At 65.4% G+C, this 103,900-nt stretch carries 112 protein-coding genes, 1 tRNA gene and 1 pseudogene; 85 read left to right on the top strand and 29 right to left on the bottom strand.

All coding sequences use genetic code 11. From position 1 onward, the window contains the following. Positions 1-115 precede the first annotated feature (115 nt). Both BMZ69_RS24480 and BMZ69_RS24475 read right to left on the bottom strand, forming a co-directional pair. Entirely contained in the window at positions 116-1,381 is a 1,266-nt protein-coding gene (locus tag BMZ69_RS24480; protein ID WP_092161759.1) for a type II toxin-antitoxin system HipA family toxin, read from the bottom strand. Positions 1,382-1,389: 8 nt separating this feature from the next. Further along, complete coding sequence (locus tag BMZ69_RS24475) at positions 1,390-1,728, bottom strand: helix-turn-helix transcriptional regulator (protein ID WP_092161757.1); 339 nt, start codon at positions 1,726-1,728, stop codon at positions 1,390-1,392. Positions 1,729-1,823: 95 nt separating this feature from the next. Here BMZ69_RS24475 and BMZ69_RS32475 point away from each other — a divergent pair, with 95 nt between their 5' ends. Next, positions 1,824-2,375 carry a MoeA family protein gene (locus tag BMZ69_RS32475; protein ID WP_092161755.1) on the top strand — a complete coding sequence of 184 codons (552 nt, stop codon included), beginning with the start codon at positions 1,824-1,826 and terminating at the stop codon, positions 2,373-2,375. A gap of 46 nt (positions 2,376-2,421) precedes the next feature. Further along, positions 2,422-2,790 (top strand): c-type cytochrome, encoded by a 369-nt coding sequence (locus BMZ69_RS24465; protein ID WP_092161753.1) that lies wholly within the window; start codon positions 2,422-2,424, stop codon positions 2,788-2,790. Between the two features lie 51 nt (positions 2,791-2,841). On the opposite strand, the gene BMZ69_RS24460 is transcribed toward BMZ69_RS24465, so the two are convergent. Next, positions 2,842-3,285: a MerR family transcriptional regulator gene (locus BMZ69_RS24460; RefSeq protein WP_244543518.1), complete on the bottom strand. Its 444-nt coding sequence runs from the start codon at positions 3,283-3,285 to the stop codon at positions 2,842-2,844. An 80-nt stretch (positions 3,286-3,365) separates the two neighbouring features. Between BMZ69_RS24460 and BMZ69_RS24455 the strand changes: the two genes are divergently transcribed. From BMZ69_RS24455 to BMZ69_RS24430, 7 genes are all read left to right on the top strand, one after another. Further along, entirely contained in the window at positions 3,366-6,014 is a 2,649-nt protein-coding gene (locus BMZ69_RS24455; protein WP_139219180.1) for a heavy metal translocating P-type ATPase, read from the top strand. Between the two features lie 12 nt (positions 6,015-6,026). Next, a complete protein-coding gene (locus BMZ69_RS24450; protein WP_092161735.1) occupies positions 6,027-6,656 on the top strand; it encodes a methyltransferase family protein in 630 nt (209 codons plus the stop codon). Further along, positions 6,653-7,192, top strand: a complete 540-nt coding sequence (gene lspA, locus BMZ69_RS24445; RefSeq protein WP_244543517.1) for a signal peptidase II — start codon at positions 6,653-6,655, stop codon at positions 7,190-7,192. Before BMZ69_RS24450 ends, lspA begins: the two co-directional genes overlap by 4 nt. After that, complete coding sequence (locus BMZ69_RS24440) at positions 7,189-7,743, top strand: copper chaperone PCu(A)C (RefSeq protein ID WP_092161733.1); 555 nt, start codon at positions 7,189-7,191, stop codon at positions 7,741-7,743. The genes lspA and BMZ69_RS24440 overlap by 4 nt, the downstream gene beginning before the upstream one ends. Positions 7,744-7,817: 74 nt before the next feature. Continuing rightward, positions 7,818-8,738 carry a cation diffusion facilitator family transporter gene (locus BMZ69_RS24435; protein WP_092161732.1) on the top strand — a complete coding sequence of 307 codons (921 nt, stop codon included), beginning with the start codon at positions 7,818-7,820 and terminating at the stop codon, positions 8,736-8,738. Positions 8,739-8,871: 133 nt separating this feature from the next. Then, positions 8,872-9,114: a hypothetical protein gene (locus BMZ69_RS31305; RefSeq protein WP_139219178.1), complete on the top strand. Its 243-nt coding sequence runs from the start codon at positions 8,872-8,874 to the stop codon at positions 9,112-9,114. Positions 9,115-9,201: 87 nt separating this feature from the next. Next, positions 9,202-9,840: a transglutaminase-like cysteine peptidase gene (locus BMZ69_RS24430; RefSeq protein ID WP_092161731.1), complete on the top strand. Its 639-nt coding sequence runs from the start codon at positions 9,202-9,204 to the stop codon at positions 9,838-9,840. A 23-nt stretch (positions 9,841-9,863) separates the two neighbouring features. Here the strand turns inward: BMZ69_RS24430 and BMZ69_RS24425 are convergent. After that, positions 9,864-10,499: pseudogene (locus tag BMZ69_RS24425) on the bottom strand (DsbA family protein). Between the two features lie 172 nt (positions 10,500-10,671). On the opposite strand from BMZ69_RS24425, the gene BMZ69_RS24420 reads away from it, so the two are divergent. Beyond that, complete coding sequence (locus tag BMZ69_RS24420; RefSeq protein ID WP_092161783.1) at positions 10,672-10,917, top strand: hypothetical protein; 246 nt, start codon at positions 10,672-10,674, stop codon at positions 10,915-10,917. An 83-nt stretch (positions 10,918-11,000) separates the two neighbouring features. Further along, entirely contained in the window at positions 11,001-12,059 is a 1,059-nt protein-coding gene (locus tag BMZ69_RS24415; RefSeq protein ID WP_092161730.1) for a L,D-transpeptidase family protein, read from the top strand. Between the two features lie 117 nt (positions 12,060-12,176). Here BMZ69_RS24415 and BMZ69_RS24410 read toward each other — a convergent pair whose 3' ends face one another. Further along, positions 12,177-12,620, bottom strand: a complete 444-nt coding sequence (locus BMZ69_RS24410) for a Fur family transcriptional regulator (protein WP_092161729.1) — start codon at positions 12,618-12,620, stop codon at positions 12,177-12,179. Positions 12,621-12,732: 112 nt separating this feature from the next. Between BMZ69_RS24410 and BMZ69_RS24405 the strand changes: the two genes are divergently transcribed. The 24 genes from BMZ69_RS24405 (at position 12,733) to BMZ69_RS24290 (ending at position 29,137) form a co-directional block, all read left to right on the top strand. Continuing rightward, complete coding sequence (locus tag BMZ69_RS24405; protein WP_092161727.1) at positions 12,733-14,073, top strand: Nramp family divalent metal transporter; 1,341 nt, start codon at positions 12,733-12,735, stop codon at positions 14,071-14,073. A 34-nt stretch (positions 14,074-14,107) separates the two neighbouring features. Continuing rightward, positions 14,108-14,539: a hypothetical protein gene (locus BMZ69_RS24400; RefSeq protein WP_139219176.1), complete on the top strand. Its 432-nt coding sequence runs from the start codon at positions 14,108-14,110 to the stop codon at positions 14,537-14,539. A 50-nt stretch (positions 14,540-14,589) separates the two neighbouring features. Continuing rightward, positions 14,590-15,084, top strand: coding sequence for a copper chaperone PCu(A)C (locus tag BMZ69_RS24395; RefSeq protein ID WP_092161725.1), 495 nt, complete (start codon positions 14,590-14,592; stop codon positions 15,082-15,084). A gap of 8 nt (positions 15,085-15,092) precedes the next feature. Continuing rightward, a complete protein-coding gene (locus BMZ69_RS24390) occupies positions 15,093-15,713 on the top strand; it encodes an SCO family protein (RefSeq protein WP_092161724.1) in 621 nt (206 codons plus the stop codon). After that, a complete protein-coding gene (locus tag BMZ69_RS24385) occupies positions 15,710-16,258 on the top strand; it encodes a TlpA disulfide reductase family protein (RefSeq protein WP_092161723.1) in 549 nt (182 codons plus the stop codon). The genes BMZ69_RS24390 and BMZ69_RS24385 overlap by 4 nt, the downstream gene beginning before the upstream one ends. A 91-nt stretch (positions 16,259-16,349) precedes the next feature. Further along, positions 16,350-16,742 (top strand): hypothetical protein, encoded by a 393-nt coding sequence (locus tag BMZ69_RS24380; protein ID WP_092161722.1) that lies wholly within the window; start codon positions 16,350-16,352, stop codon positions 16,740-16,742. Positions 16,743-16,912: 170 nt separating this feature from the next. Then, complete coding sequence (locus BMZ69_RS24375) at positions 16,913-17,434, top strand: TlpA disulfide reductase family protein (protein WP_175506951.1); 522 nt, start codon at positions 16,913-16,915, stop codon at positions 17,432-17,434. Next, on the top strand, positions 17,434-18,171 hold the full coding sequence (locus tag BMZ69_RS24370) for a cytochrome c biogenesis CcdA family protein (RefSeq protein ID WP_092161719.1): 738 nt from the start codon (positions 17,434-17,436) through the stop codon (positions 18,169-18,171). The genes BMZ69_RS24375 and BMZ69_RS24370 overlap by 1 nt, the downstream gene beginning before the upstream one ends. A gap of 16 nt (positions 18,172-18,187) precedes the next feature. Continuing rightward, positions 18,188-18,631: a disulfide bond formation protein B gene (locus BMZ69_RS24365; protein ID WP_092161718.1), complete on the top strand. Its 444-nt coding sequence runs from the start codon at positions 18,188-18,190 to the stop codon at positions 18,629-18,631. Continuing rightward, positions 18,628-19,281, top strand: coding sequence for a DsbA family protein (locus tag BMZ69_RS24360; protein WP_092161717.1), 654 nt, complete (start codon positions 18,628-18,630; stop codon positions 19,279-19,281). The genes BMZ69_RS24365 and BMZ69_RS24360 overlap by 4 nt, the downstream gene beginning before the upstream one ends. Positions 19,282-19,544: 263 nt before the next feature. After that, positions 19,545-20,240, top strand: a complete 696-nt coding sequence (locus BMZ69_RS24355) for a response regulator transcription factor (protein ID WP_348272492.1) — start codon at positions 19,545-19,547, stop codon at positions 20,238-20,240. Continuing rightward, entirely contained in the window at positions 20,237-21,577 is a 1,341-nt protein-coding gene (locus tag BMZ69_RS24350; RefSeq protein WP_092161716.1) for an ATP-binding protein, read from the top strand. The genes BMZ69_RS24355 and BMZ69_RS24350 overlap by 4 nt, the downstream gene beginning before the upstream one ends. Further along, positions 21,574-21,978 carry a hypothetical protein gene (locus BMZ69_RS24345; RefSeq protein ID WP_139219174.1) on the top strand — a complete coding sequence of 135 codons (405 nt, stop codon included), beginning with the start codon at positions 21,574-21,576 and terminating at the stop codon, positions 21,976-21,978. Before BMZ69_RS24350 ends, BMZ69_RS24345 begins: the two co-directional genes overlap by 4 nt. A gap of 157 nt (positions 21,979-22,135) precedes the next feature. Beyond that, positions 22,136-22,357 carry a hypothetical protein gene (locus BMZ69_RS24340; protein WP_092161714.1) on the top strand — a complete coding sequence of 74 codons (222 nt, stop codon included), beginning with the start codon at positions 22,136-22,138 and terminating at the stop codon, positions 22,355-22,357. A gap of 1 nt (position 22,358) precedes the next feature. Further along, positions 22,359-23,837 (top strand): TolC family protein, encoded by a 1,479-nt coding sequence (locus BMZ69_RS24335; RefSeq protein WP_244543516.1) that lies wholly within the window; start codon positions 22,359-22,361, stop codon positions 23,835-23,837. A gap of 21 nt (positions 23,838-23,858) precedes the next feature. Continuing rightward, positions 23,859-25,292, top strand: a complete 1,434-nt coding sequence (locus tag BMZ69_RS24330) for a multicopper oxidase family protein (protein ID WP_092161713.1) — start codon at positions 23,859-23,861, stop codon at positions 25,290-25,292. A gap of 30 nt (positions 25,293-25,322) precedes the next feature. Next, positions 25,323-25,808 (top strand): cupredoxin domain-containing protein, encoded by a 486-nt coding sequence (locus BMZ69_RS24325; RefSeq protein ID WP_175506954.1) that lies wholly within the window; start codon positions 25,323-25,325, stop codon positions 25,806-25,808. A gap of 35 nt (positions 25,809-25,843) precedes the next feature. Continuing rightward, positions 25,844-26,128, top strand: coding sequence for a copper-binding protein (locus BMZ69_RS24320; RefSeq protein WP_092161710.1), 285 nt, complete (start codon positions 25,844-25,846; stop codon positions 26,126-26,128). A gap of 116 nt (positions 26,129-26,244) precedes the next feature. Next, positions 26,245-26,433 (top strand): hypothetical protein, encoded by a 189-nt coding sequence (locus BMZ69_RS24315; protein ID WP_092161708.1) that lies wholly within the window; start codon positions 26,245-26,247, stop codon positions 26,431-26,433. Between the two features lie 2 nt (positions 26,434-26,435). Then, positions 26,436-26,915: a DUF411 domain-containing protein gene (locus tag BMZ69_RS24310; protein ID WP_244543520.1), complete on the top strand. Its 480-nt coding sequence runs from the start codon at positions 26,436-26,438 to the stop codon at positions 26,913-26,915. Between the two features lie 144 nt (positions 26,916-27,059). After that, complete coding sequence (locus BMZ69_RS24305; protein ID WP_092161705.1) at positions 27,060-27,395, top strand: four-helix bundle copper-binding protein; 336 nt, start codon at positions 27,060-27,062, stop codon at positions 27,393-27,395. Beyond that, entirely contained in the window at positions 27,362-27,835 is a 474-nt protein-coding gene (locus BMZ69_RS24300) for a DUF305 domain-containing protein (protein WP_244543515.1), read from the top strand. The genes BMZ69_RS24305 and BMZ69_RS24300 overlap by 34 nt, the downstream gene beginning before the upstream one ends. Before the next feature lie 69 nt (positions 27,836-27,904). Next, entirely contained in the window at positions 27,905-28,351 is a 447-nt protein-coding gene (locus BMZ69_RS24295; RefSeq protein WP_092161777.1) for a DUF305 domain-containing protein, read from the top strand. Between the two features lie 75 nt (positions 28,352-28,426). Then, positions 28,427-29,137, top strand: coding sequence for a MauE/DoxX family redox-associated membrane protein (locus tag BMZ69_RS24290; RefSeq protein ID WP_092161702.1), 711 nt, complete (start codon positions 28,427-28,429; stop codon positions 29,135-29,137). Positions 29,138-29,392: 255 nt separating this feature from the next. Here BMZ69_RS24290 and BMZ69_RS24285 read toward each other — a convergent pair whose 3' ends face one another. Then, entirely contained in the window at positions 29,393-30,496 is a 1,104-nt protein-coding gene (locus BMZ69_RS24285; protein WP_139219172.1) for an SGNH/GDSL hydrolase family protein, read from the bottom strand. 401 nt (positions 30,497-30,897) lie between these two features. Here BMZ69_RS24285 and BMZ69_RS24280 point away from each other — a divergent pair, with 401 nt between their 5' ends. The 14 genes from BMZ69_RS24280 to BMZ69_RS24215 all read left to right on the top strand — a co-directional run bounded on the left by BMZ69_RS24280 (position 30,898) and on the right by BMZ69_RS24215 (position 47,260). After that, entirely contained in the window at positions 30,898-31,083 is a 186-nt protein-coding gene (locus tag BMZ69_RS24280) for a hypothetical protein (RefSeq protein WP_092161700.1), read from the top strand. A gap of 640 nt (positions 31,084-31,723) precedes the next feature. Then, positions 31,724-32,062 (top strand): hypothetical protein, encoded by a 339-nt coding sequence (locus BMZ69_RS24275; RefSeq protein ID WP_092161699.1) that lies wholly within the window; start codon positions 31,724-31,726, stop codon positions 32,060-32,062. 80 nt (positions 32,063-32,142) lie between these two features. Then, positions 32,143-32,589 carry a FixH family protein gene (locus tag BMZ69_RS24270; RefSeq protein WP_348272490.1) on the top strand — a complete coding sequence of 149 codons (447 nt, stop codon included), beginning with the start codon at positions 32,143-32,145 and terminating at the stop codon, positions 32,587-32,589. Positions 32,590-32,624: 35 nt separating this feature from the next. Beyond that, positions 32,625-34,034, top strand: coding sequence for an efflux RND transporter periplasmic adaptor subunit (locus tag BMZ69_RS24265; RefSeq protein ID WP_244543514.1), 1,410 nt, complete (start codon positions 32,625-32,627; stop codon positions 34,032-34,034). After that, the gene (locus tag BMZ69_RS24260) at positions 34,031-37,204 is read left to right on the top strand and encodes an efflux RND transporter permease subunit (RefSeq protein WP_092161697.1); all 3,174 of its coding nucleotides are present in this window, start codon (positions 34,031-34,033) and stop codon (positions 37,202-37,204) included. Before BMZ69_RS24265 ends, BMZ69_RS24260 begins: the two co-directional genes overlap by 4 nt. A 249-nt stretch (positions 37,205-37,453) precedes the next feature. Beyond that, the gene (locus tag BMZ69_RS24255; protein ID WP_280142129.1) at positions 37,454-38,266 is read left to right on the top strand and encodes a substrate-binding domain-containing protein; all 813 of its coding nucleotides are present in this window, start codon (positions 37,454-37,456) and stop codon (positions 38,264-38,266) included. A 68-nt stretch (positions 38,267-38,334) separates the two neighbouring features. Continuing rightward, a complete protein-coding gene (locus BMZ69_RS24250) occupies positions 38,335-39,717 on the top strand; it encodes a sensor histidine kinase (RefSeq protein ID WP_139219168.1) in 1,383 nt (460 codons plus the stop codon). Further along, entirely contained in the window at positions 39,707-41,026 is a 1,320-nt protein-coding gene (locus BMZ69_RS24245) for a sigma-54-dependent transcriptional regulator (RefSeq protein ID WP_092161694.1), read from the top strand. The genes BMZ69_RS24250 and BMZ69_RS24245 overlap by 11 nt, the downstream gene beginning before the upstream one ends. Before the next feature lie 171 nt (positions 41,027-41,197). Beyond that, positions 41,198-41,719, top strand: a complete 522-nt coding sequence (locus tag BMZ69_RS24240) for an arsenate reductase (azurin) small subunit (RefSeq protein WP_092161693.1) — start codon at positions 41,198-41,200, stop codon at positions 41,717-41,719. A gap of 14 nt (positions 41,720-41,733) precedes the next feature. Continuing rightward, positions 41,734-44,196 carry an arsenate reductase (azurin) large subunit gene (locus BMZ69_RS24235; protein ID WP_092161692.1) on the top strand — a complete coding sequence of 821 codons (2,463 nt, stop codon included), beginning with the start codon at positions 41,734-41,736 and terminating at the stop codon, positions 44,194-44,196. A 70-nt stretch (positions 44,197-44,266) separates the two neighbouring features. Beyond that, positions 44,267-45,526 (top strand): molybdopterin molybdotransferase MoeA, encoded by a 1,260-nt coding sequence (gene glp, locus BMZ69_RS24230; protein WP_092161691.1) that lies wholly within the window; start codon positions 44,267-44,269, stop codon positions 45,524-45,526. A gap of 26 nt (positions 45,527-45,552) precedes the next feature. Next, positions 45,553-45,939, top strand: a complete 387-nt coding sequence (locus BMZ69_RS24225; protein ID WP_092161690.1) for a c-type cytochrome — start codon at positions 45,553-45,555, stop codon at positions 45,937-45,939. A gap of 82 nt (positions 45,940-46,021) precedes the next feature. After that, a complete protein-coding gene (locus BMZ69_RS24220; RefSeq protein ID WP_092161689.1) occupies positions 46,022-46,384 on the top strand; it encodes a winged helix-turn-helix domain-containing protein in 363 nt (120 codons plus the stop codon). A 75-nt stretch (positions 46,385-46,459) separates the two neighbouring features. Next, positions 46,460-47,260 (top strand): sulfite exporter TauE/SafE family protein, encoded by an 801-nt coding sequence (locus BMZ69_RS24215; RefSeq protein WP_092161688.1) that lies wholly within the window; start codon positions 46,460-46,462, stop codon positions 47,258-47,260. On the opposite strand, the gene arsJ is transcribed toward BMZ69_RS24215, so the two are convergent. Then, positions 47,257-48,513 carry an organoarsenical effux MFS transporter ArsJ gene (gene arsJ, locus BMZ69_RS24210; RefSeq protein WP_092161687.1) on the bottom strand — a complete coding sequence of 419 codons (1,257 nt, stop codon included), beginning with the start codon at positions 48,511-48,513 and terminating at the stop codon, positions 47,257-47,259. The two genes, BMZ69_RS24215 and arsJ, sit on opposite strands and share 4 nt — an antisense overlap. A gap of 4 nt (positions 48,514-48,517) precedes the next feature. Continuing rightward, positions 48,518-49,561 (bottom strand): ArsJ-associated glyceraldehyde-3-phosphate dehydrogenase, encoded by a 1,044-nt coding sequence (locus BMZ69_RS24205; RefSeq protein WP_092161686.1) that lies wholly within the window; start codon positions 49,559-49,561, stop codon positions 48,518-48,520. A 134-nt stretch (positions 49,562-49,695) separates the two neighbouring features. Here BMZ69_RS24205 and BMZ69_RS24200 point away from each other — a divergent pair, with 134 nt between their 5' ends. The 6 genes from BMZ69_RS24200 to BMZ69_RS24175 all read left to right on the top strand — a co-directional run bounded on the left by BMZ69_RS24200 (position 49,696) and on the right by BMZ69_RS24175 (position 54,257). Further along, positions 49,696-50,229, top strand: coding sequence for an arsenate reductase ArsC (locus tag BMZ69_RS24200; protein WP_092161685.1), 534 nt, complete (start codon positions 49,696-49,698; stop codon positions 50,227-50,229). Continuing rightward, positions 50,226-51,122, top strand: coding sequence for an arsenate reductase/protein-tyrosine-phosphatase family protein (locus tag BMZ69_RS24195; protein ID WP_244543512.1), 897 nt, complete (start codon positions 50,226-50,228; stop codon positions 51,120-51,122). Before BMZ69_RS24200 ends, BMZ69_RS24195 begins: the two co-directional genes overlap by 4 nt. 111 nt (positions 51,123-51,233) lie before the next feature. Further along, on the top strand, positions 51,234-51,581 hold the full coding sequence (locus BMZ69_RS24190; RefSeq protein ID WP_092161769.1) for an ArsR/SmtB family transcription factor: 348 nt from the start codon (positions 51,234-51,236) through the stop codon (positions 51,579-51,581). 152 nt (positions 51,582-51,733) lie between these two features. Beyond that, positions 51,734-52,147, top strand: a complete 414-nt coding sequence (gene arsC / locus BMZ69_RS24185; RefSeq protein WP_092161683.1) for an arsenate reductase (glutaredoxin) — start codon at positions 51,734-51,736, stop codon at positions 52,145-52,147. Then, a complete protein-coding gene (gene arsH / locus BMZ69_RS24180; protein WP_244543511.1) occupies positions 52,144-52,875 on the top strand; it encodes an arsenical resistance protein ArsH in 732 nt (243 codons plus the stop codon). Before arsC ends, arsH begins: the two co-directional genes overlap by 4 nt. Before the next feature lie 77 nt (positions 52,876-52,952). Beyond that, complete coding sequence (locus tag BMZ69_RS24175; RefSeq protein ID WP_092161682.1) at positions 52,953-54,257, top strand: arsenic transporter; 1,305 nt, start codon at positions 52,953-52,955, stop codon at positions 54,255-54,257. On the opposite strand, the gene BMZ69_RS24170 is transcribed toward BMZ69_RS24175, so the two are convergent. From BMZ69_RS24170 to BMZ69_RS24160, 3 genes are all read right to left on the bottom strand, one after another. After that, on the bottom strand, positions 54,247-55,494 hold the full coding sequence (locus BMZ69_RS24170; RefSeq protein WP_092161681.1) for an MFS transporter: 1,248 nt from the start codon (positions 55,492-55,494) through the stop codon (positions 54,247-54,249). The two genes, BMZ69_RS24175 and BMZ69_RS24170, sit on opposite strands and share 11 nt — an antisense overlap. Continuing rightward, the gene (locus BMZ69_RS24165) at positions 55,494-56,882 is read right to left on the bottom strand and encodes an NAD(P)-binding domain-containing protein (protein ID WP_092161680.1); all 1,389 of its coding nucleotides are present in this window, start codon (positions 56,880-56,882) and stop codon (positions 55,494-55,496) included. The genes BMZ69_RS24170 and BMZ69_RS24165 overlap by 1 nt, the downstream gene beginning before the upstream one ends. Positions 56,883-56,952: 70 nt before the next feature. Further along, positions 56,953-57,246 carry an ArsR/SmtB family transcription factor gene (locus BMZ69_RS24160; protein ID WP_092161679.1) on the bottom strand — a complete coding sequence of 98 codons (294 nt, stop codon included), beginning with the start codon at positions 57,244-57,246 and terminating at the stop codon, positions 56,953-56,955. Positions 57,247-57,561: 315 nt separating this feature from the next. Here BMZ69_RS24160 and BMZ69_RS24155 point away from each other — a divergent pair, with 315 nt between their 5' ends. Then, positions 57,562-59,643 carry an ATP-dependent helicase gene (locus BMZ69_RS24155; RefSeq protein ID WP_092161678.1) on the top strand — a complete coding sequence of 694 codons (2,082 nt, stop codon included), beginning with the start codon at positions 57,562-57,564 and terminating at the stop codon, positions 59,641-59,643. 41 nt (positions 59,644-59,684) lie between these two features. Here the strand turns inward: BMZ69_RS24155 and BMZ69_RS24150 are convergent, their stop codons facing one another. Genes BMZ69_RS24150 through BMZ69_RS31300 form a run of 4 tightly spaced genes read right to left on the bottom strand, consistent with a single transcriptional unit; the run spans position 59,685 to position 62,619 of the window. Next, positions 59,685-60,545, bottom strand: a complete 861-nt coding sequence (locus tag BMZ69_RS24150) for a hypothetical protein (protein ID WP_092161677.1) — start codon at positions 60,543-60,545, stop codon at positions 59,685-59,687. Position 60,546: 1 nt separating this feature from the next. Further along, positions 60,547-61,404: a P-loop NTPase family protein gene (locus tag BMZ69_RS24145; RefSeq protein WP_139219164.1), complete on the bottom strand. Its 858-nt coding sequence runs from the start codon at positions 61,402-61,404 to the stop codon at positions 60,547-60,549. 34 nt (positions 61,405-61,438) lie between these two features. After that, positions 61,439-62,254, bottom strand: a complete 816-nt coding sequence (locus BMZ69_RS24140) for a hypothetical protein (protein WP_092161675.1) — start codon at positions 62,252-62,254, stop codon at positions 61,439-61,441. Further along, positions 62,251-62,619, bottom strand: coding sequence for a hypothetical protein (locus tag BMZ69_RS31300; RefSeq protein WP_139219162.1), 369 nt, complete (start codon positions 62,617-62,619; stop codon positions 62,251-62,253). Before BMZ69_RS31300 ends, BMZ69_RS24140 begins: the two co-directional genes overlap by 4 nt. 4 nt (positions 62,620-62,623) lie before the next feature. On the opposite strand from BMZ69_RS31300, the gene BMZ69_RS24135 reads away from it, so the two are divergent. From BMZ69_RS24135 to BMZ69_RS24095, 9 genes are all read left to right on the top strand, one after another. Next, entirely contained in the window at positions 62,624-62,983 is a 360-nt protein-coding gene (locus BMZ69_RS24135) for a plasmid mobilization protein (RefSeq protein WP_092161674.1), read from the top strand. Continuing rightward, the gene (locus BMZ69_RS24130) at positions 62,980-65,025 is read left to right on the top strand and encodes a hypothetical protein (protein ID WP_092161672.1); all 2,046 of its coding nucleotides are present in this window, start codon (positions 62,980-62,982) and stop codon (positions 65,023-65,025) included. The genes BMZ69_RS24135 and BMZ69_RS24130 overlap by 4 nt, the downstream gene beginning before the upstream one ends. Before the next feature lie 558 nt (positions 65,026-65,583). Next, positions 65,584-66,345 (top strand): hypothetical protein, encoded by a 762-nt coding sequence (locus BMZ69_RS24125; protein ID WP_092161670.1) that lies wholly within the window; start codon positions 65,584-65,586, stop codon positions 66,343-66,345. 107 nt (positions 66,346-66,452) lie between these two features. Further along, positions 66,453-67,952, top strand: a complete 1,500-nt coding sequence (locus BMZ69_RS24120) for a DUF3987 domain-containing protein (RefSeq protein ID WP_092161669.1) — start codon at positions 66,453-66,455, stop codon at positions 67,950-67,952. 252 nt (positions 67,953-68,204) lie between these two features. After that, positions 68,205-68,654 carry a nickel-responsive transcriptional regulator NikR gene (gene nikR / locus BMZ69_RS24115; protein WP_092161765.1) on the top strand — a complete coding sequence of 150 codons (450 nt, stop codon included), beginning with the start codon at positions 68,205-68,207 and terminating at the stop codon, positions 68,652-68,654. A 100-nt stretch (positions 68,655-68,754) separates the two neighbouring features. Then, the gene (locus BMZ69_RS24110; RefSeq protein WP_092161668.1) at positions 68,755-70,287 is read left to right on the top strand and encodes an ABC transporter substrate-binding protein; all 1,533 of its coding nucleotides are present in this window, start codon (positions 68,755-68,757) and stop codon (positions 70,285-70,287) included. Positions 70,288-70,294: 7 nt separating this feature from the next. Beyond that, positions 70,295-71,251, top strand: a complete 957-nt coding sequence (locus tag BMZ69_RS24105; RefSeq protein ID WP_092161667.1) for an ABC transporter permease — start codon at positions 70,295-70,297, stop codon at positions 71,249-71,251. Then, positions 71,248-72,051 (top strand): ABC transporter permease, encoded by an 804-nt coding sequence (locus BMZ69_RS24100; RefSeq protein ID WP_092161666.1) that lies wholly within the window; start codon positions 71,248-71,250, stop codon positions 72,049-72,051. Before BMZ69_RS24105 ends, BMZ69_RS24100 begins: the two co-directional genes overlap by 4 nt. 11 nt (positions 72,052-72,062) lie before the next feature. Beyond that, positions 72,063-72,863 carry a class I SAM-dependent methyltransferase gene (locus BMZ69_RS24095; protein ID WP_092161665.1) on the top strand — a complete coding sequence of 267 codons (801 nt, stop codon included), beginning with the start codon at positions 72,063-72,065 and terminating at the stop codon, positions 72,861-72,863. A gap of 229 nt (positions 72,864-73,092) precedes the next feature. Here the strand turns inward: BMZ69_RS24095 and BMZ69_RS24090 are convergent, their stop codons facing one another. The 4 genes from BMZ69_RS24090 to BMZ69_RS24075 form a co-directional block, all read right to left on the bottom strand. After that, positions 73,093-74,931 carry a chloride channel protein gene (locus BMZ69_RS24090; protein ID WP_092161664.1) on the bottom strand — a complete coding sequence of 613 codons (1,839 nt, stop codon included), beginning with the start codon at positions 74,929-74,931 and terminating at the stop codon, positions 73,093-73,095. A 42-nt stretch (positions 74,932-74,973) separates the two neighbouring features. Continuing rightward, positions 74,974-76,752 (bottom strand): SLC13 family permease, encoded by a 1,779-nt coding sequence (locus BMZ69_RS24085; protein WP_092161663.1) that lies wholly within the window; start codon positions 76,750-76,752, stop codon positions 74,974-74,976. Between the two features lie 167 nt (positions 76,753-76,919). Continuing rightward, positions 76,920-77,447, bottom strand: a complete 528-nt coding sequence (locus BMZ69_RS24080; RefSeq protein ID WP_092161661.1) for a DUF4142 domain-containing protein — start codon at positions 77,445-77,447, stop codon at positions 76,920-76,922. Continuing rightward, the gene (locus BMZ69_RS24075; protein WP_244543510.1) at positions 77,444-78,577 is read right to left on the bottom strand and encodes a sulfite oxidase; all 1,134 of its coding nucleotides are present in this window, start codon (positions 78,575-78,577) and stop codon (positions 77,444-77,446) included. The genes BMZ69_RS24080 and BMZ69_RS24075 overlap by 4 nt, the downstream gene beginning before the upstream one ends. 204 nt (positions 78,578-78,781) lie before the next feature. On the opposite strand from BMZ69_RS24075, the gene BMZ69_RS24070 reads away from it, so the two are divergent. After that, positions 78,782-79,186: a CopM family metallochaperone gene (locus BMZ69_RS24070; protein ID WP_175506950.1), complete on the top strand. Its 405-nt coding sequence runs from the start codon at positions 78,782-78,784 to the stop codon at positions 79,184-79,186. Beyond that, complete coding sequence (locus BMZ69_RS24065) at positions 79,183-80,622, top strand: YncE family protein (protein WP_092161658.1); 1,440 nt, start codon at positions 79,183-79,185, stop codon at positions 80,620-80,622. The genes BMZ69_RS24070 and BMZ69_RS24065 overlap by 4 nt, the downstream gene beginning before the upstream one ends. 23 nt (positions 80,623-80,645) lie before the next feature. Here the strand turns inward: BMZ69_RS24065 and BMZ69_RS24060 are convergent, their stop codons facing one another. From BMZ69_RS24060 to BMZ69_RS24030, 7 genes are all read right to left on the bottom strand, one after another. Then, positions 80,646-81,032, bottom strand: a complete 387-nt coding sequence (locus tag BMZ69_RS24060; protein WP_175506952.1) for a c-type cytochrome — start codon at positions 81,030-81,032, stop codon at positions 80,646-80,648. A 16-nt stretch (positions 81,033-81,048) separates the two neighbouring features. Then, positions 81,049-81,375 (bottom strand): hypothetical protein, encoded by a 327-nt coding sequence (locus tag BMZ69_RS24055; protein ID WP_139219160.1) that lies wholly within the window; start codon positions 81,373-81,375, stop codon positions 81,049-81,051. A 29-nt stretch (positions 81,376-81,404) separates the two neighbouring features. Continuing rightward, positions 81,405-82,727 carry a sulfite oxidase gene (locus BMZ69_RS24050; protein WP_092161655.1) on the bottom strand — a complete coding sequence of 441 codons (1,323 nt, stop codon included), beginning with the start codon at positions 82,725-82,727 and terminating at the stop codon, positions 81,405-81,407. An 87-nt stretch (positions 82,728-82,814) separates the two neighbouring features. Then, complete coding sequence (locus BMZ69_RS24045) at positions 82,815-83,600, bottom strand: anti-sigma factor (RefSeq protein WP_092161654.1); 786 nt, start codon at positions 83,598-83,600, stop codon at positions 82,815-82,817. A gap of 4 nt (positions 83,601-83,604) precedes the next feature. Continuing rightward, positions 83,605-84,126 carry an RNA polymerase sigma factor gene (locus BMZ69_RS24040; RefSeq protein WP_092161653.1) on the bottom strand — a complete coding sequence of 174 codons (522 nt, stop codon included), beginning with the start codon at positions 84,124-84,126 and terminating at the stop codon, positions 83,605-83,607. Between the two features lie 30 nt (positions 84,127-84,156). Continuing rightward, on the bottom strand, positions 84,157-84,738 hold the full coding sequence (locus BMZ69_RS24035) for a uracil-DNA glycosylase family protein (RefSeq protein WP_092161651.1): 582 nt from the start codon (positions 84,736-84,738) through the stop codon (positions 84,157-84,159). Continuing rightward, positions 84,735-85,646: a LysR family transcriptional regulator gene (locus tag BMZ69_RS24030; RefSeq protein WP_092161650.1), complete on the bottom strand. Its 912-nt coding sequence runs from the start codon at positions 85,644-85,646 to the stop codon at positions 84,735-84,737. Before BMZ69_RS24030 ends, BMZ69_RS24035 begins: the two co-directional genes overlap by 4 nt. Positions 85,647-85,720: 74 nt before the next feature. On the opposite strand from BMZ69_RS24030, the gene BMZ69_RS24025 reads away from it, so the two are divergent. From BMZ69_RS24025 to BMZ69_RS23990, 8 genes are all read left to right on the top strand, one after another. Further along, complete coding sequence (locus BMZ69_RS24025; protein WP_092161649.1) at positions 85,721-85,912, top strand: hypothetical protein; 192 nt, start codon at positions 85,721-85,723, stop codon at positions 85,910-85,912. A gap of 141 nt (positions 85,913-86,053) precedes the next feature. Next, the gene (locus BMZ69_RS24020) at positions 86,054-87,121 is read left to right on the top strand and encodes a YeiH family protein (RefSeq protein ID WP_244543508.1); all 1,068 of its coding nucleotides are present in this window, start codon (positions 86,054-86,056) and stop codon (positions 87,119-87,121) included. A gap of 34 nt (positions 87,122-87,155) precedes the next feature. After that, positions 87,156-87,926, top strand: a complete 771-nt coding sequence (locus tag BMZ69_RS24015) for a substrate-binding domain-containing protein (RefSeq protein ID WP_092161648.1) — start codon at positions 87,156-87,158, stop codon at positions 87,924-87,926. Positions 87,927-88,143: 217 nt separating this feature from the next. Then, entirely contained in the window at positions 88,144-88,371 is a 228-nt protein-coding gene (locus BMZ69_RS24010) for a hypothetical protein (protein WP_092161647.1), read from the top strand. Next, positions 88,371-88,808, top strand: a complete 438-nt coding sequence (locus BMZ69_RS24005; RefSeq protein WP_092161646.1) for a LexA family protein — start codon at positions 88,371-88,373, stop codon at positions 88,806-88,808. The genes BMZ69_RS24010 and BMZ69_RS24005 overlap by 1 nt, the downstream gene beginning before the upstream one ends. After that, entirely contained in the window at positions 88,805-90,088 is a 1,284-nt protein-coding gene (locus tag BMZ69_RS24000; RefSeq protein ID WP_092161645.1) for a Y-family DNA polymerase, read from the top strand. Before BMZ69_RS24005 ends, BMZ69_RS24000 begins: the two co-directional genes overlap by 4 nt. Further along, a complete protein-coding gene (locus BMZ69_RS23995) occupies positions 90,085-90,381 on the top strand; it encodes a hypothetical protein (protein ID WP_092161644.1) in 297 nt (98 codons plus the stop codon). The genes BMZ69_RS24000 and BMZ69_RS23995 overlap by 4 nt, the downstream gene beginning before the upstream one ends. Further along, positions 90,378-90,698 carry a hypothetical protein gene (locus tag BMZ69_RS23990; RefSeq protein ID WP_092161643.1) on the top strand — a complete coding sequence of 107 codons (321 nt, stop codon included), beginning with the start codon at positions 90,378-90,380 and terminating at the stop codon, positions 90,696-90,698. The genes BMZ69_RS23995 and BMZ69_RS23990 overlap by 4 nt, the downstream gene beginning before the upstream one ends. A gap of 1 nt (position 90,699) precedes the next feature. On the opposite strand, the gene BMZ69_RS23985 is transcribed toward BMZ69_RS23990, so the two are convergent. Further along, positions 90,700-90,945 (bottom strand): hypothetical protein, encoded by a 246-nt coding sequence (locus BMZ69_RS23985; protein WP_092161641.1) that lies wholly within the window; start codon positions 90,943-90,945, stop codon positions 90,700-90,702. Here BMZ69_RS23985 and BMZ69_RS23980 point away from each other — a divergent pair. From BMZ69_RS23980 to BMZ69_RS23940, 9 genes are all read left to right on the top strand, one after another. Beyond that, on the top strand, positions 90,944-91,675 hold the full coding sequence (locus BMZ69_RS23980) for an SOS response-associated peptidase (RefSeq protein WP_092161640.1): 732 nt from the start codon (positions 90,944-90,946) through the stop codon (positions 91,673-91,675). The genes BMZ69_RS23985 and BMZ69_RS23980 overlap by 2 nt on opposite strands. A gap of 281 nt (positions 91,676-91,956) precedes the next feature. Beyond that, a complete protein-coding gene (locus BMZ69_RS23975; protein WP_092161630.1) occupies positions 91,957-92,415 on the top strand; it encodes a hypothetical protein in 459 nt (152 codons plus the stop codon). A 13-nt stretch (positions 92,416-92,428) separates the two neighbouring features. Beyond that, positions 92,429-93,835 (top strand): hypothetical protein, encoded by a 1,407-nt coding sequence (locus BMZ69_RS23970; protein WP_175506949.1) that lies wholly within the window; start codon positions 92,429-92,431, stop codon positions 93,833-93,835. A gap of 115 nt (positions 93,836-93,950) precedes the next feature. Further along, a complete protein-coding gene (locus BMZ69_RS23965) occupies positions 93,951-94,952 on the top strand; it encodes a hypothetical protein (protein ID WP_092161628.1) in 1,002 nt (333 codons plus the stop codon). Positions 94,953-95,068: 116 nt separating this feature from the next. Continuing rightward, positions 95,069-96,070 (top strand): hypothetical protein, encoded by a 1,002-nt coding sequence (locus BMZ69_RS23960; protein WP_092161627.1) that lies wholly within the window; start codon positions 95,069-95,071, stop codon positions 96,068-96,070. Positions 96,071-96,201: 131 nt separating this feature from the next. Beyond that, positions 96,202-97,122, top strand: a complete 921-nt coding sequence (locus BMZ69_RS23955) for a hypothetical protein (RefSeq protein ID WP_092161626.1) — start codon at positions 96,202-96,204, stop codon at positions 97,120-97,122. 128 nt (positions 97,123-97,250) lie between these two features. Further along, entirely contained in the window at positions 97,251-98,180 is a 930-nt protein-coding gene (locus tag BMZ69_RS23950) for a hypothetical protein (protein ID WP_092161625.1), read from the top strand. 235 nt (positions 98,181-98,415) lie between these two features. After that, the gene (locus tag BMZ69_RS23945; RefSeq protein WP_175506948.1) at positions 98,416-99,462 is read left to right on the top strand and encodes an AAA family ATPase; all 1,047 of its coding nucleotides are present in this window, start codon (positions 98,416-98,418) and stop codon (positions 99,460-99,462) included. Between the two features lie 89 nt (positions 99,463-99,551). Then, positions 99,552-100,415 carry a hypothetical protein gene (locus BMZ69_RS23940; RefSeq protein ID WP_092161623.1) on the top strand — a complete coding sequence of 288 codons (864 nt, stop codon included), beginning with the start codon at positions 99,552-99,554 and terminating at the stop codon, positions 100,413-100,415. 72 nt (positions 100,416-100,487) lie between these two features. On the opposite strand, the gene BMZ69_RS23935 is transcribed toward BMZ69_RS23940, so the two are convergent. Then, positions 100,488-102,278 carry a DUF6538 domain-containing protein gene (locus BMZ69_RS23935; protein WP_348272489.1) on the bottom strand — a complete coding sequence of 597 codons (1,791 nt, stop codon included), beginning with the start codon at positions 102,276-102,278 and terminating at the stop codon, positions 100,488-100,490. A gap of 94 nt (positions 102,279-102,372) precedes the next feature. Then, a tRNA-Leu gene (locus BMZ69_RS23930) sits at positions 102,373-102,459 on the bottom strand. Positions 102,460-102,640: 181 nt separating this feature from the next. On the opposite strand from BMZ69_RS23930, the gene BMZ69_RS23925 reads away from it, so the two are divergent. Next, the gene (locus BMZ69_RS23925; RefSeq protein ID WP_092161620.1) at positions 102,641-103,642 is read left to right on the top strand and encodes a complex I NDUFA9 subunit family protein; all 1,002 of its coding nucleotides are present in this window, start codon (positions 102,641-102,643) and stop codon (positions 103,640-103,642) included. The last annotated feature ends 258 nt before the right edge of the window (positions 103,643-103,900 follow it).

Genomic DNA, 103,900 nt, shown 5'->3' with positions numbered 1-103,900 from the left:
CACGCACCTCAGGCGAGAACTTGTTCGTCGTCTTGCTCGTCATAGCCCCATCCTCTCAGGAGTTGGGGCCTCCGACAAACCCGGGGCGGTTCACTGCCCAGTCGGATCGTCCGTTCTACAACTTGGCTCTGCTGCCCGGCTGAGCTCCAGCCGAGAAGCCTGGGTATACGTAGGCCCGCTTGATCGCCTCGCAGTCGGCCTCGCTGACGCCGCAGGCGCGGGCCGTCGCGTACCATTCGCGGGCCACGACTTCGGTCATCTCATCGACCAGCGCCTTTGCTTCATCGGGAGCGAGGAGAAACCGGCGGCATTCGCTCAATAGGTTGGCCGCGTTGGCGAACCGACCCTGCGCGCCGCAGGCCATGGCGAGGTCGCGCCGCTCCTCTCCGATCGAAGGCGTCGGCGTCAGGTCGTAGGCCGGCGAAAGGCGCCAGCCAGACCCTGGCGCGACGGCCGCGTGGTTGCGCGGATGATCGTCGGTGTTGGAGACAAGGGCGTTGAATACCATCCTGCGGAACAACTCGCGCGCGTCGTCGGTGGGGCGCTCGCTGATGCGGCGCAGGGTCTCGACCAGCACGACATAGGACCAGCGCGCCCGTCCCTCGAGCGTCTCGTCGGTCTCGAGCAGGGTCAAAGCGCTGACCATACGGGCGCGGGCGTAGCCGTCCTCGACGCGCGTGCGGTCAAAGCGCTTGACCAGCAGAACGTCGCGACCGCCGATGCTGGCGATCTGCGACTCTGCCGTCTGCAGACCGCATTGGCGGGCAAGCCGGAGTGTGGCGTGCTCAACGCGCGCCATATTCCAGCGGTCATCCGTGCGGTTGAACTTGGCGAGCCAGAGCGCGTCCTCACTCTCGACCACGACCTTGGGCCGGGCGCCGCCCATCGAGGTGCCGAGCAGCAGCAGCTCCTCGACCTGCGCGGCGTCTCGAGGCGGCGCGTCCACGAGCAGCGCGTCGGCGAGCGCCTGCAGCTTCTCCAGGTCCCAGGTCTTGTTGAAGTTACGCGCAGGCGCGGGCGGCTCGACGCCAAGGCCAAAACCCAGGGCGCCGGCGCGATCGTCTGGCGAGTGCAGCAGGTAGTCGAGCTCGCCCATTTGCCCAAGGCCGGCGTGCTTCTCGATCACCTGGCGGCCCCAAAAATCCGGCCCGGCGTCCCGCAATGCACCGAAGACACCCTTCAGACGCACTGTTTCATAGCCGGCGCGACCGAGGCGCAACTCGACCGGATCGATCTCGACGGCATCCGCGCGCTCGCGATAGCGCCGGCCGTAGACGAACCGTCCCACAGCGACGTCGTTACGGTCGACAAGCTCGAAGCGCCCGGCGGTGACTGCCGCCGTGGCGCCCGGGAGCGTCATATAGACATAGGCGGCGGGCATGGGCGGCCTCAGAAGTCGTCATCGAAGGACTGGGGCGTGCTGGCGTGGCGTCGCTCCCGCAGGCTCGCTAGTCGCAGGCCTTCTTCGTCCGTTGCGGGATCGGCGAGCGACTCCAGGCGCTCGACCAGGCCGTACGACCACAGAAGGGCGGTATAGATGGCGATGCTGGTGGACGGCTTGCCGTGCTCTGCCTCGCCGATCACCTCGCGGCTGGCGCCGATGCGCGCGGCAACGTCGGCGAGCGTGATGTTGCGGCGCAGGCGCGCCGTGCGCAGGTTCGCGCCTAGGCGCTTTAAGGCTGTCTCCACTTCATAAGGCGGGGTGCTTAAAAGATGGCCGCGGCGCATGAGATTCCTCCACGCCAGATAATGTCGGTTAAAGTCGACGAATTCAAGTTATATGTCGGCTCAAACCGGCTAAGAATGTTGCCGCCCCATTCTTGATGAAGTGCGGGTTGGGCATGTTGGAAGGCGAGTATCAACGAGCTCTGCCCACCGATCTCAACCGCAGCGATCTGGGTCTCTCCGGGGTGGCTAGGAACCGTTCGAGCGCAGCGCGGTGTGCCGGGTCCGTATCGGGCGATCCTGCCAGCGACGAGATCCGGCCGCGCAGACGAGCTACGTCGACGAGTGCCGCCAGCGGCGCAAGATGTACGTACTCGGTCCGTAGCGCGACCCGGTCGCCCATCGCGTGCGACAGCGACATCCTCGGGCACGCCATGGTGAGCGCTCTCGAAGGCCGGCCCTCACGTCAGCGGTTGGGTTGCACCATGACGAGCCGGTCGCATTTCGCTCGACGCTCCGGGCGAGCCGAATTCGTGCCGGCGCGGTTGGTAGATGACGGCGGCGTCGAGATCCTCGGACGAGGTGGGTCGGCTCGGTTGAGGCCGCTCGTCCAAGCCGACGGCCTGGCCGAGATCACCGTCGAGAACGCGGGCGTCCAGCCAGGAGACATGGTCCTCTTCCATCCCTTCCGCGACGGCTTCATCGTCTGACCCAGAACCGATCGGGAGCAGCGAGGATATTCAGTCCTACTGGCCTATGCTTGCCTGCATCGCCCTATCGACTACCGGCGCGGTCGCGCAGTATATCTCGGCTGGCGAGCGGTCCTGGAACAAGTGCCGTGCCTGCCACCAAGTCGGGGAGACGGCCAGGAACGGTGTCGGCCCGCAGCTCAACGGCCTGTTCGGGCGCCACTCCGGCGCGGTTGAGGGGTACAGCTACTCGGTTGCCAACAAGAACTCCGGAATCACCTGGGACGAGGCCGTCTTTGCCGACTACATCAAGGACCCGAAGGCCAAGATACCCGGAACCAAAATGGTCTTCCCCGGCATCAAGAACGAACAGGAGGTCAAGGATCTGACGGCCTTCCTCAAACGGTTCAGTGCGGATGGCAAGAAGAGAATCTAACGGTCCCCTTTGGACAGCCGACCTTGGCCTCCCACCCCACCAGTGGAAAATCTAATGTTGGTCGTGACTGCACTGACTGTGATCTGCCAGCGTCTCGATGATGGCGCAGTCGCAAGCGGTGACGCCGCCCGAGCAGGTCGCCGCGATACGCTCGAGTTCCTTCTCCAGCGAGCGTAGCCGCGCAATCTTGTGGCGGACATCGTCGAGATGGGCGACGGAGATCGCATGCGCCTCGTCGCAGGACATGCCGGGGTTGTCCGACAGCCTGAGCAGTGCGCGGATGCCGTCGACGGGGAAGCCGAGGTCGCGGGCATGCTTGATGAAGGCCAGGCGCTCGACATGGGCCCGGCCATAGCGACGCTGGTTACCCTCCGAGCGGTCAGGTTGCGGCAGCAGCCCGACCTGCTCGTAATAGCGGATCGTCTCGACCTTCACGCCTGTCCGGTCCGAGAGCGAGCCTATCGGCATGGCGCGCGCAATGTTTTTCGCGTCCATCTGCATTTTCCCTCTTGAACCTGAAGTGGCTAGAGATCGTATCTAGGACGTCTGATCGCGCCCACAAGCGGAGACGACTCATGACAGCGACCGCGGATGCCAAGCTCCAGACACTCAGCTGGAGGGTCGGCGGCATGGACTGCGCGAGCTGCGCGGCGACGATCCGCGGCGCCGTCGAACGGCTGCCCGGCGTGAGCGACGTGAAGCTCTCGGTAATGTCCGAGACGATGACGCTCGTGCTCGACGAAAGCCAGAGCCCGCGCGAGGCGATCGAGAAGCGCGTCGCCAGCCTCGGCTACACGACGGCGGTCGTGGCCGCGAAGACGACGGCAGCCCCGACCCCGGAGCCGGCGGCGGCCTGCGGTTGCTGCAATGATCATGGACATGCCGAAGCGCCGCCTGCGCCGGCGATCGAGCACAAGCCTGCATCCCTGAGCTGGAAGATCGGCGGCATGGACTGTGCAGGCTGCGCATCGACCATTCGCGGCGCTATCGAGCGACTGCCGGGCGTCAGCGACGTCAAGCTCTCGGTGATGTCGGAAACCCTGACGCTGGCGCTCGACGAGAGCCAGACGAAGCGCGACGCCATCGAGAACCGTGTTGCCAGTCTCGGGTTCACCGCCACATCGCAGGCGTCGAAGACGCAGGCGTCCAGGTCTGGTCAAGGCGATGGCTGCGACCACGCGGATCATGCCGGCCACGACCATATCGGTCATCGCCATACCCATGACGATCACGGCCATTCTCACGACGATCATAAGCACGTGCGCAAGCCGGCGACGGTCGAAAGCTCGCGCGACCATGCTGCGGAAGCCGGCCACGGCCTGCCCGGCCACGTCCATCAAGCAATGCCCGAAGGCGTATCCTGGTACCAGACCAACAAGGGCCGGCTCGTCTTAACGACAGGCGCGCTGCTCGGCGCAGCCTGGGCTTCCAGCCTCGCCTGGCCCGCCGCCGCGCACTGGGCCTTCATAGCCGCTTGCGTGATCGGGATCATTCCCGTGGCGCGCAAGGCCTATGCGGCGGCCAGCGCCGGCATGCCCTTCACCATCGAGATGCTGATGACGATCGCCGCCACCGGCGCGCTGTTCATCGGCGCGGCCGAGGAAGCGGCGCTGGTCGTGTTCCTCTTCGCGGTCGGCGAGGTGCTGGAGGGAGTCGCGGCCGACCGTGCGCGGGCCTCGATCCGGGCGCTCGGCGACCTCGTGCCAAAGACGGCGATCATTGAGGAGAACGGCGAGACGCGCACGATCGACGCCGCCGCCCTGACGATCGGCCAGACGGTGCTCGTCCGGCCGGGCGATCGCATTCCGGCCGATGGCGAGATCACCGACGGCGTCTCCGGCATCGACGAGAGCCCGGTCACGGGCGAGTCGGTGCCGAAAACCAAGGGCGTGGGCGAGCCGGTCTTCGCCGGCTCGGTCAACAGCGAGGCGGCGCTGCGCGTGCGCGTCACCAAGGCGGCAGAGGACAACACCATTGCCCGCATCATCCGGCTGGTCGAGGAGGCGCAGGAGGCGCGCGCGCCGACCGAGCGCTTCATCGACCGCTTTTCGCGCGTCTATATGCCTGCAATCGTCGGGCTGGCCGTACTGGTCGCCATCGCGCCGCCGCTGATGATCGGCGGAGAGTGGTCGGTCTGGATCTACCGGGCGCTGGCGCTGCTGCTGATCGGCTGCCCCTGTGCGCTGGTGATCTCGGTGCCGGCATCGATCGCCGCCTCGCTCTCGACCGGTGCGCGCCAAGGCCTGCTGATGAAAGGTGGCGTCGTCATCGAGGCCGCCGCCAAGACCAGCATCGTCGCCTTCGATAAGACCGGCACGCTGACGCAAGGCCGCCCGCGCGTCACCGAGGTCGTCGCGCTGGGACGGACTGAGCGCGAGGTCATCGAACTCGCGGCCTCCGTCGAGACCGGATCGAGCCACCCGCTGGCGCTGGCGATCATCGAGCGCGCCAAGGCGCATGCGATCCCGGTGCGCAATGCGATGGAGGCCAAGGCGATCGCCGGACAGGGCGTCACCGGCACGCTGGATGGGACCGTGATATTCGTTGGGGCGCCGCGCCACGCGCTCTCGCGAGCCAGCTTCGACGAGCAGGCCAAGGCTGCCGTGGAGCAGTTGGAGACGGCCGGCAAAACCGTCGCCGCCGTGATCGCCGACGGCGCGCTGGCGGGGCTGATCGCGATGCGCGACGAACCGCGCGAGGACGCCGCCGCCGGCATCGCCGAGCTCACGGCGATGGGAATCCGCTCGCTGATGCTGACCGGCGACAACGCCCGCACCGGCGCGGCCATCGCCGGCTCGCTCGGAATGGAGCACAAGGCCGAGCTGATGCCGGAGGACAAGGTCGCGGCGATCAAGGCGCTGTCGGCTGAAGCCTCGGTCATGATGATCGGCGACGGCATCAACGACGCGCCGGCGCTCGCCGCCGCCGGCATCGGCGTGGCGATGGGCTCGGGCACGGACGTGGCGCTCGAGACAGCCGACGCGGCGATCCTGAAGAGCCGGGTCCGGGACGTTGCCGCCATGATCCGGCTGGCGCGGGCGACGATGGCCAACATCCGCGTCAACATCGCCATCGCACTCGGGCTGAAGGCGGTGTTCCTGGTCACCACGGTGTTCGGCTACACCGGGCTGTGGGTCGCGATCCTGGCCGACACTGGCGCGACCGTCATCGTGACGGCCAACGCCCTGCGGCTGCTGCGCTTCAACGCCGGCCGCGCGGCTTGAGCGGCGCGCGCCATGTCGGGCATGGAAATCGCCAGCTACCTGATGACGGTTGTCTACGTCATCAGCTTCCTGGCCATGTCGGCCATCCTCGCGAAAGAAGCGGGACGGCCGATCTGGCTCTTCGACAAGGGGCGCGAAAAACAGGCGCTGCCCGCCACGCTGTTTCGCCTCGCCTTCGTCGGCGCGGTGCTCTGTCCGCTCGTGCTGGCGCTGGTCGGCAACCCGGTCAAGGCCGACCCGCTCGCCAGCGCCCTAGACGGGCCCTGGCTCGATGTGCTCGGGCATCTTCTCGTCGTGGTCGGGGCCTGCGTCGCGATCCTGTCGCAGCGCCATATGGGCGGGTCCTGGCGGATCGGCGCGGCCGAGGGCGAACTGGGTCCGATCGTCGATTCAGGTCCCTTCGCGATCTCGCGGAATCCCGTCTTCGTCGGTCAGGCCCTGTTGTTCGTGGGCCTGTTCATCGTGCTGCCCAGCTTGATCCAGGCGGCCCTGACGCTCGCTCTCCTGATCGCTATCGTCCTTCAGGTCCGCATCGAGGAACGCGTCCTCTCGCAGACTCTGGGCCGGCCTTACCGCGACTACCGGCGTCGCGTCCGACGCTGGCTCGGAACGCGCCGCAGCGCCGAGAACACGACACCATGACGATGCAAAAGCGGCTGGGAGACGTGCTGGGCTGGGCGGTCGTGGCCGCGGTGCTGGATCAGCTCTCGAAATGGCTGATCCTGACCTATGTCATGGCGCCGCCGCGCGTGATCGAGATCGCGCCATTCCTCAACCTGCGTCTCGGCTTCAACTACGGCGTCAGCTTCGGGATCGGCCGTGACACGCTGGAGGCATGGCCGGGTCTGCTGGCCGCATTCAAGCTCGTCGTCGCGCTCGGCCTGATCGTCTGGGCCGTCAGGAGCACGATCCGGGCGGAGCGCATCGGTCTCGCGCTGGTCGCAGGCGGCGCGCTCGGCAACGCGCAGGACCGCTGGCGTCAGGGCGCCGTGACCGACTTCATCGACCTCCATTGGGGCGGCTGGCACTGGCCGACCTTCAACGGCGCCGACATCGCCATCTCGGCTGGCGTCGGCCTGATGCTGCTGGCCGCTTTGGCCGATTATCGGCGTGGCCGCGCCAGCGCGGGTCTGGCGGAGACGAAGGCCGCTCCGGCTAAGTCGGGAGAGCGGACGTGAAGCGGATCAGGCGATGGCTTGCGATCGCGGCTTCCGCCGACGTCAGGCCATTCGCAATGCTTTCGCGGGCCGCCGTCTGGCGCCTCGGCGGGCTCGTCGCGCTGGTCGGCGCAGGGCTGCTCGCGATGGGCCAGATCCATCCGGAGCCGGTGGCGCAGCGCGGCGGCGTCGCCGTGATTCATCCATGGGCGAAGGGATCGGCCCTCAAGGGCGACCAGTTCCCGTTCTACGCGACCTTCACCAACAGCGGCGCTCGTCCCGATCGGCTGCTCAAGATCGAGACGGCCGCCGCTCATCACGCGATCCTGAAGGCGCTCGACACCAAGACCGGTATCGTCCGCCCCGTCGAATTGGACGAACTGGCCGTTCCGGCGAACGGCAGGGTGTCGCTGAGGCCGGGAGCGCATCAGATCACGCTGATCGGCCTTTATGGCAAGGTCGAGCCCGGCGGCTTCATCCCGGTGACGTTCGTCTTCGAGCGCGCCGGCCGCCTCTCGGCCGATATCCGGGTCGAGAACCTCGGCGAACCGGAACACAAGGATCACAGTTGAGCACTCGGCGTGTCGACGGGGCGATCTGGAGAGCGCGAGCCGGCGACCGGACGGGCGACTGAGGGGAACAGGAAATGGGCACAGGCCACTCCCATGGCGGGGCAGCGCCCGCGGGCACCGCAGCCGGCAAGCACAAGAGCCGGCTCGCGATGGCGCTCGGCCTGACGACCGCATTCATGCTCGCGGAGGTCGTCGGCGGGCTCTGGACCGGCAGCCTGGCGCTGCTGGCGGACGCCGCCCACATGCTCACGGACGCAGGCGGCCTCGCCTTGGCGCTGGTCGCGATCCGCTTCGCCGAACGGCCCGCAACGCTGGAGAGGACCTACGGCTACGTCCGCGCGGAAATCCTCTCGGCGCTGACCAACGCCGTCGTTCTCCTCGTGCTGACGGTCTACATCCTCTACGAGGCCTATCGGCGCTTCCAGAACCCGCCCGAGATTGTCGGCGGCCCGATGCTGGCGGTCGCGGTCGTCGGCCTCTGCGTCAACCTCGTCAGCATGAAGCTGCTTTCGGGCGGATCGTCGGAAAGCCTTAACGTCAAGGGCGCCTATTTCGAGGTCCTGAGCGATATGCTCGGCTCGCTCGGCGTCATCGTGGCGGCCATCGTCGTCATGGCCACCGGCTGGACGATCGTCGATCCGATCGTCGGCGCCGGCATCGGGCTGTTCATCGTTCCGCGCACCTGGAGCCTGCTCAAGCAGGCCGTCCATATCCTGCTGGAGGGAACTCCGCCCGAGATCGATCTGAGGCTGCTTGAGGCGAAGCTGTCGGCAGTTCCCGGCGTCGTCGCCGTCGACGATCTGCATGTCTGGACCATCACGTCTGGTCTGGACGCGATGAGCTGTCACCTGGTCGTCGACGACATGGCGAAATCAGCCGCAGTCCTCACGGCGGCGAGCGCCGCGATGCGGTCCGAATTTGGGCTGACCCACACGACGATCCAGATCGAAGATGAGGCGATCAGAAGCACCGAGGGCCATGTCACCCGCTTGTGAGTCGAAGGTGGCCGATACGGAGATAAGGCGAAGCGCGCGAAAAAATGCCTGGAAGAACGGCTCTCGCGCAAGGCCATCAGGGTCGAGAAGGTGGGGACGAAGCGCTCGAAGAGTGCGCCTTAGGATCCGTCTGGTGGCGACGATCTTCTACCTCGCGCATCCGCACGACGCTGACCGCGTAAAACAAGACCGCCAGAACGATCAGAGCCGCGCACAAAGCTCGGTTGCGCGACTTCATGATGCCTTGCCTATGCGACTTGGCCTGGAAGCAACCGTGACATCCTCCCGGTCCTCCTGTTTGAGAGCAGCAAAGCGGGTCATGACGAAAGCCTTCCTTAAGGTTGACGGGGCGGCAAGAAATACCAATGAAATCTGAATCTTAGGCCGATAATTTAGGGGTCCGATTTCGCGCGAATTCAACGCGTCTTCGCTAGAAACGCTCTCAACGACACGGGAGAGCGTCATGAAGAAAAGGCATAGCGTCATCGCAGCGGCGGCCCTTGGCATCGCAACGTCGGCTATGGTGACGCAGGCCCTCGCGACTAGCGCTACCGACCTCGCCCATCTTCATGCCGGCCAGCCGTCGCGCACGCCGATCGGCTGGCAGCAGTTCTGCGTCGACAATCCCGACGACTGCCGGACGCCGCGTTCGGCCGCGACCGTGATGCGCCTCGACGACAAATCCTGGAGCGAGCTCTTGGCGGTCAATCTGGCGTTCAACAAGGCGATCGAGCCGGTCACCGACCAGGACCAGTTCGGCGTCATCGAGAACTGGGACTACGCCAAGACCGGGAAAGGCGACTGCGAGGACTACGTCCTCGAGAAGCGGCGCGAGCTGATCAAGCGCGGCTGGCCGCTCTCGGCGCTGCTGATCACGGTGGTGATCGACAAGGAGGGCGGCGGGCACGCCGTGCTCACCGTCGTCACCGACCGCGGCGAGTTCGTGCTCGACAACCAGACCGACAAGGTCCTGCCCTGGTCGAAATCCGGCCTGACCTTCATCCGGCGGCAGTCGCCGGAGAACCAGAATGTCTGGCAGGATCTCGGCCGCTTCCTCGGCCGGCCCGACGTCGTCACCGCCGCGATCAAGGCCGCGCGCTAGCATCGCTGGGCGACGGGGCGCGGTCAGCGTCCCGCCAGCCGCGGCGTCAGGACCTTGTCGAACTCCTCGATCGTCAGCGCGCCGACCTTCTTCTCGCCGTTGACGAAGAACGTCGGAGTCGAGTTGACGCCGAACTCCTTGGAGCCGCGCTCCTGGACCTGCTTGACGCCTTTGAAGAGATCCTCCCGCTACAGGCAGGCCTCAACCGTCTCCTGCGTGAAGCCGGCCTGCTTCATCGTCTGGGTCAGGGCGTCGAGCGGCTTGGGCGAATGCGCCCAGCCCTCCTGCGTCTTGTAGAGCATGTCGACGATCGGATACCATTTCGCATCGTCCGAGCAGCGCGCCAGCATGAATCCCGCCGTCGCGAGCGGATCTAGCGGGAACTCGCGGGCGATGAAGCGGACCTTGCCGGTATCGACGTACTTCGCCTTGAACGCCGGCCAGGTCTTGATGTGAAAATTCATGCAGTGATGGCAGGTGAGCGAGGCGTACTCGATCACCGTGACCGGCGCGTCGGCTGCGCCGAAGACCTTCTCGGGAAGCGGACCGGGCTCCAGCAGCCTGGCGGCGAGCGTGGTCTGCGCCGTCGCCGGCTTTCCGAAAAAACCAATGGCGACGAGACCGGCCGTGAGCCGAAGCAGCGAGCGACGCGCGAACATGGAATCCTCCCTTCGGAACACTGATCGCACCTGAAGCCACTTCAGGTTCAAGCGCCTCCGACGGTATTCCGGCTTCCATGTTATGCGACAGGCGGTCGCAGTGCCGGATCTGCGCCGATGGACGGAATTGGCTATGACGGCGTTCGATCGCCGCAACGCACATAATGGCCTGATGGACGCTCTCACCCTTTTCGGCCTCGTCGCCGTGACGCTCATGCTCGTCACCTGCGCCTGCGAGGAGCGCAGTCCCTGGTTCGTCCTAGGCTTCGCCATCGCCTGCGCGCTCGGCTCGGTCTATAGCTTCCTGCAGGGCGCCTGGCCCTTCGGCATCGTCGAGGCGATCTGGTCGGTCGTGGCGCTGCGGCGCGGGTGGCTCAAGCGCGCGAGCCCAGGGCGGATGCCGGCGATTTCCCCTTGAACCTCAAGTGGCATCAGGTTGTAGAGAGCCGTTAACCGTCCTTTTTGACGCTTTGTCAGCTTCGTTCGCGCAAAAACTCTCGCATGCTCTCACAGTTCCGCTTCTCGACTCTGCGTCTTGCCCTTGGGCTCATGCTCGGCGCGTTCGCCCTCTCGGGCTGCGTCACCGGCGACGGAGACACGCGTCATCTCCAGCCGCTGCCGGCACGGCTGGTCTCCGACATGTCGGTCAAAGGCATGAGCCAAAGCGATCCCATCCTCGTGCGCATCTTCAAGAAGGAGAGCGAGCTTGAGGTCTGGAAGCGCGACCGCAGCGGCCAATATGCTCTGCTCAAGACCTATCCGATGTGCCGCTGGTCGGGCCAGCTCGGCCCCAAGACGCGCGAGGGCGACAGGCAGGCGCCGGAGGGGTTCTACACCGTCACCGCCGACCTGATGAACCCGCGCTCGCAGTTCTACCTGTCCTTCAACCTCGGCTACCCCAACCCTCTGGAGAAGTCGCAAGGCGCTACCGGCTCGGCGCTGATGGTCCACGGCGCCTGCACCTCGGCCGGCTGTTTCGCCATGACCGACGAAGGCGTCACCGAGATCTACGGGCTGGCGCGCGAGGCTTTTGCCGGGGGCCAGCGCAGCTTCCAGGTCCAGGCGCTGCCGTTCCGGATGACGCCGGAGAACATGGCGCGGCATCGCAACAGCCCTCACTTCGCCTTCTGGCGGAACCTGAAGGAAGGCTCGGATCATTTCGAGGCGACGAAGCAGCCGCCCAAGCTCGCTGCCTGCGGTCGCCGCTACGTCTTCAACGCCAGGGATGGCTCGGGACCGTTCGCGCCGGCCGAGGCCTGCCCGCCTTATGAGATAGACCCGGACGTGCAGCCCTTGGTGTCGCAGCGCCAGGCGCGCGACACGGCCCGCTTCGCCGAACTGATCGGCAGCGGAACGCCGGCGATGAGCTACGCCCATCTGGACGGCGGCATGCACCAGAGCTTCCGGACGATGCTCAAGAGCCTTGGGCCCGAGCGCATGCAGCCCATGGTCGCCGGCAAGGTCGAGATCAGCCGGCCCGATGCGGCGCTCGCCGATCCGTTCGGCGGAGACGACGCGCCCGGCCGAACCGACACGACCGGCTCTCTTGCACCGCGGTGAGCACAGCCCCCGTCGCGTTCCGCCAAGCCAACGCCGACCTGCGCGCGGCTGAGCAGGATCGGAGCTGACACACCGGGCGATCCAGCGCCTGAAAGCCGCATGCGATCTGGGCTTGCCTCAGGGCTTCCGGGCGCGGCGCGCCTTCCTGGCGAGCGGGCGGCCATAGAGAACGAGGCGATGAGCGGTCAGCTCGAAGCCCAGCTCCCTCGCCACCAGCGCCTGCAGCCGCTCGATCTCGTCGGACCTGAACTCGACGACCGCGCCGCTCTCGATATCGATCAGATGGTCGTGATGGGCCTGCGATGTCGGCTCGATCTGCACGCGTCCACCCGCGAAGCTGTGGCGTTCAACGAGGCCGGTGGCGGCGAACACTTTCACCGTCCGATAGACGGTCGATAGCGATATGCTGGGGTCGATTGCGGCAACCCGGCGGTAGATCTCCGGCACGTCGGGATGATCGTCGGCCTTGGCGACGACGTCGGCGATGATGCGGCGCGGCGCAGTGATGCGCTGCCCCGCCTGGCGGCAATGGCTGATCAGAACCTCGGCTGCGTCGGACATCGCTTCCTCCCTCCAGCCTTATTAATGAGAATGGTTCGCAAATGCATTGACAATGTGGCGGGCGGCCATAATCTGCTTTTGCAAACGAGTTGCAGTTTCAGGGGCGGGGCGCATGCTCAACAAGGTCGAGACCGGTGAAACCGGTTGGCGCAAGGCGCGTGGCGAGCCGTCCCTGCTCGACGTCTTCAGAACGATCGCGGTCGCGCCCGGCGCCACGCCGTGGCGCAAATTCCTCGCCTTCTTCGGCCCGGGCTATCTCGTCGCCGTCGGCTACATGGACCCCGGCAACTGGGCGACCTCGCTCGCCGGCGGGGCGCAGTTCGGCTACACGCTGCTCTTCGTCGCGCTTCTCTCCAACATCATGGCGATCATCCTGCAGGCGCTCTGTGCGCGGCTCGCCATCGGGTCGGGCCGCGACCTCGCCCAGGCCTGCCGCGACGCCTATCCCCGCGCCGTCTCATGGCCGCTCTGGCTACTGGCGGAACTGGCGATCTGCGCCACCGACCTCGCCGAGGTGATCGGCACCGCGATCGCGCTCAACCTGCTCTTCGGGCTGCCGTTGGAAATCGGCGTCGTCGTCACGGCGCTCGACGTCTTCGTGATCCTGTGGCTGCAGAACAAGGGCTTCCGCTGGATCGAGGCCTTCATCATCACGCTTCTCGGCGTGATCGCGGTCTGCTTCGGCGTCCAGATCGCCTTGGCCGACCCCGACTGGGGCCAGGTGATCCGGGGCTTCGCGCCGACGACCCAGATCGTCACGAACCCGCAGATGCTCTATCTTGCGCTCGGCATCATTGGCGCGACCGTGATGCCCCATAACCTCTATCTCCATTCGGGCATCGTGCAGACGCGGGCCTTCGGCGAGAGCCTGCCTGAGAAGCGCGACGCGCTGAAGTGGGCCACCGTCGATTCGACCGTCGCGCTGATGTTCGCGCTCCTGGTCAACGCCTCGATCCTGATCCTGGCCGCGGCGACCTTCCACAAGACCGGCCAGACGACGGTGTCCGAACTGGAGAAGGCGCATGAGCTGCTGGCACCGCTGCTCGGCCTGTCGATCGCGCCGACGCTCTTCGCCATCGCGCTGCTCTGCTGTGGCCTGAACTCCACGGTGACCGCGACCATGGCGGGCCAGATCGTGATGGAGGGCTTCCTCGACATCAAGCTGCCGGCATGGGTCAGGCGGCTCGTCACCCGGCTGGTGGCCATCATTCCGGCAATCATCGTGACCTGGATCTACGGGGCCAGCGAGACCGGCAAGCTCCTGATCCTGAGCCAGGTCATCCTCGGCCTGCAACTGCCCTTCGCGATCGTGCCTCTCGTCATGTTCACCGCGTCGAAGAACAAAATGGGCGAGATGGTCGCGCCAAAATGGCTGACCGTGACCGCAGCCCTCATCGCCGCGATCATCATCGCCTTGAACATGAAGCTGCTGTTCGACCTCGCCACAGGTTGAGCGTGATCCGCCATGTCGCATTGCGGGGGCGGCAGTGCCCCGCTATGTCCGGCCTGTGACAATACGGCCGGCCAGAACCGTCATCATCCGGGCGCTGCTCGCGCTGGCGATGGCCTATGTCCTGATCCTGCAAGGGGTGTTCGCAGGCGCCGCCGCCGGCTCCCGCCTCGCCATGTCGATCGGCGAGCCAGGCCTGACGCAAGCGTTGTGCTCAGGCGCTCAGGCTCCCGACGCACCCGCATCGGACGAGAGCCCGCACCACGCGACCGCGCCGCCGTCCTGCTGCGCGTGGAGCGCCTCAGTGGCGGTCGACCCCGTCCTGCCTCCTACCTCGCCGGCGATCACCATTCCCTACCTCGCTCCGGCCGGTCTGCCGATCGTGTTCGGGCAGGCCACCCCGCCGGCGATCCTGTTCCGCGCCGCGACCGCGCAGGGATCGCGCGCGCCTCCCACCCTCGAAGCGTGACCTGAGCGCCGGCCCTCCCGCCGGCACCATCACCCTGACGAGGATCATCCATGAAGCGTTTCGCGATCGGCGCCGCCGGCGTCGCCCTGTCCCTTGCCGCCTATGCCGCCAACCCTGTCCGCGCACACGACTATGCCGTCGGGCCGCTCAAGATCGGCCATCCCTGGGCCAGGGCGACGCCGCCCTCGGCGAAAGTCGGCGGCGGCTACCTCGCCATCGAGAACACCGGCCCGGAGCCCGACCGTCTGGTCGGCGGCTCCACCGAGGCGGCGGCTCGCGTCGAAATCCACGAGAGCAGCCTCGCCGACGGCATCATGCGGATGCGCGAGAAGACGGACGGCGTCGTCGTCCCGCCCGGCCAGACGGTGGAGTTCAAGCCGAGCGGGCTGCACCTGATGCTGGTCGACCTCAAGGCGCCGCTGAAACAGGGCGACAAGGTCAAGGCCACGCTGGTCTTCGAGCGCGCCGGCGCAATCGCGGTCGAGCTGCAGGTGCAAGGCGTCGGCGCGCCGCAGCCGGCCGCGACCGGTCATGCCGGGCACTGAGGCGCGCCATGCCCGTCCTCAAATGGATCCGTTACGGCGCCTGGGCCGGCGTCGTCCTCGTCACCTTCGTCGGGGCCGCCATCCTGGTGGGGTGGTGGCAGGTCGATGGTCCCGGTCGTTCGCCTGCCGGTCGCGCGGCCGTCCAGGGCGTGCCCGCGATCGGCGGGCCGTTTACGCTGGTCGACCAGACCGGCAGGACGGTCACCGACGCCGACTTTCGCGGCAAGCCGATGGCGGTCTTCTTCGGCTTCACGCATTGCCCCGAGGTCTGCCCGACTACCCTGGTGCAGATGGCCAACCTGACCGGGAAGATCGGCGTGGCGGCGGATCGCCTGAAGATCCTGCTGATCACGGTCGATCCCGAGCGCGACACGCCGCAACAGCTCGCGCTCTACCTCCAGTCCTTCGATCCCCGCGTGGTCGGCCTGACCGGCTCCCGCGAGCAGGTCGATGCGGCGCTCGCCGCCTACAAGGCCTATGCGAAGAAGATCCCGACCGAGAGCGGCTACACAATGGACCATTCGGCCTCGGTCTATCTGATGAAGGCCGACGGCAGCTTCCGCACGATGATCGACTATCACGAGGAGGAGGCTTCCGCGTTGGAGAAAGTCCGCATGGTGCTCCGATGAACCCTCGTGGGCGCAGGGTGTTCGTCGCCGCTACGCTGGCGGCGATCGTGATCGCAGCGGTATCCGCCCTCCTCATCGCGACGCGCCGAGAACAGCCGGCAGCGGTGGTGCTGGCCGGGCTCGCGATCGAGACTGCCGACGGACGACGGCTGTCGGGAGAAGCCTTCCGCGGCCGCTTCGTCCTGCTCAACGTCTGGGCGACCTGGTGTCCGCCCTGCGTCAAGGAGATGCCGTCGCTCGACCGGCTGCAGGCGAAGAAGGGCAGCGGCACGTTCGAGGTCGTGGCCCTGTCGATCGACCGGCAGGGGCTGGAGGTGGTGCAGCCGTTCTTCCAGCGGACGGGGCTGAGCCGCCTGGCGATCTATCTCGACCGCGAGGCCAGGAGCATGCCGGCCCTGAAGATCACCGGGCTGCCCACGACCGTGCTCATCGATCCGGCCGGTCGCGAGATCGCGCGCTGGCCGGGCGCGCGCGAGTGGGACCAGCCGGCGACGGTAGCGGACATCGACGAGCACATCGCCAGGTCCAGGGAGACGACGGGATGATTCCCGTCACCGCAGGCAGGGCCGGTCAAAAGAGCGCGAGGATGCTGCGCCGCGATTGCTCACGCCTGTCCGGCTGGGTTAATCTCCGGTCATGACGTCGATCGGCACATCACGGGATCTGGGGCGCGGCCTTCTGGCCGCCGCCTGCGGCCTCATGCTGATGTTCCAGTTGATGGCGAGCGCGCTTGCCGGCAGCACCCATCTCGCCGCCAAGTTCGACGCGGGGGAAATCTCGCTAGTCGAGATATGCGGCGCTACGCCGGATTCGAAGCGTGATCGGGCGGCTCATGTCGAGGGCGTCAATGCCTGCTGCGTCTGGGCGAAATCGGTCGCGCTGGCGCCGCTGGCTCCTCCTGCGCCGGCGTCGCTGATCCCTAGACGCGCCGAACCGGCCGAGACGATCTTCGTGCAGCGCGTTGACGCGTCGGCCTCGTTCAGTCCGCAAGGTCCGCCACAAGCGACGGGTCCACCACGCCGCAACTGAAGGGCGAGCCTTCATGCGGCCTGCGGCGTCATCGCGCGCCAGCCTTCCAGTCCAGACCCGTCGCCGCCGGCCGTGAGCGTTAACGCTCGCCATGCCGGACTTGCGCGGCATGACCATTCCGCTTTCGAGGCCCGAGATTGATCGGACCAGTGCACATATCCAGACGGCTCGTGCTGTCGGCGATCGCCATAGCGACGCTGGCGATCATCGTCGGCTATGCCGTGGTCGCCGACAGATCGCCGCGATCCACGAACGCCGACGCGCTCGCGTTTCAGCGTCTCGACGGCAGCTCCGCCGGACTTGCCGGCTTTCGCGGGCAGGCCGTGCTGCTGACCGTCTGGGCGACATGGTGCTGGTCCTGTCGCCAAGAACTGCCGGCACTCGCAAGGCTTCATCGCGGACTGGGCGGACGGCCTCCCGCCGTGATCGCGCTGTCCGTCGATCGCGACGGCGCGGACGTCGTCGAGCCGCTTCTGGAGCAGTTGAGCGTCAAAGACCTGCCGGTTTTCCTCGATCCGACAGGCGCGTCGGTTGGCGGGTTGGCAATCTCGGGGCTTCCCACCACGATCCTGCTCGGCCCCGACGGCGTCGAAAAGGCGCGCTGGCATGGCGTCAAGGCATGGGACGAGAAGTCCATGATGGATGAGATCGCGGCGCTCATCGCCGGTCGTCCTGGAAAGCAGGCGCGCTGATGGACATCGCCAATATCGGCATCTGTGCGGCGCTTGCGGCCGGCGCGGTCTCGTTCCTCTCGCCCTGCGTCCTTCCGCTCGTCCCGGGCTACGTCTCGTATATCGCCGGCGGCTCGGTCGCAGCCGTCGATCCGCCCTCCCGGTCCTCATCGCGGCTGAACGCCGTCGTGATGAGCGCCTGGTTCGTGCTCGGCTTCTCAACGGTCTTCGTGCTGCTCGGCGCGGGCGCAAGCGCGCTCAGCCACTTCCTCCTCGCCTATCGCTATGAGGCCGGCATCGTAGGAGGCGCGATCGTCCTCGTCTTCGGCGTCTTCACGACCGGGCTCGTGCGCCTGTCCTGGCTGGAGCGCGAGCTTCGGGTCCAGGCGCCGATCGCCGGCGGCCGACCGGTCGGCGCATACCTCCTTGGCCTCGCCTTCGCCTTCGGCTGGACGCCCTGCATAGGCCCCGTTCTCGGCGCCATCCTGACGGTCAGCGCCACGTCGTCATCGGCCTCCAGCGGCGTTGCGCTGCTCAGCGTCTATTCGCTCGGCCTCGCGATCCCCTTCCTGCTAACGGCGCTGTTCGCTGACGGCATGACGGCGCGGCTGCGCCACCTGCGCGGCGCGGGGCGCGCCCTGCAGATCGTGGCCGGCGTCACTATGATCGCGATGGGTCTCGCCATGATGTCGGGGCAGCTCTCGACGATCGCCTTCTGGCTTCTCGAAACCTTCCCCTTCCTCGCCAAAATCGGATGAAAGGCATGATTTCCACATGACCGGCAGCGACAGCGCCGCCAGCGGTCACGACCGCTGGCTCTATCTCTTCATCGCCTGGATCGTCGCGGTCGCGGCGAGCCTCGGTGCGCTTTTCATCGGCGAGGTCGTCGGCCAGGCGCCCTGCAGCCTGTGCTGGCATCAGCGCGCCTTCATGTTCCCGCTCGCGATCCTGCTCGCGGTGGCGAGCTTCCGGGGCGATACCGGCGCATGGCTCTATGGCCTGCCTCTGGCCGTCATCGGCATGGCGATCGCCGGGTTCCACAGCTTGCTCTATGCCGGCCTCATCCCCGAGGGCATCCAGCCCTGCTCGCAGGGCCCCTCCTGCGCCAGCGCCGACATGACGATCCTGGGCGTTCTGCCCTTGCCCTATTTGTCTCTCGCGGCCTTCCTCGCGATCGCCGTCGCGCTCATCGGCTCCAGACCAAAGGCCGCATCATGAACCGCCGCGCCATCGTCGTCCTCACCGGCGTCTCCGCCCTCGCGCTCTTCTCCGGTGCGACCGTCTTCCACCAGAACGAGCAGGCCAAGCGAGCTCGCGCCATCGCGGCCTCGCGCGCCGAGGCGCTGGTCCGCGACCATTCGCCGATCATCGGCCCTGCGAATGCGCCCGTCACGATCGTCGAGTTTTTCGATCCGTCCTGCGAGGCCTGCCGCGCCTTCTATCCGCCGCTCAAGCAGATTCTGGCCCTGTTCCCGAACGATGCACGGCTCGTGATCCGGTACGCAGCGTTCCATGAAGGCTCCGATCAGGCCGTCAAGATCCTTGAAGCGGCACGCCTTCAGGGCAAGTTCGAACCCGTCCTCGCGGCGCTGCTGGAATTCCAGCCGGAATGGGCGGACCACGACAAGCCCGACTTTGAAAAGGCGTGGGCGCGGGCGAAGGACGCCGGGCTCGACGTTGAGCGCGGCGAGCGCGATGTCGCTCGGCCGGAATTTCAGACGACTCTCGATAAGGATGGCGCGGATGCGAAAGCGCTCGAGGTGAGCCGAACGCCGACCTTTTTCGTAAACGGGCAACCCCTCACCGAATTTGGTCCGCGCCCGCTCTACGAGATGGTCAAGCGCGAGGTCGAGAAGGCGCGGAAATAGGCTAGTCGCTGCCTACGGCCCAGTGAACACGGGTCGCAAGCTGTCGTGGTCGAACCGGGCCGCAAACGGATTACGCTGAGGTCCCGCTTTGCCTGTCTGCGCCGCCTGAAACGATTCGTAACAGTGCGCGGTCTGCAATTCCGCTAGACCGGATAGCTGGTGCAAGTTTGGGCTCGAGACCGAAAGTGGGCACGCCTTTGTCTAACCCCGGTACTTCCAGCCCGAGCGAGCCAACCGCTGAGGCTCGGGAATCGCACGTCCTAGTGGTCGATGACGACCGTCAGATCCGGCTGCTGGTCGCGCGCCTCCTACGGGCGAGCGGTTACCGCGTCACCGGCGCCGCTAATGGCGACGAGATGAAGCAGTTGCTCGCCTCGACCTCGATCGATCTCGTCGTACTCGACGTCATGCTTCCCGGATCGTCGGGATTCGACCTCTGCCGCGAGCTTCGGAAGGATTCGCTCATTCCGATCATCATGCTGACGGCGCGCGGCGAAGAAAGCGACCGCATTGCGGGGCTCGATATCGGCGCCGACGACTATCTCTCCAAGCCGTTCAGTCCGCGCGAGCTCGTCGCGAGAATCAACGCCATCATGCGGCGCATGCGCGTGAACGGGGCTACGAACAGCCTCACGCCCGCGCGTGGCTTCGTGTTCGCGGGCTGGACTCTCGACGTTGTCAGGCGGGAACTGCTTGATCCGCACGGCGCGGTCGTCGACCTGAGTACCGGGGAGTTCGATATGCTGAGGGCGCTCGTGGAGGCGCCGGGCAAGATCCTCAGCCGCGACCATCTGCTCGACCTCGCCAAGAACCGCGTCGCGACAGGGTTCGATCGGGTCGTCGACGTGCAGATCAGCCGCCTCCGCCGGAAGATCGAGGTCGATCCCGAGGGCGCGCCGATGATCAAAACCATCCGCGGCACCGGCTACATGTTCATGCCGGGCGTCGAGCGGCAATGAAGCGCTTCTGGCCCGACACGATCCAGTCCCGCACCATCATCGTGCTTTTGCTCGGACTCGGCGTCTTTCATATTCTCAGCCTGTGGACCTATCAGGTCGGGCTGCGTTCGGAGATCGACCTGACCAACGAGAATCGGCTCGCGGAACGGCTCGTCTCGATCAAGCGTGCCATCCTCGCGCTGCCGGTCGATGAGCGCGATGGAATCGCCCATTCCCTGTCCGGCGGCCCGATTGAAGTCCACTGGAGCACGGTCGGCCTCACGGCGCCCAACTCCGATGACGATCCAACTCTCGCCACCCTACGAAATCGCCTCGTGGCGATGGCCCCCGAACTAGTCAGCCAGGGCCTCATCGTTGCCGCGCCACGCGCTATGGGCGGGCCTGGCGTCGATCCGCATCAGATCCAGGTGTCGATCAAGGCAACCGATGGCGGGTGGGTCAACTTCAGCGTCACGCGGCTCAGCGGCCCCCACGGTACGGGCCATGGCATCTTCTTCTCGACGACGTTGATGGCGCTTGGCGTGGTCCTAGTCTCCGTCCTGATGGTGCGCTGGCTCACGCGCCCCTTGCGCATGTTCGGCGACGCCGCCCGGCAGACCTTCGTTGGCAACCAGGTCGCCGAGGTTCGCGTTGAGGGCCCCAAGGAGGTGCGCGACCTGGCGGAGGCGTTCAACGACATGCAGCGCCGCATCAAGCGTCTGATCGACGATAGAACGCAGACGCTTGCCGCCGTCTCGCACGACCTCAAGACACCACTGACTCGCCTGCGGCTGCGCGCTGCGGAGCTTGACGGCCACGCGTCGGTCCCTGAGATCGAAGCCGATCTCGACGAGATGGAGGCGATGCTCGATGCGAGCTTGATGTTCTTGCGCGGCGAGCAGGTCAGCGAACCCGTTCGGGATTTCGACCTTTCCGCTCTTCTGGAGACGATCAAGGACGACTTCGTCGATGCCGGTCGCACAGTTGCGCTCGTTGCTCCTCCGCGACTGCGCGTCAGCGGTCGCCACCTGTCCTTGAAAAGGGCTTTCACCAACCTGATCTGGAACGCGGTGCGATACGGCAGGCACGCTGACATCACACTCGACATCAAGGACGGCGACGTCTCCGTTGTAATCGAGGACGATGGCCCGGGTATTCCGCAGGATCAACTTGAGGCGGTCTTCGCCCCATTCTGGCGCATCGAGACCTCCCGCAGCCGCGAAACAGGTGGTGTCGGCCTAGGCCTGACGATCGCGAGAACGGTACTGCGCGGCCACGGCGGCGATGTCGAGCTTCACAACCGACATCCACGTGGCCTGAGAGCCACCGTCCGACTGCCGGCTGGCATCGACCCGTGACGATGGCGGAAGAAGGCCCTTTCGTTGCCACTGCGGCGCGCCGTAGGAACCTGTCGGTCGCCATGGCAATCGCGACGTGGGTCGCTGCCTCGGGTGCGATGTCGCAAACCGTTGCGATCGTCGGTACGGGGACGGCGTCGTGCTCGCGGTTCACGTCGGCCATCGCCGACAGGCCCCTCGAAGAGCGGGAATATTTCGCGTGGGGGCAGGGCTACATGAGCGGCATCCTGCTGACTGCGCCCGCCGGTGTCGATGATGGCCTCTCACTCACGCCCGAGAGCTTTCCCGTTGCCGCGCAGATCGCGTTCGTCCGGGCATTCTGCGATCAATTTCCAACCGCGACCTACAGCGAGGGCGTCGAGACGCTTTATCGTGCGCTCGGCGGCAAAGCAGTCAAGTAGCCTCGGCCCCGCGCTCTGCGAACCGTTGAAACACGATGTAACACACGGTTCCGGCCGCATCGGGTAGCTTCAGATCAGCCCGATTCACGAGCGGAAATGACCGTCGCCGATGCCATTCTTGCCTGCCGTTCTCCAATCCCGAGGTTTATGCTTCCTCGTGCGCGTTCGGCCGCTGGTCGCGCTGGTCGCCGCCGGAGCCCTGCTGGGCGCCTGCGTCGCGCCTCCGGTGATCGCGACGGGTCCAAGCCCGGCCGACGCCTCGGTACGCGTTCCCGCTCTCGCCTATCAGCCTGTGACGGGGGGCGTGAAAACCTTCCGGCCGGTCGAGCCAAAAGGCTGGGAAGAGCTGAACCGTCAAGTCACGCCGAAGGGGAATTGACGTGACCGTTTCGATCAAATTCTCGGGCATCCGGCACGCCCTCTCGCTCGTCGCTCTGACCGCCGCTCTTGGCGGCTGCGCGTCCTTCTCGCCTGATGGCGGTGTCGGCACGGCGCAGTTCCTAGCGCTGTCCGAGCTCGACAAGGATGCCGTCAAGATAAGCAACGAGGCCGACGCGATCTCCGCACAGTCCCGCGTCGAAAAGCTGCTGAAGGGTGCGGTTTCAGCCGATGCGGCCGTGCAGATCGCCCTGCTGAACAATCGCGGCCTGCAGGCATCGTATAACGACCTCGGCCTTGCCGAGGCCCAGATGGTGGCGGCGAGTCTGCCGCCCAATCCGAGGTTCGCGGTCTCGCGTCTGACCGGGCGGCTCGAGACGGAGATCGAGCGCACTGTTGTGGCCAGCCTGTTCGCGCTCGCGACCTTGCCGGCGCGACGCGAGATCGCCGCCGACACGTTCCGCAGCGCGCAGCTCAAGGCGGCGGAAGCCACATTCAAGCTTGCCGCCGATACGCGCCGGCAGTTCTACCGGACCGTGGCCGCCAACCAGCAGGCCGGCTATTTGCAGCAGGCAGTCGCGACCTCGGAGGCGACCTCGGAGCTGATCAAGCGGCTGGGTGAGTCCGGCGGCATGAACAAGCTGGAGCAGGCGCGCGAGCACGCGCTCTATGCAGAGACAACGGCGCAGCTCGCCAAAGCGAAACTGCAACAGAAGATCGAGCGCGAGCGCCTGGTGCGCCTGCTCGGTCTCTGGGGTAAGGATGCCGCGCTACGGCTTCCGTCAAGCCTCCCGGCGCTGCCGGCTCGCCTGCAATCGGCGAAGGAGATCGAGGCGCAGGCTCTCAAGAAGCGGCTCGACCTTCAGATCGCGCGAGGCGACCTCGACAAGCTCGCCAAGACGCTCGGCCTCACCCAAGCGACACGTTTCGTCAACGACGTCGACCTGCTCGGCCGCACCACCTACGACCGCGGCAAATCGATCGGCGTTGCAGACGATGGCGACGCCACGCTCGATCGCGAAACGAAAAGAACGCGCACGCTCGAACTCGAATTCGAGATCCCGCTCTTCGATTTCGGGCAGTCGAAAGTCGCGGCGGCCGAGCAGACCTATCTGGCCGGAGCCAACCGGCTGGCGGAGAAGGCGGTCAACGTTCGCTCGGAAGCGCGCGAGGCCTATACCGGCTATCGCGGCACCTATGACATCGCCCGGCATTACCAGAACCAGGTACTTCCCCTTCGCAAGGTCATCCAGGACGAGTCTCTGCTGCAGTACAGCGGCATGCTGATCGACGTGACGACGCTGATCGTCGATGCGCGCGCCCGCATCCTCAGCAACGCCCAGGCGGTCGAGGCCCGCCGCGATTTCTGGATCGCGACGGTCGATCTGAAACACGCCGTCATCGGCGGTGGCGTCGGAGGCTCGGCCTCGTCGGGCGGCGCTGCCGTGGCCGACGCCGGCGGCGCCGCTGCGGCGCATTGATGAACCCGATAGGAGACTGACATGACGCTATCGCGCAGAGGGTTCGTCGGAGCGTCGGGCTTCGTCGTCGCAGCCGGAGGCCTCGTCACGGGACGGGCGCAAGCAGCCAGCATTCCCGAGGCTGCCTCGACCAGAAGCTCGGAGACGCAAATTCCCAAGGCCCCGACCACCGGCGTCGATTATCAACCGGTGGTGACGTTAAACGGCTGGTCGCTACCCTGGCGGATGAATGGCGACTGGAAGGAGTTCCATCTCGTCGCCGAGCCGGTGATCCGCGAGATCGCGCCCGGCATGAAGGCACATCTGTGGGGCTATAACGGCCAGTCTCCGGGGCCGACCATCGAGGCGGTCGAGGGCGACAACGTCCGCATCTTCGTGACCAACAAACTGCCCGAGAATACCGCCGTGCATTGGCACGGCCAGCGCTTGCCCAACGGCATGGACGGCGTCGGCGGACTGACCCAGCCGCATATCCCACCGGGAAAGACCTTCGTCTACGAGTTCCAGATGCGGCGCTCGGGAGCCTTCATGTACCACCCTCATTCCGACGAGATGGTGCAGATGGCGATGGGGATGATGGGATTCCTCGTCGTGCATCCGAAGGATCCGGCCTTCCGCCGCGTCGACCGCGACTTCGTCTTCCTGCTCAACGCCTTCGACATCGAGGCCGGCTCCTATGTGCCGAAGGTCAACACGATGCTCGATTTCAACCTGTGGACCTGGAATAGCCGCGCCTTTCCCGGCATCGACCCGCTCGTCGTCGCCAAGAACGACAAGGTCCGCATCCGCTTCGGCAACCTGACGATGACCAACCACCCGATCCACATGCATGGCTATGAATTCAAGGTGTCGTGCACCGATGGCGGCTGGGTCGATCCCGCCGCAGCCTGGCCGGAGGTCTCGATCGACTGCGCCGTCGGCCAGATGCGGGCTTTCGACTTCGTCGCCGACGAGCCCGGCGACTGGGCGATCCACTGCCACAAATCGCATCACACGATGAACGCCATGGGCCATTCGGTGAAGACCTATATCGGGGTCAACAAGAAGGACCTCGCCAAGCGCATCGCCAAGATCGCGCCCGGTTACATGCCGATGGGATCGAACGGCATGGGCGAAATGGGGTCGATGGAGATGCAGGGCCCCGCCAACACCCTGCCGATGATGACGGGCTATGCGCAGTTCGGTCCCGTCGAGATGGGCGGGATGTTCTCCGTCGTGAAGGTGCGCGAGGGGTTGGCCGCCGGCGACTACAAGGACCCAGGACCGTTCAAAAACCCCGAGGGCACCGTCGCTTTCGAATACAAGGGCCAGAAGCTGGCAGAGGCGCCTCGTACGACCGGCCCCGACAGCGGTCTCGATTCCGTCGACTGGCAGGTCAAGGACCCGCGCAAGCCCACGCTCGCCGCTGACGGCACACCCGTGCCCGCCAAGGCGGGCGGCCATTCCAATCACTGACAGCCATCCGCAACGAGGACCTTCTTCATGATGCATAGCAGAATCATAGGACTCAGCGCTCTTGCTGCCCTGGCGTTCTCGGCGACCCTGGCACTCGCCGGCCCAGGTGGCGCCGGGCACGGCCACGGTGACGATACGGCCTATGGCAAGCCTGGCGATCCCAAGAAGCCGGCGCGTCTCATCCAGGTCACGATGACCGAAAAGGATGGCAAGATGGCCTTCATCCCCGACCGCATCGAGGTGCGCCGCGGCGAGCAGATCAAGCTGGCAATGCGCAACAACGGCGAGCTCGACCACGAACTCGTTCTCGCCACGCTGGAGGAGAACCTCAAGCACGCCATCGAGATGCAGAAGAACCCCGACATGGAGCATGACGACCCGAACGCCAAGCGCCTGATGCCGAAGAAGACCGGCGAGATCGTCTGGCAGTTCACCAAGGCCGGGGAATTCGACTTCTCCTGCCTCATTCCCGGCCACCGCGAAGCCGGCATGACCGGCAAGATCATCGTCAAGTGACGTTGTTCGCCTTCAGATCATCAAGGAGATACACCATGCGTACCGTTCTCTCCGCATTCGCCCTGACCGCGCTGCTCGCCAGTCCGGTCTTGGCCCAGAACGCCCCACTGGTCAGCGCCACCGTCAAGAAGATCGACGCCGAGCAGGGCAAGATCACGCTTGACCACGGCCCGATCAAGAACCTCGACATGGAGGGCATGACGATGGTGTTCAAGGCGGCCGATCCGGCCATGCTCAAGACCGTCAAGCCTGGCGACAAGGTCAAGTTCACGGCCGAGCGTGTCAACGGCCAGATCACGGTCACGAAGATCCAGAAGTGACGACTCTTCAAACGCGCTCCGGGGCGCGCCGGAGGCGAGCCCTGCTTGTCGCCGGCGCACTCTCTTGTGCCACCGCGCTTGCCCTCACTAGCCATGCGGAGGCGAGTGACGGCAACATGGCCTCGGTGCTGGTCGAGGCCGGTTGCCCGACCGCCAAGATCGATAAATTGTCGGATCGAGACGGAACGGCGACCTACCAGGCCAACTGTTTCTCGACGTCGCATAAGGTGATCATCGTCACCTGCGTCAAAGGACTCTGCGTCGGGGGCCATGCATCGTACGACATGCGCGAGGATCAGGGTTGAACGTGTTCATTCTGGGAGAGAAGAGCGGGATGGCGACGCGCCGCCAGTTCGGTGCGGGTCTGATTGCCATGACATCGACCGTCGGGAGCGCTGTCGCCGCACAGCCTCCAATTCGCCTTACCGTCTATCGGACGCCGGCTTGCAGTTGCTGCAAGGCCTGGGTGAGCCATCTCGAGAAGGCCGGGTTCGCGGCCAAGGTCGTCGAGCTCGATGATCTGGCGGCGATCAAAAGCCGAGCCGGCGTTCCGGGCGTTTACGAGTCCTGCCATACCGCATTGGCCGAGGGCTATTTCATCGAAGGCCACGTTCCGGCGCCCGACATAAGACGTCTGTTGTCGGAGAAGCCCGACGGACGGGGGCTCGCGGTCCTAGGGATGCCGGTCGGCTCGCCCGGCATGGAAGTCGCCGGGATGGCGGCTGAGGCGTTCGACACGCTTCTGATCGCCTCCGACGGTTCGACGCGCCTGTTCGCGAGGCATTAGGCGCGCCATCTCGCAGCGGGAGCACGACACGCAGAGTTGACGGGGAAGGCGGGCTGCGTCCCACGAATGTTGCAAAACGTAACTGTCAGGAACAGGCCGTATCGCCCCGCGTCTCTCCAAGATGATCCTTTTGGGAGATCCGTCATGCATCACCACACCGATCCGGGCATGCAGGCTTGCATCGATGCCTGCTTGAGCTGCTACCAGACCTGCCTCGGAATGAGCGCCGGTCATTGCCTGGAGCTCGGCGGCGATCACGCTCGCCCCGAGCACATCCAGCTGATGTTCGCCTGCTCTGAGACATGCCGCGCCACCGCCCATGTGATGCTGATCGGCTCGCCGCATCACAAGCATCTTTGCGCGGAGTGCGCCGATATCTGCACCGACTGCGCCGGCGAATGCGAGCGCCTCGGGGACATGGACGCCTGCGTCCAGGCTTGCCGCGCTTGCGCGGAAAGCTGCCGGAATATGGCCGCCTGAAAACCTTTCAGCGTCAGCAGATCGGTCTACGACCTTATCCAAACGAAGGAACCAGCAGCATGACACGTCTCAGCTTGATCGCTTTTTCATCCGCGCTTGCCATCTCGACAGCCTCCGCGCAGCAGCCTGCCTCGAAGCCGGCGATGGACCCGGGCATGCACATGAAGATGCAGCCGATGGGCTCGGATTCGGCGGCGACAAAGGGCTACAAGCAGTCGATGATGACGATGATGAGCGGAATGCCGCCTTATACCGGTGATGCCGATGTCGATTTCATGAAGCAGATGAAGGGCCATCACCAGGCCGCCATCGACATGGCCAAGGTCGAGCTCGCCAACGGCAAGGATGCGGAAGCCAAAAAACTGGCCGAGGAGATCGTCGCGGCTCAGGAAAAGGAAATCGTGACCATCGACAAATGGCTCAAGGCGAAGGGCAAATAGGGTTCACGACCGGAAGACGAACGCCGAAGACCGTCAGTCAGGATATACGGAATGGACGATCATCGCGATATGAAGCAGGGCCGCTACGGCAAGCTGGCGCTCGAGCTGACACTCGATTTCGTCGTCATGTATCTCGTCATGTACACGATGATCGCGACGGTAGCGCATTTCCGCTTCAACCTGAACAACGTCTACATGACCCTGATGATGGTCGCGCCGATGACGGTAATCATGCTGATCTCGATGCGCTCGATGTTCCCGTCTTCGCGGACCAATCTGGCCATCGGTGCTGGCGCGATAATGGTCTTCGCGCTGAGCTTCGCCGGCATGCGGACTCAGGCCGGCGTGGGCAACGCGGAATTCCTTCGCTCGATGATCCCGCACCATTCCGGTGCGATACTGATGTGCGAGAAGGCCAAGCTGACCGATCCCGAGATACAGGCCTTGTGTCGCGATATCGTTGACGGGCAGCGGAAGGAAATCGCGCAGATGGAAGCCTTACTCGCGCGACAGTGACCGCCCACGTTCGACGAGGCTAGGAGAGATCAATCCGTGACGACGACAGAAACACGCCGTGCCGCCCTCTATCGGATGGTGATGCCGCAACACGAATGTCCGTTCGGGTTGAAGGCAAGGGATCTGCTGCGCCGACGCGGCTATGCCGTCGACGACCGCTGGCTGACGTCACGGGCGGAGACCGACGCCTTCAAGGCCGAACATGGCGTGAAGACGACACCCCAAACCTTCATCGACGGCAAGCGGATCGGCGGCTACGACGATCTGCGTCGCTTCTTCGGCCTGACAGTCGCAGAACCCGATGCGACGAGCTACACGCCCGTCATCTGGGTTTTTGCCGTTGCCGCTCTGATGGCGCTTGCGGCTACTTGGGCGGCTTCCGGTCAGCTGGCCGGTCTGCGTGGGCTGGAGTGGTTCGTCGCCTTCAGCATGTGCATTCTGGCCCTGCTCAAACTGCAGGACGTCGAGAGCTTTTCCAGCATGTTCTTGGGCTACGACCTGCTCGCTCGGCGCTGGGTGCCCTATTCCTACATCTATCCCTATGCCGAACTGGCGGCTGGCGTCCTGATGATTGCGGGCGCGCTGACATGGCTCTCTGTTCCGATTGCGGCCTTCATCGGCACGATCGGCGCAGTATCCGTGATCAAAGCTGTCTATATCGATGGTCGCGAGATCAAATGCGCCTGCGTCGGGGGTAGCAGCAGAGTTCCACTCGGCTTCGTGTCGCTGACCGAAAACCTGATGATGGTCGCCATGGCCGTCTGGATGGCGTTGGGCATGCACTGAGCTCACCGTTCGCTGCAGCGTTCCCTCGGCTTTAAGGAACGAAAGCGGCGAATACGTATGCCATCGTTCCCAGACTCACCCGTGTGAGCACGAGACTGGTCCGCAGCCGGAAGCGGAGACTGGAAAAGCAAATAACCGACCAGCGACAGGACCGAAGCCATACCCGCGACGATGTCGATCACCGCTTCGGCCGCGACGCGGCATTGTCCACCACGCGCGGCGAGCCAGGCGGCGGATAAAGACGGCCTATTTTCCTTATGGGGCGATGACGAAGCGGGCCACCTCGTCGTCGCTAATTGGGGTCAAGGGTAAGTCGAAGGCCTCGCGTAGACGCGCGACGAGAGCCTGCGCCCACAGCGCGTTCCAGGCCAATCCGGCATGATGATCGGCCAATTCCGCATTGGTAGGCTCGTCACCCACCGTATTGGTGACCCGGAGTTTCGCGCCGATGGTGACACTTTTGTAGGTTGCACTGCCCCCCGCAACGCGCCGACCCCAAAGGCTTTCGAACCAGACGCCGTTGTCGAAGAAGGCGATCCGTTCGTCTGACGCCGCCAGCCCGCGCAGCTGCGCGTTGAAGCCGACGAAGGCCGCCTGCACATTGGCAAGAGAGACAGCGGAGTACCTCTCAGGCGCGGAGGCATCATTCGCACCATTGTCGAGACCAACAACCAGGATACGGGTGTCCGGATGGGCATCACGGATCAGTTTTATCGTCGCGGCGAGTTGGTCGGCGCAGTACGCCGCGACAGAACGGACTTCAGGCGCCTTGGGATCGCGCGCCTGCTCGTCCAGCACGGCGCCCCAATCATTGTTGCCCATTCGGAGCACGACGACGCCATTGCGCCAGCGCCAAGGATCCGCATTCATGAGTTCGACCAGCCGCGGCGCCTGGGGATAGCGCCGGAACCTGCCGTTCATCAGATCCCGGCAGGTCGCACCCGAGATGGCGAAATTATAAAGATAGTCCTCTTTTCTCGGGGTGCGGCCAGCATCCTGCCCGACCAGCCCGATCAACCAGGTTATCGGACTGGATTGCCCCCAGCGGACCCACGGTCCGAAGTTAAGTTCGCCGCCACGAAGCCGCGCCAGCACTTCAGTCCACTGGAAGGTGCGGGCGCGAAGCGCGCCGCCTCGGTCGGAGGTTCCCGGCGGGAAGCTCAAGCGATCTTGGTATGAGTGGCTGCTGGAATCTCCGAGTACAGCCACCGCGGTCACGTTCGGCGGCGTGTTGTCGGCCGGAGCATGGCTATGAAGAGCGGAGACCGAAAGGCCAAGCGCGGCTATTGCAGCGATCATGATGAAGGCTCGGCCGAGCCAGCGGGGCCTGATGTCGACCGCATGGATGATCATCGTCATCACCCCCCTCAGGCTTCGCAAATCGATCTTGTTGTCCGTTTCGCTGAACGCTCGGCAACAAGGGGACGCGCGGCCAAGATCGCAAGGGCAACACGGCTTTACAGCCCGTTCTTCAGGGTTAACCCGCAAGTTCGCGTGGGGCGGGCTGTCGAAGAATCGGTTCAGAGTCCATTTTTCCCGCGGGAGGTCTTGAGTTCGGATCGAGCGCGCTAGCTTATGAAGCCGGCCCGGCAGGAGAGCCCGGCCGCGAGCGTATCGGTCAGACCATGCGCTTGATCTCGCCATAGGCGTCGTTGGTCTTCAGAATGATCGTGACCTCGCTGGAGCCGCGATTGCGGAAGAACCAGCCCGGCACGCCATCGACCTTGACTTAAAGCCGGCTCGGCTTCGGGGACAACGCCGTGGCCCTGGCGCTCGCCTGCTTTGGCCGCGGCTCAATGCTGTCTGCACTACCGCTGCCGCGCATTATCGAGCGGACCGAAGATCGCAAGGTGACGTTGACAGCAGCAGGCTTCTTGTCAGCCGTGCTTGTCGGGTTCGCGGTGCTGCTTTTCGCCAATGGCTGGTCCTTCGCCCCTGCGGATTAGCCCACAGACTGGGGGCCTTTTGCTGGCGACTTGGGCTCTGCTCGGCATCGGCTACTCGGCGACCCAGACGCCATCCGGTCGGCTGTTGCAACGCTCGGCCCATGCGGAGGACCGCCCGGCCGTATTCGCGGCTCAGTTCGCGCTCTCGCATGCTTGCTGGCTGATCACCTATCCCCTTGGCCGGCTAACTCGGCGTCAGCATGCCGCTTGCGGCTCTGGCCGCGCTTTTCGGGGCGGCGACTTTGTCAGCAGTTATGCTCGCGGCCCGGGTCTGGCCTGCCGAGAGCAGCGAAGCGCTGGAGCATGATCACCCCGGGCTTAAGAACGACCACCCACATCTCAACTAGCATGGCGAGCACCACGCCCATGACGTCGTGATCGACGACCTGCACCCGCACTGGCCGGCCCGAGCCGGCTGAAGCAGCGCCTGTCTTGAATTGACCCGCTTCGGTGCAGCGAAGTGTGCAGGTGCAGCGTTCCACATACCGGAGGCGATGCCGTACGCTGGATCACTCTGCTGCGGACGCTGGACGCCCTTCGCCGCCGCGGTCTATCACTGTCTCGAGAGCGGCGTAGGCGATTTTGAAACAGCGGGCGTCCGAAGCTTGTGAGCGGAGGCGGATTTGGGTATTGTTTTGCAATGATCGCCCGTGTCGCCCTGCGGCTCGTTTTGCGCGCCGCGATCATCGTGGGATTGATCGTTTCCGGCTGGACGCCGGCCGCGATGGCGATGCCGCGCGCCTCGGACTGCACCATGATGATGCAGGCCAACCCGTCAACGGATGACGGCGGTGATATGGATGTCCGCGCGCCTTGCCCTTTTGCGGCGTACTGCGCCGTGGCCAGCGTCTTCGTCGCGCCCGCCGCGGCGGGCGCGAATTCAGTCGCCTATCGAGCTGCGCCTGTTCTGCTCGGTCTCGACGATCTCAGTCGCGCCGAGTTCGAGCCGGGGCCGCCCGCCAGGCCGCCCCGTTCCTGATTCCATGACCGCCGACAGCGCGTAAGGCCGTCCGGCTCGTTTCGGACGCTTCACAACTGTCAGCTTCTATCGCGGTCCGCTTGCCGATCGATCGGTGCGGCTTATGGAATCCGGAGATCAATCATGTCGTTGGACATTGTTTCGCGCACCCGCGGGGCTGCGCTGATGGCGCTCGCCCTGATCTTGGGAAGCGCTGCGCCCAAGCCGATATCAAGGATTACGACTTCCAGCTCGTGGAGCAGGAGACAAGGACGGGCGAGGGCATAGTCGCCGTCCGTCTGATCCGCAAAACGGACGGCAGCCTCGTTCCCGACGCCGTCATCTTCGCGACGCGGCTCGACATGCAGCCGGACGGTATGGAGGGGATGAAGACCTCTATTGAGCCGCTGCCGAGCACCGAGCCCGGCCTCTACCGCTTCAAGGTCAACCTCACCATGGAAGGCGGCTGGCGGCTGTCGCTTGCTGCGAAGATTCAGGGCGAGACCGGCACGCTCGAAAGCCGCCTGACCCTGAAGGCGCTGCCATGACCCGCGCAGGCCGAAACCTAGCCGGAAATGGGCTGATGCTGTTGGCCGTCGTTATCGCCGTGGCGGCCGCCGCGGTCGGCGGAATCATCGCGGGCCGCTCCGACATGACGCTGCCGGCATGGCTGCCGGGCGCCGGGGCCTCGAAAGCCGGGCTGGAGCCGGCCGGAAGCGGGCCGATCGTCTATTATCGGGATCCAGACGGGCTTGCGGCATTCTCGGCCGCCCCCGCCAAAACGGTTGCCGGCAAGGACTACCTGTCCGTGCGCGCCAGCCAGGATATCCGGTTCGACCCGCCGTCGGCGGCTCCAGACCAAGTCGCTGCCGCCGGGCCCAAACGCATCAAATTCTACCGCAACCCGATGGGCCTGCCCGACACCTCGCCGACGCCCAAGAAGGATTCGATGGGCATGGACTACCTCCCCGTCTTCGAGGGCGAGGAGGAGGAGGCCGGTATCGTCAAGGTCAGCGCCGGCAAGCTGCAGAAGGCTGGGGTGCGCTCCGAGCCGGTCGCCTTCACCCCGCTTTCCTTGCCGCTGCGCGCGCCGGGCACGATCCAACTCGATGAGCGCCGCGTCTCGGTCGTGGCGCTGCGCTTCGAGGGCTTCGTCGAGACGGTCGAGGACGTCACCACGGGGTCGAGCGTGCGCAAGGGCCAGCCGCTGATGAGGGTCTACGGCCCGGCTTTGTCGAGCGCGGCCGCCGAGTACGTCACCGTGCTCAACGGGCGCCCGGACGGTCCGATCCCGGCGCAGGGCGTCAGGGGCGCACGCCGGCGGCTGGAGAACCTAGCCGTTCCCGACGCCGCGCTCAGCGCGATCGAGCGGACGCGCGAGGTGCCGGTCGCCGTCGCCTGGCCGGCCCCGCAGGACGGCGTGGTCCTGGAGCGGGCGGCCGTGAACGGCATGCGGGCGGGGCCCGGTGATGTGCTGTTCCGGATCGCCGACATCTCGCTGGTCTGGGCGCGGATCGATCTGGCCGAGCGCGATCTCGGGATGGTCGCGCCCGGCCAGGCGGTCACGGTCACCCCGCGCGGCATGCGCGGCAGGAGCTTCACCGGCAGGGTCGCGCTGGTCTATCCGCAGATCAACAAGGAGACCCGGACCGGCCGCGTCCGGGTCGAGCTCGACAACCCAGACGGCGTGCTGAAGCCCGACATGTATGTCGAGGCGCAGATCGCCACTGGCGACGACGAGCCGGTCCTGAACATTGCCGACGACGCCGTGATCGACAGCGGCGCACGCCAGATCGTGCTGATCGACAAGGGCGAGGGCCGGTTCGAGCCACGCGAGGTTAAGCTCGGCCGGCGCGGCGCCGGCCGCGTCGAGATCATGGAGGGCGTCGCCGCGGAGGACCGGATCGTGGTCTCGGCCAACTTCCTGATCGACGCCGAGAGCAATCTCAAGGCGGCGCTCCAGAGCCTCATTGGCGGGGAGACGCAGCCATGATCGCGAAACTCATCGCCTGGTCGTCGCGCAACCTGATGCTGGTTTTCATCGGCACGCTCTTCGCGGTGGCGTCGGGCTCCTATGCCCTCAGGACCCTGCCGCTCGACGCGATCCCCGATCTCTCGGACACGCAGGTGATCGTCTACACCGAATACAAGGGCCAGGCGCCGCAGGTGATCGAGGACCAGGTCACCTATCCTTTGACCACCGCCATGCTGACGGTGCCGAAATCGAAGGTTGTGCGCGGCTTCTCGTTCTTCGGCGTCTCCTTCGTCTACATCATCTTCGAAGACGGCACCGACATCTACTGGGCCCGCTCGCGCGTGCTCGAGTTCCTGAACGGCGCCGCCCGCCGGCTGCCGGCCGGTGTGACGCCGACGCTGGGGCCCGACGCCACCGGCGTCGGCTGGGTCTACCAATACGCCCTGCAGGCCAAGGACAAATCGCTCGCCGAGCTGCGCTCGCTGCAGGACTGGACCATTCGCTTCGGCATCGCCAAGGCCGAGGGCGTCGCCGAGGTCGCCAGCGTCGGCGGCTTCGTCAAGCAGTACAATGTCGTGGTCGATCCCAACCGGCTGCGCTCGCTCGAGATCCCGCTCTCGAAGGTGCGCGACGCGATCCGCGGCAGCAATGCCGATGTCGGCGGCCGCACGGTCGAGCTCTCGGAGTTCGAGTTCATCGTGCGCGGCCGCGGCTACCTGAAAAGCGTCGCCGATCTCTCCGCCGTCGTGCTCAAGGTTGAGAACGGCACCCCGGTGCTGCTGAGCGACGTGGCGCGCATCGAGCTCGGCCCCGACGAGCGCCGCGGCATTACCGAGCTGAACGGAGAGGGCGAGGTCGCCAGCGGCATCGCCCTGCAGCGCTTCGGCCAGAACGCGCTGAGCGTGATCGAGAACGTCAAGGCACGACTTACCGAGATGGCCTCGGCCCTGCCGAAGGGCCTCGAGATCGTGCCGGTCTACGACCGCTCGACCCTGATCAACGACGCGATCGCGACCTTGAAGGCTACGCTGATCGAGGAGAGCATCATCGTGGCGTTGGTCTGCTTCGTTTTCTTGCTGCATGTCCGCAGCGCGCTGGTCGCGATCCTGATGCTGCCGGTCGGCATCCTGATGGCCTTCGGCATGATGAAGCTGCTCGGGCTCGGCTCCAACATCATGAGCCTGGGCGGCATCGCCATCGCGATCGGCGCGATGATCGACGCGGCCATCGTGATGATCGAGAATGCCCACAAGCATCTCGAACGTGCGCCACCCGGCAAGCCCCGGATCGAGTCCTTGATCGAGGCGGCGAGCGAAGTCGGCCCGGCGCTGTTCTTCAGCCTGCTGATCATCACCGTCTCGTTCCTGCCAATCTTCACCATGGAGGCGCAGGAGGGGCGGCTGTTCAGCCCGCTCGCCTTCACCAAAACCTTCGCTATGGCGGCGGCCGCCATCCTGTCGGTGACGCTGGTGCCGGCACTGATGGTGATCTTCGTGCGCGGAAAAATCGTTCCCGAGCACAAAAACCCGGTGAACCGCCTGCTGATCTGGCTTTATCGCCCGCTGATCGGGCTGGTGCTGCGGGCCAAGACCGTGACCATCCTGCTGGCCTTGGCGGCGCTTGCCGTCTCGATCTGGCCGGCGCGTCAGCTCGGCAGTGAGTTCATGCCGAGCCTGAACGAAGGCACGCTGATGTACATGCCGACGACCCTGCCCGGGCTGTCTGTGACCAAGGCGGCCGAGTTGCTGCAGACCCAGAACCGGATCATCAAGAGCTTCCCCGAGGTGACCTCGGTCTACGGCAAGGCCGGCCGCGCCGAGACCGCGACCGACCCGGCCCCGACCGAGATGTTCGAGACCGTGATCAACCTGAAGCCCAAGAGCGAATGGCGGGCGGGCCTGAGCATCGACGGGCTGATCGCGGAACTCGACAAGTCGCTCCAGTTTCCCGGCATCTCGAACGCTTGGACAATGCCGATCAAGGCGCGCACCGACATGCTGGCGACCGGCATCCGCACGCCGATCGGCATCAAGGTGCTGGGCACCGACCTCGTCGAAATGGAAAAGCTCGCCCGGCAGATCGAGACCGTCGTCAAGGCGGTGCCGGGCACCGCCAGCGCCTATGCCGAGCGCGTCATCGGCGGATACTATCTCGACGTAGCGCCCGATCGCGACGCGCTCGCACGCTACGGCCTGATGATCAGCGACGTGCAGGATTCGGTCTCGACCGCGCTTGGCGGCGAGACCGTGACGACGACCGTCGAGGGCCGCGAGCGCTACGGCGTCAACATCCGCTATCCGCGCGACTATCGCAGCGACCCGCAGTCGATCGCGCGCGAAGTCCTCGTCGGCATGCCCGGGGGCGGCACCGTGCCGCTCGGCGAGGTCGCCTCGATCAAGCTCGCGCGCGGCCCGACCACGATCCGCACCGAGAACGGCCAGCTTGTGATCTACATCTTCGTCGACATCCGCGACCGCGATCTCGGCGGCTATGTCGCCGATGCAAAGGCCGCGGTCGCAGCCAGCATCCAGTTCCCGCCCGGCTCCTTCGTGACCTGGAGCGGCCAGTTCGAATATCTCGAACGCGCCAAGGCGAAACTCGCCGTCGTCGTGCCGGTGACGCTGCTGATTATCTTCCTTCTGCTCTACCTGAACTTCCGGCGGCTGACCGAGACGCTGATCGTCATGCTCTCGCTGCCCTTCGCGCTGGTCGGCGGCCTGTGGCTGATGTGGTGGCTCGGCTTCAACCTCTCGGTCGCGGTCGTGGTCGGCTTCATCGCGCTCGCCGGCGTCGCCGCCGAGACCGGGGTGATCATGCTGATTTATCTCGACCACGCCCTCATCGAGGTGAAGGCGGCGCGCGCTCGCGACGGCCTGCCCTTCACCAGGGCCGAACTACGCGAGGCGATTATGCTCGGCGCGGTCGAGCGCGTCCGTCCCAAGATGATGACCGTCGTTGCCATCATGGGCGGACTGATCCCGATCCTATGGAGCACGGGGCCAGGATCGGAAGTGATGCAGCGCATCGCCGTGCCGATGATCGGCGGCATGCTCTCCTCGACCGTGCTAACGCTTATGGTAATCCCGGCGATCTATGCTCTAATTAAGGGGTATGGGTTGCCTGTGGCCGCAGCGGAGCCGGATGTTAGCGGTGAAACCAATGCCGCTGGTGCGGGAGCTGCGCAATGACTGTTACTGTTTTTGTCAGGTGCTTTGGCAAGACCTTGAGTGCATAACCGTAGCTGGCGACACCTAGGCTGAGGGACAGGCCGCGTTAGGGTCCTTGGATTTGACGACCGATTTGCGCCGGCCCAGACTGCAAAGAAAATACAAAGCGGTTAGGGGAGATTGTGAGTGCCAGTCGGTTCGAACCGGCTAACGGGATCACCGACCTTCATAGCCTCGCGTAGAGCGTTGCTTGCGGGCCTCGCCGGTACTGTGGCACTCGCTGCCCCTCCTCACGTACGCGGTGCCCAGCCCTTTCGTTTCGGGCTTACGCCTGTTTTCCTGAGTTCTGACCTGGAGCTGCTTGAGGCGCTTCAGAAATACCTGAGCTTCTCGATGGGAACCGAGGTGCAGCTCGTCCTCAAGCGCACCTACCAAGAGATCACGTCTCAGCTCGTTTCGGGGCTTCTCGATGCCGCCTGGATCTGCGGTTTCCCCTTCGTCGCCTATCGCCAGGAACTCGAACTCGTCGCCGTGCCGATTTGGCGGGGCCGAATGACCTATCAAAGCTACCTCATCGTAGCGGACGGGCGAGAGGCGTCCACCATAAATGATCTGCGTGGCGACATCCACGCGTTCTCAGACCCGGATTCCAACTCCGGCTATCTAGTGACGCGCGCGCTCTTGGCTGAGCAGAGGGTCAAACCGCAGGATTTCTTCCTACGGACATTCTTCACGTACGGCCATCGTAACGTCGTCCGGGCCGTAGCGACAGGTCTCGCTCAATCCGGCAGTGTCGACGGGTACGTCTGGGAGGTCATGACCGAGACGGAGGCCGAGCTCACGCGCAAAACCGTTCCGGCGTGGCGGTCGGACTGGATGGGGTTCCCGCCGATCGCGACCGCGGCAAACAACGCCGCGACCGAAGGGATCGCGAAGCTTCGCAGGGCCCTGTTCGCGATGCCGCACGATCCTGTCGGTCGCGACGTCCTCAGCCTTCTCAGGCTGGACGGCTTCGCAAACGGCGAGTCCTCGCTTTTCGATAGCATCGCCCGGCGGGTCGATCTCGTGAGGGCCTCGGGGTGAAGGCATCCTCACTCGATCCGCGGCAATGGCCGCTCGCTTTCAAGGCTCCCCTTCTTGTGGCGACCTTCATGCTCGTCGTCAGCGGCATCATGACGAACGCGGTTCTTTCCCGATTGCGCGAAACGCAGGAACGCCACCTGGCTGCGATGTCGACGATCTACCTGAACGGCCTCGCCGCCGCGCTGGTCCCTCATGTCTTGAGGGACGACAACTGGGAGGTCTTCGACACCATCGACCGTGGCGCCAGCCTCGAAGGCGGCTTCGGCCGCGCAACGATCGTCGTCGTGGACACGAATGGGCGGACCATCGCCGCCAGCGATCCGAAGCAGACCCCTGTGCTGAGCCGGCAGGCCGACAGGGAGAAGGCCTTCCAGGGCGAGAGCACGTTGATCGTGAATGGCGCGAGCGCGAGAGCCTACGCTCGTCGCGCCCTTGTCTACCAGGATCGGCGCATCGGCTCGATCTACGTCGACTACGACGTCCGCCACCTGTTGCGAGAGCGGGAGGACGTCCTGCGAACCCTGCTCTGGACGAACGCGGCGATCGCAGTCCTTCTGGCGGCCGTCGGCTACTGGATCATCCGGCGGATGCTCGGACCCCTGCGTACGCTCTCCCGCCATCTCGATCTCGGTGTCGCAGGCGCTGTCCAGCCCATTCCCGCTTCCGAGGTTCAGGGGGCGACTTACGAATTCCGCCGCCTTTTCCGGCGGTTCAATGTCATGGCAGACGCCGTCAACGACCGCGAGGCGATTGCAAAGGAACTGGCGAACGAGGAGCGCTTGGCAAGCCTCGGGCGTCTGGCGTCCGGGATGGCCCATGAGATCAACAACCCGCTCGGTGGGCTCTTCAACGCCATCGACACGATCAAGCGGCACGGCGAAAAGCCTGCCGTGCGCAACGCTTCGCTCGACCTGATCGAGAGGGGCCTGAGGGGCATCCGCGATGTCGTCCGCGCCACGCTCGCCACTTACCGCGCCGACCGAGATCCGCGGAACCTCAGCGCTGCCGACCTGGACGACCTGAAGCTTCTGCTAGCGCCAGAGATAGCGCGTCGCGCATTGACGCTCGACTGGAGCAACGTGATCGAGAGGGACCTGCCAGTGCCCGCCTCAGCCGTGCGCCAAATCGCCCTGAACCTTCTTCTGAACGCCTTGCAGGCCTCGCCATCGGGAGCTCGGCTGCATTTCGGGGTGTCGGCATCAGGCGATCAGCTTGATCTGTCCGTACACGATCAGGGCCCTGGCCTAAGCCCTGAAGCCCGGGCGGTGCTCGACGGTGTCGGCAAGTCCGTTTCATCGGGTGACGGCAGTGGCCTGGGGCTCTGGATGACACGGCGCCTCGTGCACGATCTCGGCGGCCGCATCGCCGTCGAGACGTCTCCCATCGGTGGCGCCCTCGTGCGCGTCATCATCCCGCTGGTGGCTGTGGTGGAGATGCGCGATGTCGCTTGAACGCCGGGCCATTGGGGTCATTGAGGACGATCCCATCATGGGAGAGTCGCTGGTCCAGCGCCTGATGCTCGAAGGTGCCCAGGTCAGCTGGTGGCGCACGAAGTCCGATGCCGTGACGGGACTTGCGCGCCGCCGGCACCATGCCGTGGTCTGCGACCTGAAGCTGCCGGACGGGTCCGGCGAGGACATCTTCGCCGAAGCCGTCAAGTCCGAAGGCGCGCCGCCGTTCCTCTTCATGACCGCCTATGGCGAGATCGACCAGGCCGTACGCCTGATGCGCTGCGGGGCGGGCGACTACGTCACGAAGCCGTTCGACATGACAGCCTTCCTCGAGCGCCTGGAGGCGCTCGCCGACCCGCTCGAGGGCGATGATCACGGCATTCTGGGCGTCTCCGCTGCCATCCGCGCGGTCGAACGGACGCTCGTTCGTCTGGCCAAGGTCAGCGCACCGGTCCTGCTGACCGGCGAGACGGGAAGCGGCAAGGAAGTCTGCGCCCGCCTCCTCCACGCCTCGCGTGGACGCGATGCCGGTCCCTTCATGGCAGTCAACTGTGCGGCAATCCCTGCAGAGCTCATGGAAAGCGAACTCTTCGGCCACGAGAAGGGCGCCTTCACCGGAGCGCAAGGACGTCACTTGGGATACGCCGAGCGCGCCGGCACGGGCACGCTCTTCCTCGACGAGATCGGCGATCTCGCCCCACGGCTGCAGGCCAAGCTTCTCCGTCTCCTGGAGGACCGGACGTTCACCCGCGTCGGCGGCGAGCTACCCCAGACCTTCAAGGCCCGCATCGTCTGCGCGACCAATGCGGACCTCCCCGCGAAGGTGAGGGCGGGCACGTTCCGCGAGGACCTCCTCTACCGCATCAACGTCGTGAACGTGCCATTGCCGCCGCTCCGCGACCGTGGCGAAGACATCGTCTGGCTTATTGACCGGTTCGTCTTGGAGCGTGAGGAACAAGCCGGGGATCGCATCCACGGCCTCAGCGCCTTGGCGCTCGAGGCCGCGCTCGCCCATAGCTGGCCGGGGAATGTGCGTGAACTGAGAAACCGCGTGGAGCGGGGGATCGCTCTCGGCGACGGGCCTCTGTTGATGCCCGGCGATCTCTTCCCCGACATGGCGCCGACATTGCCGTCAGGAATGCGCGAGGGACTGGATGGCGTACGCGACGAGGCAGAGCGCCGGCACATCATCCGGGTGCTGGCGGAGAGCGGCGGAGCCATGCAGGCGACGGCCAAGGCCCTGGGAATCTCGCGTACGACATTGTGGGAGAAGATGAAGCGACACGGGATTCCGACACCCTCGGCATGACCGGAAAGCCGGACGTTCGCGCTCGCAGCATGTTCGGAGTTCCGAACATCCGGATAGGCGCCAATAGCCCATGTCATTGAAATTAAAACATTTCTAAAACGAAGCTCGATCGGCACGTGATCTGCAGTCCTCCAGCGCCGGCTCAGAAGAAGCAGGTCTGGAGGATTCCCAATGAAGAAGTGCGATCTGATGGTCGACATCGGCCGACGCCGGTTCCTGTCGGGAGCCGGCATCGCCGCAGCGGGCGCCGCGGCGACCACGATGGTCCCGGGAACGGCTCAGGCCAAGCCTGCGTCCGCACGCGTCGATTATCCGATCAACCGCCTCGGGACCGTCTCGGAGCTGAAGGTCAACGAGCCCAAGGACGTCTCGTATCCCGACGCGGACGCGCCGGGCGTCCTGATCAAGCTCGGCAAGCGCGTTCCCGGTGGCGTCGGCCCGGATGGTGACATCGTGGGCTTTGCCACGCTTTGCCCGCACAAGGGCTACCCATTGGCTTTCAATGCGGGGGACAAGACGCTGAACTGTCCTGGCCACTACTCGCGCTTCGACTGCGAGGCCGGTGGGCAGCAGATCTGGGGCCAGGCGACCCAGAACCTCCCGCAATACGCGCTTCGCGTCGAAACCAACGGCGACATCGTGGCGGAGGGGCTCGACGAGCTCCTCTACGGCCGCCTGTCCAACGTGCTCTGAGCGGAGGATCGACCATGACCTACAAGCGCCAGATCGACCGCCTCCCGATCGTCCCAGCGGACGCCAAGGAGCACAACGTCACCTGCCACTTCTGCATCGTCGGCTGCGGCTACAAGGCCTACACCTGGGACATCAACAAGCAGGGCGGCACTGACCCGAGCCAGAACAAGTTCAAGGCCGACCTGTCAAAGCAGGAGGGCGCCAACAGCGCCGCCTGGTACTCGCCCTCGATGTACAACATCGTCAAACAGGGCGGTAAGGACGTCCACCTCGTGATCATGCCGGACAAGAACTGCACGGTGAATTCGGGCCTCGGTTCGGTTCGCGGCGCCCGGATGGCGGAGACCTCCTTCTCCGAGGCGCGCTCGACGCAGGCGCAGCGCCTGACGGACCCGATGGTCTGGCGCTACGGCGCGATGTCTCCGACCTCCTGGGACGACGCTCTGGACCTCGTCGCCCGCGTCACCTGCCAGGTAGTCAAGGAGCAGGGCGAGGACGGGCTCTTCGTCTCCGCCTACGACCATGGCGGTGCCGGCGGCGGCTACGAGAACACCTGGGGTACCGGGAAACTCTATTTCGGCGCCATGAAGGTGAAGAACATCAGGATCCACAACCGGCCCGCCTACAACTCCGAGGTCCACGCCACCCGGGACATGGGCGTCGGCGAGCTCAACAACTGCTACGAGGACGCCCAGCTCGCGGACACGATCGTGATGGTCGGCGCGAACTCACTGGAGACCCAGACCAACTACTTCCTCAATCACTGGGTGCCGAACCTGCGGGGAACCTCGATCGACAAGAAGAAGGCCGAGCTCCCGAACGAGCCCCACGCCGCCGCCCGCATCGTCATCGTCGATCCGCGCCGCACCGTCACGGTGAATGCCTGCGAGGTCGAGGCGGGCAAGGACAACGTGATGCACCTGGCCATCAACTCGGGCACGGATCTCGCGCTCTTCAACGCCTGGATGACCTACATCGCCGAGAAGGGCTGGACGGACAAGGCGCTGATCGCGGCGTCCACGAACGGCTTCGACAAGATGGCCGCCGCCAACAGGACCACGCTCCAGCAGGCGGCCGCCCTGACCGGACTGACGGTCGACCAGATCCGGCAGTCGGCGGAATGGATCGCGATGCCGAAGGAGGGCAATGCCCGCCGCCGCACGATGTTCGCCTATGAGAAGGGCCTGATCTGGGGCAACGACAATTACCGCACCAACGGCGCGCTGGTGAACGTCGCGCTCGCCACCGGCAATATCGGCCGGCCCGGCGGCGGTTGCGTGCGCCTCGGGGGCCATCAGGAGGGCTACGCCCGGCCGTCCGACGCCCATGTCGGCCGTCCGGCCGCCTATGTCGACAAGCTCCTCATCGAGGGCAAGGGCGGCGTCCACCACATCTGGGGCTGCGACCACTACAAGACCACGCTCAACGCCCACCAGTTCAAGCGCACCTACAAGAAGCGCACGGACATGGTGAAGGAGGCGATGGATTCGGTGCCGTTCGGCGACCGCGCCGCGCTGGTCACGGCGATCGTCGGCGCCATCAAAAAGGGCGGGTTGTTCTCGGTCGACGTCGACATCGTGCCGACGCAGATCGGCCAGGCCGCCCATGTCTGGCTGCCGGCCGCGACGTCGGGAGAGATGAACCTGACCTCGATGAACGGCGAGCGCCGCATGCGGCTCGTCGAGCGCTACATGGATCCGCCCGGCCGCTCGATGCCGGACTGTCTGATCGCGGCGCGCATCGCCAATCACATGGAACGGGTCTATCGCGAGATGGGCATGGCGCAAGTCGCCGACAATTTCAAAGGCTTCGACTGGAAGACCGAGGAAGACGCCTTCATGGACGGCTACGCCAAGCACGAGAAGGGCGGGGAGCACGTCACCTATGAGAGGCTGAAGGCGATGGGCACCAACGGCTTTCAGGAGCCCGCCACCGGTTTCGCAGACGGCCGGATCGTCGGCACCAAGCGCCTTTTCGCAGACGGCAAGTTCGGTGGAAAGGACGGCAAGGCGACCTTCATGGAAACGCAATGGCGCGGTCTCCAATCCGCCGGCAAGCAGGCCGAGAAGGACAAGTTCGCCTTCCTGATCAACAACGGCCGCGCCAACCTCGTCTGGCAAAGTGCCTATCTCGACAGGCAGGACGATTTCGTCACGGATCGCCTGCCCTATCCCTTCATCGACCTGAATCCGGACGACATGGCGGAGCTCGGCCTGAAGCAGGGCGACCTCGTCGAGGTGTTCAACGACAACGGCTCGACGCAGGCGATGGCCTACCCCACGCCCTCGGCGAAGCGAAAGCAGGCCTTCATGCTTTTCGGCTTCCCGACCGGCGTGCAGGGCAACGTGGTGTCGGCGGGCGTCAACGAGTTCATCGTCCCGAACTACAAGCAGACCTGGGGCAATATCCGAAAGATTTCCAACGCCCCCGAGGGAACCAGGCACCTGTCCTTCAAGAGCCAGGAATACGCCGTCTGACCGGCCACGCGACGGCCGCTCGCATGCGAGCGGCCGCGTCCATCCCGCTCCCAGCCCGACAGGCCCATCGATGACGATCACGATTGCCTCGCGCGCTCCCGAGCAAGACATGGGGCGCCAAAAGGCCCTTCTACCGGTTCCGGACGCCTGCAGGCGTGCGGCGTCCTATGCCACGCCGTTGCGAGCGGCCGAAACGGTGTCTGTCTTCGAGGCCCTCGGCCGTACGTTGGCGGCGCCGGTCGCGGCCGAGTTGGCCATGCCGCCCTTTTCGCAATCCGCCATGGACGGCTATGCCCTTGCCGCAGGCGACGGCATCCATTCCGGCGCACGTCTGGAGGTCGTCGAACGGATCGCCGCCGGCTCGGTCGGGAAGCGCCTGGGACAGGGGAAGGCTTCACGGCTCTTCACCGGAGCCCCGCTGCCTGAGGGCGCCGATGCCGTCATCATGCAGGAGCATGTCGAGCGCGAGGGCAGCGCGATCATCCTTCGCCGGCCGATCAGAGCCGGCGACAACGTGCGGTATCGCGGCGAGGACATCGAGCCGTTCGAGCCGCTCTTCGGTACCGGCGAGCGGCTCGACGCCCGTCACATCGCATTGCTGGCGGCGCAGGGAATCGCGCGCGTCGGCGTGCTTGTCCGTGCGCGCGTCGCCGTGATCTCGACCGGCGACGAGCTGAGACAAGCCGGCGCCGGCCTCGGAGCCGCCGCGATCTACGATTCCAACAGGCCGATGCTGCTCGCGCTGATCGCCCAGGCGGGGCTGATCGCGATCGACGGCGGCTGGGTGCCCGACGATGCGGAGCGGCTCGCCGCCCGCATGAGGGAACTCGCCGGGAGGGTGGATCTCGTTCTCACCAGCGGCGGCGCATCGGCCGGCGAGGAGGATCACGCGCTGTCCGCTCTCGATCGGGCAGGAGGCCGGGGCGAGACGCTCAAGATCGCGCTGAAGCCGGGAAAGCCCGCGGTCGTCGGCGCGATCGGGGCGGCGGCCTATCTCGGTCTGCCGGGCAACCCCGTATCTAGCCTGGTGTCCTGGCTCATCCTCGGCCACGCCATGGTGAGCGCCCTGGAAGGCCGGGCTCCGAGACAACGCCTGGGCTGCCCGATGACGAGCCGATCCCACTTCGACCGCCGTCCAGGACGCGCCGAATTCGCGCCCGCCCGTCTGTCGGAGGACGGTGGCGTCGAAATTCTCGGGCGCGGCGGGTCGGCTCGGCTGAGACCGCTCGTCCAAGCCGACGGACTTGCCGAGATCGCGACGGACAATGCCGGCGTCCTGCCGGGCGATACGGTCCTCTTCCACCCTTTCCGCGACGGCTTTGTCGTCTGATCCAGCCCATGGGGAGCATCGAAGATATGAAATCCGTCTGGCCTGCACTTGCCTTCGCCGCCGTTTCGGCGACCGGTGCCATCGCACAGGACATCTCAGCCGGCGAAAGATCCTGGAACAAGTGCCGAGCGTGCCATCAGGTCGGCGAGACCGCCAAGAACGGCGTCGGGCCGCAGCTCAACGGCCTGATCGGGCGGCACTCCGGCGCGGTAGAGGGGTACAGCTACTCGGCGGCCAACAAGAACTCCGGCATTACCTGGGATGAGGCTGTCTTCGGGGACTACATCAAGGATCCCAAGGCCAAGATCCCCGGCACCAAGATGGTCTTCGCCGGGATCAAGAGCGAGCAGGAGATCAAGGACCTGACGGCCTTCCTCAAGCAGTTCGCGGCGGACGGAAAGAAAGGCTCGTAGCTGCTCGCGCGCTGGAGGCCGAAGGCGCTAGGGCTGCAGCGGCGCGCTTGAGTCGATTTGCGGTAACCGGCAGGTTGGGAGGATGCGAGTCTATCCTCATCTCAACCTTCGCCTGAGCCTTACATCCGAAACGCTATTCGGGCCTGGAAAGGCCGCGCTCCTTCAAGGGGTGTCGGAAACGGGCTCAATCGCCGCTGCCGGGCGCGCGATGGGCATGAGCTATAAGCGCGCTTGGTACCTGATTGATACGCTCAACACGTCTTTCGTCGAGCCTCTCATCGTTTCGACAAAGGGAGGCAAGGCAGGCGGGGGCGCGAAGTTGACTCCAACCGGCGCTGAGGTTCTCGCCCTCTATCGCCACATGGAACGGGCAGCCCTCGACGCTACGGCGCAGGACCTGGAACGCATCACGGCACTGGCGACTTCACCTCAAGCAAACGACTGAAACCCGTTGACACCTGTCGCATTAGAGCCTCTATCGATATAGCCATTGCGCTATATCGATAGAGGCTGCCCACCCATGACGGAAATCTCGGCGCCGAGTGGCCGTAAGGCCTCTTACGCTTTCGTCGGCGGAGCCTTGATCGGTTGCGTCGGCGGTCTGATCGGGCTCGGCGGAGCGGAGTTTCGCCTCCCGCTGCTGATTGCGGTGTTCGGCTTTGCGGGGCTGGAAGCGGTTATCTTAAACAAGGCAACCAGTCTGGTCGTCGTCGCAGCCGCGCTCCCCTTCCGCAGTTCTGTTGTGTCCCTGGCGGACATCACCGGATCATGGCCGGTGGTTCTAAACCTACTTGCAGGCAGCCTCGTGGGCGCTTGGACCGGCGCAGGTTGGGCAACGCGACTATCGACGCCAACCCTCTACCGGGTCATCGCAGTCCTGCTAGTCGGGGTCGCGTTGACGCTCGTATTGGGGCACGGGACCGACGGGCGCGAACCCGCGCTGACCGGTGTCGCACTCCTCGTCGCCGGTGTTGCGGCAGGCTTCGCCATCGGGGTCGTCGCATCGCTCCTGGGCGTTGCGGGGGGTGAATTGCTGATCCCCACACTGGTGCTGCTCTACGGTGCCGACATCAAGTTGGCAGGTAGCCTTTCGCTTGTCGTCAGCCTCCCGACCATGCTGGTCGGTTTCGCGCGCTATAGTTCAGACCGCAGCTTCGCCGCGCTTTCGACCAACCGCGGTTTCGTCATGGTGATGGCGGCCGGGTCGATCCTTGGCGCGTTCATCGGGGCGCAACTGCTGGGGCTGGTTTCCAATGAAGTCCTGTTGCCGGTCCTCGCCATCATCCTGCTGGTGTCTGCAGTCAAGATCTGGCGCCACTAGAGGTGGACTTGGTCCCGGAGTGCATATTGCTCTTTGCGCCCCGGCAGCGCCATCGTCGCGATGAAGCACGCTCCCAACATTACCCCGGACCCGATCAGGCACGCATATAGCCCTCCCGCCTGATAGAGCAGCCCCGAGAGCAGGGTGCCGGTGAAGCGGCCCAGCGCATTGGCGGCGTAGTAGAAGCCGACGTCTTCGGCCGACTTTTCCGAGCCGGCATACGCGAGAATCAGGTAGGAGTGGACGGAGGAGTTCACCGCGAAGGCGAACCCGAACAGGCTTAGGCCCGCGACAAGGACGAGGTCGGGCCGCAGACCGGCCCCACTGGCGAGAAGCGCCGCGATGGTGAAGGGGATGAATGCCAGCCCAAGCGACCAGATTCGGGCTGCCGGGACCTCACTCGATAGCCCGTCGCTACTGCGGCGGATGAAGGCTGGCGCAGCTGCCTGAACCAGCCCGTAGCCGATGGTCCAGAGCGCCAGAAACGTGCCGACCATCGTGAAGGTCCAGCCAGTGGCGTAAAGAAAGACGGGGACGCCGACGACGAACCAGACATCCCGCGCCCCGAACAGCGCGACGCGCGCGATCGCCAGCAGGTTTACCGCGCGGTTCTTGGCGAAGAGTTCGCGGGCGCTCTTGCTGGCCTTGGCCTTTCCCATCATCGCCGGCAGCGAGGTGACCACCCCGAGCAGGACGAGTGCGAGCATAGCGGCCATCGCCCACAATGCCCCCTTGAACCCGAGAGCCTCCAGCAGCAGCCCGCCGAGGAAGAAGCCGATGCCCTTCATCGCGTTCTTCGAGCCGGTGAACCAGGCGACCCAGCGGAACAGCCGGCCTTCTGCGTCCTCGGCCTTCGCGGCCGCTTCGGCCACCTTGATCGCCGACTTCGAGGCGGTCTTGGTCAGGTCCTTGGCGACGCCGCAGATGCCTTGAGCCATGACGACCCAGGCGACCGAAGCGGCCGCCGTCCAGTCCGGAGACAAGCCCGAGAGCAGGAGAAAGCCGACGATTTGCGTGGAGAGCCCCACCGTCAGCATACGCGTGATGCCATATCGCGCCGCGAGCCAGCCGCCGATCAGATTGGCGGCGATGCCGGCCGCCTCGTAGAGCAGAAACATGAAGGCGAGCGTGAAGGGCGAATAGCCCAGCCGGAAGAAGTGCAGCAGCACGAGCATGCGCAGCGCGCCGTCGGTCAGGGTGAAGCCCCAATAGGCCGCGGTGACGATGGCGTAGTTGCGCGAGCCTTCGGTCACGGGATCAAACCCCGGCCTGCTCGAGATGGCAGGCGAGATCGACCATCCGGCAGGCATAGCCCATCTCGTTGTCGTACCAGGCGTAGACCTTCAGCATCGTCCCGTCGGTGACGAGCGTCGAGAGCCCGTCGACGATCGCGGAGCGCGTGTCGCGCTGGTAGTCGATCGAGACGAGCGGCCGGGCCTCGAAGCCCAGGATGCCGGCGAGCGGCCCCTTGGCTGCCGCCTCGAACAGCGCGTTGACCTCGGCGGCCGTCGTCGGTCGCTCCAGCTCGAAGACGCAGTCCGTAAGCGAGGCGTTGAGCACAGGCGCGCGCACGGCGTGGCCGTCGAGCTTGCCTTTGAGCTCCGGGTAGATCAGGGCGATCGCTGTCGCGCTGCCCGTCGTCGTCGGCTGCAGCGAAAGCATCGCGGAACGGGCCCGGCGCAGGTCCTTGTGGGGGGCGTCGACGACCACGTTGGTGTTGGTCGGGTCGTGGATCGTGGTGATCTGGCCGTGCCGGATCCGCAGGTTCTCGTGCACGACCTTCACCACCGGGGCGAGGCAGTTGGTCGTGCAGGAGGCGGCAGTGACGATTGGATGCGAGGCCGGGTCGTAGAGGTGCTCGTTGATGCCCACGACCACGTTGAGCACCGATGCGTCCTTCACCGGAGCGGCCACGATCACGCGCTTGGCGCCGCGCTTCAGATGGCCCTCGATCGCCGCCGGCGTGAGGAACTTGCCGGTGCATTCCAGCACGACATCGACGCCGAGATCGGCCCACGGGATATCCTCAGGCGCGGCCAGGGCGGAGAAGCCCATCCGGCGCTCGTCGATCCGGATCGCGCCTTCTCCCTCGGGGCCGATTTCCGCGCGCCACCGTCCCTGCATACTGTCGAATTCGAGCAGGTGGGCGGTAGCCGTCGCCCCGCCCTTGATCTCGTTGAGATGCACGACGTCGAGCCGGTTGCCTGCGCGCGGATCATCGCCCTGCCGATCGGCCGCGCCGAGCGCCGCCCTCAGCGCCAGGCGCCCGATCCGCCCCATGCCGTTGATTCCGACCCGCATGATCCCTGCTCCGTTCGGTGATCCCGAACGCTCCTTCACCCGGATGACGGCAATATGTCAATATGTCGATTGACTCCGACATATTGATGATGCAGCATTTATGTCGACATCAACCGACATAACGAGATACGATCATGGAAACGGCTCCCCTCAAGGTGCTCTTCGTCTGCAAGGGCAACCACGCGCGCTCGATCATGGCGGAATCCATCATGCGCCGGCTTGCCGGTGACAAATTCACCGTCTTCAGTGCCGGCTCGCAGCCGCGGCCTGAAATCAGCCCCTTCGTCGTTCGACTGCTTCAGTCGTTGAACCACGACATGACGGGACTGCAGCCGAAGAGCTGGAACGAATTCGCGGGGCAGGACTCGCCGGAGCTGGACTTCGTGTTCACGCTGTCGGAGACCGCCGCCAACGCGGTGCCGCCAGCCTGGCCCGGCAACCCGATGACGGCGCTATGGACACTACCCGATCCCGCCGCCTTCGAGGGCGAGGACGTCCAGCAGGCGCTCGCCTTCGCGGATGCCTACCGCATGCTGAACAACCGCATCTCGATCTTCTCGAGCTTGCCGTTGGCGACGCTGCAAGGCATGGCCCTCCAGCACCGGCTCGACGCGATCGGGAAGGACATGGGGCGAAGTGATCTCGGGCCAAAGGAAGACGCGGCGTGACGCAAAAGCCGGAAGCATCGAAGCTGGAATCCTCCGACGCAGTCGCCTTGCTGGGTGCCCTCGCGCAGCCGACGAGGCTGGAGATCTTTCGACTTCTGATGCGCTACCGGCCCCATGGCCTCGCGGCCGGCGATATCGGCCGGCTGCTCGCCGTTGCGCACAACACGCTGTCATCGCATCTCGGCGCGCTGGAGCAGGTCGGGCTTCTGGCGTCGCGGCGCGAGGGGCGCCACATCATCTTCGCCGCCCAGGCCCCTCGTGCTGACGCCCTGCTGGCCTTCCTGTCCGACACCTGCTGCACTGAGGGCGTTGTGCCCTGCACGAGCGAAACGACCGCGATTCCGGCGCGCCGCGAATACGTCGACAGCGATCGTCCTCTGCGGGTGCTCGTCGTCTGCACCGGCAATTCGGCGCGCTCGATCATGGCCGAGGCCGTCCTCAACAGGGAAGGCGTCGGTCGGATCCAAGCCTTTTCGGCGGGGAGCCGCCCGCAGGAGGCGCCGCATCCAATCGCGCTCGGCCTTCTCGACGATCTCGGCTACGACATCGCGGCCATGCGCTCGAAGTCCTGGGAGGAATTCCTTGGCCCGAACGCGCCCGAGCTCGATCTTGTCATCACGGTTTGCGACGACGCGTCGGAAGCCGCATGTCCGGCCTTTCCCGGTGTGCCGCTGCGAGTCCACTGGGGGCTCGACGATCCGGCAGGGGCGACTGGGCCGGCAGCGGCCAAGCATGCCGCATTCCTCCAGAGCTACCGCGACCTGACGGCTCGTGTCACTGCCTTCGTCAACCTTCCCTTCGAGCAAATGTCGCTAGCCGAGCTGCAGCCCGTGCTGGCGGCGATCGGCCGAATGGACGGCGCGACGGAAAAGTCGCTCGCTCAGGCGGCCTGACCCTTGCCGTAAGCCCGAGCGCCTTCTGTTCGACGACGGTGGCGCTGGCGCGTCTCAAAAATGCGCAGCCTGACACTTGAACTCTACAAGGATAGTTGCAATATTGACTTCATGAACGATGAACAAGCTGTCGCAGCCCTCTCCGCTCTTGCGCATGTCGACCGACTGGCGGCCTTCCGACTGCTGGTGAAGGCCGGGCCTGACGGGATGCCGTCAGGCGAGCTGGCGGAGCGTCTCGAGATCCCGCCGACTCGAATGAGTTTCCACCTGTCGACGCTGGAGCGATCTGGCCTCGTGGCTTCGCGACGCGACGGTCGGCGTATCCTGTATGCTGCAAGCTTCGACGCCATGCGGGGGCTGCTCGGCTTCATCACCGAGGATTGCTGTGGCGGCAATACCGCCATCTGTGGCGACCTCTTATCGCTGGCCAATCCGTCCTGCGTTTCGGAGACGTGCTGATGCATCTCCTGCGCGCCCCCTGACGCCGACCGGGCGTCCATCCCAACCGCGATCCAACCATCACCGATGCGCCTAAGCGCGCTCGGGCCCGTTGCCATGGGCGCGACCCAGCTACCGCGGGTCATCCGCCGTCATCACCTGGAAGGTTCATCATGACCGTCACGATCTATCATAATCCGGCCTGCGGGACCTCGCGAAACACCCTGGAGATGATCCGCCAATCCGGCGAAGAGCCGGTCGTGATCGAATATCTCAAGACGCCGCCCAGCCGCGAGACGCTCGTTGGCTTGCTCGCGGCAATAAAACTCACGCCTCGCGACATCCTGCGCGAGAAGGGGACACCTTATGCCGAGCTTGGTCTCGATGACACAAACCTCACGGACGACGCACTGGTCGATGCGATGATGGCGCATCCCATCCTGATCAATCGTCCGATCGTCGTGACCGCCAGGGGCGTCAGGCTTTGTAGACCTTCGGAACGCGTGCTCGAACTGCTCGACCATCCTGTCGCGAGCTTCACTAAGGAGGACGGCGAGGTCGTAGGCCCGTCGAGCGCCAGGCCATGACGACCATGATGCGCGACGCCAACGACATGCCGAACGTGGTCGCCGGGCAATTGGGCGCGATCGACGTGCCGGCATTGGCCGGCGGCGATGCCCTAGGTCATCCGCCGCGCATCCTCGTGCTCTACGGCTCGATCCGGGAACGCTCCTATTCGCAGCTCGCCGCAGAAGAGGCCGGGCGCTTGTTGCGCTGGTTCGGCTGCGAGGTCAGGACCTTCGACCCGCGCGAGCTGCCGCTCCCCGATGGCGCCGAGCCCGATCATCCCAAGGTGGCGGAGCTGCGCGATCTCGCCAACTGGGCCGAGGGCATGGTCTGGGTCAGCCCCGAGCGCCACGGCGCCATGACCGCGATCATGAAGGCGCAGATCGACTGGATCCCGCTCAGCCTCGGCGCTCAGCGCCCGACCCAAGGGAAAACGCTGGCGCTGATTCAGGTCAGCGGCGGGTCTCAGAGCTTCAACGCCGTCAACCAGATGCGCATCCTCGGCCGCTGGATGCGAATGATCACCATCCCCAACCAGTCCTCGGTCCCGAAAGCCTTCCTTGAATTCGACGAGGCCGGCCGGATGAAAGCCTCGCCGCTCTACGACCGCATCGTCGATGTCTGCGAGGAGCTGGTGAAATTCACCCATCTGACGCGAGGGCGATCCGGCTACCTGACCGATCGCTACTCCGAGCGGGTGGAAACGGCCGATGCGCTTATGAAGCGGGTCAACCAGGCCGCGATCTGACCTGCTGCTTCGAAACCTCATTCTTTTCCTGCCTCACCGCCTCGTCGTGCGCGGCACCACTTCCGTCGGATATCCTCATGCTTGCTCTCGCGATCTTCGTGGCCACGCTCGTTCTCGTCATCTGGCAGCCGAGAGGGCTCGGCATAGGTTGGTCGGCGCTTGGTGGCGCTGTCGTCGCCATGCTTGCCGGCGTTGTCGGCTGGGCCGATCTCGGCACGGTCTGGCACATTGTCTGGGACGCGACCTTTACCTTCGTCGCGCTGATCGTGATCTCGCTGATCCTCGACGAGGCCGGCTTCTTCGCCTGGGCTGCATTGCATGTGGCGCGCTGGGGCGGCGGTGACGGGCGGCGTCTCTTCCCGCTCGTCGTGCTGCTCGGCGCGGTCATCGCGGCCTTCTTCGCCAATGACGGCGCGGCGCTGCTGCTGACGCCGATCGTACTGGCCATCCTGCTGAGGCTGAACTTTCCGCCCGCGGGGGCGACGGCCTTCATCGTCGCCTGCGGCTTCGTCGCCGACACGACGTCGCTGCCGCTGGTGATCTCCAACCTCGTCAACATCGTCACAGCCAACTACTTCCAGGTCTCGTTCGGCCGGTATGCCGCGGTCATGGCGCCGGTCAACCTGGTTTCGCTGGCGGCGACCCTGCTCGTGCTCTGGCTATATTTCCGCCGGGATATCCCCGAGCGCTACGCCGTCGCGGAGCTGGAGCCGCCACAAAGCGCGATCAGGGACCGTGCCGTCTTCCGCGCCGCCTTCCCGCTGCTCGGCGTCCTGCTCGTCGCCTATTTCGCCACCGCACCGCTCGGCATCCCGATCGCGGTCGTCACCGGCGCGGCGGCGCTTCTTCTGATGGCCGTGGCTGGGCGCTGGTTCGCGGGCAGCAAGGGCGCTGTCGTTCCGCTCGGCAAGGTGCTCCGCGAGGCGCCCTGGCAGATCGTGCTGTTCTCGATCGGAATGTATCTCGTGGTCTACGGCCTCGGGAATGCAGGGCTGACCAAGATCGCGGCCGGCGTCCTCATCTGGCTCGCGGACAAAAGTACCTTCGTCGCCACGGTCGGGACGGGCTTCGTCGTCGCGATCCTGGCGTCGGTGATGAACAACATGCCCGCGACGCTGGTCGGTGCGCTCGCCATCGACCGCGCCGGCGTCGCGCCGCTGACTAAGGAGCTGATGCTTTACGCGAACGTCATCGGCAACGATCTCGGGCCGAAGTTCACGCCGATCGGCTCGCTGGCGACGCTGCTCTGGCTGCATGTGCTGGCCGGTAAGGGCCAGACCATTACCTGGGCCCAGTACATGAAGATCGGTCTCGTGATCACGCCGCCGGTTCTGCTGGCGACGCTGATCGCGCTCTGGCTCTGGCTGCCGTTCATCTCGTGAGCGGTGCCGCCGGCGCGTCGATCGAGTAGCGGGCCAGGACGAAGAGCGCGACCGCCGCTGCGCCGGACAGGACGATCAGCAGGACGGTGCTCGGCATGAGCCCCGCGCGCTCGACCATGACCGCGAAGGCGAGCGGCGCGGCCGCCTTGATCGCCAGTCCCGGCGCGGAGAGCTTGCCGAGCATGGCGCCGTATCCGGCAGGCCCGAACAGCCTCAACGGCACGGTGCCGCGCACGATCGAGCTCAAGCCCATGCTGACGCCATAGGCGACGGCAAACAACCCCGCCAGCGTCGCCGTCGTGCCGCCGACAAGCAGCAACGCGAGGCCTGCCGGCATCAGAGTCGCCGAGACCCACGCCGTCGTCATCGGCTCGAGATCCGTGCCGAACAGCATCTCGACAAGCCGTCCCGCCACCTGCGAGGGACCGACCAACGCGCCGATGCCGACCGCGAGCGCGGCGCTGAGGCCGAGCCCCTGCAGCATGGTCAACATATGCACCGACATCGCCGACACGACGAAGCCCTGGAGCGAGAAGGCGAGCGCCAGCAGCAGGAAGGCGCGCCTACGGGCGGAGCCGGCGAGATACCCGTCCGCAGCGGCCGTGTCCGCCCCGAGCGACGCCTTGGCCGTGGCTCGCCCGGTGGCGCGTGGCAGCAGCAGCGCATGCAATGGCAGACAGATGAGGAGGTAGCCCAGCGCATAAATCTGGTAGATCGCCCGCCAGTCAAAACTCGCGAGGAGCGCCGTCGTCAGCGGCCAGAACAAGGTCGAGGCGAAGCCGCCGATCAGCGTCAGCTTGCTGATCGCGCGGCGCGCGCCGGGTCCATGTGCCTGCGTCAGCGCTGTGAAGGCTGCATCATAGAGTACCAGCGTCGAGACCATCTCGAGCGCGATCATCGCGGCGTAGAAGCTCACTGGCTCGCGCGCTTGCGACAGCGCAAACAGCGAAGCCGCAGCCAGGACCGTGCCGAGGCTCATCATTGCGTGCGTGCCGTGACGATCGATCAGCCTCCCGGCAATGGGCGCGGCCAGGCCACCGGCTAGCAGCCCGGCCGCAAAGGCGCCGTAGGTCCATTCCGAAGCCCAGCCGAAGCTCTTGGTCATCTCCGGCGCGAGCACCGCGAAGGCGTAGTACAGCGCGCCATAGCCGGCGACCTGGGTGACGCCGAGCGCGATGATGAGAGCGAGGCCGCCGCTTGCGGCGCCCTCTGGGTACTGGGTGGGCGCGGTTGTCATCAGGCCATCGCGCGTTCGTCAGTGCGAGCGCTCGTCCCACAACCGCAGCCGGTCTTGCCCGCCGCCTTCGCGCTGGCGTCGTCGGCGCAGCAGGCGTCGGCCGCGATAGGAGCCGGCCCGCCGCAGCACTGCGAGGCCGCCGCCGTCTTCGCGTCGCCCGGCGTCGCGCTGCATACCCCTGTCTCGAGCAGCACGAGCTCGACGCGCCTTGCCGCCTCATGATCGCCAGCGATCTCGGCGACGATCGAGCGGACCTGCTCGTGCCCGGTCGCGAGCAGGAAGGTCGGCGCGCGGCCGTAGGATTTCATGCCAGCGATGTAGAAGCCTGGCTCGGGATGGGCGAGCTCGGCCGCGCCATGTGGGCGAACCGTTCCACAGGAGTGCTCGTTCGGGTCGATCAGTGGCGCGAGCGCAGGGGTACATTCCAGCGCCGGATCGAGTTCAACGCGCAATTCGCGCAGGAAGCCGAGTTCGGGCCGGAAGCCCGTGGCGACGACGAGTTCTTCCGCCGCGACGGTGCGGCCGTCGTCGGCGATCAGTCGCAGCCCCTCCGCATGCGTCTCGATCCGGTCGAGCAGATAACCCGTCTCGACGGCGATGCGCCCGCTCTCGACCAGATGCGCGACCCGTGTCCCCAGCTCCCCGCGCGCCGCGAGCTGGTCAGCCGCGCCGCCACCGAATGCCTTGGTCAAGTGCGGACCGCGGTAGAGCCAGGCGATCCTGGTATCGGCCGCGCGGTCCTGCAGTTCGGCGAGCGCGATCAGCGTGCCGATCGCGGAGTGCCCGCCGCCCAGGACGGCGATGCGGCGTCCGGCGTAGCGAGCTCCGGCCTCGCCCAGAACATCGGGCATGCCGTGGCTGATCCGCCCGGCTGCCTCCTCTTCGCCGATGGCCGGCAAACCGCCCGCACCCGCGGGGTTCGGCGAGAACCACGTGCCGGAGGTGTCGATGACGGCGTCCGCCAGCACGGTCGTCTCGCCAGCGCCGTTGCGATACCTCACGGCGAACGGCGCCCGCTCGCGGCCGGCAGTCTTAACCTTGTCGAAGCCCAGCCGCGACACCGCGACGACCTCTGCGTCGAGATGGATCGCCTCGCCCAGTGCGGTCCGCTCGGCGAGCGGTGTCAAATATTGCCAGAGGAGATCGCCGCCAGTCGGATAGGCGTCGGGCGAAGGCCGGTTCCAGCCCGCCGCCGCAAGCAGTCGTTCGGCGGCGGTGTCGATGTTGAATGCCCAGGGTGAGAACATCGGCACATGAGCCCATTGCCTGACGGCGTGGCCCACGTCTGGGCCCCGCTCGAGAATGACCGGCTTCAGCCCGCGTTCGATGGCATGTGCCGCCGCGGCTAGGCCCACGGGGCCTGCCCCTATGATTGCGATCGTCTTCATCAAACACTCTCCTGTAAATCCGGAATTATCGAAATAACGGACAAAATCATGCGGCGTCCGTCGCCTGGACTTAGCATTGCTCCTCGACACAGCACTCATCGACGAGGAAGCCGACCAGGGCGTTCATGACGTCGTAGTTCGCTCGGCAGATCAGTGTGCGGCTTTGCCGCTCCTGCGCCACAAGGCCTGCGTGGATGAGCGCCTTGAGGTGAAAGGAAAGAGTCGAACTGGCGATCTGAAGGCGTTGCTGGCACTCGCCGACCGATAGGCCGCCGTGCCCGGCTTTGACCAACGCGCGATAGAGTGCGAGCCGGGTCGGGTTACCCAGAGCTTCGAGCTTCACGGCTGCATTGCGTGTATCCATCGCATCATATTCGTTGCGAGGAATCCCAACGTCAATCCATATTTCTAGTTTTGTGAAAATAACTTGTGTTGGTCACCGCTTAAAATGCTCTGCCCGACGCGATGGCCGCCCTGGTCTCGCGCTCGGCGCCGAGCTGCGCCGCCAGCGCGCGGATAAGCCTGTCTTTGGGATCGTTACGCATGACAATCTCCCGGTCGGGGAGCAAAACGATGGCGGGCAGGGTCCGTTCCGCTTTGCGTGATCGCGATTGGACCAGCCGCCTTGTGGTCTCATCTGATATTGCGAACAAAACCGGAAACTGGTCGAGTCCGGCTCATGCTCGCCATCGATTCGCCGCCTCTTGCCACGCCCTATCTCGACACCCTCAACCTGGCACAACGCCGCGCCGTCACGCATGGCGTCGGCAGCGACCGCGCCGCGCCTCTGCTGGTCATCGCAGGCGCGGGCTCGGGCAAGACGAACACGCTCGCCCATCGCGTCGCTCATCTGATAGTCACGGGCGCCGATCCGCGCCGCATCCTGCTCATGACCTTCTCGCGTCGCGCCGCCGCCGAGATGACCCGCCGCGTCGAACGGATCGCCCGCAAAGTCATGGGAGATGGTGCGAGCGTCATGACCGACGCCTTGAAATGGGCCGGCACCTTCCACGGGCTCGGCGCGCGGCTGCTGCGCGACTATGCCGACCAGATCGGGCTCGATCCCGCCTTCACGATCCATGACCGCGAGGATGCGGCCGATCTGATGAACCTGGTGCGGCACGAGCTGGGGTTCTCTAAGACTGAAACCCGGTTTCCGGCCAAAGGTACCTGCCTCGCGATCTACTCGCGCTGCGTCAATGCGGAAGCGCCGATCGAGGCGGTGCTGACCCGCTCCTTCTCCTGGTGCGTCGCCTGGGCCGCGGAACTGCGCGAATTGTTCGCCGCCTATGTCGAAGCCAAGCAGCGCCAGAACGTGCTCGATTATGACGACCTGCTGCTCTACTGGGCGCAGACCATGGCCGATCCTGATCTCGCCGCCGAGATCGGCGCACGCTTCGACCACGTCATGGTCGACGAGTACCAGGACACGAACCGGCTGCAATCCTCGATCCTTCTGGCGCTGAAGCCAGACGGGCGCGGCCTCACCGTCGTCGGCGACGACGCGCAGTCGATCTATTCCTTCAGGGCCGCGACGATCCGCAACATCCTCGACTTCCCAACTGCCTTCTCGCCGCCGGCCGAGATCATCACGCTGGATCAGAACTACCGCTCGACGCAGGCCATCCTCAGTGCCGCCAATGGCGTGATCGACCTCGCAAGCGAGCGCTTCACCAAGAACCTCTGGACCGATCGCGCCACAGGCGCGCCGCCGCAACTCGTCAATGTGCGCGACGAAGCCGACCAAGCCCGCTTCATCGCGAGCCGCGTGCTGGAGAACCGCGAGGCCGGCTCGCCCCTGAAGCAGCAGGCGGTGCTGTTTCGGGCCTCGCACCACAGCGGTCCGCTGGAGATCGAACTCACCCGGCGCAACATCCCCTTCGTCAAATTCGGCGGTCTGAAGTTTTTGGACGCCGCCCATGTCAAGGACCTGCTGGCGCTGCTGCGCTTCGTCGAGAACCCGCGCGACAAGGTGGCCGGCTTCAGGGTGATGCAGTTGCTGCCCGGCGTGGGGCCAACCTTCGCTCAGCGCGTGTTGGACCATATCGCAGCGGCTGCCGATCCGATGGAGGCGCTGGCCTCGGCACCGTCGCCGCGCAGGGCCGGCGACGACTGGGCAGAGTTCCTTCGCGCTATCGAGGAACTGCGCTCGGGTCGAGCGGGCTGGCCTGCCGAAATCGAGCGCGCGCGCGCGTGGTACGAGCCCCATCTCGAGCGCATCCACGAGGACGCATCGACCCGGCAGGCCGACCTCGTCCAGCTCGAGCAGATCGCCGGCGGCTATCCGTCGCGCGAGCGGTTCTTGACCGAACTGACGCTGGACCCACCCCATGCGACGAGCGATCAGGCAGGCGTGCCGCTACTCGACGAGGATTATCTGATCCTCTCGACGATCCATTCCGCCAAGGGCCAGGAGTGGACATCCGTCTTCGTGATGAACGTCGTCGACGGCTGCATCCCGTCCGATCTCGGCGTCGGCACCAGCGAGGAGATCGAGGAGGAGCGCCGCCTGCTCTATGTCGCGATGACCCGCGCGAAGGACGACCTTCATCTCGTCGTGCCGCAGCGCTTCTTCACCCATGGCCAGTCTTCCAACGGCGACCGGCATGTCTATGCCAACAGGACGCGCTTCATCCCGAACGATCTGCTGCTACGTTTCGAGCGCTGCGCTTGGCCTCTGGCTGCAGGCGAGCCAGCCCGCATGCCGAGCAACGGCCCGAGGATCGACGTCCGCGCACAGATGCGAAGTATGTGGCGCTAAGTCTTCCAATGCGCAGCGTCGCGCTGAGGCAGCTGGTCGCGTCATCGACCGCCTTCACCGAGCACTTTTCTGGCGCAAAGATCAAACTGACGCCAGGGCGCAGCGCAGGTCGTGCCGATGCCCGAAACTTGGCTATTCCGTAAGCGCACCGCCTCGATGCTGGAACGGCGTTTTGCGATCTCTGCGTCGAGCCCTGCTTGCTTGTTCGCGAGCTCTTCATCGAGGCTCCGCAGGTTAGCTTCGGATGCAGGACGTTCGCCCAGCGCCCTGACGACTGCCGAGAATTTTGCGGCGCGGTCGGCCATGATTTCAATGCGCACGGCCTGTGGTAGCTGCGAAAGGGCATTCAGGGCGTGACCCAATCCCGTCCTGGGATCCTGCGCAGACAGGGCAAGCGTTACGAGCCAATCCAGGCGAGCAATACGATCGTTCGGTGACGCATCGCCAAGCAGGCGGACTAAGTCCTTGAGGGCGGCAATGCGATCGCCCCGAACGAGTGGGGGCGTCGCAAAGCTCAGCCGACCGATCCAGGAAAACGTCTCCACCGGAACGGGATCGGCGATCAGTTCGGACAGGAGCGAGAGCTCTTTTTCCAAAGCTGTCGCGCGCTCTACAGCGGCATTCTCCGTGATTGAATCCGCGTTGGGAACATGTGTCCGGACCGCGCTGACCAGCCGCGCGTCGGACAATCTGACGACCCTCCACCCCCCGAGCCACAGCAAAGCGACGCTCAGGACGATGGTCGCGACCATGCCTATGAGTATCTTGGGCAGGCCAGCCGCCCAAGCGTTGACGAGCATCAGCGAGGCGGCGCTCCGATCCGCGTCGCTCGGCTTGTTGATCCGACGGTACCACGGAATCTGTCGGTCCAGTTCCCGGAGCCTCTCATCGAGCGACCCCATGTCACGGACGCTCCGCTGCCTTGAAGAGCGCGGTAGCGAACACTTCGGCCTGCCTTTTGAGCCATCGGGTCAGAAACCGCTGGACGGGCCCCGTGAAGATCTGGATTGCCAAGCCACGGAGCTCGTCGTCCTTGATCTTGTCGAACCGAGAGAACGCGATATCGGAGAACGAAAGCCTGAACCCGATCGCTTCGTCGGACCAGCGTGGGCCGGCGTCCTCCATATCGATCTCGATCGCGCCTCGCGCGATCATCGCAGTCCGCGTATCGGACTTCATCCAGTCGGCGAAGTACTTCTCTTCGCGGCCCTGGGAGAGATTGCGGACCATGACGACACCCATCTCGTCGGTCTTCGTCTTGGAGCAAAACCGGCTCGCATTATTCTGGACGAAGGTACTCAGGGTAATCGGCCTGACGATAACGAGCCGGACCCCGAGTGGCTTGAGAAGGTCGGCGAACTCCGGAAGGAACTTTTTCACGACCCCCTCAGACCGCGCGCCGAGATCCAGCACGGCATGATCGAATTCGCCTTCTGCCATGCGGTGGCCGATATCCTCGAGATGTCCCTGCCACTCGACAGCATCAAGATCGATGAATTCCGCTCCTACCGTCATGTTCATCGTCTTGTTCGCGTTGTCGGTCTCGCCGACGTAGACCTTCCTCGTTCCACCTGCCGGGTTGGCGAGTGCATAGTAGCAGATCTCTGCCATCTTGCTTTTTCCAACCCCGCCCTTGTTGTCCATCACGATAACGAAGAGCTTGAGGTCGATGTTAAATCCTGCCTCCAGTCTGTTGACTTCAGAAGACGTGGCAGCAAACGCGCGGGAAGAAGCATTGTGAAGGGTGGTCTTAGTGGACATGATATACTCCTAGTGCTCTTGGTTGATGGGAGTTTCAGCGGACGCGCCAAGTCATCGCTTCGTCTTCATCCGAATCTTCGGAAGTCGGGGTGGGCGCTTTGCCACGGCGATTCACAGGCTGAACCCTGCCGACAACCGACATCGTCTGCTCCGGTGCGGGCTTGTGTTCAGGCTCCACCGCACTCTGCGACGGGAACTGTTCGTTAGGCGCTTGGGATGTGGTGTCGGCGTAAGCCTTCTCAGCAGCACTCACGGCAACGTCGACGCGAGACTTGCCTTGCCTTGGCTCGGCGAGTGCAGCCGGCGGCTGGCCAACTTCAGCGTTCAAGCTGGGCGTATTCGAGACCCGCTCCCTGGCCTCAGAAGTGGACGTGGGGGGAGAACGAGCTTCGTTGGCTGCGGCGCTCTTGAGCGCCTCAGTGGGCGAAAACTGCTTCTCCCGCTTGCCAGCTTCAGGGCGCTGCGAGTTAATGGTGCCCGCGGCGCGTCGCTCCTTGCTTTCGAGACTCAACGCCTGGCTGAACGAGCCCATCTTGAAGGGCTGGAAGGGTGGCTCGCGGCGCGCGTTCTCAACCCACTCGAGCTGGCGGTTTGCTTCAGCATCGAGGGGCTTCCTCTCCAGCCGGGCTTTCGCCTGACGTTCGCGCTCGTCGAGGAAGGCGTCGAAATAATCCTGACGCTCCGCTTCAAGGTCCTTAATGACGCCGACGGTGCCGATCTTCGGGATGTCGCGCTTGATCGCCTCAAAGTTCTCTTTGATGAGGCTTCTCATCGAGCGCTCCCACGGCTCCTGCCGTTCGGTGGGCCTTTCGGCGCTGCGTTCCGCGTACGTCTTGACCTTGCGGCTCATGACATTGCTCCGATGATCGCGAGGTTGGGCTTTCGGCGAGGCGCGCAGAGCTGCTGCTGAATCTCAGCGAGTGCGTGAATGGCGTCGTGATCCAGAAACTGAACGTGATGCTGAAAGTGATTGTGATTGTCAGGCTCAAGCTTGCCTTGAAGGTCGCAGCTATGATGATCTGACGTTGTGCTGATCATTTTCAGCATAGATTCAGCATGAATTTTATAGGTAAGCGTGATGGGGCCAGTCTCCCCAAGTTTACCGCTGTCGCGTCCAACTTGATCCTGGCGAGGGAAGAGTTCTTCCCGTCGACCCATCCTTGCGGTTGCCTGAAGGCGCCCGCTATTGCCGCTTCGGGCGGCTTTGGAGCCCATCACGATGACCAAAGAACTTTCGGAAACCGTCGCGACGAAGGTTTCCCCCCTGACGTCCGAGGCGCTGACGCAGCGCGCGTCTGTGCTCGGCGTCACGCGGGGCGAACTCCTGCGGCATGCGATCCAGGCGCTTCTTGGCGAGCCCGTAAGGCGATTGGAGCCCGCGGCGCCGGGATTCGAAGCGGTGCAGATGCGGCAGCTGATGGCCGAGCTCGGTCGGCAGGGCTCGCTGATAAACCAGGTAGCGCGAGCCATGAACATTGGCGGGGCAACGCCCGCCGCACAGGCCTCGCTTACCGCGATCGAAACGGAATATCGGCAGGTGCTCGAGGCGATCAGGATCGCCCTGAGGGTGCCGGGATGATCTTCAAAACCGACTTCACGCGTGGTGATAGTCTTGCGAAGCACCTTGCCCGCACAGACACCAACACGCGCGTGCTGATCCGAGAGGACCTGTCGCAAGGGGTGCCCCTCGATCTTGCGTTCGCCGTGCCGTTCTTGGGCGGGTTTGCGGCAACCAATCCGCGGGCAGTGCGGCGTGTAATCCACGGCAAGTGGTCGCCTGCCAATGAGCATGCCGGGAGTGAGCGGCTGATCCTCGACCTGGCATGTGAGCGCCTCGGTATCCGCCCTGACGCGCCGCGCATCGTCGCCCAGCATTCGAAGCCACATGCTGACGGCACCGACCGACCCGACCATTTTCATGTTGTCTGGCCGCTGGTCGACGTGGACACCGGCAGGGCCGTGCGCAGTCACGAGGCGCCGCTCGCCGACGAACTCATCTCGCGCCTGGCGGAGGTTGCCCTCGGCGAGCCGATCACCCCTGGTGTCCGTCACCGTGAGGTCGTCGCGATCCTCCGCAAGGAGGGACGGACGGCCATCGCCGATCAGCTGTCGCAGTACCCGGCCGCCCATGGCGGCGAGCGCATGACCACGGGGGCCCGGCGAAGCCTGCAGCGTGCTGGTTTCGATCCGAAGTCGACGGCCCCCCAGCTCCTCGACTGCTGGCGAGCGGCCGGCGGCGAGGCCGCTGCATTCGTCGACAAGGCTCGCGATCGCGGATTCGAGATTCGAAGGGGTGAGAAAGTCATCCTCGCCGTGCATCTCGCTAGCGAAGTTCCCATCCCGCTGCGACGTGCCCTCAATGAAGCGTCTAAGGCAGGTGGAGATGCCCTGCGCCTTAAAAAGGACGACTGCGACGATCTCTTCGGTGACCTGCCCGGACATGTCGGCAAGCAGGAACGGCGAGATGCCGCGATGCTCGAAGCCGATCGCAAAAAGACAGATGATCAACTCATCCTGCTCGGCCGTGAGGCACTTGGCGATGGCGACAGCCGGGCAGCGGCTCGCGCGTTCGGCGCCGCCGCCACCAGGCGACTGAACTGGGAGGCTGAACGACGGCAGGACTATCGCACAATCGCGGCAGAACGCCGTAGCGAGCAGGGGCGCGCCAAAATTGTCGAGCAACACCGGGTCAAGCGCGCCTTCCGTCACGCTGGTATTTTCTCGGATCGTCGCCTGCGCAGGCTTGCCGTTATCGCTGCGGCCGCAGGCGCCGTGCTGGCGGGAGGTGGGCTGGGAGCTGCCATGATCGCAGGCGGCATCGCCATCGCGGCGATCCCGACCTACGAGCGGGCTCGTGCCGTCGCATTTATCGAAAGGCGCGATCGCCTTGCCCGATACCAGCGCGATCGCGGCGTGCTCATGCAGCACCGCATTGAGACGAAGGCTGTGCAGGCAAAGCAGACAATCGCGCTGGACGGCCGGGGCGACAATCTCCTTGCTGGCGCCTATCTCGAGCTGCTCATTCGCCAGCGGCTCCAGGGCCTCAACTACTATGACAGAGAGTTGAAACGCGCTCTGCGGACCGCGCTGCGAAAATCCAAAGCGGATATGCTGGAGGCGCTCGGCCGGAAGGCCGATGCGGCTGCCGTCGGCAAGGTTCTCGGGTGCAGGCCGATGCGGTCCAATCCCGATCGGCGTGCAGTCGCCCAGGTGCTGCGTGACCGCTTTCAGACGGCCGCCGCAGATTCGCTCGATCCGGTCTACGCCTGGATCAGAGATATCTCGATGTCCATGCCAGCGTGCTTCATCGATGATCGCGATTCCGACGTCGGGCCCACCAGGCGAGCAGCCAAACCGACAAGGGGCGTGGAGATCAGCGCTGAGCGGCGTGCCAGCAGCGGGGCTGAAGGTGCTACGCTCCAGGCTGCTGCTGGTCTCAACACAGGTCGTCAGGCTTCCCCGATAAGCCAGGAGGCACCGCGCAGCAGCGCCGTAAGCATGCCGATCGGCCCGGCACCAGCCGTCGCCGCACCGACACGTCTCGCATCCTCCAGGAGTCCAGCTCGGGTCCCGACGCGCGGACACCCAAGTATCCATCGCGGAAAGGGGTTCGGCGACTGACGCAGCCGAAGCGAACAAGGGCTTCTGAGCCCCCGATCCTCCTCGTTCTACAGTCTCTGGTCGTCGCAACAAACACATCGGACTCGGCAAACCTCTCCTGCCGGCGATTGCCGGCTTGAAAACGTTCGCCTGCGAGTCCGCTGACGTGGATCGGCTTACTGACCCACTTCAGCCGCGACAGGACCACTGCATCCCGACGTCGCGCTATTTGATCTCCGGGATGGGCCCGGCACGCACAGCGGCGCGGCTGCGTTTGCATCACCCCGTGTGACAGGGCCGCAGCGACCCCACGAGGCTTCCATCGAACCGCTCTCAACGTTCGATGCGATAATGCCCTTCGCCCTGGCAGCCAGAGCAACACCTCGACATCGTCTTGCATGGAGTGCGGGCGGCACCCAGGTCGAGCTTGCTAGGGCTCTTCCTGCTCCATGTCGGCGAGGTCGATTGCGTCGAAAGCCCGTGATATATGCATAACTCTGAGCTTCAATTCAACCCGAATTATCACCTATGATTAACGGGCATATATTTGGAGTCTGAGTTCCCCCAGGAGGGTCTGCAATGAGCCACGAACGGGATCGCACCGAGCGGTGGGTCGACATTGCCGCGGAGGCGGCGCAGCACGTCAACTTCGTGGCGCATGGCGAAAAACAAAACGCCTACATTGAGATCGGCAGGGAGTATGACCTCTCACCAAATCACATACGACGAATGGTGCGCGCGCTGACATTCACCGTGGAAATCAGCCCCAAACACCCAAAGCTCGCTGAGGCGCTGCGTTGCAGAACCTTCAAGGCTGCCGAGATCATCGACCGCTGGCACGCGCGAGATCCCGCAGCGGCTATAGCTGGCGCCGAGCGCTTCGTGGCCGGTGACTTTACGTTGAAACGCTTGGACACTGTAGCCGCCGGAGAGAAGGCCGCGCCCGCTGCCTTCAAAATCGACAGTTCCAGGCTTGATCTGGCCGCCTTCCGTAAGGCCGCATGGAAAAAACTCGAGACCACTGTCGGGTATGAGCTGACACCGGCTGATGACATCGAGGCGCTGGCGCATCTATCCGCGATCGACGGCATCGTGAAGGGGCGAGGCAAATCCAAGCGGTGGGCCCTCATCATCGTTGAGCCCGGCTTGACCATGCGCGCCTATCTGGAGAGGCGAGAATTGGATCTGGGAAGGGCGCTGGCTCTCAAGGCGCTCGCCATCAGGCCTGCCTTCGCGATTCCAGTCGAGGCAAATCCTGGCGAGTTCCGCGATGTGCTCAAGGCGTTCGGGCAGTCTGACGTCATCGTCTTGGAGATCGGCATCGTCGCCGCGTACGGATAGCCCGTGTCAGTTGCTCGACAAAAATCCCTCGCGCGCGCGACGGATTGCAATTTGACGCTGAATAATTTCGGGCATAAATTGCTTGGGACCGGAATCAGGGTGCAAGCGTGGTGTCTGGCGGTTTTCATCATGGTGCAGAGTGGGGCGAGCCGCATGACCTCCTGTCTCGGTTCCAGCCGAACTGCATAACCGCCCTTGGTCAATTCGACCTCTTCAAGGACACGGCCGATTACGAACATGTCCCGCTGCTCAGCGAGATGGTCACTCTCGCTCGGGCGCGAGGGCTTAGTCCCGGTGGATTGTTCGCCGCCACTTTGACGGCCCTGAGCGCAGTTATTCCGAACAACGTTAGGCTACAGGTAGCCCCGGAACTCCACTCGGATTGGTTTGAGCCGCCATGTATCTGGACCTTCTTGATCGGGCCGCCGTCTTCGAAGAAAAGCCTCTACCACAAGCTGGCGACCGCCCCGCTCGAGCGCTTCGACGATGCCCTGCTCAAAAGCTCGGCTGCGGCCAGGGAGGCATTTGCACAAGCTAAGCCAAAGGCCAGCAGGGGTACGCCTCCTCCAAGTCGTTGCCTTATCGTCGATGACGTTACTGCACCCGCACTTCGAGACCTCCTTCGCGACAACCCCGATCGCTTGATGCTGTCTTCGGAAGAGGCTGCAACCTTCACGGATCTACGTCTCGAACATCGCGCGATCTACAACAAGGCCTACAACGGCGAGCCACAAAAGGCTGACCGTAGAAGCGTAAGCTCCACGCGGGTTCGCGGCGCCTGCATGTCGATGCTCGTCTCAAGCCATCCGGACGTCGTCAGGCAAGCCGTGGCCCAGCCGATCCATGACGGTTACTGGCAAAGGTTCATCCCGATCGAAATCGGCGTGCATCACCCGCAGCCCGGCTACTCCCCCTTCTTTGGCACGGCCGCCTACGAGATCTACGTAGAAGACGCGATGGCAGTCGATGCAATACTGTGCCGGACCTGCAGCATCTCCGGGCATGCATGGGCTTCTTGGGAGACGATCCTGCGCTTCTCCGATGAGGCGCAGGTCGCCTTTGATGCGTGCCGGGCCGAGATCGAAGAGTTGGCAAAGGCCGAGGTCATCGAATCCGCACTCGGAGCTCATATCAAGAAACTTGATAAGCTGATTGCGCGGATCGCCCTCATATTGCATTTTATTGCTGCTGATTGGGGCGTTCCGAGAGTAAGAGATGGTCTGATCCGAGAAATCGGAACTGATACTCTTACGATTTCCCGTCGTATTGTGCTTGAATATTTTTTACCGCAGATGTATCTATTTTATTCAGAATATTTTGGATTCAGTAGTAACTCGGATACGAAATCTGGAGCTCTTGAAATCGTGTCGCGGAGATTAAAGCGCTTCTCAGCTTCCGAATTGAAGAGGGTGAAGAATTCTGAAAGCGCTATCCGAGGCCTACAGGCAGCTAATTGGATTAGGCCTACAAAAATTCACGCCAAATCTTACGACGTCAATCCAGCCGTGTTTGAAATGGCCGATAAGATCTATAGTTCACTCATTGCCAAGCAAGCAGAAGGTCGAGCTTCGATACAGCGCATCACACAGTTTGGCACATACTCCTGAAGGGCAGGCCAGGTCTTTGCTCTGTTTGCCGGCAACCGGCAACCTAGCGCCGACGCGACCACTCGTCGCCACAGCGGTCAAAGCGTATCCTTGGGGTATAGCCAAGCGCACGACAGATGCGTCAGAAGCACCTCATGCTTACTGGCAAGATGCGCCATTAGCTGACCTTTCGCCCCTACCAACAAGCGGACATTCGATCGTTGATGACGGGCAGCAATTGACCGAGCCTCGACGATGGCCGACGAAGGCTGCATGGAACGCATCACGATCACCATTGACGCCGATCTCCTCGCCTTTGTCGATCGGCTGAGCGCAGCGAAAGGCTATGGTAGCCGCTCCGAGGCGATCCGCGACATGGTCCGCGAGGCAGCCCAGGCCGAGATGGCAGCCTCTCCAGAAGCTCCCTGCGTCGCGACACTCTCCTATGTCTACGATCACGAGACCAGGGATCTGGCGCGGCGCCTGACCAACCAGCAGCACGACCATCATGACCTCTCGGTAGCGACGCTACATGTCCATCTCGACCGGCACGAATGCCTCGAGGTCTCGGTGCTGCGTGGGCCGAGCGGCAATGTCCGCGCCTTCGCTGACGGCGTCATCAGTCAGCGCGGCGTCAGGCATGGGCATCTGCACCTGCTGCCGGAGCCGGACGCGACCGAGAACTCGCACGCCCACGGCCACCGGCACGATCACGAGCACTGACCGGCGGCAACTCAGCCGCCTGCCCAACATTTGAGCGATACAGCCCGGCACGGCCATCGTATGAGTTTTGCATAGAAACGTCATACCGAGGCTCCCGGCGATGCAGCGCTTGTCCTTCCGCCCGCTCGGGCTCGTCCTCGCCGCTGCCCTCGTCACCGCCTCTGCCGCCCTCGCGCAGGAGAAGCCGCTGCGCGTCGCCGAGATCTGGGAGATCCCGACGCTCGATCCGACTCAGGACGGCACCCTGATGAAGGAGAAGGCGATGGTCACCGAGACGCTGGTGACCGGCAATCCGGATTTCACCCTCGCGCCGGGTCTCGCTACCTCCTGGAGCCGCGAGAGCGACACGGTATGGGTCTTCAGGCTGCGGCCGGGCGTGAACTTCCATGATGGCTCGCCGCTGACGGCAGAGGCTGTGGTCGCCAGCCTCAAGGCCGCGCTCGAGCGCAGCGGCACGGTCAGGAGCTACACCAAGATTTCTGATCTGGCCGCACGGGATCCGGCGACGGTCGCCATCACGACCTCCGAGCCCTTCCCGGCGCTGCCCGCCGCTCTGGTCTACGCAAGCGCCGCGATTGTCTCTCCGGCCTCGCCAAAGATGCCGGATGGCACGATCGAGCGGCCGATCGGAACCGGCCCCTTTAAGGTCTCCGCTTGGCAGCCGGCGGCTCAGAGCTTCACCGTCGAACGCTTCGACGGCTACTGGGGCGAGAAGCCCTCGATCCCGGCCGTCACCTTCCGCGGCATCCCAGACCCGACGACACGGGCACTGGAGATGCAGAAGGGCAGTGTCGATTTCACCTCCGAGGTGCCCTATGGCGATCTCGACACGCTCGCCGCCAAGGGCTTCGCGGTCTCGCGCAACGTCACGGCGCGCAACTATGTGCTGAACTTCGGCAGCCTTAAGGACACGCCCTTCGCCGATGTCCGCGTGCGCAAGGCGCTCTCGCTCACGATCGACCGCGAGGAGATCGCGCAATACGTGCTGTTCGGCATGGGCCGCGCCGGCATTACGGCTTTCCCCGACACGATGGCCTTCGCCGACAAGTCGATCACCGTGCCCAAGTCCGACCTCGCGGCCGCGAAGAAGCTGCTGGCCGAGGCCGGCTATGTTGCGGGCTCGGGCGGTGCCATGACGAAGGACGGCAAGCCGCTCGCCTTCACCCTCTACACGTACCCGCAGCGCCCCGGCCTGGTGCCGATCGCCGGCGCGATCCAGAGCCAGTTGCGCAAGCTCGGCGTCGCGGTCGAGATCAAGGTGACGACCTTCTCCGCCATCGCCAAGGAGATGAAGCCGGGCGACGCCCGTCTCGCGGCCATGGCCTCGGCGATGTATCCGCACCCCGATTTCTACCTGCGCCAGACCTATCACTCCAAGGGCGCGACCAACACGTGGGGCTATGCCAACCCCAAGGTCGACGATGCACTGGCGACGGCGACCACCACCCGCGACGAGGGCGAGCGCACCGCCGCCTACAACCTCGTCCAGCGCATCGCCGCCGAAGAAGAGCCTTGCCTGACCATCGCCCATTACGGCGTGAACGTCGTGATGAAGCCCGGCGTCACGAACTATGCCTTCAACCCGATCGCGCATGACTACATGCTCGATCCGAAGATGAAGCTGGCGCCCTGACGCTCCGATGGCGGCCTACCTCATCAGGCGGATCGTGCTCGCCGGCGCGACGGTATTGGCCGCGACGTTCCTGACCTATGTGCTGCTGCGCCTCGTTCCCGGCGAGCCGGCACAGGTCATCCTGACCCGCATCTTCATTCAGGATCAGACGGCAGCGGTTTCCGGCGCCGATGTCGCTCGCATCGCCGAGCGCTTCGGCCTCGATGCGCCCATCCTGGTGCAATATGGCCGCTGGCTGCTGGCGGCGCTGAGGGGCGATCTCGGCAATTCGATCCGCAGCGGACGTCCGGTGTTGACCGAGCTCGGCTGGCGGCTTTCGGCGACGGCCCTGCTCGCCGCGCTGGCGACCTTCACAAGTCTCGCGCTGACACTGGCCCTGGTTGCGCTGAAGCGCCGTGCGCAGGGCCGAAAGACGGGCGCGGCCGTCGAAGCCATCGCCATCGGCGCGATCGCGCTGCCGTCCTTCTATCTCGGCGTCCTCCTGATCATCCTCTTCGCGGTACGGCTCGACTGGTTGCCGGTCTCGGGATTCGAAAGCTGGGCGCATCTGGTGCTGCCGGTCGCAGTGCTGGCGCTCGGCCAGTTCGGCTTCAATGCGATTCTGCTCGATGGCGCCCTCGACGAGGCCTATGCCGCTCCGCATATCGACACCGCCCGCGCCAAGGGGCTGAGCGAAAGCGCGATCTTCACGACCCACGCTTTGCCCAACGCGCTCGTGCCGCTCGTGCCCTATCTCGCGCTGCAGTTCGCCTTCCTGATCGGCGGCGTGGTCGTGGTCGAGCGCCTGTTCTCGATCCCCGGGCTCGGCGCCTACCTCACCGATGCGCTCGACGGCCATGACGGCCCGGCCTTCCTCGGCGCCATCGCCGTGATCGCGCTGACCGTCGCGCTGGCGAACCTCATCGCCGATCTGGTCGTGGCGCGGATCGATCCCCGCATCAGGCTGGCGAGGACGGGCTCGTGAACAGCTTGCGCCCCCCACCCTGGCCGATCCTCCTGACTGCGCTGCCGCTTGCCTACGGGCTGACGCTCGATCCGATCGACGCCTCGCTGCGCAACAGCCTTAAACGCCCGAGCCTTGCCTTCCCGCTCGGCACCGACCAGCTCGGCCGCGACGTGCTCGCCCGCATCGCCCATGGCTTCCTCATCGATATCGGCCTGTCCTCGGCGATCGTCGCCATGTCCTTCGCGATCGGGCTTGCCGTCGGCGTTGTCGCGGCCGAGTTCGCCGGCCGCGTCGACCGCGCGCTGACCTTCGCAATGGATGTGCTGACCGCGCTGCCGCAGATCATCATCGCGTTGATCCTCGCCGTGCATCTCGGCGGCGGCGCGCTGCCGCTGATCCTGGCGCTGGGCCTCACCGGCTGGGTCAAATACGCCCGGATCGCCCGCGCCGCCGCCTTCTCGCTGCGCGAGCGCGAGTTCGTGACGGCCGCCCGGGTCGCCGGCGGTTCCTCGGCCTATGTGCTCACTCGCCATGTCGTGCCGCAGATCCTGCCGATGCTGGCCGGGCTAATCGCGCTCCAGTTTGGCCACACGATCCTGAACATCGCCGCCCTCGGCTTTCTCGGCGTCGGCATCCAACCTCCGACGCCGGAGTGGGGTGCGATGATCGCGGAAGCTCGGCCCTACTTCTCCCGCGCGCCCTGGCTCGCCATCGTGCCGGGCCTGTCCCTGTTCGCGCTGACGGCCCTGGCTCTCGCCATAGCCCGGTCACTGTCGCGTCGTCGTGACGGCGCGCTCGCCGGCCTGCTCGCCTCCTGAGGGTCATTGGAATGCATACGACCGCTCCCGCCGCCGCAAAGGCCAGCAGCAATTACGATCTCAAGGAGGACATTCGAGCCTACTGGTCGAAGCGCTCCGAGACCTTCGACCTCGCCTGCGGCCACAAGATCCGCGGTGACCGCGAGTTCGCCGGCTGGGTCGAATTGATCTCAAGCTATTGGCAGCCCCGCCCGGGCGCTCGCGCTCTGGAGCTTGCCTCTGGGACTGGGGAAGTCACGCGCGTGCTGCTGGCGCTCGGGCTCGAGGTCGACGCGGTCGACTTCAGCGAGCCGATGCTGGCCCGCGCCAGGGTCAAGCATGCTGGCGCTCTGGTGCGCTTCCACCTCGGCGATGCCGAGAACACGATGATGCCCGACGGGCACTACGACCTCGCCATCTGCCGGCATCTGGTCTGGACGCTGGTCGATCCGCAGCGGGCATTGGCCGACTGGCTCCGCACACTGAAGCCGGGTGGCACTCTCATCATCGTCGATGGCGACTGGGTCACCCCGTCGGTGAAGGCCAAGGCGCTCAGCAAGATCGCCGGCTGGCTCGATAGCGTGACCGGCAGCGCCATGGCATGGGACAGCGCGGCGCATCAGCGGATCATTGCACAGGTGCATTTCCGGGACGGGCTGACGGTTTCCAAGCTGTCGACCATGCTGGAACGGGGCGGATACGGGGAGATCCGCAGCACCTCGCTTTCTGGCATCAAAAAGCTGCAATTCGAAACGGCGAGTTGGGCCGAACGCCTGCGCCTCATCGCGTCGATGGACAAGGCCTTCATCGTCGCAGCGCGGAAGCCGGGCTGACGTGGAGGAACTGGTCAGACGCGCCAGAAACCGACGTTGGTCCGCCGCCATCATGCAGACATTAACTGATAGCAATCAACGCCCACAAGCGCGCTGTAGCTCGTGATCTGTGATGAGGCCAAATCCCTGATCGTCAGGGCCAAACAAGTTCAACGTTGCTGGCGCTCGCGGATACTTCGGCAATTTCGATCAGACCGCACCGGCGTCATCGGGTTCAGATCAGCCGACGTCAGACCGTTGCCGTGTCGCGACTGCGGCTATTGAGTTCCGCATTGTAGCGACGAAGCGCGTACTGCTCGGTCAGAAGTCCGAGAACCTTCAGTGTCGCGCGATCGTCGACGACGGCGAGCTCCTCGCTCTTCGAGGCCTCGAACAGGCTTGCGGCCTGGCGGATGTTCATCTGCGGCAGCAGGACGTCCTTCGGGTTCAAGGCCAGTTCGGCGACCGTCTCGACATCGATCTCGGGTCCGTGGGCATGGGCAACGAGGACGATGCCGGCATAGCGGCCGGCCTCGTCGATAAGAACCACACGCTGGCTGCTGCCCAGCGGGAACTTCCGCCTGAACTCGGACAGTGCGAGGTCGCTGGGCACGGTTCGGACGTCTCGCCGCATCATGCGACCGACGCTGAGCTCCCGGATCCAGCCGATATCGGCCGCACTGCGGATGGCCTCGCCACGGAGGTGGAAGCGCCAGGTCGTGAAGGAATAGCCGAAAAGCCTGCGCACGGTGATCGAGGAGACGACCGAGGCCGTCAGCACCGCGATCGTCAATGGCAGGCTGCCCGTGGTCTCGAGCGCCAGGAACGACATGGTGAGCGGACCACCCAGGACGGCGGTTGCCAGCGCGCTCATGCCGATGACGGCGATGATGAGCGGGGGCGTCTGAAGGCCGAAGGCGACGACCCAGACCCAGGCCACCAGCTTGCCGAGCATCGCGCCAAGGAAAAGCGACGCGAAGAACAGCCCGCCGCGAAAGCCAGAGCCGATCGACACCGCAGAGGCAAGCGACTTGAGGCAGATCATCATCAGCAGGATCAGCGGCGGAAAGGTCGCGTCGAGCCCGACATGGAGCGCCGAGTGCCCCGATGACAGCACCGTCGGCGTGATCAAGCCCATGCCGCCCACCATGGCGCCGCCGATCGCGGGGCGCAGCCAGTGCGGTATGCGGCTGGCGCGAAACAAGCTCTCGACGAAGGCGACGCCGCCCATGATCAGGATACCGAGGACGGCAGCGGCGATGCCGATCACGACGACCAGCACATAGTCGCTGGCGCTGAAGGCGCCCGCGAAGCCGATGTCGAACGAAAGCGGGGTCGTCAGAAGGTGCGTCACCGTCACAGCCGCGATGGAGGCGACGACCACCGGGGCCAGCGCGCCGATGGTGTAGGAGGCGATGATTAGTTCGAAGGCGTAGAAGGCGCCGGTCAGCGGCGCGTTGAAGGCGGCCGCGATCGCGCCGGCTGCGCCGCACCCCACGAGCGTGCGCATGTCGGCGCGGCGGATCTGCAGGATGCGCGCCAGCCCCGACGCGAGGGCCGCCCCGCCTTGCGTATAGCCCGCCTCCAGCCCGACGGAGGCGCCGAAGCCGTTGGAAATCAGCGTCTGGCCGATCAGGACGAGGCTGTCCTTGATCGAAAGCCGGCCGCCATGCAAGGCATTCGCCTCAACAGGGTCGACGATCGCCGTGCGGCGCCTGCGGGACAGGATCAAACCCGCCAGACCCATGAGCATGCCCCCGACGATCGGCACGCAGACGATCCTGACGGGATCGATATAGGCCGCGCCGCTGACATCCCCGCTATAGGTGGCAAACAGCAGCAGGTGCAGGATCCGCGACACGCCGATCATCGCGGCAACGATCAGGCCTGCGCCGATCCCGACGATGCCGGCCAGTACGACGAGCCAGATCTCGTCGGATCGGATCAGGCGGGGCAGACGGCGCCTGAAGCGGAGATATCCGGCGCGACCCTGCCGGCGCAGGCGCACCCATTTCGAGCGTCCGCCGGCGCGGCGCCGATCTTCAGGGCCGTGATCGGTTTCGAGGCGGATCGTCGGTTCAACGGTCATCGGAAAAGCCAGCCGGCCGGGTCGATGCCGCGGAGAAGAGGCTCACCTCAGCGGCCAGACCAGCATGAGCATCGGCACGGAGATGACAAGCACGAGCAGGGTCAGCGGCGCGCCCAGACGCGGATAGTCGCTGAAGCGATAGCCGCCGGGGCCCATGACCAGCGTGTTGCACTGATGCCCGATCGGCGTGAGGAAGTCGCTGGCGGCGCCGATCGCGCAGGCTATCAGGAAGGCCTCGGGCCGATATCCGAGCTTGGTCGCGAAGCCGGCCGCGATCGGTGCCATGACGAGCACGGTCGCCGCGTTGTTGAGAAACGGCGTCAGCGCCATCGCGGCTGCGACGATCAGCGCCAGCGCGGCCCAACCGGGCAAGCCGCTGCCGAACTGGGCGAGCCAGGATGCCATCAGATCTGTGGTTCCGGTCGTGCGGAGACTGTCGCTGATCGGAATCAAAGCGGCCAGCATCAGCAGGATCGGCGCATCGATCGTGCTGTAGGCATCGCGCAGGGGAATGGCCTTGAACGCGATCAGGAAGACCGCCGCAGCGAAGAACACGACCGGCACGGTCGCAAGGCCAAAGCCGAGCGCGACGACCGCCGCCAGCACGATCGCCGCCGTGATCAGGACGCGGCGCCGCCCTCCCAGCGCAACCGCCCTGTCCGCCAGCGGCAGGAGGCCGAGGTCGGCGAAGCGCTCGGGAAGCTGGTCTTGGTCGCCTTGCATGACGAGAATGTCGCCCGCCCTGAGCCGGATGTCCTTGATACGGTCGGTCAGGCGCTCGCGGGACCGGCTGACGGCCAGCAGGTTGACGCCGTAGCGCGAATGCAGCCCGAAATCGCGGGCCGTCTGGCCGACTAGGGCCGAACCCGGCCCGATGATCGCCTCGCTGGCGAGCGCCGGCTCGAGCGTCCCGGGCGCTTCCGTGGGGCGGTCCCTGCCGACGAGCTTGAGGCCGCCCTGATCGACGACATGGTCGAGCGCCTGGGTCTCGCCGCGCAACAGCAGAATGTCGCCGGGCCGAAGCGTCGCGTCAGACAGAGGCGCCGGCAGTTCCCGCCGCTGCCGCAGGACCGCGATGATGTCGACCTCGCCATCGCCGAGCGCGAGCAGGTCCGCGACGGTCGCGCCCGAGAGTTCGGAGGTCTCCTCGACCTTCGCCTCGGTGACGTAATCCTTGATGTCGAGCGCCTGCGACATGCTGACGGAACCGCGCCGGTCGCGAGGCAGCAGGCGATAGGCGAAGCTCAGGAACACGCATCCCGCGACCGCCACCACGATCCCGACCGGCGTGAAGTCGAACATGGCGAAGGGCTGGCCGCCGAGTTCGGTCCGGACCCGCGAGACGATGATGTTGGGCGATGTCCCGACGAGCGTGACGATACCGCCCAGCAGCGAAGCGAACGCCATCGGCATCAGGAAGACGGAAGGCGAAATCCCCTGCTTGCGCGCGAACTGGTAGGCGATCGGCAGCATCATGGCGAGCGCGCCGATGTTCTTGATGACGGCGGACATGATCGCGACGGACGCGACCGAAAAGGCGACCTGGAGCTGCGTTGATCTGAGATAAGGCGACAGCCTGCCGATCAGGCTCTCGATCATGCGGGAGCGTGCGACCGCGAGGCTGACGACGAGCGCACTGCCGACGATGATGACGATGTCGTCGGAGAAGCCCTTGAAGGCATCGGCTTTCGGGATGATGCCGAGCGCGAGCCCTGCCAGAAGGCCCGTCAGGGCGACGATGTCGTAGCGGATGCGTCCCCACAGAAAGGCACCCATCATGAGCGTGACCAGGGACACGGAAGCGATCTGCGGATAGGTCACGATTACCGGGGGGTGCGAGGGTTGGCGTCCCTCAACGCCAGGTCCGCGATAACGTTCAATTGGCCGCACGAATATTGAGCTTCACGCCCGCTGCTTTTTTCAAGCAACAACTGGAGCGATATCGCTTACTTACCTTAGGCGATGGTGATCCCAACAACGGGAACGGGCTAGCTGACGCTGGACTTCGCCATCTCGAGATGGTGCCGAATGCCAGGCAGCAGCTTCTCCGCGAACGCCTTCAGATCGGCGTCGCTGCCGGACTTTCTGTAGCGCTCAAGGAGTGACACTGCAGCCTCGTGCGCCGCAACCTGCTCTTTGAAATAGGCCTTGGTGAATTCGGCACCGTCCAGCTTCTTCAGCTTATCGATCCTGGCCTGATGGCCCTTGTCGAGTTTCGAGGGCAGCGGCGTCTTGTCGATGTGGGGCTTCACGATGAGCGACAACTCGGACGAGGACTTCTGGTGGTCCTCGATCATCGTCGCCGCGAAGTCGCGCGCCTTCTGATCGCCGCGGACCGCAGCCAGCTCGCTCGATTTCGTTTCGAACATGTCGCTCAAGGCGAGCTCGGTCACGAAGTCCATCGTCGAAGGACTCCTGCCGACAATGGCGTTGACGCCGGTCTTCTCACCTAGGGATTGCGCGTAGGCGGGCAAAGCGACACTCATGAGGACGGCAAGCGCAAGTGCGAGTTTCATGCTGCATCCTTTGCGTGGACAGCCACGCGGTGCCAAGCGGTCATGAGGTAACCGGGGAAGTTGTAGATCGGTGCGGCCGACTCGGGCTGGCTCTTGCCGTGTGCATCGAACGCGCGGACGACGAGCTGATGGTCGCCGCGCTTGAGGTCCAGCTCCGCGCTCCAATGCACCCAAGACCAACGGCTATCGCCCTCGCGCTTGATTTGGGCCGGCGTCCAGGTTTTGCCACCATCGCCCGAGGCTTCGATTTTCGAGACAGCGCTCATCGTGCAGATGGCGAAGCCCGAGACTGTCGTCTTGCCGATCCTGACGGCGGCGCCCTCGATCGGCTCCAGAATGACAGAGTTCAGCGGCATCTCGTTGACGACCGGCGCCTTGCTGAAATCCGCCTTCTCCTTGATCACATCGGGACCGAAGAGCTTGTAGGCCTTCTGCTGGATATGGTTGTCGGACGGTTGCTCCTGCTCGTCGATCGAGGCGATCCATTTGGGACAGCGGACGCCGGCATAGCCCGGCACGACGAGCCGGAGCGGGAAGCCGTGCTCGGCAGTCAGCGGTTCCCCGTTCATAGCCCAGGCCAGGATCGTGTCCTCGGCCATCGCCTTTGGCATCGGTATTGAGACGCCGTATTTGAACTTCTCCCGATCCTCCTCGCAGTCGTCGTGGCAGGCGAAGGCGACATGCGCCTTGCCGCCCATCGCCGCCGTCTTGAGTACCTCCGACAGCGAGACGCCGGTCCATTCCGCGTTTCCGATCGCGCCGACGCGCCAGGCATCGCCGGAAACGTGCTTGTATTCGCCCATGTCGGCGCGGCGGTTGCCGGCGCATTGCATCACGGCGGTGACCTTGCGCTGAGGCATCTTCTGCAGATCCGCGATGCTGAACTCCATGGCCCCGACCTTGACCCTATAGGTCTCGGCCGCGAGTTTCGGCACGTTACCGTGGTTGCGGACGTAAAAATCTTTCTGCGGGGTGATGAACGACGCCAGTCGCGGAGGGCGCGGCTCTGCGTTCAGCGGTGTCTTTCGATGAACGATCATCGACAGTTCTTCTGACAATGCTGGGACGGGAAGCCCCGAGAACGCGAGAAAAGCCGCGCTGTGCTGGAGAAATTGTCGACGGTGCTGCATGGGACACTCCTCCAATCCCGAGCAACACGCCGTCGACCGCATGGTTCCGGTCTAGCCGCACCCATCTGCGCGTTCACGCGGTCGTGTCCCGCCATCGGCAGATCTTAGGGAATGAACGACGACGCCCGTGCGTTTCCCTCCATATGACGTCGCAATGGAGGAACGATGCGAACGCTTCAACTGGCCGTATTCGGCCTGCTCGCGATGGGCGCAGCGGCCCACGCGACCGAAACTCCAAAACCATCCACGATCAACGCCGCGGGCATCGCCGTAACCGACATGAAAGCCTTCGGCGAGGCGATGGATCGATCGATGGCACGCATGCATGAGGGCATGGCGGCGGCAAAACCGACCGGCGACCCAGACCGCGACTTCGCCGCGATGATGATCCCGCATCACCAGGGTGCGGTCGAGATGGCCGAGATCCAGCTGCGCTTCGGACGCGACGAGCGCCTACGCCGTCTCGCCCAGGGCATCATCGTCGAGCAGCGCCAAGAGATCGCAGTGATGCAGCGCATCCTCGACGAGAAACCTGCCGCTCGGGGCCAAGCCGCAGGCATCTCGGCGCCCGCGCACGGCCATCACGACCACAAGGACATGAAACCATGATCACGCGCCTGGCAGCCCTGCTGCTGCTTTCGACCGCTCTCCCAGCCTTCGCCGGCCAGGCGCCCGGTCGCGCCGAGGCTCCCGATATTGCAATCACCAAGAGCGACCGCTTCTATACCTCCGACCAGTTCTCCAACACGGTCTCGGTGATCGACCCCTCGCAGAACAAGCTGCTCGGGGTGATCAAACTTGGAGAGCCGACGCCGGCGAACCTTAGCCCGCTCTATCGCGGCCAGGTGCTGGTTCACGGCATGGGCTTCTCGCCCGACCACAAGACGCTAGCGGTGGTCTCGATCGGCTCCAATTCCGTGAGCTTCATCGATACGCAGACCAACGCCGTGAAACACACGGCCTATGTCGGGCGCTCACCACATGAGGCGTTCTTTCGCCCCGACGGCAAGGAGGTCTGGGTCGCAGTGCGCGGCGAGGATTACATCCAGGTTCTCGACGGCACGAGCTTCGCGCCGACGACGCGGATCAAGGTGCCCAACGGCCCGGGCATGACGATCTTCTCGCCCGATGGCCGCTACGGCTATGTCTGCTCCAGCTTCAGCCCCGAGACAGTGGTCATCGACACGGCCACCAAGAAGGTCGTCGGCAGCATGAAGCAGGAGAGTCCGTTCTGCCCCGATATCGCGGCTACCCCTGACGGCGCTCAGGTCTGGCTGACGCTGAAGGACGTGGGCAAGACGATGGTGTTCAATGCCAAGCCGCCCTTCCAGTCGCTCAAGGTGCTCGACACCGGCCCGATCACGAACCATGTCAACATCGTCCGCAAGGGCAAGGAGCAGTTCGCCTATGTCACGGTCGGCGGGCTGAACCTGATCAAGGTCTTCCGCACCGACGGCTTCGAGCAGGTCGCCAGCATTCCGGTCGGCGCCCTGCCGCACGGTCTCTGGCCGTCCGGCGACGGCACGCGTGTCTATGTCGGGCTGGAGAATGCCGATGCGGCGGCCGTGATCGACACGGCCAGCAACAGCGTGATCGCAACGATCCAGCTCGGACAGGCGCCACAGGGCGTCGCCTATGTTCCCAACGCGGTGACGAAGGGCGACGGCATGGCCAATCTTCAGCCGCTGGCTGCGGCGGCCAACTCCGCCCAGCTGTCGCTGGGTGGCGCGGACGGCAAGGCTGCGACGCAGGTGACGCTGTTCAACCAGGGCCTGGTGCAGATGCTGCAGGCGGCCGTGACCGGCCTCGAACCCAAGAAGCCCTATGTGCTCGCGCTGGCGAACGACGCGAAGGGCGCGGGTCCGCTGCAGCCCGTCGCGAGCTTCATGACCAACCCGGCGGGCGCCGCGATCGTCAACGCGATCGGCCCGATCCGGCAGGTCGTGCAGGAGGCAGCGCCCGACATACGCAAATACCTCGTCATCGTGCCCGGCACGGCCGATACGCCGGGGCAGCCGCTGCAGATGCAGATGCAGATGCCATAGGACCTTTTATCGAAGAAGGCGCCTCAGGGCGCCTTCTTCCCGTCAGCATCGAACTGCTTGAGATAGGCGACAAGGTCGGCGATGCGCTTGTCGTCCTTCAGCCCGGCATAGATCATCTTGGTGCCCGGCACCTTCGTCTTCGGGTCCTTGATGTATTCGGCGAAGGTGGCCTCGTCCCAGGTCAGGCCGGACGCCTTCATGGCGTTGCTGTAGCCGTAGCCTTCGCGCTCCGCCGCCTTGCGCCCGATGACACCGTTCATCACCGGACCGACCGTGTTTTTCGCAGTCTCGCCGATCTGGTGGCATGCCCGGCACTGGGCGTAGGTCTTCTCGCCGGCGGCGGCGTCCTGCGCCCTGGCCGGAGCCTGCGCAAGAAGGCCGAGGGCAACGAGAGCCAGCATCATCTTCATCATCACAGGGCTTTCCTCACTTCTGCGGCGCGAATGGGCTGACCCATCCGCCGCCCTGCTTCGGCGCTTCGGGCGGAAACGCCTTTTCGAGATAATCGAGCAGCACCTTGCGCATCTCGTCGTCGGGCGCTGGCATGGCGTGTTTGTCGGTCATCCAGGTCAGGGTTTCGTCCCAGCGGGCGCGGTTCATGCCCTGGCGGCCGACGACCTTCATCGAATGGCAGCCGACACAGTAGCCGAAGGTCTCGTCGCGTCCGGGAAGATCCGGAATGGATTCCGGCGTGTCCTCGGCCTGCGCAAAGGCGCTGACCGGGACGGTGAGAAGTGCGGCGGCGAACGCCACCGCCTTCAGTGCTTGGAAAGCTGCCATCGTCAGCCCACCAGCACGGCGATGCGATGCATCGGGTTAGAGCCGTAGCCCTGCGGGTTCCAGTTCGTGGCGACATGGGGTTGAGCTACGCCGCGAGAATCCGTCGCCTTCACCCAGAGCTCGAAATAGCCCTCGCTCGGCAGCTTGAGCGAGCCGGTCCAGCGCACCCAGTCGTAGCGGTTCTTCGGCTTGGCCAGCGTCATCGCATGCCAGCGCTGCCCGCCGTCGGACGAGACCTCGACCTTGGCGACCTCGTGATCGCCGGCCCAGGCCGCGCCGCGCAGCGAGACATCGCGGGCGGCTGCCGGCAGGCGCGTGCCGTTCGCCGGAGCCGTGATGATGGCGCGGACCGGCATCGAGGTCAGGTCGGTGAAGTTGGTCTTGCCGTCGGCGTTCGAGCCGGGAACGAGCGGTACTGTCGGCACGCGATAGGAGGTGCCGCCCATGCCCTGGCCATCATGCGGCGTCGAGCGAATGAGGATGCGATTCAGCCATTTCGAGGAGAGCGAGGCCGGCCAGCCCGGCACGACGAGGCGCAAGGGTCCGCCATGGATATGCGGGAGCGGTTCGCCGTTCATCGCCCAGACGATCAGCGAATGCGGCTCCAGCGCTTTCTCGATCGACATGCCGCGCGAGATCGCGTCCTTCGTGGTGTCGCCGGACAGATGCGGGTCGGCGCCGAAATGCCCGGTGAACTTGGCGCTGTCCTTCAGGCCTGCGGCTTTCAGCACATCGGCGAGGCGCACGCCGGTCCATTCGGCGCAGCCGGCGCCGCCGTTCGTCCACTGGTTGCCGCGCGCTGCCGGCTGGTAGAAAGAGCGGCCGTTGCCGCCGCATTCCAGCACCATGCGGAAGTTGTGGGCGGTGAAGCGCTTCTTCAGCTCGCCCAGCGTCAGCGTCAGCGGCTTGTCGACCTCGCCCTCGATCTTCAGCGACCAGGCATCGGCGTCCTTCGTCTCCTCGGGAAGCTGGCCGTTGTTGCGGATGAAGAATTTCGAGATCGGCGTGGTGTCGTCGTCGAGCAGGCTTTCGGGAGTCTCGGCCACGAGCGGCCGGTCGCCGAGCAGGGTCAGGCCCTTGTCCTTACCCGGATAGTCGAACGGCTGCGAGCCCTTCGCGGCCGCTGGGGCACCTTGCGCCGAGGCGGATGAGATCCCGCCATGCAAACGTGAACCGAGGGGCGCGCCGAGGCCGGCCGCGACGCCGATCGCGGCTAGGCTGCCGCCGAGCAGAATGCCGCGGCGGGAGGTCGGAGGTGTTTCGACGATGTGGGAATTTGAGTGGTCGTTGGACGCGGCATCCCGCGTGACTGCTTCTTCGAGCATGGCGTTTCTCCCGAGGACATATTCCTCGGCAGTCAAGACGCACGACCACGTCGAATTATTCCATTCTCCAACGAAAGTCGTAAGAGCTCAGGCCGCGCAAGGCCGACCCTTGGCTCTGCTCTCGTTCAGCGCCGCGACTTGCTGCGAGGCAGGACCGTCGTTCCTGAGCGACTTCGCGGCCAGTGCGGCGATCAGATCGAGACGTGCCTCGTCGAGGCCGACGCCGACCATGGCGTAGCCCAGATCGCCGCTGCGCCAAGCGCGGATCGAGATGCCGTTCTTCTCCGATCGGACGGGCTCCACGGCATTCGTCGGTGCCTGTCGCGATAACCATAGCCCGACCCGGCAGCCATTCGGCCCCTCATAGCCCGCAAAGACTTCGCCGCTCTTGGCGGTATCGGGCAACATGTCGAGGCGAACCAGACGCAGCGAGGCGGCCGACAGGTCTGGGAGGGCGCTCGATCTCGCGCCGGAGAGTTCGACGGAAACGGCAGCGGTGGCCGGGGCTTCGCGGCCCGCCAGCCATGGCCGATTGGCCGCCAGGGCGGCGCTCAAGTCCGCAGGGCTCGACCCCGACGCGAACCAGACGGCGGAGCCCAGGCCGGCGACGACCATCACTGCTGCGGCGAGAGCCGCCAGCCGGCGCGCCGCTGCAGTGACGCTTCGTCGGCGAAACGATGTCACAAAGGGCGGTGCCGTTTCCCGCGGCAGCCCGGTCACAGCTGCCCTCAGCTTCGCCAGCGTGGCAATCCTTGCCGCCAAAGCGGGATCGCCCGCCACGGCAGAGGCGACCGCCGCGGCATCCGCCGGCGCCAGTTCCCCATCGACATAGGCGTTGAGCTGTTCCCAGGACATGGCCTGCTCTTCCGTCATTACGTTATCGTCGCTCGACACGCGCTCGCCCTGTCGGCAACGTCGTCACGTTCCGTCCACCGATCTCGTCAAGGAGCGCCAGCCGCGCACGGCTCAACCGGCTCATGACGGTCCCGACCGGGACGCCGAGGATCTCGGCTGCTTCCGCATAGCGAAAGCCGGCGAGATCGACCAGTTCGATAATGTCGCGGTGTGTCGCGTCAAGTCTGTCGAGTCCCTGCTTGACGGTAATCTCCGCGATCAGCCGATCGTCGTGCCGCCAAGGTGTATCCAGCCCGGTTTCGACGTCACTATGGTCCGCACGGACCGAAGCCCTGCGTCGATCGTCGAAGAAGCCGTTCCGCAGGATCGCGAAAAGCCAGGATCGGATACCTGCCGCATCAGGGACTGTGTCGCTTGCCAAGGCCTTCATCGCGCAGGATTGCAGAAGGTCGGCGGCGCCGTCGCGGTCGCCGCTGAGACGCATGGCATAGCCGAACAGCCCCTGCCAGTTCTGCCTCAGAGCTGTTTCGACCGCGTCTCGCAGAGCGCCGTTCCTTCTTTGAACGCCGCAAAACTAGCTTGGATCGATCGCCATTGCGACCGCGATCTCCCGGCGCAATGCCTCGCCGAACAGACGCTCCCTGGCGGCTGCCGATGCGGCGAGATGCGTTGGGCTCGGGTGCGGGATCGCGATCATGGTGAGTTTCGGCCTTGCCGCAGCCAAGGCCGTCCGAAGGCTCTCCGCAACGCGGCCGGCGAGAACCACGACCTGCAGTCGCGGCAGGAGCGCGAGCAGCGCCGGTAAGTCCTGTGCCGCCGATTCGATATCCTTTCGCGTCGGTCGCCCGAGTTTCCCGTTGCGGCGTGGCAGCCGCCACGGCACCGCGTTCCAGATGACTGTTTCCCGTCTCGAGACCTGAAGCTTGTCGAGAAAGCGGGTCAGATTGCGCGCCGTTCCGGTCGGGTTGTCACGCGACGTCGTTCCGGTCGACGCCGAAGCCGGTCCGGGCGTCTCCAGGAAGACGAGCAAGTGCGCGTCGATGCCGCCGTCCAGGGGATCAAAGCGAGGCACGTCGCCACGCCGCTCCCGCAATGCGGCGGCATAGCGGTTCAGCGGCGCGATGTGCGTTGGATCGCCGAGCCAGTCCTCACTCATAATTCCGGCTGCTCACGCTTTGCTAATGTCTTCTCGTTCAGCAGCGCGCGAAAGGCCTGCGCTGCCCGTCCGACATAGCATTCCTTGTGGTGAAGCATCAGGAAGCGGCGCGGCGGTATCTCGGCCGGGATTTCGACCAAGATACCGGATCGCAGCGCGGTGGCGACGACGAGCCGCGACATCAGACTGGCGCCGGCGCCGGCCTCGACCGCGGCGCGTACAGCTTCGTTGGCGGGCAGTTCGAGCGCGATGTCGAGGCCTGCGAGCGTGCGTCCCGCCTGTCGCAGCACCGTCTCCAGAAGCTGCCGCGTACCCGAGCCCGGTTCGCGCAGGACCCAGGATGTCTCGCCGAACTCGTCCGGAGTGACCGCATCCCGTGCGGACCAGGGGTGCTCGGGCGCGACGACGATGCTCATCGCGTCGGCTGCGACAACCTCATGCGTTAGATGAGGATCGTCGACCTCGCCCTCGACGATCCCGATATCGGCTAGGCCGTCATGAATGGCGGCGGCGACAGTCTCGGTGTTGCCAATGACAAGCGGCGTCTCGATGCCGGGGTGGCGTTTGCGAAACGCGGCGAGCTTTGGCGGCAGCCAGTAGTTTCCGACCGTCTGGCTTGCAGCGAAGGAGAGCCGGCCGCGTTTCAGCCCGGCAAGATCGGACAGGATTTGCTCGCCAGCGGCAGCACGGGCGAGGATCGCCCGAGCCTCCAGAAGAAACATGCGCCCGGCGTCGGTCAACGCGATCCGCCTCCCGACGCGATCGAACAGTTTGACGTCGTGGCGATGTTCGAGCGCCGCGATCGCCGCGCTGGTCGCCGATTGAGTCAGGTTGAGATCGGAAGCGGCGCGCGTGACGTGCTCGCGCTCTGCCACGGCGACGAAGATGCGCAGTTGTTCGAGGGTCATCGGAACGCCTTGCCGGAATAAATCGCAGCGCCTGTGCGTTTCCTCATAATCCCTCCCGACAGCGAGCATACCTCATGACGAGCATCGAACCCGATCACAATCAGCCGCCGCCGCACCATTCCGACGCTCATCCTGCGCGCATCACGACCGACAGCTCTCGGCAGGGGCCGCAGGGAAAACGCATTCTGTATGTCCTCGTGGGCACGGTCTTCGGCTCGATCATCATCGTCGGCGCCATCTTCGTCTGGTTCGCAGCCAAGGGCTGAGCTCAGTCCGCGTCATCAATCGATATTATCGATTGAAACAAGATAAACAACCTGTTGGATAACTTGATCGCGGTGAGCGACACGTCACGCATCGAACGAACGGATGCCGCGATGACCCTGCAGAGCCCGACGAGAACACCTTTGAATTCCTCTTCGACGGGCGGTGCCCCGCGCATCTGGCCTGGAGTTCTGCTCTGCGCCGGCGTCTCGGCGCTCGCGCTGGGGATCGAACATGTCGAGGCCGGGTATTTCGGCCGGGCATGGCTAGAAGCACTCGTCATGGCGATCCTGCTCGGAACGGTGATCCGGTCTCTGTGGACGCCTGACAGTCGTTGGCGGCCCGGCATTTCGTTCTCGGCCAAGTCCCTGCTGGAGATCGCGGTGGTGTTGCTCGGCGCCTCGCTGAGCGCTGCGACGATCGCCGCGGCCGGCGCGGCCCTCCTCGTGGGCATCGCAGCCGTCGTCTTCGTCGCGATCGGGCTGAGCTACGCCATCGGCCGCCTGCTCGGTCTGCCACAGCGGATGGCCATCCTCGTCGCCTGCGGAAACTCGATCTGCGGCAACTCGGCCATTGCGGCGGTGGCACCCGTCATCGGCGCCGATGGCGACGATGTCGCGGCCTCGATCGCCTTCACGGCGGTGCTAGGCGTCATCGTCGTCCTTTGCTTGCCTCTCCTGATCCCGGCGCTGGGCCTCAGCATCCATCAGTTCGGTGTGCTTTCTGGACTGACGGTCTATGCCGTCCCGCAGGTGATCGCGGCGACGGCTCCCGCTGGGGCTGCGGCGATCCAGGTCGGCACGCTGGTCAAGCTCGTGCGCGTGCTGATGCTCGGCCCGGTCGTGCTGATCCTGTCGATGCTGTCCGGACGCCTGCGCGAAGAGACCGACGAACCTGCTCCGCATGTGACCGCCGGCGATCGCCCGCCGCCCAAGCGGATCGCCGTCCACCATCTCGTGCCGTGGTTCATCGTCGGCTTCCTGGTGATGGCAGCGTTCCGCTCGGCAGGCCTCATCCCGACCGTGCTGCTGACGCCTTTGGCAATGGTTGCGAACCTACTCACGATCGTCTCGATGGCGGCGCTGGGCCTCGGCGTCGACATCCGCTCGGTGGCCCAGGCCGGTCCTCGGGTCACAGGCGCGGTCGTCCTCTCGCTGCTGGCGCTCGCCGCCATCTCGCTCGGCCTCATCCATCTCATCGGCGTGGCGTGAGCCGGCGCCTCCGGAAAAACGAAAGGATCGACCCATGACCAATTTCAGCCGTCGCGAAATCGGGATCCTCGGCGCCGGACTTGCCGCCTCGCTTGCTACGCCGGCAAGCGCCGCCGAGCCTCTGCGCGTCTACGGCCCCGGCGGGCCGATGCCGGCGATGAAGGAGGCTGCCGCAACCTTCGGCAGGGCGCAGGGCATCGAGGTGCAGGGTGAAGCCGGCCCGCTTCCGGCCTGGAAGGACAAGGCGACCAAAGACGCCGACATGATCTTCAGTGGCTCCGAGGTGATGATGTCGGACTTCATCGAGGCGCTGCCTGACATCGATCCGTCAACCGTCCAACCGCTTTACCTGCGCGCCTCCGCGATACTGGTCCGGCCTGGCAATCCGAAAACAATCGGCGGCGTGAAGGCCTTGCTCGAGCCCGGACACCGCATTCTCGTCGTCAATGGCGCGGGCCAGCAAGGCCTGTGGGAGGATGTCGCCGGCCGGATCGGCCGCATCGCCGACGTCAAAGCGTTTCGCTCGAACATCGCGAAGGTCGCGAAGAACAGCGCTGATGCCCGTAAGGCGTGGACCGAGGACAGCTCGCTCGACGCCTGGCTAATCTGGACGATTTGGCAGGTCGCCAACCCGGCGCTCGCGGATGTCGTCGAAGTTGAGCCGGAGCTACGGATCTATCGCGACACGGGCATAGCCCTGACGAAGCTTGGGCAGATGCGACCGGAAGCCAAGCGGTTCGTGGAGTTTCTCGCCTCGGCTGAAGGCCAGCGCATATTCGTCAGATGGGGATGGATGCGCGCATAGAGGAGCGCGACTGGTAGCCCGACAGTCGGCCGCGTCAAGTCGCCGGGTAGCAGACATTCCAGATGTCGGCTTTGGGCCATTTTCGCATTGGCCGCAGCGCCCCGAGCTGACGGATAGGGTCGATTGCCGCAGCATGCGAGGCCAAATCTCGCGACAGCCGCGCTTGACTCGGATCGGACGTTGTTCTCATTATGTTCTTATAAGCGAGAGCGCATCGATGTCCGCCAAGCCAGCGAACCAACCAGCCGAGGACACCACGCTCGACGCCGAAGTGACCGCCATCGTCACGGATTTGCTCGAAGAGCACGGGTCGGAAAGGGCTGCGCTCCGCGCCCTCGCGCATGACTTCATCGTGCTGCAAGCGGACGCTGATCGATCGGTTTCGCGGGGTTACCTGCGGGGCTTGTTCTCGCAGGATGCACGGCCAGACGCGGAGAAGGAGTGATGAGCCCGAGTCCGCTGCTGCTATCGCCGGCACTGCTGAGCCCGGCGATCTATCTGCCCGTCTATCTTCAAGCCGTCCGGGCCGGTTTTCCGTCGCCCGCGGACGACTATCTCGACGCGCCGATCGACCTGTCCCGAACGCTTATCCAGAACGCGCCCGCAACCTTCATCATGACGGTGGCGGGCAACAGCGCCGTCGATGTCGGCATCTTCGACGGCTCGCTGATCACGGTCGATCGTAGCCTGCTCCCGCGAGACGGCGACCCGGTGGTGGTCGACGTCAACGGCGAGCGGTCGATCAAGATCTTCCGGCTGTCGGGCGGTCGCTCGAGCCTCGCCTACGGGAACCGGGACTACCCCGACTACGACCCTGGCCCGGATGCCGAGATCGATATCTTCGGGGTCGTCACCAACGCCGTGCGTCGCTTCAGGCGATGACAAAGTCCTTCGCCCTGATCGACGGCAACAGCTTCTACTGCTCCTGCGAGCGGGTGTTCGACCCCAGGCTCAAAGGCAAGCCGGTCATTGTGTTGTCCAACAACGACGGCTGCGCGGTCGCCAGGACGGCAGAAGCCAAGGCGCTTGGGATCAAGATGGGCGCGCCGATGTTCACGATCCGCGATCTGGTAAAGCGCGAGAGCGTTTGCGTCTTCTCCTCGAACTACACGCTCTACGGCGACATGAGCCGGCGGATGAACGCCGTCTATGAGCGCTTCGCCTCCGACATCGAGGTCTACTCAATCGACGAGAGCTTCCTCGACATGACGCCGATCGCGCCGGCGCATCGCGAGGAACTGGGGCTGGATCTGTGCTCGACGGTATCGACCTGGACGGGCGTGCCGACCTGCGTCGGGATCGGACCGACCAAGACGCTGGCGAAGCTTGCCAACAAGATCGCCAAGAGCACGCCTCAGCTTCGCGGGGTGTGCGACCTGACGAGCGTGGAGGCGCGGCGGGAGTGGTTGCCGCTGTTTCCACTGGAGGACATCTGGGGCATTGGCCGCGCCAGCCAGGCCAAGCTCGCTGCGTCCGGTTGCCGAACGGCCGCCGACGTGGCGTCGCTCGACCCCAAGCTCGCGCGTCAGACGCTGACCGTCGTCGGCGAGCGCATCATCCATGAGATGCGCGGGACGCCCTGCATCGATCTCGAAGCGGTCGCGCCCACTCGGAAAGGCTGCGCGGTGACGCGTTCATTTGCCGGCCGGGTGAATGACCTCGACATGATGCAGGAGGCAATCGCGACGCATGCGACCCGCCTCGGTGAGAAGCTCCGGCGTCACGGCCTGGCGACGGACCACGTCACGGTGTTTTTCCACACCTCGCCGCACGATAGCGGACCGGCGCGGAGCGTTTCGACGACGGTGGATTTCCCCGAGGCTAGCAACGACACACTGATCCTGATCCGAGCAGCAAAATGGGGCGTCCGCCGCATCTGGAAATCCGGCTACCCTTACGCGAAAGCCGGACTGATGACGGTCGACCTCGTGTCGCTTGAGGCGTCGCAGCGCGCCCTGATCGGTTCCCTCGATCGCGACAAGGCCAGCCGGCTGATGGCGGCGCTAGACGCCTGCAACGCAAGGCATGGGCGCGGCACCGTGTTCTCCGCGTCCGCCGGAATCGCACGGCAGCAGAAGGCCTGGACCACTCGGTTCGATATGAGGTCGCCGCGCTACACGACGCGGATCGATGAGGTCCCGGTGGTGGGAGTTGCGGCATGAGTGCGTTCGTCCATCAGGTTGAGATCAAGCTGTCCGAGGCCGCGGCGACCGAGCGTCTGCGTCGGATCGAAAGCTGGTGCGCGGGCTGGGAGATCCGCTTCCATGTGGTGGATCGCCAACCGGGCTCCGAGCATGTCCGGCTGGCCTTTGAGGAGCACCGCCTGGCGCGGGCGTTTGTCTGCCATTTCGGCGGCGTGCTTATGGACGGGTGCAAGGTTGAAGCCGCCATGGAGAAGGACGCGCCTGACGAAGATGCCTTATACCGCATAGCGCGGGAGAGCGACGGCGAATGAGCCGTCGCAGCTACCCTACGACGCCGGATGGCCGCTACTTCATCGTCGCCGGAAGACTATGGCGATCGACCAATCCCGCACTGCCCGAGGCGAAGCGCCTGCGCCTCGTCGACGAACTCATGGACGCGCGCCGGGCCGTGAAGGATGCCAAGGCGGGCAAGGGCGACCTGAAGGCCGCCAGGGCTGCTGTCGACGCGGCGAAGGTCGCGCTGGGCGAGCGCGGGGCGGTCTGGTGGGACGATGGCGCGCCCGACTACAACCGGCATCTTGCCAGGAACACGCCCTACGCGGACTGGGCCACGGCCCTGAAACGTTGACCTACCACTCGGACTCGGGGCGGCCAATCTTGCTGTAACCTGGCTGAAGACCGGTTCGCTTTGCCACCTGTCGGGCGACGCGCACCCAGAACCTGGCGGCCGCCCTGTCGCCGGCCTCTACGGCGATCCGCTTGATCGCCTTGGCGGTGTAGTAGCCCGCGCCGCCCTCGTTCTCGACGAGCCGGGTTGCCTCGGTGTCGACGAGGGCCTGATAGTCGCGGCGGCGGGCCAGCCAGGAGAAGAGCATGTGCAACCTCTACAGCCATACTCGCAACGTCGAGGCGATGCGCAAGCTCTTCGCTCCCTTCGACAGCGCCGGCGTGAACATGCCGCCCCAGCCCGCGATATTCCCTGACTATGCCGCGCCCATCCTCCGCAATGAAGAAGGCGGCCCAAAACTCGCGATGACGCGCTGGGGCATGCCGTCGTCAAAGCAGGCTATCTATCAGGCGGCGTCGAAACGGGCTGACAAGCTGCGTGCCAAAGGCAAGGAGGTCGATTTCAACGAGCTCCTGCGCATCGAGCCCGATGGTGGAACAACAAACGTCCGCAACACCTCGAGCGCCCATTGGAAGCCGTGGCTTTGCGTCGCGAACCGCTGCCTGGTCCCGTTCACGTCGTTCAGCGAGTTCGACCACGGTTCGAAGCATGACATCTGGTTTGCCTTCGGCAAGGAAAGGCCGACCGCGTTCTTCGCGGGCATCTGGAGCGCCCAGTGGACGGGCGTTCGCAAGATCAAGACCGGGGTCGAGACGATCGACCTCTATGCCTTCCTCACGACCGACCCCAACGCAGAAGTCGGCGCTGTTCACCCGAAGGCGATGCCGGTGATCCTCACCACGCCCGAGGAGTGCCAGGCGTGGCTGACGGCACCTTGGGAACAGGCGAAGGCACTTCAAAGACCATTGCCGGACGGAGCGCTTCAGGTGGTCGCGCGTGGCGTGATGAAGGATGGCGAGGTCGGCGATATGGATTAGCGGCAAGACCCTCTGGTGCCTGCTGCGAAGCCATTTGGCGGCGAGAACTGCAGCTCGGGCGTCTGGGCACTCCATCGCTCTCTCGAGGGGTGAAGGCGAAAGGCGGCATCGCAATGAGCCGCACCCTATTCCCGCGATCTTCTCTAGGTGGACGGCAACGAACGAGAGTACGAGCGGGCTTAGCAGGACAAAGCAAAAGCCTCGGAACCCAATCCAGGGAACCCCCGTGGAGCTGAGCCGACGCGCCGTTTCCGGGTCACGGACTGGACCGGACGAGTGGAATGAAAACGAATAATGGGAAGGTCTTTGCAGCCGGCGACGAGGCGTTGCCGGGAGCGGAGGATCTCTCGCGATATGCCCGCACCTATGCGCAGCTCGGCGACCATGCCGAGCGCCACTTTCTGCTGTGGCAGCTCTCGACCGCCCATGCGAAGCTGCTGGAGCAGGATGGCGACCTGATCCATGGCGAGTTCGCCGGGCTGAACGGGCGCCAGCTGGCCGAAGGCGCAAGGGCGCAGGCGCGGTTCTTCGCGTTCATGCTGGCGGAAGCGCCGGCGCAGCGTGACGAGCATCTCGAGCGCAAGATCACCGTCTATGAGGCGATGATCTTCGAGGATGACGAGATGGCGCGCTCGCACACGGCGGTGATGGTCGAGGCGGCGATGCATGCCGATGCACGAAGGCTCGGCATCAACCTCACCAAGGTCGCGATCGAGCCCGGCTCGACGAGTCGGCATTGAGGGGGACGCCGCCATGAGCTTCCTCTTCTACGACCTCGAGACCTCGGGGCTGGCGCCTGCCTGGAATGTGCCGTTGCAGGCGGCCTTCGTAACGACCGACGGCGATCTTCACCCTCTGCGCGAGACCGTGCTGCGGGCGCGGTTGCCCGCCCATGTTGTGCCTGCTCCTGACGCCCTGCTCGTCACCGGCCTCGACCCAGACTGGCTCGAGGCCGCGCCGCTGTCGCAGCTCGAGCTTATGGGGACGATCGCCGGCATCCTCGAGGCCGCCTCACCGGCGGCGATCATCGGCTTCAACACGATGGCCTATGACGAGGAGGTGCTGCGCCACGGCTTCCTCCAGACGCTGCTCCCGCCCTATGCGACCTCGATGCCAGGGTTGGCCCGTGCCGACGTGCTGATCATGCTGCGCGCCGTGGCGATGCTGGCGCCCGGCGTCGTCACCATCCCGGTGACGCCGGCAGGGAGGCCTTCGATGCGGCTGGGGCCGGCCTGCCGTGCCAACGGCATCGCCTTCGACGAGGCTGACGCCCATGACGCGTTGAATGACGTTCATGCCACGATTGCGCTGTTCAGGCTCCTGCGCGAGCGCGCACCCACCATCATCGCGGCGATGATGGCCAATGCCCATAAAAGCGGGTCGGTCGGACTTTTGACTCGCCCCGGAACGCTCGGGCTCGGTTTGTTCAACCATATGATCCCGATCGGCGGCATCATGCCTACGCCAGGGAACGCGTCGTCCTGGGCCGTCGCCGATTTGACGATCGATCCCGCCTATCTCGACGCCACGCCGGAGCAGCTCGGCGAAATGCTGTTTGCGAAAGGCGAGCGCCCGATCCGGCTGGTCAAGACCAATGCCCAGCCGATACTTTTGCCCTGGGAGATGACGGCTCCCGCCGCACAGGAAGAGCTCCCGCCGGATGGCGAGCTGCAGGCCCGTCTGGCCCGGATCCGCGGCCATGCCCGCTTCCGCGACAACCTCGCGATCGCGCTCGCCGGGCGCTTCGCCGGCAAGGAGCCGAGCCCGTGGCCGGATGACAGCCTCTATAGCGGTGGCTTCATCAGCCGCGAGGACGCGATCACCTCGCGGCGCTGGCATGAGGTCCCCTGGGACCAGCGCGTGCAGCTCGGCCGCGAGCTGCTGGGCGACGTCAGGCTGAAAGCCTTCGCCAATCGCTGGGCCTGGCTCGAAGCGCCAGGCGAGCTCTCCGCCGCCGAGCGCGAGAAAGGGGCGGCGTGGTTCGCGCATCGTCTCGACACCCAGGACGACATGCCCTGGCTCACGCGCCCGGCCGCTATGCGGCGCATCACAGCGCTGAAGGCCGGGTCCAGCCCAGGCGATGCTGCCCGGGTCCGTCAGCTCGACGCGATCGAGCGCTGGCTGGCCGGGCGCGGCACGCCATTGCCGCGCGCCGCCTGAACCACAGCACCATGGCCGACATCAGGATGGCGCCCCCGCGTGGGGCGCCTTTCTCGTTTTCAGCGAACGGAGGTGAAGCGCAGCCGATGGGGCTGTGACCCACGAGAACAAGACCATGACCGACTACGACAAGGACCGGAGCCTCGCTCCGATGGAAGCCGCCGGCGACACCGGCAGCCAGAACCCGCAAGGTTCGATCAGCGATCCGCTCGCCGCCGTCACGGGGGCCATTGGTGATGACCCCACCCTCGCCGAGCTCATCGCCTTCCGCGACAGCTCCCCAGATCTCAAGCGCTTTGCCATCGAGGCGAAGCGCTGCGAGGACGAAGCCGAGCGGCTCTGGTTCCGGCTCAGCGAAGGCAACCACGTCAAAATGGCCCGGATCAGCCTGAAGATCGTGGCCTTGAGCTGCACCGCGATGGTCGCGATCTGGCCGGTCGATACCGTCGAGGACGCCGACGCCAAGAAGGCGGCGGCGAAAGCGACCGCTTTCCATGGCGACAACACGGATTATGGCCAGGCGCCATCCCTCGATGCCGAGACGGCCGAGCGGATCAGGCTGCACCGCGCCGCCTTCGCGGTCGGTGAGCTCATCGTCCCTACCGGCCCGGCGGCTCCCGCCGCGGCCGATCGCGGGCTCGCCACCTGGCCGCTGTCGCGCTTCGATCTGGTCGACACGGTACCGCTTGAAGGCGGCGACGCTTCGATCGCAGGCCAGCAGCTCATGCGCTGGTCGGCCTTCGTCGATGACTATCCGAGCCTCTCCGATCTGGTCGATCGCTTCGCGCGGATGATCGCGACGGCCGACCGGCTCATGGTCCTGGCAGGCACCACCTCCGAGGATCCTCGCCCGCTGCGCCGTGCGGCCGAGGGTGCGCGCCTGCTCGCCTATCTCGCGGCGGCGCGGGCAGCGATCTGGCCGGCGATGGAGCACTCCGCCGATGCGCAGGCAAAGCACCGGCTGGTCGCGCTCGTCAACGAGCGGGCCTGTCGAGGCGACGCCCTGCATCAGCAGGCGGCCATCCGCCATCTGATCAGCGAGGCGAATTGGATCGCGAAGCAGTTCAGGCTTGGCGCCACGCTGGAACTCGTACCGATGTGGCTGCCCGTGGTCTGACGGAACAAGCACCGCAAGGCCTGATGGAGGCGTCCCCGGCGGGGACGCCTCTGTCCATGGCAGAGGGAGGGATGACGCGGCCAGATGGTCGTAACCCCATAGGAAAGTTCCCTCAAATGACCAAGAATGACCAGGATGGCGGGCGCTCGCTCGCCAGGCGCAGCGCAGGCCTCGTGGAGGAGCCCGGCAACCGGGCGCTGCGCGATCCGATTGCGATGGCGGTCGAGATCATCAGCGGCGATGACCCGAGCGTCGGCGAGTTGTCGGCCTTCCGGCGCCAGCCGATCGACCTGAAGGCGGCGGCGCGCAACGCAAAAAGCCTGTCGAACGAGGAGTTCCGGCTCAATCTCGCCAAAGAACTCGGCGAGCGCGAGTACGACCTCGCCTGCGCCGGGCTCCAGATCATGAGCCTGAGCCTGGTCGCGCTGACCGCGATCTGGCCCGCGGACAATCTGGACAGCGCCGAGGCCAAGCTCGCCCTCGGCGAGGCGACCGGCGCCCTGCACCATCGCCGCGACAAGAGCTTCGTCTCGACGATGGACGCGACGCTGGCGCGCCGCCTGCGCTGGAAGCGCACCGCCTTCAGCGTGCCGGCGCTCATGTTGCCGCCGGCACCGCCGGCGCCAGCGAGCGACAGCCGCGGGCTGGCCGAGTGGCCGCTCGAGCGCTGGGAGCTCTCCGCCGGCCTGGAGCTGCGCGGCGGCTTGCCCGCATTCGCGCACAACCAGATCGCGGAATGGGTCGGCTATGCCAGCGCCGCGCCCGATCTCGGCCACCTGCTGCAGCGGGCCCGGCGCCTGTTCGAGACCTGCGACCGCCTGATCGCGCTGGCCCAGCGCGGTCCGGAGAACGCGAGCGAGCTGATGGTCGCGGCCGAAGGTGCACGCATCGCCGGCTACCTCGCCGCGGCGCAGGTTATGATCTGGCCCGTGCACAACCGCGCCGCGCTGGCGACCAAGAAGGAGATCGTCGCGCTGATCAACCTGCGCGGCGAGATGGGCGATCCCGCCCACATGCAGGCGGCAATCCGGCACGTCACGGCGGATGCCGCCTGGGTCAAATCGCTACCGCCGGACAGCCGCGACCGGCTTGTCTTCGAGTGGAGTGCCCTGGTGTAGCAGGCGCGCGGCACAGGCCATCTAAGGCCAAACAAGGGAGGCGTCCGCTTGCGGGCGCCTCTTCGCTTTTCGGGAACGGAGGAACTGGGCAGCCGCGTGGCTGTGACCCCCAACGAACCTGGGACGATAACATGAACACCATCAACGCGATGTCGCTCGCCGACATCGAGCTCGACCTGCCGCTTCGAGCTGTCACCGACGACCTCGCCGGCTTCGCCAACCACCTCTCACTCAAGTCCGGGCTCGAGCAGGGCTATGCCGCCTTCGCTTCGAAAGCCTTCTCGATCGGCGAGATCAGCTCCCGCGCTTTCGGTTACGCCGACGAGGTGACGCGCTTCGTCGGGCTGGCCGGCACCTCCGACCGCCAGCAAGTGGCTTACCTCTTCGACGCGCTGATCGCGCTCTCGCTGCTCGACGCCGCCGCGACCCTCACGGTCGCGCTCGCCCCGCCGCGCACGCAGGTCGACTTCGCGGCCCGTCGGCGCGTCCTCGACGACGTCATCGCGGCTGTCGGGGGCGACCAGGCGTTCGCAGCGCTCGCCCACAAGGCGTTCGCCTATCCGGGCATGGCCGACACCGGCCATGCGGACCTCAGCTTCGACACTGCTACGGTGCCCGGCCTCGACGAGGTCCGGGACGATCAGCCGGCGATGCTCGGCCTCGAGCAGGGGCTGAGCCTCATGAGCTTCCTGCGCAACCTCGCGCCCGTGAACACGCTGATCGAGCGCGCCGGCCTGCAACTCGACGATGCCGATCGCTTCGCGGTTGCCAGCGAGGCCGACGAGATCGATCGCGAGCGGCTTGATCGGCTTCAGGGCGCATGCCACGGTGCCAGGCTGCTCGCTGCGGCCGATCTGGCGCGGGCCGGCCTGATCGCCGCCGTCGCCGCCGAGGACAACGAGACGTCTGGAGACCGCATCAACGCGATCGCCGATCGTCTTCGAGATGAGCGACTGTGCGACGTCGTCCTGTTCGCACAGGCCGCCGCCGAGCGGCTGAAGGAGCTTCGGCTCATGCAGCGCCGGATCGCCGACCGCGACCGACAGCGCTGACCGGCGCACCCTGCGGAAACACCGCCCATCGCGATGGAGGGCGCCGCCGTTTGCGGCGCCCTTCTGCGATTCCAGGGATGACGGGGACAAGCGTAGCCGACCGGCTAGGACCCCCATGAGAAGCAACCATGCATATCGACATTTTCCAGCCGACCCTGCCGCACCGTGTGGGGCCGGACAAAGATGAGCGCCAGCGGGATGCTGCGGGGACGACCTGCGGACAGCTTCCGCTCGTTCACGTGACCGACGAACTCGAGGCGCTGGAGCAGCTCATCGACGATGACGCGCGGCCACTGCAGCGCTTCGCTGCCGTCTGGCGCGACCGACCCCCGCTGGTGGCCATCCGCGCTCGTGCCCGCTTCCATACCGATGAGATTGGCCGCCTGCTCGGTCAGGTGCACGAGGGGCAGATCATGGCCTCTGCCGAGGTCCTCGGTTGCGCCAAGGCATTGGCGCTGCTGATCGACTGCGCCAATATCGCCACGATCCTGATCGCGCCGCGGGATGACGAGGATCACCGCGCGCTCGCAAGCATCCGCCGCGCCCTGCGCGCGCAGGCGAGACGCTCGCGCGACGCGGCGCTCCGACACAGGACGGACATGATCTGCGGCGGCGCGCTTGTCGCGATGAGCGAGCAGAACCTTCGCCAGCCCCGGCTGCCGCAGGCGTCGCCCGATGCGCTCTCCGCACAGCCAGGCGAGGCAGCGGCCTATCCGCTCGCGCTGGCGCCGTCGTTGCGGCTCTGGCTGGAGACGGGGATCGATCCCGGCGACGCGCTAGCCGGCGCGCGCGCCCTGCTGGCGCAGGTCGACCTCTGGCGGCGGGTTCAGCGACGTGTGAGCGAGCCAGCGCTGTTGGATGCCGCGATCCGGGGCGCGTTGCTGGTGGCCTATGCAAGGCTGGCACGGCTGGTCCTGTGGCCGGCTCGCGACGCTGACGAGGTCGCGATCCAGCGCAAGGCGCTCGATCTGATCGCGCCGCGCCATCGCGATCCCGATCATCTGCGCGCTGCCATCGAATGGGCAGCAGCCCGCGACAGCCACCAAGAGGCGGTATGAGGCCACCAGACCTCGAACAGCGAAGGATTTGCGAAGGCGCGACGGTCACCGTCGCGTCTTTGATCGTGATGGCAGGGCCTTGGGTGCAGCTCGACCGAGCCGACCCACTGAGACCAACACCATGACTGACGATCATCCCGAGTATGTCCATCCTCCTCGCGCCGAGCGCCGGCGCAGCCAGCGCTTCGTCTCCCCCGCTCAAACGCCTGTCCGTGGCGCCGGGACGCCGGAGCCTTTGCCGGCCGGCGCGTTGGCGGCACCTCGCGAGATCGCGATCTTCGACCACAGCGCGCTGCTGCGCCAGCTCGAGCTGATCTATGGCCGGCGCTACATGTTCGACGACGAGGTCGAGCTCGGCCTGCCGCAGCCGTCGCTGAGCAATGAGGAGCAGTTGCGCCTCGACAAGCTGCGCTGGCTCGCCGATGACGAGCGCGGTCCGCTGCGTCCGCTTCTGTTTGGTTCACAGGTCATGCGCGACCGTCTGGCCGAGGCGAGACTGACCTGCCCGAATTTTGTGACCGTGATCGACCTGATCGACCGGGCGGTTGCGCTCTCCGTTTTGACCGAAACCGCGCTCGTGGTGCCGCCGATTTTGCTGCTGGGGCCACCCGGGGTCGGCAAGACCCATGCGAGCAAGGCGATCGCCGCGTCGCTGGGCACGGCGATCCAGGCGATCTCCTGCGCGACCAACAGCGATTGCCAGCAGTTGGTCGTCGGGCACCCGACCTCGTGGCGCGGGGCGCGCATGGGCGTCGTGAACGAGGCGCTGCTCGGCGCCGACTCCGCGCAGCCCGTACTCCTGCTCGACGAGATCGACAAGTTCGAAAGCCATCGCGACGAGCAGCCCTACGCCGTTTTGCTCAACCTGCTCGAGCCGCAGAACAGCGACGCGATCCTGGACGAATATCTGCGCGTACCCTTCGACCTATCGCGCATGATCATCATTGCGACCGCCAACGACGTCGATCGCCTGCCAGCCTTCATCCAGGACAGGCTGCTGATGGTCGAGATCGCGCCGCCCCTCGGCGCTGATTTGCTCGTCATCACCCGCCGGATCGTCACGGAGGCGGGCGGCGCGATCACAGTGCCAGGAGACGGGGTCATCGCCCGCCTCGCGCGCGCCCATCCGCGGCAGATCAAACGGATCGTGCGGTTGGCGCTGGGCTACGCGGCTGGGGCCGGCCGCAGCCATCTCACCGTGACGGATGTCGAGGCGGCCGAGCGGCTGGCGGTCGGGACGGCCACGCGCGGCCCGATCGGGTTCCTGCAGGCGCGAGGGTGAGGTCCAGGGAACGGCTGTGGGACAAAGCGACGGGTTGAGGGTGAGAACGGGAATGCCCCCGGGAAACCCTGTACGGAGACGACAAGACAATGACGACCATCAATCACAGCATCACCACGACGGTCCCAGCGAAGCGCGCCGTCGGCAGCAGGCTGCTGCCGGAGGGGTCCGCCGGCGCGGTCACCGAATGGTACCCGACACGGTGGCCACGTGTCGGCGGCAAAGCTGTCCTCAAGCTGCCTGACGACGCCTTCGTCACGGAGCGCTTCCTCACCGCCTACAGGCCCGGCAAGCTGGTGTTCGGCTACTGCGCCGGCTGCGGCGAGGACAACCGGATGCCCGTCGCGACCGGGCTTCTGGGTCTCGCGCGTCGCCTCCGGATGGGCGTGCACAAGGTCTCGGTCACCGCGCAGGTCAATCTGCGCGATCGCATGCGCGAGCTCAATGCCGACAGGTACGGCGCGCTGACCACCAGCGTCGACGGACATCTCTGCTCCGACCTCGGCTATGATAACTGGATGCTCCAGCACATCCTGCCGCCGAGCGGCCCGCTGCCGGGCTCGCCGGTCACCCTCGCGGAGCGCTCGCTCGCGATCCGTCTGCCGCACGACCTGTCGGTGCGCGAGTTCGACAAGCGCCTGCACAGCCGAATGCGCAACGCCGCGCTCAATCCCTGGCTGGCGAGCCAGGCCGGGCAGGCGCACTGTGCCCTGCTCGGGGTCAATCCGGCCGAGCTCATGCGCGCGACCGGCTACGGGTTCGGCGAGGTCAAGCGGGCGAGCGTCGCGCAGGAGTTCTACTTCTTCCGCCCCAAGAGCCGCGACGCCGAGCGTCTCCTGCGCATCGTCGAGCTCATCATCTACGACCACGTCGTCAACCCGCGGCGCCGGGTCGCCGCGAGCTGGAAGTCGAGGGGGCAAGGCTATGGGACCGGCTTGAGGCCGTCCATCTGAGCACGGCACGAACCGACTGGTGTCAGGCGCATCCATTCACTCTCGGAGGTGCCTGCTCGGGATGCCAGTCCGTCAGTCGGTATGGTCGCGAGTGTCCGAGGCGCGTACGACGTCCGATTCTAACGGCTCGGTCGCGTCCGGTTTGAGTTCGAGATCGTAGCGCGGATAGCATTCGATGATCTTCTTCAGTTCCGCCGCGCTGGGCGCATAATAGCCGTCGCTGGCATCCTTGGCGGTGTTGTGGCCGGTGATCGCATTGCTCTTTCGCTTGACGATCCCGGCATCCTCAGCGCGTGTGATGAAGGTATGGCGCCAGCCGTGGTTCGGGCTGAGGCTTGGATCCAGCGTGACCTGCTCGCGAATCCATTCCGAGAGTTCGCTCGCGCGCTGCTCCTGCTGGGTGCGGGTGGCGCCGGGCTTTTGGGGCACGTCGCCGCAGAACAGGTAGCCTGACGGAGCCTTGGCGTGGAAGTCGAGCAGGCCCTCCTCGATCAGCGCGGGGTGAAGCGGGACGCGCCGGGCGATGTCGATCTTGGTCTTGGGGAAGTTGATCATCCAGATCTCGCCGTCGCGATAGATATCGTCCTTCGTCACCCAGCAGGTTTCCTGGATCCGGCAGCCCGTGTAGGCGCAAATCCAGGGAGCCCAGCGCCGCGATGCCGACGCCCGTGGCATCCTGGCGTTGAAGCGGGCCTGCCGCGCGGCAAGCAGGATGGCGGCGATCTCGCTGTCGCGGAACCGCTTCTCCCGGGTGACCGTCTTCTTGTCTTCGGGAAGCCTGATCTTGTAGGCAGGGTTTGACGCCAGGAGCCTCCCGGCCAGAGGGGTCGTCGCCCACCCCAGGACCGACGAGACTGCAACGAGATCATTCTTGTTGATGGTCGCGGCTGGAATGGTCTTCTGACGCTCTCTGGCGAACGCCAGGACATCGTCAGGCGTCATCAGCCTGACGTCCCTCTGGCCCCAGAAGCTGATCAGCGCCTCGATCGAGAAACCATAGCGGCGAAACGTCGAGGGCGAGCGCGAGGTGGCGTGCTCCGCTTTCCATGTGGCGAAGAGCTTCTCCATTGTCAGAACGCCGCGCGGCGCAGCTACAGGACCCGGCGTCGCAGGCGTCGGCGCGTTCCAGGCGGGCAGCCCCGCGCCGAAGAGGTCGCTGAAGTCGAGACTGGTCAGCCGGCGAGTCGCCATCTCCCCGAAAGCGTCCGCAGCCTGATCCATGACCTCGAGCGTTTTGCCGCGGGACGTCTCGTCGACGAGGATCTGCTTGCGGGCGATTTCGCTGTCGACGAGCCGGCCGTAAAGCTGTTCGAGCGCGACCGCGCGCTTGGCGGGATCAGTTTCATATTTCAGGGACCAGGCGGCGAGGGCCTTCGGATCGTACAAATCGATCGCGGCCAGGAGTTCGGCCGTCTTCTCGTCAGCCGGTCGCGCAGGGATGCCGTCCAGCGTTTCGTCGGTCGGCGCCGTGCCGAGGTGATGGGCGACATTGGCGTCGAACTCGGTGGTCGTCGCCTCGATGGCGTCCAGGAAACTGTCGTCGGTCTCGAGATCGCGCACCGCCTCCCGGTAGATGTCGCCGACGAGCGCGGTCCGCTGGGTGCGCGTCAGCGGCTGCGGACCTTTGGCGAGCGCGTCGAAGTACTGATCGAGCGCGTGGGCCGCCAGGCGAAACCGCGTCTTGGCGGTCTCGGGATCCTTCGTCCTGAGCGACACGAACACCTTGTCGGTGACGGTCACGGTGGCGTGGGCATCGCCGATGGGGAGCGTGAGCAAGCGGCCGCGCGCGGTGTCGCGCAGCGCCTTCTTCACCTTCACGTTGAGGTAATAGGATCCCGACTTGGTAGCGAAGGGACGGGGCATCGAAAGGGCCATGGTGTGAAACCGCGGTGTGAAAGCGGATATCAGCCAAACCCTTATCAATGCTTAACTCTTTGGCGCCAAAGGCGAAAAAGAGTGGTGCCCAGGAGAGGACTCGAACCTCCACGCCCTTGCGAGCGCCAGCACCTGAAGCTGGTGCGTCTACCAATTCCGCCACCTGGGCAACGGCGGTTCGTTTACGGGGGCCGAACGCGCCTGTCAACGGGCGAAGCCGGCTTTTTGACAATAGCGTGTCGGCCGCGCTGGAGGCGGCGTCTCACCGCCTTCACAGCCGCGCTGCTATGCACTAGGACAGGCACAATAGAGCCAGTTTTCAGCGCTTCCAAACGGAGCTTCGCGTCATCATGACGGTCCTGCCTCCCGCTTCGCAACTCGTCACGGTCTTCGGCGGCTCTGGCTTCCTAGGGCGGCATGTCGTGCGGGCGCTGGCACGACGCGGCTATCGCGTGCGCGCCGCCGTGCGCCGCCCGGACCTCGCCGGCTTCCTGCAGCCGCTCGGCAGCGTCGGCCAGGTCACTGCGGTGCAGGCCAATCTGCGCTATCCCGATTCGGTCGCGGCCGCCGTCAAGGGCGCCGATGCGGTGATCAACCTCGTCGGCATCCTGCGCGAGAAGGGTCGGCAGAATTTTTCCTCGGTGCAGGCGCAGGGCGCGCGTAGTGTGGCGCAGGCCTGTGCGACTTTCGGCGTCGACCGGCTGATCCAGGTCTCGGCGCTCGGCGCCGATGCCGATTCGAAGTCGGCCTATGCCCGCAGCAAGGCCGAAGGTGAGGCCGCGGTCCACGGACTGGTGAAGCAGGCGATCGTCCTGCGCCCCTCGGTGATGTTCGGACCGGAAGATACTTTCTTCAACCGCTTCGCCTCGCTGGTGCGCATGCTGCCGGTGCTGCCGCTCGCCGGCGCCGAGACGAAGTTCCAGCCGGTCTTCGTCGGCGACGTCGCCGAGGCGATTGCACGCGCCGTCGAAGGCAAGGCCGAGGGTGGCCGGGCCTATGAGCTCGGCGGTCCGGAGGTGAAGACGCTGCGCGAACTCGTCGACTATGTCTGCGAGGTCACCGGCCGCAAGCGCCTGATCGCGCCGATGCCGTTCGGCCTCGCCCGCCTGCAGGGCCAGATCCTCGAGATCGCGGACATGCTGACGCTGGGCCTCATGCCGAACGAACTCGTCCTGACGCGGGATCAGGTCAGCCTGCTGGAGAGCGACAATGTCGTCTCCGCGGCGGCCGGGAAGGAAGGCCGCACCTTGCATGGGCTCGGCATCGCTCCGGTCTCGTACGAGGCCGAGGTACCCGGCTATCTCTGGCGCTTCCGCAAGGCCGGCCAGTTCGCCACCGCTCGCGCCAGCTGAGCGGGGCTACCGGCCGCGCCGGAGCGCGATTCATCATCTTCGGCTCGATACGAAATCCGGACCGATGCAGCCCCCTCTCCATCTCTCCCCCGTTCCGGGAGAGAGAGGCGCTCATTCCGGCCGCGTCGCGGCAGGAGGAAGCGCGGGAGCCCTCTCCCGGAACGATTCCTCTGCGAAACGCGGCTGAGGCCGATTGTTTGGGGTGCTGGTTTGGTGGGCGGTCTTCAGCGGCTGGCTTGGAGGGCTCGCAGTCGGCCC

This window comes from Allobosea sp. CRIB-10 (genome assembly GCF_900112185.1).
In the GTDB taxonomy this organism is placed as follows: domain Bacteria; phylum Pseudomonadota; class Alphaproteobacteria; order Rhizobiales; family Beijerinckiaceae; genus Allobosea.
Note: the sequence above shows the minus strand (reverse complement) of the source record. Positions and strands in the feature narration are given on the sequence as shown.

Bases quoted from the DNA above. Each gene is read 5' to 3' on its own strand.
- BMZ69_RS24480 (WP_092161759.1), bottom strand. From the start codon at position 1,381: ATGCCCGCCGCCTATGTCTATATGACGCTCCCGGGCGCCACGGCGGCA.
- BMZ69_RS24475 (WP_092161757.1), bottom strand. From the start codon at position 1,728: ATGCGCCGCGGCCATCTTTTAAGCACCCCGCCTTATGAAGTGGAGACA.
- BMZ69_RS32475 (WP_092161755.1), top strand. From the start codon at position 1,824: ATGAAGTGCGGGTTGGGCATGTTGGAAGGCGAGTATCAACGAGCTCTG.
- BMZ69_RS24465 (WP_092161753.1), top strand. From the start codon at position 2,422: ATGCTTGCCTGCATCGCCCTATCGACTACCGGCGCGGTCGCGCAGTAT.
- BMZ69_RS24460 (WP_244543518.1), bottom strand. From the start codon at position 3,285: ATGGACGCGAAAAACATTGCGCGCGCCATGCCGATAGGCTCGCTCTCG.
- BMZ69_RS24455 (WP_139219180.1), top strand. From the start codon at position 3,366: ATGACAGCGACCGCGGATGCCAAGCTCCAGACACTCAGCTGGAGGGTC.
- BMZ69_RS24450 (WP_092161735.1), top strand. From the start codon at position 6,027: ATGTCGGGCATGGAAATCGCCAGCTACCTGATGACGGTTGTCTACGTC.
- lspA (WP_244543517.1), top strand. From the start codon at position 6,653: ATGACGATGCAAAAGCGGCTGGGAGACGTGCTGGGCTGGGCGGTCGTG.
- BMZ69_RS24435 (WP_092161732.1), top strand. From the start codon at position 7,818: ATGGGCACAGGCCACTCCCATGGCGGGGCAGCGCCCGCGGGCACCGCA.
- BMZ69_RS24430 (WP_092161731.1), top strand. From the start codon at position 9,202: ATGAAGAAAAGGCATAGCGTCATCGCAGCGGCGGCCCTTGGCATCGCA.
- BMZ69_RS24420 (WP_092161783.1), top strand. From the start codon at position 10,672: ATGGACGCTCTCACCCTTTTCGGCCTCGTCGCCGTGACGCTCATGCTC.
- BMZ69_RS24415 (WP_092161730.1), top strand. From the start codon at position 11,001: ATGCTCTCACAGTTCCGCTTCTCGACTCTGCGTCTTGCCCTTGGGCTC.
- BMZ69_RS24410 (WP_092161729.1), bottom strand. From the start codon at position 12,620: ATGTCCGACGCAGCCGAGGTTCTGATCAGCCATTGCCGCCAGGCGGGG.
- BMZ69_RS24405 (WP_092161727.1), top strand. From the start codon at position 12,733: ATGCTCAACAAGGTCGAGACCGGTGAAACCGGTTGGCGCAAGGCGCGT.
- BMZ69_RS24395 (WP_092161725.1), top strand. From the start codon at position 14,590: ATGAAGCGTTTCGCGATCGGCGCCGCCGGCGTCGCCCTGTCCCTTGCC.
- BMZ69_RS24390 (WP_092161724.1), top strand. From the start codon at position 15,093: ATGCCCGTCCTCAAATGGATCCGTTACGGCGCCTGGGCCGGCGTCGTC.
- BMZ69_RS24385 (WP_092161723.1), top strand. From the start codon at position 15,710: ATGAACCCTCGTGGGCGCAGGGTGTTCGTCGCCGCTACGCTGGCGGCG.
- BMZ69_RS24380 (WP_092161722.1), top strand. From the start codon at position 16,350: ATGACGTCGATCGGCACATCACGGGATCTGGGGCGCGGCCTTCTGGCC.
- BMZ69_RS24370 (WP_092161719.1), top strand. From the start codon at position 17,434: ATGGACATCGCCAATATCGGCATCTGTGCGGCGCTTGCGGCCGGCGCG.
- BMZ69_RS24365 (WP_092161718.1), top strand. From the start codon at position 18,188: ATGACCGGCAGCGACAGCGCCGCCAGCGGTCACGACCGCTGGCTCTAT.
- BMZ69_RS24360 (WP_092161717.1), top strand. From the start codon at position 18,628: ATGAACCGCCGCGCCATCGTCGTCCTCACCGGCGTCTCCGCCCTCGCG.
- BMZ69_RS24350 (WP_092161716.1), top strand. From the start codon at position 20,237: ATGAAGCGCTTCTGGCCCGACACGATCCAGTCCCGCACCATCATCGTG.
- BMZ69_RS24330 (WP_092161713.1), top strand. From the start codon at position 23,859: ATGACGCTATCGCGCAGAGGGTTCGTCGGAGCGTCGGGCTTCGTCGTC.
- BMZ69_RS24325 (WP_175506954.1), top strand. From the start codon at position 25,323: ATGCATAGCAGAATCATAGGACTCAGCGCTCTTGCTGCCCTGGCGTTC.
- BMZ69_RS24320 (WP_092161710.1), top strand. From the start codon at position 25,844: ATGCGTACCGTTCTCTCCGCATTCGCCCTGACCGCGCTGCTCGCCAGT.
- BMZ69_RS24315 (WP_092161708.1), top strand. From the start codon at position 26,245: ATGGCCTCGGTGCTGGTCGAGGCCGGTTGCCCGACCGCCAAGATCGAT.
- BMZ69_RS24305 (WP_092161705.1), top strand. From the start codon at position 27,060: ATGCATCACCACACCGATCCGGGCATGCAGGCTTGCATCGATGCCTGC.
- BMZ69_RS24295 (WP_092161777.1), top strand. From the start codon at position 27,905: ATGAAGCAGGGCCGCTACGGCAAGCTGGCGCTCGAGCTGACACTCGAT.
- BMZ69_RS24290 (WP_092161702.1), top strand. From the start codon at position 28,427: ATGGTGATGCCGCAACACGAATGTCCGTTCGGGTTGAAGGCAAGGGAT.
- BMZ69_RS24285 (WP_139219172.1), bottom strand. From the start codon at position 30,496: ATGACGATGATCATCCATGCGGTCGACATCAGGCCCCGCTGGCTCGGC.
- BMZ69_RS24275 (WP_092161699.1), top strand. From the start codon at position 31,724: ATGATCGCCCGTGTCGCCCTGCGGCTCGTTTTGCGCGCCGCGATCATC.
- BMZ69_RS24265 (WP_244543514.1), top strand. From the start codon at position 32,625: ATGCTGTTGGCCGTCGTTATCGCCGTGGCGGCCGCCGCGGTCGGCGGA.
- BMZ69_RS24260 (WP_092161697.1), top strand. From the start codon at position 34,031: ATGATCGCGAAACTCATCGCCTGGTCGTCGCGCAACCTGATGCTGGTT.
- BMZ69_RS24250 (WP_139219168.1), top strand. From the start codon at position 38,335: ATGCTCGTCGTCAGCGGCATCATGACGAACGCGGTTCTTTCCCGATTG.
- BMZ69_RS24245 (WP_092161694.1), top strand. From the start codon at position 39,707: ATGTCGCTTGAACGCCGGGCCATTGGGGTCATTGAGGACGATCCCATC.
- BMZ69_RS24240 (WP_092161693.1), top strand. From the start codon at position 41,198: ATGAAGAAGTGCGATCTGATGGTCGACATCGGCCGACGCCGGTTCCTG.
- BMZ69_RS24235 (WP_092161692.1), top strand. From the start codon at position 41,734: ATGACCTACAAGCGCCAGATCGACCGCCTCCCGATCGTCCCAGCGGAC.
- glp (WP_092161691.1), top strand. From the start codon at position 44,267: ATGACGATCACGATTGCCTCGCGCGCTCCCGAGCAAGACATGGGGCGC.
- BMZ69_RS24225 (WP_092161690.1), top strand. From the start codon at position 45,553: ATGAAATCCGTCTGGCCTGCACTTGCCTTCGCCGCCGTTTCGGCGACC.
- BMZ69_RS24220 (WP_092161689.1), top strand. From the start codon at position 46,022: ATGCGAGTCTATCCTCATCTCAACCTTCGCCTGAGCCTTACATCCGAA.
- BMZ69_RS24215 (WP_092161688.1), top strand. From the start codon at position 46,460: ATGACGGAAATCTCGGCGCCGAGTGGCCGTAAGGCCTCTTACGCTTTC.
- BMZ69_RS24205 (WP_092161686.1), bottom strand. From the start codon at position 49,561: ATGCGGGTCGGAATCAACGGCATGGGGCGGATCGGGCGCCTGGCGCTG.
- BMZ69_RS24200 (WP_092161685.1), top strand. From the start codon at position 49,696: ATGGAAACGGCTCCCCTCAAGGTGCTCTTCGTCTGCAAGGGCAACCAC.
- BMZ69_RS24190 (WP_092161769.1), top strand. From the start codon at position 51,234: ATGAACGATGAACAAGCTGTCGCAGCCCTCTCCGCTCTTGCGCATGTC.
- arsC (WP_092161683.1), top strand. From the start codon at position 51,734: ATGACCGTCACGATCTATCATAATCCGGCCTGCGGGACCTCGCGAAAC.
- arsH (WP_244543511.1), top strand. From the start codon at position 52,144: ATGACGACCATGATGCGCGACGCCAACGACATGCCGAACGTGGTCGCC.
- BMZ69_RS24175 (WP_092161682.1), top strand. From the start codon at position 52,953: ATGCTTGCTCTCGCGATCTTCGTGGCCACGCTCGTTCTCGTCATCTGG.
- BMZ69_RS24170 (WP_092161681.1), bottom strand. From the start codon at position 55,494: ATGACAACCGCGCCCACCCAGTACCCAGAGGGCGCCGCAAGCGGCGGC.
- BMZ69_RS24165 (WP_092161680.1), bottom strand. From the start codon at position 56,882: ATGAAGACGATCGCAATCATAGGGGCAGGCCCCGTGGGCCTAGCCGCG.
- BMZ69_RS24160 (WP_092161679.1), bottom strand. From the start codon at position 57,246: ATGGATACACGCAATGCAGCCGTGAAGCTCGAAGCTCTGGGTAACCCG.
- BMZ69_RS24155 (WP_092161678.1), top strand. From the start codon at position 57,562: ATGCTCGCCATCGATTCGCCGCCTCTTGCCACGCCCTATCTCGACACC.
- BMZ69_RS24150 (WP_092161677.1), bottom strand. From the start codon at position 60,545: ATGGGGTCGCTCGATGAGAGGCTCCGGGAACTGGACCGACAGATTCCG.
- BMZ69_RS24145 (WP_139219164.1), bottom strand. From the start codon at position 61,404: ATGTCCACTAAGACCACCCTTCACAATGCTTCTTCCCGCGCGTTTGCT.
- BMZ69_RS24140 (WP_092161675.1), bottom strand. From the start codon at position 62,254: ATGAGCCGCAAGGTCAAGACGTACGCGGAACGCAGCGCCGAAAGGCCC.
- BMZ69_RS31300 (WP_139219162.1), bottom strand. From the start codon at position 62,619: ATGGGCTCCAAAGCCGCCCGAAGCGGCAATAGCGGGCGCCTTCAGGCA.
- BMZ69_RS24135 (WP_092161674.1), top strand. From the start codon at position 62,624: ATGACCAAAGAACTTTCGGAAACCGTCGCGACGAAGGTTTCCCCCCTG.
- BMZ69_RS24130 (WP_092161672.1), top strand. From the start codon at position 62,980: ATGATCTTCAAAACCGACTTCACGCGTGGTGATAGTCTTGCGAAGCAC.
- BMZ69_RS24125 (WP_092161670.1), top strand. From the start codon at position 65,584: ATGAGCCACGAACGGGATCGCACCGAGCGGTGGGTCGACATTGCCGCG.
- nikR (WP_092161765.1), top strand. From the start codon at position 68,205: ATGGAACGCATCACGATCACCATTGACGCCGATCTCCTCGCCTTTGTC.
- BMZ69_RS24110 (WP_092161668.1), top strand. From the start codon at position 68,755: ATGCAGCGCTTGTCCTTCCGCCCGCTCGGGCTCGTCCTCGCCGCTGCC.
- BMZ69_RS24105 (WP_092161667.1), top strand. From the start codon at position 70,295: ATGGCGGCCTACCTCATCAGGCGGATCGTGCTCGCCGGCGCGACGGTA.
- BMZ69_RS24095 (WP_092161665.1), top strand. From the start codon at position 72,063: ATGCATACGACCGCTCCCGCCGCCGCAAAGGCCAGCAGCAATTACGAT.
- BMZ69_RS24090 (WP_092161664.1), bottom strand. From the start codon at position 74,931: ATGACCGTTGAACCGACGATCCGCCTCGAAACCGATCACGGCCCTGAA.
- BMZ69_RS24080 (WP_092161661.1), bottom strand. From the start codon at position 77,447: ATGAAACTCGCACTTGCGCTTGCCGTCCTCATGAGTGTCGCTTTGCCC.
- BMZ69_RS24075 (WP_244543510.1), bottom strand. From the start codon at position 78,577: ATGCAGCACCGTCGACAATTTCTCCAGCACAGCGCGGCTTTTCTCGCG.
- BMZ69_RS24070 (WP_175506950.1), top strand. From the start codon at position 78,782: ATGGGCGCAGCGGCCCACGCGACCGAAACTCCAAAACCATCCACGATC.
- BMZ69_RS24065 (WP_092161658.1), top strand. From the start codon at position 79,183: ATGATCACGCGCCTGGCAGCCCTGCTGCTGCTTTCGACCGCTCTCCCA.
- BMZ69_RS24060 (WP_175506952.1), bottom strand. From the start codon at position 81,032: ATGAAGATGATGCTGGCTCTCGTTGCCCTCGGCCTTCTTGCGCAGGCT.
- BMZ69_RS24050 (WP_092161655.1), bottom strand. From the start codon at position 82,727: ATGCTCGAAGAAGCAGTCACGCGGGATGCCGCGTCCAACGACCACTCA.
- BMZ69_RS24045 (WP_092161654.1), bottom strand. From the start codon at position 83,600: ATGACGGAAGAGCAGGCCATGTCCTGGGAACAGCTCAACGCCTATGTC.
- BMZ69_RS24035 (WP_092161651.1), bottom strand. From the start codon at position 84,738: ATGAGTGAGGACTGGCTCGGCGATCCAACGCACATCGCGCCGCTGAAC.
- BMZ69_RS24030 (WP_092161650.1), bottom strand. From the start codon at position 85,646: ATGACCCTCGAACAACTGCGCATCTTCGTCGCCGTGGCAGAGCGCGAG.
- BMZ69_RS24025 (WP_092161649.1), top strand. From the start codon at position 85,721: ATGACGAGCATCGAACCCGATCACAATCAGCCGCCGCCGCACCATTCC.
- BMZ69_RS24015 (WP_092161648.1), top strand. From the start codon at position 87,156: ATGACCAATTTCAGCCGTCGCGAAATCGGGATCCTCGGCGCCGGACTT.
- BMZ69_RS24010 (WP_092161647.1), top strand. From the start codon at position 88,144: ATGTCCGCCAAGCCAGCGAACCAACCAGCCGAGGACACCACGCTCGAC.
- BMZ69_RS24005 (WP_092161646.1), top strand. From the start codon at position 88,371: ATGAGCCCGAGTCCGCTGCTGCTATCGCCGGCACTGCTGAGCCCGGCG.
- BMZ69_RS24000 (WP_092161645.1), top strand. From the start codon at position 88,805: ATGACAAAGTCCTTCGCCCTGATCGACGGCAACAGCTTCTACTGCTCC.
- BMZ69_RS23995 (WP_092161644.1), top strand. From the start codon at position 90,085: ATGAGTGCGTTCGTCCATCAGGTTGAGATCAAGCTGTCCGAGGCCGCG.
- BMZ69_RS23990 (WP_092161643.1), top strand. From the start codon at position 90,378: ATGAGCCGTCGCAGCTACCCTACGACGCCGGATGGCCGCTACTTCATC.
- BMZ69_RS23980 (WP_092161640.1), top strand. From the start codon at position 90,944: ATGTGCAACCTCTACAGCCATACTCGCAACGTCGAGGCGATGCGCAAG.
- BMZ69_RS23985 (WP_092161641.1), bottom strand. From the start codon at position 90,945: ATGCTCTTCTCCTGGCTGGCCCGCCGCCGCGACTATCAGGCCCTCGTC.
- BMZ69_RS23975 (WP_092161630.1), top strand. From the start codon at position 91,957: ATGAAAACGAATAATGGGAAGGTCTTTGCAGCCGGCGACGAGGCGTTG.
- BMZ69_RS23970 (WP_175506949.1), top strand. From the start codon at position 92,429: ATGAGCTTCCTCTTCTACGACCTCGAGACCTCGGGGCTGGCGCCTGCC.
- BMZ69_RS23965 (WP_092161628.1), top strand. From the start codon at position 93,951: ATGACCGACTACGACAAGGACCGGAGCCTCGCTCCGATGGAAGCCGCC.
- BMZ69_RS23960 (WP_092161627.1), top strand. From the start codon at position 95,069: ATGACCAAGAATGACCAGGATGGCGGGCGCTCGCTCGCCAGGCGCAGC.
- BMZ69_RS23955 (WP_092161626.1), top strand. From the start codon at position 96,202: ATGAACACCATCAACGCGATGTCGCTCGCCGACATCGAGCTCGACCTG.
- BMZ69_RS23950 (WP_092161625.1), top strand. From the start codon at position 97,251: ATGCATATCGACATTTTCCAGCCGACCCTGCCGCACCGTGTGGGGCCG.
- BMZ69_RS23940 (WP_092161623.1), top strand. From the start codon at position 99,552: ATGACGACCATCAATCACAGCATCACCACGACGGTCCCAGCGAAGCGC.
- BMZ69_RS23935 (WP_348272489.1), bottom strand. From the start codon at position 102,278: ATGCCCCGTCCCTTCGCTACCAAGTCGGGATCCTATTACCTCAACGTG.
- BMZ69_RS23925 (WP_092161620.1), top strand. From the start codon at position 102,641: ATGACGGTCCTGCCTCCCGCTTCGCAACTCGTCACGGTCTTCGGCGGC.